Raw genomic sequence first — 115,343 nt, 5'->3', positions numbered from 1 at the left:
TCGTCCCACACGCTTCTGGAAGGGCGGCTCGGCTACCGGCTGGAGTCCGCCCTTCTGGTGCGTGCACTGACGCACCGTTCCTACGCGTACGAGAACGGCGGCCTGCCCACCAACGAGCGCCTGGAGTTCCTCGGGGACTCCGTACTCGGCCTCGTGGTCACGGACACGCTGTACCGCACCCACCCCGACCTGCCCGAAGGCCAGCTGGCCAAGTTGCGGGCCGCGGTGGTCAACTCGCGTGCGCTGGCGGAGGTGGGCCGCGGGCTCGACCTCGGCTCCTTCATCCGGCTCGGCCGGGGCGAGGAAGGCACGGGCGGCCGGGACAAGGCATCCATCCTCGCCGACACCCTTGAAGCGGTGATCGGCGCGGTCTATCTCGACCAGGGTCTCGAGGCGGCGGGCGAACTCGTCCACCGGCTCTTCGATCCCCTGATCGAGAAGTCGTCGAATCTGGGTGCCGGCCTGGACTGGAAGACCAGTCTCCAGGAACTCACCGCGACCGAGGGCCTCGGTGTTCCCGAGTACCTGGTCTCGGAGACGGGCCCGGACCACGAGAAGACCTTTACTGCTGCCGCCCGCGTCGGAGGCGTCTCGTACGGCACCGGCACCGGCCGCAGCAAGAAGGAGGCGGAGCAGCAGGCCGCGGAGTCCGCGTGGCGCTCCATCCGCTCCGCCTCGGACGAACGCGCCAAGGCCGCGGCCGAGGCTCAGGCCCAGGTCGCGCAGGCCGAGGCCGAAGCACAGGCCAAGGCCGTCCGGGCCGAGGCAGAAGCGCAGGTGGCGGAAGCCGCCGAGCGTGCCGAGGGGAACGCCGACGCCTCCTCGGCGTCCGCCTGACAAGACAGCCGAGCGCCCGCCCCTGACCAGGGGCGGGCGCTGTGGTGTACGGGGAGCCGACATGCCCGAATTGCCCGAGGTCGAGGTCGTACGGCGAGGTCTGGAGCGGTGGGTCGCCCACCGGACGGTCGCCGAGGTCCAGGTGCTGCACCCGCGCGCCGTGCGGCGCCACACCGCGGGCGGCGAGGACTTCGCGCACCGGCTCCGGGGGCAGCGGATCGGCGTCCCCAGCCGTCGCGGCAAGTACCTCTGGCTGCCGCTGGAGACGACGGGCACCGCGATCCTCGCGCACCTCGGCATGAGCGGCCAGCTGCTCGTGCAGCCGCACGCGACCCCGGACGAGAAGCACCTGCGCATCCGGGTTCGCTTCGCCGACGGCCTCGGCACCGAACTGCGCTTCGTCGACCAGCGCACCTTCGGCGGGCTCTCGTTGCACGAGACCTCCCCCGACGGGCTGCCCGACGTCATCGCCCACATCGCGCGCGACCCCCTCGACCCGCTCTTCGACGACGCGGCCTTCCACGAGGCACTGCGCCGACGCCGTACGACCGTCAAGCGCGCCCTGCTAGACCAGTCGCTGATCAGCGGGGTGGGCAACATCTACGCGGACGAGGCCCTCTGGCGCGCCCGCATCCACTACGAGCGTCCGACGGCCGGCTTCACGCGCCCCCGCACCGCCGAACTCCTCGGTCACGTACGGGACGTGATGACCGCGGCCCTGTCCGTCGGAGGCACCAGCTTCGACAGCCTGTACGTCAACGTCAACGGGGAGTCGGGATACTTCGACCGCTCGCTCGACGCGTACGGGCGCGAGGGTCTGCCCTGCCGGCGCTGTGCCACGCCGATGCGGCGACGGGCCTGGATGAACCGGTCCAGCTACTTCTGCCCCAAGTGCCAGCGGGCGCCGCGCGTCACGTCCTGAACGCCGGGCGTCGTGGGGACCGCTTCGGGCCGGGCTACGGCGGTGGAGAGTTCCGACCGCCGGCGCGGTGACACTTCAGACCGCCGCGGCGCCCCGCGTCTCGTCGTAGCGCCCGCGTGCCTCCAGCACGTCGTCCATCCGGCCCTCGACGAAGCGGATGAGGGCCAGCAGGCGCTCGGCGACCTCGCGGCCCAGCGGTGTCAGTTCGTAGTCCACGCGCGGCGGGTTCGTCGGCTGTGCCTCGCGGTGCACCAGGCCGTCGCGCTCCAGGGCGTGCAGCGTCTGGGACAGCATCTTCTCGCTCACACCGTCCACGCGACGGCGCAGCTCGTTGAACCGGAACGAGCCCTCGTGCAACGCCCCGAGCGTCAGTGCGCCCCAGCGGCCGGTGACGTGCTCCAGCGTGCCGCGGGACGGGCAGTTGCGGGCGAACACGTCGTACGCGAGGCCCGACAGGTCGTCGCTCCCCGCGCCCGGGACGGACCGCGCTGTGGATTCCATGCCCTCAGCATACTGCCCCGCAGCGCTAACCAATGGGTTGCACTAACCAGAAGTTAGTGCTTTCCTTTCGTCAGTACCAACGGGGCAGTGCGGACGCGTGCCGGCTGTTCCCACCCCTTTCCCGTCCCTTCTCCTCAGGAGTGCCTACCGTGACGACCCCCGTTGTCTCCATCGCCTACCACTCCGGTTACGGCCACACCGCCGTCCTCGCCGAAGCCGTCCGTGCCGGTGCCGCCGACGCCGGGGCGGTGGTCCACCTGATCAAGGTCGACGAGATCACCGAGGAGCAGTGGGCGCTGCTCGACGCCTCGGACGCGATCGTCTTCGGCTCGCCCACCTACATGGGCACCGCGTCCGGCGCCTTCCACGCCTTCGCCGAGGAATCCTCGAAGCGCTGGTTCGGGCAGGACTGGAAGGACAAGCTGGCGGCCGGCTTCACCAACTCCGCGTCCAAGAGCGGCGACAAGCTGCACACGCTGCAGTTCTTCCAGACGCTCGCCGCCCAGCACGGCATGCACTGGGTGAGCCTCGGTCTGCTGCCGGGCTGGAACAGCACCACGGGCTCCGAGAACGACCTCAACCGCCTCGGCTTCTTCGCCGGCGCCGCCGCCCAGTCCAACAACGACCAGGGTCCGGAGGGCGTGCACAAGGCGGACGTGGCGACGGCCGAGCACCTCGGGCGCCGGGTCGCGCGGACGGCGCGAATCTTCGCCCTGGGGCGCGCGGCCGCGTAGCACCTGGCACCGTGCGGTATCAGGAGACGCTTGGCGCTGGCCGTACGGGCGGTGCGCCGCCGCAGGGCGGCCGTGACCGCATGCCGGTGTCAGCGCCGTACGGCGTGGCGCGGGCCGGGGTCCGCCGCGCGGGTCCGTCTTACGCGTCGAGGCGGCCACCGTGGGGTCTCTCCACGGCGGCCGCCTCTTGCGCGTCAGGGGCTCAGTAGCCGAAGTCCTGCGTCCACCACGGGCCGCCGGAACCGAAGTGCGCGCCGACGCCGAGCGTCTTGAAGTCGCAGTTCAGTATGTTGGCGCGGTGGCCGGGGCTGTTCATCCAGGCCTCCATGACCGCCTCGGCGGTGGCCTGGCCCCGGGCTATGTTCTCGCCGCCCAGGTCGGTTATGCCTGCCTTCGCCGCCCGGTCCCAGGGCGAGGCGCCGCTCGGGTCGGTGTGGTCGAAGAAACCGCGGGCGGCCATGTCCTCGCTGAACGCCGCCGCCAGGTCCGACAGCGCGCTGTTCGCCGCCACCGGACTGCACCCGACCTTGGCCCGCTCCTCGTTGACGAGCTTCAGCACCGCGACCTCCGCGGCGGTCTCGCCGGACACCGTCGCCGGAGCGGGCTTCTGCGGAGCCTTCGTGGCCTGCCGGCCGGGCTTCTTGGCCGCCTGCGACTTGCCGGGCTTCTCGGAAGGCCTCTGGGAAGGCTTCTTCGACGGCGTCGCCGACGGCTTCTCGGACGTCCTGGACGTCTTGGACGGTGCGGCCGAGGGCGAAGTCGAGCGCTCGGCGTCGCGGCTCGCACCGCTGTCGTCGCGGTCCTCGGCGGCGGCCGTCGAACCGCCCTGCTCGGTCTCCAGGCCGGACGGGGAAACCGCCGCCTGGACCTCGTCCGAGGCGTTGCCGCCGCCTACCGAGTAGTTGTCACTGCCCGGCAGCACGCCGGCGGCCACCGCGACGGTGCCGAGGGCGACGGCCGCGGAGACACCGAGCAGGCCGGTGCGCACGGGCGCGGCCTTCTTCTTGCGGTGCGAGCGAGCGGCGGCGTTCTGCGGGAGGTCGGCCACTGCGGCGTAGCCGTACAGGTTCTCCGGGCCGTAGCTCTCCGTGTGTACCCGGTGTGCGTCCGTGACACCGGTGGCGCGGCCTGTGGCGGCGCGGCCGGCGGCGGAGCGTCGGTGGCGTCCCATCTCCTGGCCTTCCTCATCCTTGCGGTCAGCAACACTCACTCGAACGAGTGAGTTTCACATGAGACTCATTGGGTCGGGACGGTACCCCATGGCGCAAGGGGAGGAAGTGCTACGAGAGACATTGTCCGGTTAGCGTGCACCCATGAACGAGGAAGTACGGCTCGTCGCGTGGGTCCGCGGCAGGGTCCAGGGTGTGGGTTTCCGCTGGTTCACCCGGGCCAGGGCGCTGGAGATCGGCGGGCTGAGTGGTTTTGCTCTCAATCTGGAGGACGGACGGGTCCAGGTGGTCGCCGAGGGGCCCCGCGAGGGCTGCGAGAGCCTCCTCCACTGGCTACGTGGGGACGACACACCCGGGCGCGTGGACGGAGTCACTGAGATGTGGGACACGCCACGCGGCATCTACGACGGGTTCGCCATCCGCTGACGGCGACAGCCGCGACCCCCGTCCCGAGGGCGCGCGCGGAGAGCCGTGCCGGTCCTGGGAAGCGGAAAGTGCCTGGTGGTTGCCAAGAACGCGCTTGTCGTGGCAGGCTCCGAGATGGACGATGATCTCCACGCCCCGAGGGCCCCGCAGGAGTCGCAGCGCCGCCCGGACCGGGCCGCGCGCCCGGGTTGCCCCCAATGCGGGGTGTGATCGTGTTGACCGTCAAACTTTTTGGTGAGACTCTGAAAGCCCCGCGCACCTTAGCTGTTTGGCATGTAGGAACGGCAGCAAGAACTGAAGAGTGTCAAGCATCGCGGGTGCGATTCCCTCACGACCCACACCGCTTCGGTGTCACTCAGTGTGGAGGACCATCCATCATGGCAAAGGCGCTTCTCGGTTACGTCGGCGGCTCCGACCCGCGACTCATCGCCGAGATGCGACGGCTCCAGCAGCGCGTCCAGGACCTGGAATCCGAGCTCGTACGGATCCAGGCCGAGAACGACGCGCTCGCGGCTGCCGCTTCTCACGATTCCTTTGAGCACCTCGACGTACCCCAGGCGGAGCCTGCGCTCACCTGATCGCTGGGCCGCGCGACGACACGAATGGTCGATCCGAGCGACTCGGCCACCGCATGCCGTCAGAACTGCAAGGGACGCCTCCCCGGCGTCCCTTCGTCTTGCCCCCCGTGCCTGTCTCCCACTCATTAACCGACGGTCTGCCCTGCGCGTTCACGGGTGAAACCGCGCGTTCATGGAGTGAGACGGGCACGAAAGGTAGAGTCCGGCGGCGTGCACCTCAAGGCCCTGACCCTCCGCGGGTTCAAATCGTTCGCCTCGGCGACCACGCTGCGGTTCGAACCGGGCATCACCTGCGTCGTGGGCCCGAACGGCTCGGGCAAGTCCAACGTCGTGGACGCGCTGAGCTGGGTCATGGGGGAGCAGGGCGCGAAGTCGCTGCGCGGCGGCAAGATGGAGGACGTCATCTTCGCCGGCACCACCGGGCGGCCCCCGCTCGGCCGGGCCGAGGTGTCCCTCACCATCGACAACTCCGACGGCGCGCTCCCCATCGAGTACGCCGAGGTCACCATCACGCGGATCATGTTCCGCAACGGCGGCAGCGAGTACCAGATCAACGGCGACACCTGCCGGCTCCTCGACATCCAGGAACTGCTCTCCGACTCAGGCATCGGCCGCGAGATGCACGTGATCGTCGGCCAGGGCCAGCTGGACTCCGTGCTGCACGCCGACCCCATGGGCCGCCGCGCCTTCATAGAGGAGGCCGCGGGCGTCCTCAAGCACCGCAAGCGCAAGGAGAAGGCGCTGCGGAAGCTGGACGCGATGAAGGCCAACCTCGCGCGCGTGCAGGACCTCACCGACGAACTGCGCCGCCAGCTCAAACCGCTGGGCCGGCAGGCCGCCGTCGCCCGCCGTGCCGCCGTCATCCAGGCCGACCTGCGCGACGCGCGCCTGCGCCTGCTCGCCGACGATCTCGTACGGCTGCGCCAGGCGCTCCGGGCCGAGATCGCCGACGAGGCCGCGCTCAAGGAACGCAAGGACACCGCCGAGGCCGAGCTGAGGAAGGCCCTGCGGCGCGAGGCCGCACTCGAGGACGAGGTCCGGCGGCTCACCCCGCGCCTCCAGCGGGCCCAGCAGACCTGGTACGACCTCTCGCAGCTCGCCGAGCGGGTGCGGGGCACGATCTCGCTGGCCGACGCGCGCGTGAAGAGCGCCACCTCCGCGCCCGTCGAGGAACGGCGCGGACGCGACCCCGAGGACCTGGAACGCGAGGCCGCCCGGATCCGCGAGCAGGAGGCCGAGCTCGAAGCGGCCCTGGAGGCCGCCCGGCACGCCCTCGACGACACCGTCGCGCACCGGGCCGAGCTGGAGCGCGAGCTGGCCGTCGAGGAACGCCGTCTCCGGGACGTCGCCCGCGCCATCGCGGACCGCCGCGAGGGGCTCGCCCGCCTCAACGGGCAGGTCAACGCCGCCCGTTCCCGGGCCGCCTCGGCCCGGGCCGAGATCGACCGGCTGGCCGCCGGCCGCGACGAGGCGCTGGAACGGGCGGTCACGGCCCAGCAGGAGTACGAGCAGCTGAAGGCCGAGGTCGACGGCCTCGACGCGGGCGACGTGGAGCTGGCGGAGCGGCACGAGGCGGCGAAGGCCGAGCTCGGCCGGGCCGAGGCCGGCCTGACGGCCGCCCGTGAGGCGCTCACGACCGCGGAACGCAGGCGCGCCGCAACCCAGGCCCGCCGTGAGGCCCTCGCCCTCGGGCTGCGCCGCAAGGACGGCACGGGCGCGCTGCTCGGCGCGAAGGACCGGCTGGGCGGGCTGCTCGGCCCGGCCGCCGAACTGCTCTCGGTGACCCCCGGCTTCGAGATCGCCCTCGCGGCGGCGTTCGGCGCGGCGGCCGACGCGATCGCGGTGACGACGCCCGCCTCGGCGGCCGAGGCCATCCGCCTGCTCCGCAAACAGGACGCGGGCCGTGCGGCCCTGCTGCTGGCCGGCGCCCCCGACGAGGACGCGTCCACCGGCGTCGCGGCCCACCCCTCCGCGGGGCGCGGGTCCGGAGCCGGGCGCGCGGTCGACGCGGGAGATGCCGTACGCGCGCACGACCTTCCGGCGGGCGCGGGTGCCGGAGCGGGGTTCGGAGCGGAGTGCGTCGCGGATCCCGGGCCCGGTGGTGCGGGCGGGGCCGATGCGTCCGGGGACGCCGTACGCGGGGACCTCTCGCCGGGAGGCCCGCACTGCTCGCCCGGTCCTGACGGGGACCTCGCACCGGGCGTCCCACGGGACGCAGTACGCGCCGGCGCCCGGCAGGAGGAGCGCGGCGGACCGCCGTACGCCGCCGATCTCGTCCGCGGGCCGGACCAGCTGATGCCCGCCGTACGGCGGCTGCTGCGCGGGATCGTCGTGGTCGGCACGCTGGAGGACGCCGAGGACCTGGTGTACGCGCGGCCCGAGCTGACCGCGGTGACCGCCGAAGGGGACCTGCTGGGCGCGCACTTCGCGCACGGCGGGTCCGCGGGGGCACCGAGTCTGCTCGAGGTGCAGGCGGCCGTCGACGAGGCCGCGGCGGACCTGGAGGAGCTCGCGGTGCGGTGCGAGGAGCTCGCCGGGGCGCAGCGGCACGCCACCGCACTGCGCGGGGAACGGGCGGCGCTCGTCGAGGAGCTGGGGGAGCGGCGGCGGGCCGCCGAGCGGGAGAGGTCGTCCGTCGCGCAGCAGCTCGGCCGGCTGGCCGGGCAGGCGCGCGGAGCCGCGGGGGAGGCCGAGCGCGGCACCGCCTCGACGGCACGGGCGCAGGAGGCGCTGGACCGGGCCGTCGAGGAGGCGGAGGAGCTGGCCGAACGGCTCGCCGTCGCCGAGGAGATGCCGGTGGAGGAGGAGCCGGACTCCTCCGTGCGCGACCGGCTCGCGGCCGACGGCGCCAACGCGCGGCAGACCGAGATGGAGGCCCGGCTCCAGGTGCGTACGCACGAGGAGCGGGTCAAGGGGCTCGCCGGGCGGGCCGAAGGACTCGACCGGGCCGCCCGCGCCGAGCGCGAGGCACGCGCGCGTGCCGAGCAGCGGCGGGCCCGGCTGCGGCACGAAGCGGCGGTCGCCGAGGCCGTCGCCTCCGGAGCACGGCAGCTCCTGGCGCACGTCGAGGTCTCCCTCGCCCGCGCCGAAGCGGAACGGACCGCCGCCGACGCCGCCAAGGCCCGGCGCGAACGGGAGCTGGCGGAGGCCCGCAACGCGGGCCGCGACCTCAAGGCCGAGCTCGACAAGCTGACGGACTCGGTGCACCGCGGCGAGGTGCTCGGCGCGGAGAAGCGCCTGCGGATCGAGCAGCTGGAGTCGAAGGCGCTGGAGGAACTCGGCGTCGAACCGGAGGGACTGGTCGCGGAGTACGGTCCGCAGCAGCCGGTGCCCCCTTCCCTGCCCGCCGAGGGCGAGGAAGTCCCCGAGGACCCCGACCACCCGCGCAATCGGCCCCGGCCGTTCCACCGGGCCGAGCAGGAGAAGCGGCTCAAGTCCGCCGAGCGTGCGTACCAGCAGCTGGGCAGGGTCAACCCGCTCGCCCTGGAGGAGTTCGCCGCGCTGGAGGAGCGCCACCAGTTCCTCAGCGAGCAGCTGGAGGACCTGAAGAAGACGCGCGCCGATCTCCTTCAGGTGGTGAAGGAGGTCGACGAGCGCGTCGAGCAGGTCTTCACCGAGGCCTACCGGGACACGGCCCGCGAGTTCGAGGGCGTCTTCAGCCGGCTCTTCCCGGGGGGCGACGGGCGGCTGATCCTGACCGACCCCGCCAACATGCTCACCACCGGTGTGGACGTCGAGGCCCGGCCCCCGGGCAAGAAGGTCAAGCGGCTCAGTCTGCTCTCGGGCGGCGAGCGGTCGCTGACCGCCGTGGCGCTGCTGGTGTCGATCTTCAAGGCGCGGCCCAGTCCGTTCTACGTGATGGACGAGGTCGAGGCGGCGCTCGACGACACCAACCTGCAGCGGCTGATCCGCATCATGCAGGAGCTGCAGGAGGCGTCGCAGCTGATCGTGATCACGCACCAGAAGCGCACGATGGAGGTCGCCGACGCGCTGTACGGCGTCTCCATGCAGGGCGACGGTGTGTCGAAGGTCATCAGCCAGCGGCTGCGCTGACGGGTCCGCGGGCGGCGGTGGCCCCCGTCGGACCTTCCCGCGCCCTCCCGGGGCCGCCCGCTGCTCCGCCGATCCCGCCCAGGCGCACGTCCGGTTGCCCCGGGCTCCCGTTCGGGCTTGTCCTCGGCTCCGCGGGGTAGACGAACCATGCCGGGAGATTGAGTTCAACTCTTGAATGCAAGTGCGACACGCGCAGGGTACAAATTCACATCGAGCGACTATTGACTTCGAAACTTGAAGGCATAGTCTCTGCAACGTTGCCTTTACCTTCAGGTGGTGGGCGGCGCGAAGGTATGCGCCACTGGTAGGACCCCTGAAGGGCTCGCCCCCCACCCCCGGCAGTGAGGCCGGTGGCCCGAGGAGTTCACGTGACCAGCACAGCGCAGTCGTCAGGAGCCAGGACGGCTCACCCCGATCATCTCGGGCACGTCATCTTCATCGCCGCGGCGGCCGCGATGGGCGGCTTCCTCTTCGGCTACGACAGTGCTGTCATCAACGGCGCCGTCGAGGCCATCCGCAGCCGGTACGACGTCGGCTCCGCGGCCCTCGCCCAGGTCATCGCCATCGCGCTGATCGGCTGCGCCGTCGGCGCCGCGACCGCGGGCCGCATCGCGGACCGCATCGGCCGCATCCGCTGCATGCAGATCTCGGCCGTCCTCTTCACCGTCAGCGCCGTCGGGTCCGCGCTCCCCTTCGCGCTGTACGACCTGGCCTTCTGGCGCGTCGTCGGCGGTTTCGCCATCGGCATGGCGTCCGTGATCGGCCCGGCCTACATCGCCGAGGTCGCGCCCGCCGCCTACCGCGGCCGGCTCGGTTCCTTCCAGCAGGCCGCGATCGTCGTCGGCATCGCGATCTCCCAGCTGGTCAACTGGGGCATCCTGAACGCCGCGGGCGGCGACCAGCGCGGCAAGCTGCTCGGCCTCGAGGCCTGGCAGGTCATGCTCGGCGTGATGGTCGTCCCCGCCGTCCTCTACGGCCTGCTCTCCTTCGCGATCCCCGAGTCGCCGCGCTACCTGATCTCCGCCGGCAAGGACGCCCGCGCCCGTGAGGTGCTCGCCGAGGTCGAGGGCAAAAACGTCGACCTGGACGCCCGGGTCGCCGAGATCGAGCTCGCCATGAAGCGCGAGCACAAGTCGACCTTCAAGGACCTGCTCGGCGGCCGGTTCTTCTTCCTGCCGATCGTCTGGATCGGCATCGGCCTCTCGGTCTTCCAGCAGTTCGTCGGCATCAACGTCGCCTTCTACTACTCCTCGACGCTGTGGCAGTCCGTCGGTGTCGACCCGTCGCAGTCGTTCTTCTACTCGTTCACGACGTCGATCATCAACATCATCGGCACCGTGATCGCCATGATCTTCGTCGACCGGGTCGGCCGCAGGCCGCTCGCGCTCATCGGCTCCGTGGGCATGGTCGTCGGCCTCGCCCTGGAGGCCTGGGCCTTCTCGTTCGACCTCGTCGACGGCAAGCTGCCGGCCACCCAGGGCTGGGTCGCGCTGATCGCCGCCCACGTCTTCGTCCTCTTCTTCGCCCTCTCGTGGGGTGTGGTCGTCTGGGTCTTCCTCGGCGAGATGTTCCCGAACCGGATCCGCGCCGCCGCGCTCGGCGTCGCCGCCTCCGCGCAGTGGATCGCCAACTGGGCCATCACCGCGAGCTTCCCCTCGCTGGCCGACTGGAACCTGTCCGCGACCTACGTGATCTACACGATCTTCGCCGCGCTCTCCATCCCCTTCGTGCTCAAGTTCGTGAAGGAGACCAAGGGCAAGGCCCTGGAGGAGATGGGCTAGGGCCCGTCGTTCGCATCAGGCCGGCTGTGGGCCCAAGGCCTCACCGGCCCCGTGTCTCGGGGAGAAGGGCCAAGTCCCCGCTGCCCCTCTCCCCGTATCCGTGAAGGCGTACCGCCCCGGCTCAGACCGCCAGGTCCCCGAGCCGGGGCAGTACGTTTTCGCAGAACAGGTGCAGGCTCCGCCAGCCCTCGTCGACGGGCATGCCGCCCGCCAGCGGATGCAGCACATGGCTCTCCAGCCGCTGCGCCACGCACTCGTCCGGGGTGAGGATGCGGTAGACGCCCTCCGCGCGCAGTTCGGCCACGGTCGCCGCCGCCGATCTCACCGCCGAGCGGATGTCGCCGGACTGCCAGGAGGCGTACATCCGGGCCTCGTGCAGGAAGTGCCCGCCGTACTCCGCCCACGCCTGGTCCGGGTCCTCGGCGATGTGCAGCAGCGGGGTCACGGCCGGCGGCATCATGGTCCAGCCCTCGGTGCCGTACTCGGCCAGCCTCTCCTCGTAGTACGCCTTCAGCTCCGGCAGATGCGCGCTCGGGAAGAACGGCAGCCCCAGCCGGGCGGCCCGCCGCGCCGCCGCCCTGGACGAACCGCCGACCAGCAGCAGGGGATGCGGCTGCGAGTACGGGCGGGGGGTGACCCGTACCGTACGGCCCCGGTACGCGAACTCCTCGCCGGTCCACGCCTTCAGCACCGTCTCCAGAAGCTCGTCCTGGAGCGCGCCGCGCCGCTTCCACTCCACGTCGAACAGGGCGTACTCCTCGGGCCGGTAGCCGATGCCGGCCACCGTGACCAGGCGCCCCTGGCCGAGCAGGTCGAGCACCGCGATGTCCTCCGCGAGGCGCAGCGGGTCGTGCAGCGGGCCGATGACCGCCGAGACGGTGACCGTGATGCGCCGGGTCGCACCGAAGACCGCGCCCGCGAGGACGAACGGCGAGGGCAGCCAGTTGTCGGCGACGCCGTGGTGCTCCTCGGTCTGCACGGTGGTGATCCCGCGGTCGTCGGCGTACGCGGCCATCTCGACCGCCGCCCGGTAGCGGGCGCTCAGTGACGCGGGTGTGGCGTCGGGCTCGACGAGGTTGAGGCGTACGACCGTGACGGGCATGGAGAGTCCCCCTTCACCGGGCGAGCGGGGTGGCGGTGCAAGGGGACGTTAGCTGACGGAGCGTCAGGCGGCCAGGGGGTGCGCGTCTCCCTGGGCGGTCGCCGGCACGGGTCCTTCCGGGGGGCGAGCAGGAGGGCCCCGCGCCCGAGGCGCCGGGCGGGCGGACGCCGTGGGGGGCCACCCCGTGCGGGCCGCGTCCCGCCCCTACGGCCCCCCCACCGGCGCCGCGGGCGTCCCGGCCGCGGGGCCGACCGCCCGGAGGCCTCCGTACGGCCACCCGCCCCCACCCGGCCGTACGGCCGGCCCGTGCTCCCTGCCCCGACCCCTTGCACGGTTCATGACCCCGACGGGCCCCGCAGGCTGGGCCCGGTGGAGGGGGATGGCCGATACTGAGGGGGTTATGGAAACCGTCATCCTTGCTGTAGTCATCGCCGTGGTCGTGATCGTCGCGCTCGGCGGGCTCGTCGTAGGCAGCCGCAGGCGCAAGCCGCTGCCTCCGCCGCCCCCCTCGACGCCCGACATCACCGCCCCTCCGGCCGAACCGCACGTCGGCGACGAGGCCGAGACACCGCGCGACGAAACGCGCAGAACGATCGAGGAGGTGGGCCTACCCGGCTCGACGCCGGTCGTCGTCGAGGAGCCCCCGGCAGCCGCCACGGCCCCTCCGATCGAGGTACCGGAGCCGACCGCCGGACGCCTCGTGCGGCTGCGCGCCCGGCTCTCCCGCTCGCAGAACGCGCTCGGCAAGGGGCTGCTCACGCTCCTCGCCCGCGAGCACCTCGACGAGGACACCTGGGAGGAGATCGAGGACACGCTGCTCACCGCCGACGTCGGCGTGCTGCCCACCCAGGAGCTGGTCGAGCGGCTGCGCGAGCGCGTGCGGGTGCTCGGCACGCGGACGCCCGAGGAGCTGCGCCTGCTCCTGCGCGAGGAGCTGCTCACCCTGCTCGTCCCCGAGTTCGACCGCGAGGTCAAGACCGACTCGAACCTGGACACCCCGGGCATCGTGATGGTCGTCGGGGTCAACGGCACCGGCAAGACCACCACCACCGGCAAGCTCGCCCGCGTGCTCGTCGCCGACGGCAAGAACGTGGTCCTCGGCGCGGCCGACACCTTCCGTGCCGCCGCCGCCGACCAGCTCCAGACCTGGGGGGAGCGGGTCGGTGCCCGCACCGTGCGCGGCCCCGAGGGCGGTGACCCGGCCTCGGTCGCCTTCGACTCGGTGAAGGAGGGCATCGCGGCGGGCGCCGACGTCGTCCTCATCGACACCGCCGGACGTCTGCACACGAAGACCGGGCTCATGGACGAGCTCGGCAAGGTCAAGCGTGTCGTCGAGAAGCAGGCCCCGCTCGACGAGGTGCTGCTCGTCCTCGACGCGACGACGGGCCAGAACGGCCTGGTGCAGGCCCGGGTCTTCGCCGAGGTCGTCGACATCACCGGCATCGTGCTCACCAAGCTCGACGGCACCGCCAAGGGCGGCATCGTCATCGCCGTCCAGCGCGAACTGGGCGTGCCGGTGAAGCTGGTGGGCCTCGGCGAGGGCGCCGACGACCTGGCGCCGTTCGAGCCGGAGGCGTTCGTTGACGCCCTTATCGGAGAGTGACCACCCGCTGATACCAGCAGGTGGCCGATGCGCGACCGCCGTCTCGGCGGACGCGCGGAAAGCGCCCGTTCCCCGGCAGGTGGGGGACGGGCGCTTCGCTGTACTGACCTAGGCCGGGCCGGGCCGGGCCGGGCCGGAGCCGGGCGGAGCGGACCCGCGTCAGACGCGTGAGCGGTGTGCCACGTACGCCAGGGTTCCCAGGAGCAGCCGCGCCTGGGGCGGGCGCGTCGCCGAGTCCAGTGCGGGCGGGCGCAACCAGCGGACCGGCCCGAGGCCCCCGCGGTCGGAGGGCGGGGCGGTGACGTACGTACCGGCCCCGAGGCCGTGCAGGTCGAGCGCCGCGTCGTCCCAGCCCATGCGGTAGAGCAGCCGGGGCAGCTCGGCCGCGGCACCCGGGGCGACGAAGAACTGGGCGCGGCCGTCCGGGGTCGCAGTCACCGGTCCGAGGGGAAGTCCCATCCGCTCGAGCCGGGCGAGGGCGCGGCGTCCGGCCGGCTCGGCGACCTCGATCACGTCGAAGGCGCGTCCCACGCACAGCATCACCGCGGCGCCCGGGAACTGCGCCCAGGCGTCGGAGACCTCGCCCAGCGTGGCGCCGGCCGGGATCACGGCGGCGAAGTCCAGGGGGTGCGCTCCGGGCGCGGGGCAGTCGGCCCTGCCGCACGAGCAGGCGCCCGCCGCGGCCCGGGCGCCGGGGACGACGTCCCAGCCCCAGAGCCCGGTGAACTCCGCCACGGCGGTGCAGTCCGACGTGCGCCCGCGGCGCCGTGCGCCGGGCCGGATCTCGCGAATGCCCCGAGTACCGCCGATCGTGAAGCCCATGCCCCCTCCAACGGGTCCAGCGCGCCGGTGGTTACGAAGCGGATCCGGAATGTGACGCTCTGTCATGGTAGTCCCCGGCCGTGCGCGATTCAGGCAGCGCATGGAAGTGCTCCGGGTGGTGCGCCCGGCGCCGTGCGCTCCCGTGTGCACCGCTCCGCTCGGCACCGGTCGTCGTGTCAAGTGAATCGTGTGGAGGGGGTCGCAGGTTCATTCGAAGGGGTGGCGAATGGTGGCGTTTCCGCGATCGCCATGGCTGGGCGCGTGATCGTAGGATTACTTTGTGTGCACAAGCCTCGAAGATGCGCGCACCTGTGGGTATGCCGGAGGCAAGTCGGTTTCCTGTTCCAAGGGTGGGAACTGCCGGACGCACGGCGGTATTTACCGGCATTCTGATAGGGCTTGGCGCACGCGGCGTACAAGTGGTCTCAGGGATGGGGGCGTTCCAGTGGGCGGCAACGGCGGAAGCGGGACGAACGCTGAGAAGCGCCCCAATGACCTGCTGGGCTCGTGGTTCGTGCGCAGCGGCTGGTCGAAGGGCGAGCTCGCGCGGCAAGTGAACCGCAGGGCACGCCAGTTGGGTGCCGGCCACATCTCCACGGACACCTCGCGCGTCCGCCGCTGGCTGGACGGTGAGAATCCCCGGGAGCCGATCCCGCGGATCCTGTCGGAGCTGTTCTCCGAGCGGTTCGGATGTGTCGTCGCCGTCGAGGATCTGGGACTGCGTGCCGCCCACCAGTCACCGTCCGTGTCGGGTGTCGACCTCCCCTGGGCCGGCCCGCAGACCGTCGCCCTGATCAGTGAGTTCTCGCGCAGCGACCTGATGCTGGCGCGGCGCGGCTTCTTAGGCAGTTCGCTGGCCCTCGCGGCCGGACCGGCGCTCATCGAGCCCATGCAGCGCTGGCTCGTGCCCACCCCGTCGGCGCCGCGCGCCGAGCCCGAGTCGCCCGCCGCCGCCCGCCGCGGAAACCGGCTCTCCAAGCCCGAGCTCGACCTCCTCGAGTCGACCACCGTGATGTTCCGCCAGTGGGACGCCCAGTGCGGCGGCGGTCTGCGCCGCAAGGCGGTCGTCGGCCAGCTGCACGAGGTGACGGACCTGCTCCAGGAGCCGCAGCCGGACGCCACGTACAGGCGGCTGTTCAAGGTCGCGGCCGAACTGGCCGAGCTGGCGGGCTGGATGAGCTACGACATCGGGCTCCAGCCCACCGCGCAGAAGTACTTCGTGCTCGCGCTGCACGCGGCCAAGGAGGCCGGGGACAAGCCCCTCGGCTCGTACATCCTCTCCAGCATGAGCCGCCAGATGATCCACCTGGGCCGGCCCGACGACGCCCTGGAACTCGTCCATCTCGCGCAGTACGGCAGCCGGGACTGCGCGAGTCCGCGCACCCAGGCCATGCTGTATGCGATGGAGGCCCGCGCCTACGCCAACATGGGCCAGCCCGGAAAGTGCAAGCGGGCCGTCCGGATGGCCGAGGACACCTTCGCCGACGTGCACGAGTGGGACGACCCGGACCCCGACTGGATCCGCTTCTTCTCCGAGGCCGAGCTCTACGGCGAGAACTCCCACTCCTACCGCGACCTCGCCTATGTCGCGGGCCGCAGCCCCACCTACGCGTCGCTGGCCGAGCCCCTGATGCAGCGGGCCGTGGACCTCTTCGCGAAGGACACCGAGCACCAGCGTTCGTACGCGCTCAACCTCATCGGCCTGGCCACGGTGCACCTGCTCCAGCGCGAGCCCGAGCGGGGGGCGGCCGTGGCCAAGGAGGCCATGGTGAGCGCCAAGAAGGTGCGCTCCGAGCGCGTGAGCACACGCATCCGAAAGACCGTGGACACGGCTGTACGCGATTTCGGGGACCTCGCCGAGATCGTCGACCTCACCGACCAGCTCGCCATCGACCTGCCCGAGACCGCCGAAGCGGTCTGACGCGCGGCCGCGCGAGCGGCCCGCCCCCTGCCCCGGCCGCGGCCGGCCGTCCCGAACCGCCCGACTCGGCTCCCCCGTGCCAGGTCATCGGACGGCCGTCCGCGGTCGGTCTCTCCCGCCTCCACGGCAGGTTGCGCCACGATAACGATCGTCCGGCCCGGCATCCGCCAGTTCATGGACGCGTAACACACCAGGCGCCTTCGTCACTGCGGCGAAACATCGAGGGGCGCCGACGGAAACCGCGCTGCGCCAATCTCATGGCGCATAACCGGCCCGCCCCTCATGAGACCGCTCAGGCTTCGCCCGCACGGGGCCGTACCAACGACGAGGAGACGCCGATGGCACCAGCCATCATGCTTGCGGCGGACGCGAAGTTGTCGTCCGCCAACACAGGCTTCATGCTCATCTGTTCCGCCCTGGTGATGCTCATGACACCGGGCCTGGCCTTCTTCTACGGAGGCATGGTCCGCGTCAAGAGCACCCTGAACATGCTGATGATGAGCTTCATCAGCCTCGGGATCGTCACCATCCTTTGGGTCCTCTACGGCTTCTCACTCGCCTTCGGTACCGACTCCGGCAGCATCATCGGCTGGTCTTCCGACTACGCCGGCTTCAGCAACATCGGCCTGACGCAGCTGTGGGACGGCTACACCATCCCGGTCTACGTCTTCGCCGTCTTCCAGCTGATGTTCGCGATCATCACGCCCGCGCTGATCAGCGGTGCCCTCGCGGACCGCGTCAAGTTCACCGCCTGGGCGCTGTTCATCACCCTCTGGGTCACGATCGTCTACTTCCCGGTCGCGCACTGGGTGTGGGGCACCGGCGGCTGGGCGTTCAAGCTCGGTGTCATCGACTTCGCCGGCGGCACCGCGGTCCACATCAACGCCGGTGCCGCGGCGCTCGGCGTGATCCTCGTCATCGGCAAGCGGGTCGGCTTCAAGAAGGACCCGATGCGCCCGCACAGCCTGCCGCTGGTCATGCTCGGCTCCGGCCTGCTGTGGTTCGGCTGGTTCGGCTTCAACGCCGGCTCCTGGCTGGGCAACGACGACGGCGTCGGCGCGCTCATGTTCGTCAACACGCAGATCGCCACCGCCGCCGCCATGCTGGCCTGGCTGGCCTACGAGAAGATCCGCCACGGCGCGTTCACCACCCTCGGTGCCGCCTCCGGCGCGGTCGCCGGCCTCGTCGCCATCACCCCGGCGGGCGGTGCGGTCTCCCCGCTCGGCGCGATCGCCGTCGGCGTCATCGCCGGTGTGCTGTGCGCCATGGCGGTCGGCCTGAAGTACAAGCTCGGCTACGACGACTCGCTCGACGTCATCGGCGTCCACCTCGTCGGCGGTGTCGTGGGCTCCCTGCTCATCGGCTTCTTCGCCAGCGGCGGCGGCCAGTCCGACGTCCAGGGCCTCTTCTACGGCGGCGGCCTCGACCAGTTCTGGAAGCAGTGCGCCGGTGTCTTCGCCGTCCTCGGCTACTCCCTGGTGGTCTCCGCGGTCCTCGCCTTCCTGATCGACCGGACGATGGGGATGCGCGTCACGGACGACGAGGAGGTGGCGGGCATCGACCAGGCCGAGCACGCCGAGACCGCATACGACTTCAGCGGCGCGGGCGGCGGTCTCGACCGGACCGCCGTGGCCGCCCCCCTCCAGGACACCGCGAGCAAGAAGGTGGACGCATGAAGCTCATCACCGCCGTCGTGAAGCCTCACCGGCTCGACGAGATCAAGGAAGCGCTCCAGGCATTCGGCGTGCACGGACTCACCGTCACCGAGGCCAGCGGCTACGGTCGGCAGCGGGGACACACCGAGGTCTACCGTGGGGCCGAGTACACCGTCGACCTGGTTCCCAAGATCCGTATCGAGGTGCTGGCCGAGGACGACGACGCCGAGCAGCTGATCGACGTCGTCGTGAAGGCCGCCCGCACCGGCAAGATCGGTGACGGCAAGGTCTGGTCCATCCCGGTCGACACCGCCGTCCGCGTCCGGACCGGCGAGCGCGGCCCGGACGCGCTGTAGAAGCGAAGAAAGACAGGAGTCGCTGGGTGACGAGTGCGGACATGCGTACGGAAGCAGAGGATTCGGGACCCAGCGGCTACGCGGCGGCCCGGCTGCGCCTCCTCCAGGAGGAGGCGCGGTCCGGGCCGCCGCGCCGTGCCGCCCTCGCCGAACTGACGGACGAGTGGCTCACCGGCCTCTTCGACGCCGGCGCCGCCGACCTGCGCGGCGTCTCCCTCGTCGCCGTCGGCGGCTACGGCCGCGGCGAGCTGTCCCCCCGCAGCGACCTCGACCTGCTGCTCCTGCACGACGGCGGCGACTCCCGGCGGATCGCCGCCCTCGCCGACCGCATCTGGTACCCCGTCTGGGACCTCGGCCTGGCCCTGGACCACTCCGTCCGCACGCCCGCCGAGGCCCGCAGGACCGCGGGCGAGGACCTCAAGGTGCAGCTCGGCCTGCTCGACGCCCGCCACCTCGCGGGCGACCTCGGCCTCACTGCGGGACTGCGCACGGCCGTCCTTGCCGACTGGCGCAACCAGGCGCCCAAACGCCTCCCCGAACTCCAGGAGCTGTGCGCCGAACGGGCCGAACGGCAGGGCGAACTGCAGTACCTGCTGGAGCCGGACCTGAAGGAGGCGCGAGGCGGCCTCAGGGACGCCACGGCCCTGCGCGCCGTCGCCGCGTCCTGGCTCGCCGACGCGCCCCGCGAAGGCCTCGCCGACGCCCGGCGCAGGCTCCTCGACGTACGCGACGCCCTCCACCTCGCCACCGGCCGCGCCACCGACCGCCTCGCCCTCCAGGAGCAGGACCAGGTCGCCGCCGAACTCGGACTCCTGGACGCCGACGCCCTGCTGCGCCAGGTGTACGAGGCCGCACGCGTCATCTCCTACGCCAGCGACGTCACCTGGCGCGAGGTCGGCCGCGTCCTCAGATCGCGCGCCGTACGGCCCCGGCTGCGCGCCATGCTCGGCGGCGCCAAGCCGGCCACCGAGCGCTCACCCCTCGCCGAGGGCGTGGTGGAGCAGGACGGCGAGGTCGTCCTCGCCCGCGCCGCCCGCCCCGAGCGCGACCCCGTGCTCCCGCTGCGCGCCGCCGCCGCGGCCGCCCAGTCCGGCCTGCCGCTCTCCCTGCACGCCGTGCGCCGGATGGCGGCCGTCGCCGGGCCGCTCCCGACGCCCTGGCCCGCGGAGGCCCGCGAACAGCTCGTCACCCTGCTCGGCTCCGGCCGGCCCACCGTCGACGTCTGGGAGGCGCTGGAGGCCGACGGGCTGATCACCCGGCTGCTGCCCGACTGGGAGCGGGTGCGCTGCCGGCCCCAGCGCAACGCCGTCCACATCTGGACCGTCGACCGCCACCTCATCGAAACCGCCGTCCGCGCCTCGGAACTGGCCCGCCGCGTCGGCCGGCCCGACCTGCTGCTGGTCGCCGCGCTGCTGCACGACATCGGCAAGGGCTGGCCCGGCGACCACTCCGTCGCAGGCGAGATCATCGCCAAGGACGTCGCCGCCCGCATCGGCTTCGACCGCGCCGAGGTGGCGGTGCTCGCCACCCTCGTACGCCATCATCTGCTGCTCGTCGAGACGGCCACCCGGCGCGACCTGGAGGACCCGGCCACCGTGCGCTCGGTCGCCGAGGCGGTCGGTTCGCAGGGCACCCTCGAACTGCTGCACGCGCTGACCGAGGCGGACGCGCTGGCCACCGGGCCCGCCGCCTGGTCGTCCTGGCGCGCGTCCCTGGTCGCCGACCTGGTCAAACGCGTCTCGGCCGTCCTCGCCGGGGACGCCCCCGAGGAGCCGGAGGACGCCGCGCCCACCGCCGAGCAGGAGCGGCTCGCCATCGAGGCGTTCCGCACGGGCGGTCCGGTCCTCACTCTGCACGCGCAGACCGAGACACCGGCCGAGGAGGAGCCCGCCGGCGACCCGGAACCGCTCGGCGTCGAACTGCTCATCGCCGTGCCCGACCAGCCCGAGGTGCTGCCCGCCGTGGCCGGCGTCCTCGCGATGCACCGCCTGACCGTCCGCACCGCCGAACTGCGCGCCCTGGACCTGTCCGCGTCCGTGCAGGGCTCGGTGCTGCTGCTCAACTGGCGCGTCGCCGCCGAGTACGGTTCGCTGCCCCAGGCCACCCGGCTGCGCGCCGACCTCGTGCGCGCCCTGGAGGGGTCCCTGGACATCGCGGGCCGGCTCGCCGAGCGGGACGCCGCCTACCCCCGGCGCCGCGGGACGGTCGCGCCGCCCGCCCGGGTCACGGTCGCCCCGGCCGCCTCCCGGCACGCCACGGTCATCGAGGTGCGCGCCCACGACGCCCCCGGCCTGCTGCACCGCATCGGCCGGGCACTGGAGAAGGCGAACGTACGCGTACGGAGCATGCACGTGTCCACCCTCGGCGCCAACGCCGTGGACGCCTTCTACGTGACGGGGCCGGACGGCGCACCCCTGCCGGGGGAGGAGGCGGCGACGGTGGCCAGGGCGCTGGAGGAGACGCTGCGGGGTTAGCCGGTGCCGTCCGGATCACCGCGGGCCGCGGTGATCCGGACGGCGACCCCCTGACGCGAGGCGGAGAAAGCCTCGTACGCACGCGGTGGAGACCCCACCGTGCCCGGCCGGATACCCTGGAGGGCGATTCCCTCGCCCCCGACCCCTGAGGACAGACGAGCGCCGTGTTCGATACTCTCTCCGATCGCCTCTCAGCGACGTTCAAGAACCTGCGGGGCAAGGGCCGGCTGTCCGAAGCTGACATCGACGCCACCGCACGCGAGATCCGTATCGCGCTCCTCGAAGCCGACGTGGCACTGCCGGTCGTGCGGACCTTCATCAAGAACGTCAAGGAGCGTGCCCTCGGCGCCGAGGTCTCCAAGGCGCTGAACCCGGCACAGCAGGTCCTCAAGATCGTCAACGAGGAACTGGTCACGATCCTCGGCGGTGAGACGCGACGGCTGCGCTTCGCCAAGAACCCGCCCACCGTGATCATGCTCGCGGGTCTGCAGGGTGCCGGTAAGACCACGCTCGCCGGAAAGCTCGGCAAGTGGCTCAAGGACCAGGGGCACTCCCCGATCCTGGTGGCCGCCGACCTCCAGCGCCCGAACGCGGTCAACCAGCTCAGCGTCGTCGCCGAGCGCGCCGGTGTCGCCGTCTACGCCCCCGAGCCGGGCAACGGCGTGGGCGACCCGGTCAAGGTCGCCAAGGACTCCATCGACTTCGCGAAGACGAAGGTCCACGACATCGTGATCGTGGACACCGCCGGCCGCCTCGGCATCGACCAGGAGCTGATGCGGCAGGCCGCGGACATCCGCGACGCGGTCTCGCCGGACGAGATCCTCTTCGTCGTCGACGCGATGATCGGCCAGGACGCGGTCAACACCGCCGAGTCCTTCCGCGACGGCGTCGGCTTCGACGGCGTCGTCCTGTCGAAGCTCGACGGTGACGCCCGCGGTGGTGCCGCGCTGTCGATCGCCTCGGTCACCGGCAAGCCGATCATGTTCGCGTCGAACGGCGAGAAGCTCGACGACTTCGACGCCTTCCACCCCGACCGGATGGCCTCCCGCATCCTCGACATGGGTGACCTGCTCACCCTGATCGAGCAGGCGGAGAAGACGTTCAGTCAGGACGAGGCCGAGAAGATGGCCTCCAAGCTGGCGTCCAAGAAGGGCCAGGACTTCACGCTCGACGACTTCCTGGCGCAGATGGAGCAGGTCAGGAAGATGGGCAGCATCAGCAAGCTGCTCGGCATGCTTCCCGGCATGGGCCAGATCAAGGACCAGATCAACAACATCGACGAGCGGGACGTCGACCGCACGGCCGCGATCATCAAGTCGATGACGCCGGCCGAGCGCCAGGAACCGACGATCATCAACGGCTCGCGCCGTGCCCGTATCGCCAAGGGTTCCGGCGTCGAGGTCAGCGCCGTCAAGAACCTGGTCGAGCGGTTCTTCGAGGCCCGCAAGATGATGTCCCGCATGGCGCAGGGCGGCGGCATGCCGGGGATGCCCGGGATGCCGGGCATGGGCGGCGGTCCCGGCCGCGCCAAGAAGAAGCAGAAGCAGGCCAAGGGCAAGCAGCGCTCCGGCAACCCGATGAAGCGCCGCCAGCAGGAGCTGGAGGAGGCGCAGCGCCGCGAGGCCGGCGCTCAGCCGGGCGGCGCCTTCAACCTGCCGCAGCAGGGCGCCCAGGACTTCGAACTGCCCGACGAGTTCAAGAAGTTCATGGGCTGACGGGTCCTCCCGCAGGGCTTCGTCGCCCTGACGGCACCGGGGGCGCGCCTCACCGAGGAGCGCCCCCGCTGGCATGCCCGCCCGGTGCGGAGGGGCGAGCCGGTGCCGCTCCGTCGCGCGCGGGCGCGGGCGCTCTCCCTTGCACAGCCGGTGCCGCCGCTCTCCTGTGCACGGACGGTGCCGTCCTCCCGTACGCAGGGGTCGGCGCTCTGTCGTGCACGGCCGGTGCCGCCCCTTGCGCGCAGGCGTCGGGCGCTCTCCCGCGCACGGCCGGTGCAGTCCTCCGGCGCGCAGAAGCTGTCGGCGGACGCAGCAGGTGTCGGCGGACGCAGCAGGTGCCGGCGGACGGAGCTGGTGCCGGCGGCGACGCCTGGGGAGACGGCGGTCCGGTGGGGTCAGCCGCTCCGCCCTGTCACCTCACGGCACACGGGCGATCAGGTACCGGAAGATGTTGGTCATCCACACGGTCCCGTCCTTCCGGCGGTGCGGATGGAGGGCCTCCGTCAGTTCCTCACCGACCCGCACCCGGTCGGTCGCGGCGATCGCCGTGTCGAACAGCCCGGTCGACAGCAGCCCCCGCACCGCGTTGCCCACGTCGGCGTACCCGAAGGGGCAGGCCACCCGGCCCGAACCGTCCGGCTTCAGCCCGGCCCGCCGGGCGACGTCCTCCAGGTCGTCGCGCCGGGCCGAGCGCCAACTTCCCTCACGGCGCACCGCGTCGGCCGGTTTCGCGGCGACCCGCAGCACGGAGGACGTCGTGCACCGCTCCGGCGGGCCCCAGCCGGCCAGGACGACGGACGCGCCGCGCCGGGCGAGCGGCGCCGACGCCTCCAGAAGCTCCCCGAGCCCTTCACAGTCCCCGGCCGCGCCGCCGATCGGCTCGAACGCAGTCACCACGGTGTACGCGGGGGAGCCGGGGCCGGCCAGATCGGCGGGCTCTCCCTCGACGATCCGCGCGTCACCACGTGCGCCCGGGCCCCTCGCCTCCGGTCGCATCCGTTCCCGCGCCAGCGCGAGCCGTTCGGCCGAGGAGTCGACGCCGGTGACCGTGGCCCCGCGCGACGCCGCCATCAACAGCGCGAGTCCCGAGCCGCAGCCGAGACCGAGCAGTCGCGTTCCCGCACCCACTTCGAGCCGCTCGTAGACGGCCTCGTAGAGCGGGACCAGCATCCGCTCCTGGATCTCGGCCCAGTCACGCGCGCGTGCACACCGGTCGACGCGAGGAGGGTGTCCCGCGTGAGCCGGCTGTTGCCGCACGAGCGTAGGTGTCATCGAAAGCGCCCCATTCCGCCGAGAGTTGTCCCGTGCCCCGTTCTCATGGCCCCCGTGCAGTGCGCGCTCGCACTCCCCGTATGCCAGGTAACTGCGCACTCGTCCTCGCGTCCAGGGGTTGTGGGCCTTTGCTTGCGTGCCGCCCGGACGCGCCCTCGTACTCGGCCGGAATCACCTCCGCGCCAGGTTCGGTCCATGCCGCGGCAGACCGCCGCCGTGCCGTGCGCGGCACGGGAAGGGTCCCTGTCGTCGTGCTCGGGGGACGGTCTTCCGTGGTCTCCGCCCCGCGTCAAGGGTGGCCTGATCGCGTCGTACGGCGATGACAGCGCGTCGCGAGTACCGCCGCGCTCCGCGCCCGTCCGGACTCCGTCCTCGTGGGCCCGGGTGACGATGCCGTTCCGGCCAAGGTCCGCGAACGCGGCGACCGGCGTGCCCGTGGGGAGAAACTCCGTGACCGTAGGCGTCCGTGGCATCCGTGGCGGAGGACGGGGCGGTGCGGAGGGCGCCCGGAGCACCCGGTAACGTCGCCGTCGGAGCGTGCGCCCGCCGGGCCGCTCCCGAGCGCGGCCGAAAGGCTCCTTGCGCATCTGATGACGTCAGGCGCCCCGGCGCGGGGGCCCCGTCTACACGCCGGGGCGTACGCGTGACTACGTACCGGCTCGGTGCGAACTGTGAGGCTTCTCCGCAGATCAGCGCACCCGCCCTCGTCAGGACGCATCAGCGGCAACTGACGGGTACGTGCAAATTATTTGGGATGCCCCGGAATAGGAACACAGAGGCACCCCGGCTCGTTGTCACGACGTGAGCACGACACCACCTGTTCTCGCCGCAGAGCTGGCAGGGGCGTGGGCCGACATTCAGCGGCACCACCCCGAGCTGCCCGATCTTGCCGCGCCCGAGTCCCTGATCGGAGAGTCGTCGTCCGCCTGCGGGCACGAACTCTCCTTCGAGCGACTGCTTCACGAGGCAGTCCACGGCATCGCCGCCGCCCGAGGTGTCCGCGACACCTCGCGCGCCGGCCGGTACCACAACCGCAGATTCCTCGCGATCGCGGAGGAGCTGGGCCTCGACCACCCCGAGGAGCCGCATCCCAGCAGCGGCTTCTCGCTGGTCACGCTCAACCCCGAAGCGAAGCGCCGCTACCGCCCGACGATCGAGCGGCTGCAGCGCGCCCTCAAGGCCCACACCGCCGCGACCGCCTCCGACACCGCCCGCAGCTTCCGGGGCCCGGCCGCCCGGCACGGCTCGTCCGGCGGGGGCGTCCGCGTCAAGGCGGTCTGCGACTGCGGGCGCAACGTCCGCGTCGTCCCGTCGGTCCTGGCACAGGCTCCGATCGTGTGCGGGGGGTGCGGCAAACCCTTCCGGATCCCGGAGGTCGTGGGCGCGGCGGCCGGCTGAGGCTCCGTCGTCCCGCGCGGACGTGCCGCACGGGGCGGCGCGGGCGGGCCGGCGCGGGAAGCGGCCACCGGCGCCGGGTCACGGACGGCTCCAGCGGTGAGCGGCGGCATCTCGTGGATGCCGGTCTCAGGGCCGGGGCCGATCCCTCCCGGCGCCGGGTGCCGGGTGCCCCGTGCCCGTGGGGCCGGGCCGACGCGTGGGCGCGACCCCGGCCGGTGAGGGGTGCTGTCGGGATGTGGCACAATGGCTAGCTGTACTCGACAGCCGCACAGGACCCCTCTCTCCTCCGGCTGACGCGTCCATCGGGCACTCGGGTACCGCAACCCCACGCGGCAATCTCGCCGTGCCCAACCACGTCATAGACCAGGAGACACCACTTCCGTGGCAGTCAAGATCAAGCTGAAGCGTCTGGGCAAGATCCGTTCGCCTCACTACCGCATCGTCGTCGCCGACTCCCGTACCCGCCGTGACGGCCGGGCCATCGAGGAGATCGGCCTGTACCACCCGGTGCAGAACCCCTCGCGCATCGAGGTCGACTCCGAGCGTGCGCAGTACTGGCTGGGTGTCGGCGCGCAGCCGACCGAGCCCGTGCTCGCCATCCTCAAGCTGACCGGCGACTGGCAGAAGTACAAGGGCGAGCCCGCCCCGGCGCCGCTGCTCGTCGCTGAGCCGAAGGCCACCCGCCCCGTCTTCGACGCCCTCGGTGGCGAAGACGAGAGCAAGGGTGAAGCCATCACCCAGAAGAAGAAGGCTGAGAAGAAGGACGACGCCGCGGCCGAGTCCTCTTCGTCTGAGTCGACCGAGGCCTGAGCATGCTCGAGGAGGCTCTCGAGCACCTCGTCAAAGGCATCGTCGACAACCCCGACGATGTGCAGGTCGCCTCGCGTGACCTGCGCCGCGGGCGCGTGCTCGAGGTCCGGGTCCACCCGGACGACCTCGGCAAGGTGATCGGCCGCAACGGCCGCACCGCGCGCGCACTGCGCACCGTCGTGGGCGCCATCGGCGGCCGTGGTGTCCGCGTCGACCTCGTCGACGTGGACCACGTCCGCTGACGTAGGACAGCACCGGCTCGGGCCGGGGAGGGCCGATCCGGCCGTCCCCGGCCCGTAGTCGTCCGCGGCCCCCCGTGGCCGCGGGCGGACAGCCGGTCGAAGCACACGCAGCAGGCACACGACAGGAGATCGAAAGAAGTGCAGCTGGTAGTCGCTCGCGTCGGCCGCGCCCACGGCATCAAGGGCGAGGTCACCGTCGAGGTACGCACCGACGAGCCGGAACTCAGGCTGGCACCGGGCGCCGTCCTGGCCACGGACCCCGCGTCCACCGGTCCGCTGACCATCGAGACGGGCCGGGTGCACAGCGGCCGTCTGCTGCTGCGTTTCGAGGGCGTACGCGACCGGAACGCCGCCGAGGCGCTGCGCAACACCCTCCTCATCGCCGACGTCGACCCGGACGAGAAGCCCGAGGACCCGGACGAGTACTACGACCACCAGCTCATGGACCTGGACGTCGTGACGGCGGACGGGGCCGAGGTCGGGCGGATCACCGAGATCTCGCATCTGCCCTCCCAGGACCTGTTCGTCGTGGAGCGGCCCGACGGCACCGAGGTGCTGATCCCGTTCGTCGAGGAGATCGTCACCGAGATCGACCTGGCGGAGCAGCGGGCCGTCATCGACCCGCCGCCGGGACTCATCGACGACCGCGCCGAGATCGCCTCGTCGAGGGACGCCGCCGAAGAGGGCGCCGCCCCGGACGAAGCGGACGGCACACCCGGAGCGGGCACGTCCGGGGAAGACGCCTGATGCGACTCGACGTCGTCACGATCTTCCCCGAGTACCTCGAACCCCTGAACGTCTCGCTCGTCGGCAAGGCACGCGCGCGTGGACAGCTGAACGTGCACGTGCACGACCTCCGCGAGTGGACGTACGACCGGCACAACACGGTCGACGACACCCCGTACGGCGGCGGCCCCGGCATGGTCATGAAGACGGGACCCTGGGGCGACGCCCTGGACTCCGTCCTGGCCGACGGGTACGAGACGGGTTCGCACGGGCCCGTCCTGGTCGTGCCCACCCCCAGCGGACGCCCCTTCACCCAGGAACTCGCCGTCGAGCTCTCCGAGCGGCCCTGGCTGGTCTTCACGCCTGCCCGCTACGAGGGCATCGACCGCCGCGTCATCGACGAGTACGCCACCCGCATGCCCGTCCACGAGGTCTCCATCGGCGACTACGTGCTGGCCGGCGGCGAAGCGGCCGTGCTCGTCGTCACCGAGGCCGTGGCCCGGCTGCTGCCCGGCGTCCTCGGCAACGCCGAGTCCCACCGGGACGACTCCTTCGCCCCCGGAGCGATGGCCAACCTCCTGGAGGGGCCCGTCTACACGAAGCCGCCCGAGTGGCGCGGCCGGGACATCCCCGACGTGCTGGTCAGCGGCCACCACGGCAAAATCGCCCGCTGGCGCCGGGACGAGGCCCTGCGCCGTACGGCCGCGAACCGGCCCGACCTCATCGAGCGCTGCCCTCCCGCGGCCTTCGACAAGAAGGACCGCGAGATGCTCTCCATCCTGGGCTGGGCACCGGACCCGGACGGCGAGCGGTACGGCCGATTTTGGCGCAGGCCCCAGGCCGTGGAAGAATAGGCCGCTGCTGTACGTCGTCCGGCGCGCGCCCCTGCCACAGGGGGACACGACGCCCGCCCCGATGCGGCAGCCCACCTTCTGGAAATCAACGCCCGTTGATGACCTGTGGCATCAACGAAGAAAGCAGACGACATGTCTCACCTGCTCGACTCCGTCGACAGCGCCTCGCTGCGCACCGACATCCCGGCCTTCCGCCCGGGTGACACCGTCAACGTCCACGTCCGCGTCATCGAGGGCAACCGCTCCCGTGTGCAGCAGTTCAAGGGCGTAGTCATCCGCCGCCAGGGCGCCGGTGTCCGCGAGACCTTCACGGTCCGCAAGGTCTCCTTCTCCGTCGGCGTCGAGCGCACGTTCCCGGTGCACACCCCGATCGTCGAGAAGATCGAGCTCGTCACCCGCGGTGCCGTGCGCCGCGCCAAGCTGTACTACCTCCGTGAGCTGCGCGGCAAGGCCGCGAAGATCAAGGAGAAGCGCGACAACTGAGCTCGCGCACGGGGTCACGGAAGAGCCGGATAGCATCTGGCTCCGATGGACACCGAAGCACAGCCCGTGGAGCGCGACCGCTCCTCCCGCCCCCGTGAGTCCGAGGAGATCTCGGACACCGGAGGCCCGGAGGGGCGGTCGCGTTCTGCGTTGCTGGACCGGGCCGCCGACTGGCTCCCCGGCGGGCGGATCACCCTCACCCTGCTCGTCTGCCTGCTCTTCCTGCTGCTCCTCAGCACCTTCGTGATGCAGCCCTTCCAGATTCCGAGCAGTTCCATGGAGCGGGGATTGAGGATCGGGGACCGCGTTCTCGTAAATAAGTTGGCGTACCGTTTTGGTGCCGAGCCGCAGCGCGGCGATGTCGTCGTGTTCGACGGCACCGGCTACTTCGGAGCTGCCGACTACGTGAAACGCGTCGTCGGGGTGGGCGGTGACCACGTGGTCTGCTGCGACAAGGAGGGCAGGGTGGAGGTGAACGGCCGGTCGGTCGACGAGTCGGCGTTCCTCCATCCGGGGGACCACCCGTCCGACGCCCCCTTCGACGTCGTCGTGCCCGACGGCACCCTCTTCCTGCTGGGCGACCACCGCGGCGACTCCAGTGACTCCCGCGACCACCTGGGCTCACCGGGCGGCGGCATGATCCCGGTCGGCCACGTGATCGGCCGCGCCGACTGGATCGCCTGGCCCGCCGGCCACTGGACCCGGCTGGAGCGCCCCGACGCCTACGCGCGCGTGCCCGCCGCGGACGGTGCCCGTGGGTAACCGAGGGCGCCCGCGCGGCGCCCCCAGCACCGCCGCCGACAACCTGCTGCCCACCGGACTGCGGCGGGCGGGCGGCGCCGCCCGCCCCGGCCGCGCCGAGCGCCGCAAGCTCGCCCGCAAGGTCAAGCGGCGCAGGCGCCGCTCGGCCGTCAAGGAGATCCCGCTCCTCGTCGGAGTGGCGGTCCTCATCGCCCTCGTCCTGAAGACGTTCCTGGTGCAGGCGTTCGTGATCCCGTCGGGTTCCATGGAGAACACGATCCAGATCGGCGACCGGGTCCTCGTCGACAAGTTCACCCCCTGGTTCGGCTCCAGGCCCCAGCGCGGTGACGTCGTCGTCTTCAAGGACCCGGGAAACTGGCTGGAAGGGGAGCAGACCGCCAAGAAGGACGACCCCGTCGTCGTCAAGCAGGTCAAGGAGGGGCTCACCTTCATCGGGCTGCTGCCCTCCGACAACGACCGGGACCTGATCAAGCGGGTCGTCGCGGTCGGCGGCGACACCGTCAAGTGCTGCGACAAGCAGGGCCGGGTGACCGTCAACGGGACCCCGCTCGACGAGCCGTACATCCACCCGGACAACAAGCCCTCGGCGTTCGCCTTCCAGGTCACCGTGCCGCAGGGCCGCCTCTGGGTGATGGGCGACCACCGCGCCAACTCCGCCGACTCCCGCTACCACCGCTCCGAGAAATACGGCGGCACGGTCTCCGAGGAGTCCGTGGTGGGACGGGCCATGGTCATCGCCTGGCCCGTCGGCCACTGGACCCGGCTCAAGGAGCCGGACACATACGCCTCCGTGCCGACTGGGTCGACCACCGCTCTCGGCCCGTCGCATAGGGTGGCCCCCGCGGATCGATACGGATTGATCCCGCTCCCGAGCCCTGCGGAACTCCCGCTCGTTATGGGAGTGGTGGGCCTGCGCCGGATGCGACGCGGGCGGCGGCACGGAGTGAGGAGTGGATGTGGGGGACTTGGCGGTCGGCGCACGATCCGGACACGAGGGCCCGGAGGAGCGACCGGAGCGGCCCGGCGACACGGCTTCCCCGGCAGACGACGTCGCAGGCTCCGGGAGTGAGTCCGCGGACGGCGACGGCACCCACGGGCGCGGCGAGCAGGACGGCGGTGCCGACGGACGGGGCCGGTCCAGGAAGCAGCGCTCCTTCTGGAAGGAGCTTCCCCTCCTCATCGGCATCGCGCTGGTGCTCGCCCTGCTGATCAAGACCTTCCTGGTGCAGGCGTTCTCGATTCCCTCGGACTCGATGCAGAACACGCTCCAGCAGGGCGACCGGGTGCTGGTCGACAAACTGACCCCCTGGTTCGGCTCCGAGCCCGAGCGCGGCGAGGTCGTCGTCTTCCACGACCCCGACAAATGGCTGGCGGGCGAGCCGACGCCGAACCCGAACGCGGTGCAGAAGGCCCTGAGCTGGGTCGGCCTGATGCCCTCGGCCGAGGAGAAGGACCTGATCAAGCGGGTCGTCGGGGTCGCCGGGGACACCATCGAGTGCAAGGGCAGCGGCCCGCTCAAGGTGAACGGCAAGGCGCTGAACGAGGCGTCGTACGTCTACGCGGGGAACACGCCGTGCAGCGTCGACGACCAGGGCGGCCAGTTCAAGGTGACGGTGCCCAAGGGCAAGATCTGGGTCATGGGCGACCACCGGCAGAACTCGCTGGACTCCCGCTACCACCAGCAGGACGCGAACAAGGGATTCGTGCCCGTCGGCAACGTGGTGGGCCGCGCCATCGTCATCGCCTGGCCGCCCACCCGCTGGGACACCCTGCCCGTTCCCGACACCTTCGACCAGAACCTGAGCGCGGCGGCCCCGGGTGCCCTCGGGCTCGCCGGTGCCGCTCCGCTGGTGCTGTGGCGCCGCCGCCGTCTCACCACGGCCGGCACCAGGGTTTCTGGGCACGGTACCGCCGGGTAGGGTGCCGTCCCAGATCGCCGATCTTCCACGGCCCGCACCCGGGCCGCGAGGTCGATTCTCCGCGTTGGGGGAGCACTGGGATGAGCAGCACGACACACCGCACGGACGAGGGTCACGGACGGCTCGGCAACACACTGTCGGGACTGGCCGTGGCCCTCGGCTGTGTGCTCTTCCTCGGAGGATTCGTCTGGGGAGCGATCGTCTACCAGCCGTACACCGTGCCGACCGACTCGATGACGCCGACCATCGCGGCCGGTGACCGCGTCCTGGCCGAGCGGGTCGGCGGCGACGAGATCGAGCGCGGCGACGTCGTCGTCTTCAAGCAGAAGACCTGGGGCGACATGCCCATGGTCAAGCGGGTCGTTGCGGTCGGCGGCGACACGGTCGCCTGCTGCACCGACGACAGGCTGACGGTCAACGGCAAGCAGATCGACGAACCGTATCTGCCCAGGGGCCAGGCCGCCGAGTCGAAGAAGATTCCGGCCGTCGAGGTCCCCGAGGGGCGCCTGTTCCTGCTCGGTGACGAGCGCAGCGGCTCCCTGGACTCCACGGCCCACCTGACCGAGGCCTTCAGCGGCACGGTGCCGCGCAGCGCGGTGAAGGGACGCGTGGACTCCGTGGTCTGGCCCATGGACGGCATGCTGGAGCGCCCCACCGGCTTCGAAGCCCTCGGCGGCATCTCCTCGCCCGGTCCGCTGCGACTCGTGCTCGCCGCGGTGGTGGCCGGTGCGGTCCTCGTCCTCGGCGGCGCCGCCTACGGCCCGATCGCCAAGCGCGCCGGCCGGCGCGGCAGGGTCCGGACGGAGCCGGCCGGTGCCCGCTGACACGTCCTACGGCGGACCGGCGGAGGAGTGGCGCGAGGACGGGCTGCGCAAGGTCGCCCGGGTGGTGCTCCTCGACCCGCGGGAGCGCATCCTGCTGCTGCACGGCCATGAGCCCGGTGACCCCGCCGACGACTGGTGGTTCACGCCCGGGGGCGGCCTGGAGGGCGCGGAGACACGCGAGGAGGCCGCTCTGCGGGAACTCGCGGAGGAGACCGGCATCACCGAGGTCGAACTGGGACCGGTGCTCTGGCAGCGGAGGTGTTCCTTCCCGTTCGCGGGACGCCGCTGGGACCAGGACGAGTGGTACTTCCTGGCCCGTACGAGCCAGACGGAGACCGTCCCGGGCGGGCTGACGGAACTGGAACGGCGCAGTGTCGCCGGAGCACGCTGGTGGACGTGCCGGGAACTGACCGAGGCGCATGAGACGGTGTATCCGACCAGACTCGCCGGGTTGCTGCGCAGGCTGCTCGACGAAGGTCCCCCGGCCAGTCCCGAGGTCCTCGACACCGAAATCGTCTAGGGGCTCGCGGGGCTGGCGCACAATGGGGGGACGCACGGCTGAAGGGGAACATGCCATGAGCGCCGAGGACCTCGAAAAGTACGAGACCGAGATGGAGCTGAAGCTCTACCGGGAGTACCGAGATGTCGTCGGTCTGTTCAAATACGTGATCGAGACCGAACGGCGCTTCTACCTCACCAACGACTACGAGATGCAGGTGCACTCGGTCCAGGGTGAGGTCTTCTTTGAGGTGTCCATGGCTGATGCCTGGGTGTGGGACATGTACCGGCCCGCCCGGTTCGTGAAGCAGGTACGGGTCCTCACCTTCAAGGACGTCAACATCGAAGAGCTGAACAAGAGCGACCTGGAGCTGCCCGGCGGCTGATTCGGGTGAGCGGTCGGCGGGTCGCCCGGGCCGCGTTGGGGCTGTTGGGCCGGACAGGATCCGTGACCGGTGACCGGTGGGACCGGTGGGACCGGTGGGACCGGTGGGACCGGTGGGACCGGTGAGGACGGCGAGCGCGTCACGGCTCGCTCGTGCGGGTGACGGAGTTCTCCACAATCGAGCGGCCGTCCACCAAGATCCAACAACGGGCGGCCGTGGCCGCAGTGTTGGCGCCGGAGGTGGTGCCGACATGAACGCACAGACGGCACGCAGTGCACTCGGCAGGTACGGCGAGGACCTGGCCGCGCGGCGGCTGGCCGAGACCGGGATGACGGTCCTGGCGCGCAACTGGCGCGCAGGCCGGACCGGCGAGATCGACATCGTGGCCCGGGACGGCGACGCGCTCGTCGTCTGCGAGGTCAAGACCCGCAGGGCGGGGGACTTCGAGCACCCGATGGCGGCCGTGACGCCGGTGAAGGCGCAGCGGCTGAGGAGCCTGGCCGAGCGCTGGGTCCAGGAGCACGGCGGGGCGCCACCCGGCGGCGTCCGCATCGACCTCGTGGGCGTCCTGCTGCCCCGGCGCGGCGCACCCGTGGTGGAGCATGTGCGGGGGGTGGCCTGATGGCTTTCGCGCGTACGTGTGCGGTGGCCCTGGTCGGTGTCGAGGGCGTCGTCGTCGAGGTCCAGGCCGACCTCGAACCGGGCGTCGCCGCGTTCACCCTGGTCGGCCTCCCCGACAAGAGCCTCACCGAGAGCCGGGACCGGGTGCGGGCGGCCGTGGTGAACTCGGGCGGGGCGTGGCCGCAGAAGAAGCTGACGGTCGGCCTGAGCCCGGCGTCCGTGCCCAAGGGCGGCTCGGGATTCGATCTGGCCGTCGCCTGCGCGGTGCTCGGCGCCGCCGAGCGGATCGATCCCCGGGTGCTTTCGGACATCGTGATGATCGGCGAGCTGGGACTCGACGGACGGGTGCGGCCGGTCCGCGGTGTGCTGCCCGCGGTCCTCGCCGCAGCGGACGCGGGGTACGAGCAGGTGGTCGTCCCGGAGTGCGCGGCGGCCGAGGCCTCCCTGGTCCCCGGGATCTCCGTGCTCGGGGTCCGCAGCTTGCGCCAGCTCGTCGCCGTCCTCACCGACGAGCCGGTCCCCGAGGAGGATCCGGACGAACAGGGCCGCCCGGACCCGCTGCTGGCCGGCCTGCGGGTACCCGGCACGGGCGAGGCCACCGGCCTGTGCGGCATCGCCGTGCCGGAGCACGACCAGGGCCATGACCTGGCCGACGTGGTCGGCCAGATGTCGGCACGCACAGCGATGGAGGTCGCGGCCGCCGGCGGCCACCACGTCTTCCTCCAGGGCCCGCCCGGCGCGGGCAAGACGATGCTGGCCGAGCGGATGCCCGCGATCCTCCCGCGCCTCGGCAGGCAGGAGTCCCTGGAGGTCACGGCTATCCACTCGGTCGCAGGACTGCTTCCCCCGGGCAAGCCGATGGTGGACGTCCCGCCCTACTGCGCGCCCCATCACTCCGCGACGATGCAGTCGCTCGTCGGCGGCGGGAAAGGGCTGGCCCGGCCCGGGGCGGTCTCGCTGTCCCACCGGGGAGTGCTGTTCCTCGACGAGGCGCCGGAATTCAGCGGCTTCGTGCTCGACGCCCTGCGTCAGCCGCTCGAGGCGGGGTACGTCGTGATCGCCCGGAGTGCGGGCGTGGTGCGCTTCCCCGCGAAGTTCCTGATGGTGCTCGCCGCCAACCCCTGCCCCTGCGGGCGCTTCGCCGTGGGGAACGACCACTGCGAGTGTCCTCCCTCCGCCATCCGCCGCTATCAGGCCAGACTTTCCGGACCGCTGCTCGACCGGGTGGACCTGCGGGTCGAGGTCGAGGCGGTGACCCGTTCCGAGCTGAGCGCGCGCGGCGCCCGGGGCGAGACGACACGGGCGGTGGCCGACCGGGTGCGGGCGGCCCGCGAGCGCTCGGCGGCGCGCCTGGCCGGGACCCCGTGGCACACCAACAGCGAGGTGCCGGGACGCGAGCTGCGCGGCCGGTGGCAGGCCGTGTCGGGAGCCATGGACGAGGCCGAGCGAGGGCTGGAGCGCGGAGTCCTGACCGCCCGCGGCCTGGACCGGGTCCTCCGCGTGGCCTGGACCGTGGCCGATCTCTCGGGCCACGACCGGCCCGACGCGGGCGATGTCGCCCTGGCACTGCAGCTGCGCACCGGCGTCCCCCGGGGCGTGCCCATGATGATCGGCGCCCGGTCATGACGGACGACGACCGCCTGGCCCGCGTCGCTCTCTCCCGCATCGTCGAACCGGGGGACGAGACGGGTGGGCGCTGGGTGCGGGAGTTCGGGGCCGTGGAGGTGGCCCGCCGGCTGATGGCGGGAGGGGAGCCGCTGCCGGGCGTCACACGGACACGGTGGGAAGGGCTGCGGGGCCGCGCCGCCCGCGTGCGCCCCGAGCGGGATCTGGAGCGGGCGCGGGAAGCGGGTGTGAGGTACGTCTGTCCGGGTGACGGCGAGTGGCCCGCGCAGCTCGACGACCTCGGGGACGCCCGCCCCACGGGACTGTGGGTGCGCGGCATGCCTCACCTGCGGATATGGGCATTGAGGTCCGTCGCCGTCGTGGGCGCCCGCGCCTGCACCGAGTACGGGGCCCACATGGCGGCCACCCTCGGCGCGGGCCTCGCGGAACGGGGCTGGGTGGTCGTCTCGGGCGGTGCCTACGGGGTGGACGGCGCCGCGCACCGGGGTGCACTGGGGGCGGGCGGCGCCACCATCGCCGTGCTGGCCTGCGGCGTCGACCGTCCCTACCCGCGCGGGCACACCCGGCTGATCAGCCGCATCGCGGAACAGGGCCTGGTCCTCGGGGAGTTGCCGCCCGGCGATCATCCGACCCCCAGCAGATTCATCCTCCGGAACAGGGTCATCGCCGCGCTCACCCGGGGCACCGTGGTCGTCGAGGCGGCCTACCGCAGCGGCGCGCTGGTCACGGCACGCTCGGCGCAGCGGCTCGGCCGGTTCACGATGGGAGTGCCGGGGCCCGCCACCAGCACTCTCTCGGCCGGTGTGCACGAACTCCTGCGCGGTGAGGCGGTCCTGGTCTCCGACGCCGGGGAGGTCGTCGAGCTGGTCGGTGACATGGGGGAACTGGCCCCGGACCGGCGCGGGCCGGTGCTCCCGCGCGATCTGCTGGACCCCGCGGCCGGACGCGTGCTGTCCGCGCTGCCGGGCCGGGGTACCGCCACGGCGGACCGGATCGCGCGCGGGGCGGGGACCACGCAGGACGACGCGGTCGGGAGACTGTACGAACTCCGAGCACTTGGTTTCGTCGAACGACACGGCGACGGCTGGAAGTTGACACGCCAGGCGATGATCTCCGTTCCCGAGGGTCACGGCCGGTGTTGACCGGGCGCGTTCGGCCGTCCGGGGGACCCCCGACAGCCTTGGCAATGCGCCTAGTTGATGCATCTCGGCGGTGACGCACTGCGCTGGGCCCGGTTCCGGCAGCGTGGGGATCGCCCGGCTTCGCGTGCGGGTGATCCCGGCCCCCTTCGCTCACTGCGACAGCCCAGTCACGCTACGCTCACGAGGATCCCCACGCAGACAGGCACATTCGACATCGGACCGACAGCTCCCTCACGCACACCCAGTTCACGGCAGAACGGCACAAGGCGACGAATGCCTCAGCACATCTCCGGGTCTGACCGGGCGGCAGTTCCCCCCGCCGCCCGCGGCAGCGTGCGCCCGCCCGCACCCTCGACACTCGACGAGCTGTGGCGGTCGTACAAGGCGACCGGGGACGAGCGGCTGCGGGAGCAGCTCATCCTGCACTACTCGCCCCTGGTGAAGTACGTGGCGGGACGGGTCAGCGTGGGGTTGCCGGCCAACGTGGAGCAGGCGGACTTCGTCTCGTCCGGGGTGTTCGGGCTGATCGACGCGATCGAGAAGTTCGACATCGAGCGGGAGATCAAGTTCGAGACGTACGCGATCACGCGGATCCGGGGCGCGATGATCGACGAGTTGCGGGCGCTGGACTGGATCCCGCGGTCGGTGCGGCAGAAGGCGCGCAGCGTGGAGCGGGCCTACGCCACGCTGGAGGCCCGGCTCAGACGGACGCCTTCCGAGGGTGAGGTCGCCTCGGAGATGGGCATCGCCGTCGAGGAACTCCATGCGGTCTTCAGCCAGTTGTCGCTGGCGAACGTGGTCGCACTGGAGGAGCTGCTGCATGTCGGGGGTGAGGGCGGCGGCCGGCTCAGCCTCATGGACACCCTTGAGGACACCGCGGCCGACGACCCCGTCGAGGTCGCCGAGGACCGGGAGCTGCGGCGGTTTCTGGCCAGGGCGATCAACACCCTGCCCGACCGCGAGAAGACCGTGGTCACCCTCTACTACTACGAGGGGCTCACGCTCGCCGAGATCGGCAATGTGCTCGGGGTGACCGAGAGCCGGGTGAGCCAGATCCACACGAAGTCCGTCCTCCAGCTCCGCGCGAAGCTCGCGAGTTTCGGCCGCTGACACCCCTGCTGATGTGCCGCGACCGCTCATATGCAGAGGGGCCGGGAAGCGTGCCTGTCCCGGTCCGGGGTGGGTGCCGGCCCGGGGTGCAGCACTCCGGGCCACACGTGACGGCACCCGCGCCGCACGACAGCGGCGCCTCACGCCCGGCGTCCGCCGCACCGCCGTTGGCCGGACGCCGGCGCGCCCGGCGTCCGCCGCACCGCCGTTGGCCGGACGGGTGCGGGAAGTGGCCCCGTCCTCGGCGGCCCGTCCGTAAAGTGGTTGACGTGCCAAGGATTCGAGCGGCCTCCGTGGCCGAGCACCGGTCGATGCAGCGAGCCGCCCTCCTGGACGCGGCGCGGACCCTGCTGTCCGAGGGCGGGACGGAGGCGCTGACCTTCCCGGCCCTCGCCGAGCGGACAGGGCTGGCCCGGTCCTCCGTCTACGAGTACTTCCGGTCCCGGGCGGCTGTCGTCCAGGAGCTCTGCGAGGTCGACTTTCCCGTCTGGGCGGCCGAGGTCGAGGGGGCGATGGCCGCGGCGGGCGGACCGGAGGGCAAGGTCGAGGCCTACGTCCGGCAGCAGCTGGCCCTCGTCGGGGACCGGCGCCACCGGGCTGTGGTCGCCATCTCCGCGAGCGAGCTGGACGCGGGTGCCCGCGAGAAGATCCGTGCGGCGCACGGCGGGCTCGTCGCGATGATCGTGGAGGCACTGCGGGCCATGGGGCATGCGGAACCGAGACTCGCGGCGATGCTGCTCCAGGGGATCGTGGACGCCGCGGTGCGCCGGATCGAACTCGGCGCGGCCGAGGAACCCGGGGCGATCACGGACGCCGCCGTGGGGATGGCCCTGCGGGGCGTGCGCGGCTGACGCGACCGTGCCGGCGCGGGCGCCGGAGGTGGCGTTTGCTCCTGGCCGTGTGCGGTCCCCGTCGAGGGGAGGGGTCGTCGCATGCAGCGGATGCCTCCGGGGTCACTGGGCGGGGGGTGCCAGGACGGGGGTCACCCGGTCGGGGCTGCGAGGACCGGCGTCACCCGGTCGGGGCTGCGAGGACCGGGAGCAGCCGGGACGGGCCCCGGTCCAGCAGCCAGGGAGGCAGCAGGGAGAGCGGGTCCAGGTAGGTGGCACCTCTCAGCAGGCCCCAGTGCAGACATGCGGCAAGGCAGTGCGGGCCCGCCGGTTCCAGGGCGCCCAGCACGTCGCCCGCCGCCACCTCGTCGCCCTTCCGCACGGCAGCGCGGACCGGACCGTACGTCGTCCGCAGGGGCGGATCACCGGTCCCCGCCAACTCGACCGAGACCACCCCGCGTCCCGCGACCCGGCCCGCGAAGGACACCCGGCCGGGGGCGACCGCCCGCACGGGGGCACCGGGCGCCGCTTCGAGGTCGACGCCGCGGTGGCCGCGGGCGTATGCCGTCGCCGGGGGTTCCCAGCCCCGTAGGACCGCGGGACGCGCACCAGGACCCGCGCCCACCGGCCAGACACGGCCCACGGCGGGTACCGACGGGTCGACCCCCGGCGGTCCGGGCGACCGCGGCGCACTCGGCTGTCCGGACGACCCCGACGACCCCGACGACTCCGACGACCCGGACGACCCGGTCGCGCCGGTCGGGTCGGCCGGCACGGTCGGGCCGGTGGGGTCGGTGGGTCCCGGCCGGGACCGGCCCGGCGTTCCGAGAGGCGCGGCCGGCCCGGCCGCGCCGGGGGGACTCGTCCCGGTGGTCGCACGGGCGAGGCCGGGCGGGGGCAGCGCCCCGAAGATCATCGATGTGAGGCACAGCAGCGGCACCAGCCACGCACGGACGCGTTGTTTCGTTCGCATGCGAGAACCGTCCCGCACCTGTGCGGACCATGGCCGGGCCCTGTGGAGCACCCGCCGGTTGTGGATATCGGCGTCACCCGGCGCTCCGCGGGTCCCGTACACTTCTTGTGGCGATCCGGGTCACCGGGTCGACTTCGCACGCCCCGGCATCCGGCCCACGTCTTCGACGAAAGCCAGTGTCAGCGCCCCTCGGTCCTCTGTGGCAGGGCGCATCGCGGGCGTCAGGCGCGCGTGCCGTCCGGCACGCGCGGCACAACCGAGAAATTCAAGGAGAACGGCCATGGCCGTCGTCACGATGCGGGAGCTGCTGGAAAGCGGCGTCCACTTCGGTCACCAGACCCGTCGTTGGAACCCGAAGATGAAGCGCTTCATCTTCACGGAGCGCAACGGCATCTACATCATCGACCTGCTCCAGTCGCTGTCGTACATCGACCGCGCCTACGAGTTCGTCAAGGAGACCGTCGCCCACGGCGGCACGGTCATGTTCGTCGGCACGAAGAAGCAGGCGCAGGAGGCCATCGCCGAGCAGGCCACCCGCGTCGGCATGCCCTACGTCAACCAGCGCTGGCTGGGCGGCATGCTCACCAACTTCTCGACCGTCTACAAGCGTCTGCAGCGCCTCAAGGAGCTCGAGCAGATCGACTTCGAGGACGTCGCCGCCTCCGGTCTGACCAAGAAGGAGCTTCTCGTGCTCTCGCGCGAGAAGGCCAAGCTGGAGAAGACCCTCGGTGGTATCCGCGAGATGCAGAAGGTGCCCAGCGCCGTCTGGATCGTGGACACCAAGAAGGAGCACATCGCGGTCGGTGAGGCCCGGAAGCTCAACATCCCGGTCGTCGCCATCCTCGACACCAACTGCGACCCCGACGAGGTCGACTACAAGATCCCGGGCAACGACGACGCGATCCGCTCCGTCACCCTGCTCACCCGCGTGATCGCCGACGCCGTCGCCGAGGGCCTCATCAGCCGCTCCGGTGCCGGCAAGGCCGAGGGTGACAAGGCCGCGGGCGAGCCGCTCGCCGCGTGGGAGCGCGACCTGCTCGAGGGCGAGAAGAAGGCGGACGACGCCGAGGCCCCGGCCGCCGAGGTGCAGACCTCCGCCGAGACCGAGAAGGTCGCCGACGCCGAGCAGGCCGAGGCCCCCGCCGAGGCTGCTGCCGACGAGGCTCCGGCCGACGAGGCCCCCGCCGCCGAGGCTCCGGCCGCGGACGCCGAGCAGGCCTGACCCTCACCCCTTCGGGTTGTTGAACGGCGGGGGCCCACGAAGCCCCCGCCGTTCGGTCCGTAGATCTTCAGACTTCGAGAGAGATTCCAGGAATCATGGCGAACTACACCGCCGCCGACGTCAAGAAGCTCCGTGAGCTCACCGGCGCCGGCATGATGGACTGCAAGAAGGCGCTGGACGAGGCCGAGGGCAACGTCGACAAGGCCGTCGAGGCGCTCCGCATCAAGGGCCAGAAGGGCGTCGCCAAGCGCGAGGGCCGCTCCGCCGAGAACGGCGCCGTGGTCTCCATCATCGCCGACGACAACACCTCCGGTGTGCTGGTCGAGCTGAAGTGCGAGACGGACTTCGTCGCCAAGGGCGAGAAGTTCCAGGCCGTCGCCAACCAGATCGCGCAGCACGCCGCCGCGACGTCCCCCGCCGACATCCAGGCGCTGCTCGCGTCCGAGATCGAGGCCGGCAAGACGGTTCAGGCGTTCGTCGACGAGGCCAACGCCAACCTGGGCGAGAAGATCGTCCTGGACCGCTTCGCCCAGTTCTCCGGCACGTACGTCACCGCGTACATGCACCGCACCATGCCCGACCTGCCCCCGCAGATCGGTGTCCTGGTCGAGCTGGACAAGGCCGACGCCGACCTCGCCAAGGGCATCGCGCAGCACATCGCCGCCTTCGCGCCGAAGTACCTCTCCCGCGAGGACGTCCCGGCCGAGGTCGTCGAGTCCGAGCGCCGCGTCGCCGAGGAGACCACCCGCGCCGAGGGCAAGCCCGAGGCCGCGCTGCCCAAGATCGTCGAGGGTCGCGTCAACGGCTTCTTCAAGGAGGCCACCCTTCTCGGACAGCCGTACGCGCTCGACAACAAGAAGTCCGTCCAGAAGGTCCTGGACGAGGCCGGTGTCACCCTGAAGCGCTTCACGCGCATCAAGGTCGGCATCTGAGTCCGTACCGCGATCGACGCGCGACCCCGCTAGGGTCGACAGCAGTCGTCCGGGTACGCCGGCACGCGTGCGTGCGTGACGGGCGACAGCAGATCTGACGAGGAGGCCATTGCCGCGTATGGGAGCCAACACCCCACCGGCAATGGCCTTCTTCGTATGTGCGACACGTAAAGAGGCGAGATCTTCATGACCACCACCCAGGCCGACCAGGGCGAGAAGACCGACGAAGGCAAAGGCGCCGGACGCTTTCTGCTGAAGCTTTCCGGCGAGGCGTTCGCCGGAGGCGGCGGACTGGGCGTCGACCCCGACGTGGTGCACAAGATCGCCCGTGAGATCGCGGCCGTCGTGCGCGGCGGCGCGCAGATCGCGGTCGTCATCGGCGGCGGCAACTTCTTCCGCGGTGCCGAGCTCCAGCAGCGCGGCATGGACCGGGCCCGCTCGGACTACATGGGCATGCTCGGCACGGTAATGAACTGCCTGGCCCTCCAGGACTTCCTGGAGAAGGAAGGCATCGACAGCCGTGTGCAGACCGCCATCACGATGGGTCAGGTCGCCGAGCCCTACATCCCGCTGCGCGCCGTGCGGCACCTGGAGAAGGGCCGCGTCGTCATCTTCGGCGCGGGCATGGGCATGCCGTACTTCTCCACGGACACCACTGCCGCGCAGCGCGCCCTGGAGATCGACGCCGAGGCCCTGCTCATGGGCAAGAACGGCGTGGACGGGGTCTACGACTCCGACCCGAAGACCAACCCGGGGGCCGTCAAGTTCGACGCCCTCGGCTACGGCGAGGTCATCACCCGGGACCTCAAGGTCGCGGACATGACCGCGATCACGCTCTGCCGGGACAACAAGCTCCCCATCCTGGTCTTCGAGCTCCTGGCGGAGGGCAATATCGCGCGCGCCGTCAAGGGTGAGAAGATCGGCACACTCGTGGGTGACCAGGACAGCCGGGCCTGACCGGGGAAGGGCCCCGCAGGGGTCCCCACCCGGAGCGGGACGGACCCGGACCGGGGGATGGACAATGTCCTGCCGGTCCGGAACCGTGCAGGAACAAGACGCGACGCAGCCGGCCGCAGACCCCGACGAGGAACAGCCGCCGGGCCTACTCAAGACACGCAGGAGCAAGTGGTGATCGAAGAGACCCTCCTCGAAGCCGAGGAGAAGATGGAGAAGGCCGTCGTGGTCGCCAAGGAGGACTTCGCCGCGATCCGCACCGGTCGTGCGCACCCGGCGATGTTCAACAAGATCGTGGCGGACTACTACGGTGCGCTGACGCCGATCAACCAGCTGGCCTCGTTCTCGGTGCCGGAGCCGCGCATGGCCGTGGTGACCCCGTTCGACAAGAGCGCGCTGCGCAACATCGAGCAGGCGATCCGTGACTCCGACCTCGGCGTCAACCCGAGCAACGACGGCAATATCATCCGGGTGGTGTTCCCCGAGCTGACCGAGGAGCGCCGCAAGGACTACATCAAGGTCGCCCGGACCAAGGCCGAGGACTCCAAGGTGTCCATCCGCTCCGTGCGCCGCAAGGCCAAGGACGCCATCGACAAGCTGGTCAAGGACGGCGAGGTCGGCGAGGACGAGGGCCGCCGTGCGGAGAAGGAACTCGACGACACCACCCACAAGTACGTGGCGCAGGTGGACGAGCTCCTCAAGCACAAGGAAGCGGAGCTGCTCGAGGTCTGATGAACGACTCTTCCTGGGGGGCGCCGCCACAAGCCGGGTACTGGGGGCCGTCCGCGCAGGGGCCTGTCCAGGGGGCAGCCCCGGCGGGTCCCACGTACGATGCGCATGACGCCCAGCAGACTCGCCCCATGCCCATCGTGCCCGAGGTACCCGCACACGGCGGAGACCAGGATGACGACCGGGGGGCCGCTCGGCTGAGCGGCCCCTTGTTCCGCGACGACACACCACCGACGGCGTCCCACGCAGGCCCGTCGCACCGCCCGCAGAGTCCGCAGGAGCCCATGCCCAGCGCCGCCCACCAGCCAGCGCCCGCGCCCAAGAAGACAGCGGGCCGTGACCTGGGCGCGGCCATAGGCGTGGGTGTCGGACTCGGTGCGGTGATCATCGCGTCGTTGTTCTTCGTCAAGGCCGTGTTCATCGGCGTGATAGCGGTCGCCGTGGTGGTGGGCCTGTGGGAGCTCACCTCGCGGCTCTCGGAGCGCAAGGGCATCAGGGCGCCGCTCGTCCCGCTCGCGATCGGCGGTGCGGCCATGGTCGTCGCCGGATACGTGCGGGGCACCGAGGGTGCCTGGGTCGCGATGGCGCTCACCGCGCTCGCGGTCCTGGTCTGGCGGATGACGGAACCGCCCGAGGGCTACCTCAAGGACGTCACGGCGGGTGTCTTCGCCGCGTTCTACGTGCCGTTCCTCGCCACGTTCGTCGCCCTGATGCTGGCGGCCGACGACGGTCCGCGCCGTGTCCTGACGTTCCTGCTCCTGACGGTCGTCAGCGACACCGGCGCGTACGCCGTCGGCTGGCGGTTCGGTACGCACAAGCTGGCGCCGCGCATCAGCCCCGGCAAGACCCGTGAGGGCCTGCTCGGAGCGATCGGCTTCGCCATGGCGGCCGGTGCGCTGTGCATGCAGTTCCTGATCGACGACGGCAGTTGGTGGCAGGGTCTGGTCCTCGGCTTCGCGGTCGCGGCCAGCGCCACGCTCGGCGACCTCGGCGAGTCCATGATCAAGCGGGATCTCGGCATCAAGGACATGGGCACGCTCCTGCCGGGGCACGGCGGCATCATGGACCGGCTGGACTCCCTCCTGCCGACGGCGCCCGTGGTGTGGCTGCTGCTGGTGCTGTTCGTGGGGTCCGGCTGACCTGCGGTCCCGGACGACGTCCGTGCGTCGTCGGCCCGCTGTCCCGTACCGGAGGGGCTCGCCGTCCACAGGGCGGCGAGCCCCTCTTCGTATGGACTGGCGGAATTCCCGGCGTCAGTCCATGCCGTACTCATGTGGGCGGCCGCCCTGCCATTCGACCCAGTCCGGGTCGTCCAGCAGCTCCCAGGCGTCCGGCAGTCCCGCGCGGCGCAGGAACTCCACCAGGTCGGCGTCACCGTGGGCGAGGCCGGCGGCCCGGGCGCGGATCGTCACCCGGCGCGCACCGGTGCCCGTCGCGGGATGCACGACGATGGGGGCGGTGCCCCTGTTCTCGGCAGAAGACGCTTTTTCGTACACAGGTTCGATTCTAGGCCCACGTGTACGTCTGACGACAGCGCCCCGTCGGAGGCAGGCGGTACCTGGTCGTGGGAGTCGCTGTTGCCAGTTACCTGTTGGGGCATCTCGCCTATCCCCTCAGTGCCCTCCTGGACAAGGTGGCACCGCGTTGGAACTGGACCGTCGAGAACGCTCGTCTTGAATTCGTGGCCAGAGTGCCCGAGGCCCGGGACCGACCCTTCGTGCGCACTGATCCGTCTCTGCTGTTGGCTGCGGTGGAACTCCACCACAAGGAGGCGGCGGGCGAGATCACTCGGCTGCAAGGCCTCGCGTTGATGCTGCGGAACTCGGCCCTGGCCCTGTTGTTCGCGCTCGTCGTCTCCGTGATCGAGCTCGTTGTGGGACCCGATCGCGTGCTGGCAGGAGGCTGTGCGGCATTGCTGCTCGTAGGCCTGACTGCCGCAATCAGACAAGGGCGCCGTGTGCGGCACTGGGACCGCCTGAAGACGTTGGAGATCTGCTTCTGGATCCCGGACATCGACGACAGATTCGGCTCCCAACCACCGGTGATCACAGGCCCGCACCCGCGCTCCTGACATGTGAGGGAGTGCTGCGTCCTCAGAGCGCTTCCTGCTTCAGCGGCCCACCGCTGACGATGACCATCCATGCCGCCCGCCGCTCAACCACGCGGTCACCGTGGCCCGGAGATGATCTGCGACACTGGAAGAGTTATGCCTGCACCCGGAGAACTTACTTTCGTCGCCCCGCGCGGAGCTCAGAAGCCGCCGCGGCACCTTGCCGATCTCACGCCCGCCGAGCGCAAAGAGGCGGTTGCCGCGATCGGTGAGAAGCCGTTTCGCGCCAAGCAGCTCTCGCAGCACTACTTCGCGCGGTTCGCGCACGACCCGGCGGAGTGGACGGACATTCCGGCCGCCTCGCGCGGGAAGCTCCAGGAAGCGCTTCTGCCCGACCTGATGTCCGTCGTCCGGCACATCAGCTGTGACGACGACACCACCCGCAAGACCCTGTGGCGGCTCTTCGACGGCACGCTCGTCGAGTCCGTGCTCATGCGTTACCCGGACCGGGTGACCATGTGCATCAGCTCGCAGGCGGGCTGCGGGATGAACTGCCCGTTCTGCGCCACCGGCCAGGCCGGTCTCGACCGGAACCTGTCGACGGGCGAGATCGTGCACCAGATCGTGGACGGGATGCGGGCCCTCAGGGACGGCGAGATCCCCGGCGGCCCGGCGCGGCTGAGCAACATCGTGTTCATGGGCATGGGCGAGCCGCTCGCCAACTACAAGCGCGTGGTCGGCGCCATCCGCGCGCTCACCGACCCCGAGCCCGACGGGCTGGGCCTCTCGCAGCGCGGCATCACCGTGTCGACCGTGGGCCTGGTGCCCGCCATCCACCGGTTCGCCGACGAGGGCTTCAAGTGCCGTCTCGCCATCTCCCTGCACGCGCCGGACGACGAGCTGCGCGACACCCTCGTCCCCGTCAACACGCGGTGGAAGGTGCGCGAGGTGCTGGACGCCGGCTGGGAGTACGCCGCCAAGTCGGGGCGCCGCGTCTCCATCGAGTACGCGCTCATCCGGGACATCAACGACCAGGCGTGGCGCGGTGACCGGCTCGGCCGGCTGCTCCGGGGCAAGCCGGTCCACGTGAACCTGATCCCGCTGAACCCGACGCCCGGTTCCAAGTGGACCGCCTCCCGTCCCGAGGACGAGAAGGCGTTCGTCGAGGCCATCGCGGCCCACGGCGTGCCGGTCACCGTCCGTGACACCCGCGGCCAGGAGATCGACGGAGCGTGCGGGCAGCTGGCGGCGTCCGAGCGGTAGACCCCGGCGGGCCGAGGTCCTCGGCCCGGCGGGCGGTAGGCTGACTCCCGTACGTACATCTTCATATTCCGACAGGGGAGCGCCACAGCGCTGAGAGTGCGGCACGGGCCGCAGACCCTCTGAACCTTGCCCAGGTCATTCTGGGTAGGAAGTTCGGTCATCACTCAAGCTGTTGCGCCCTGCCCGGGAACTCTCAGAGGTTCCCGGGCAGGGCCGCGTCTCTTCCTGGTCACTCCAGGAGGAATCCAGTGAGCACCACCGTGAAGTTCACAGCCGCGCTCGTGGCCACCGGGCTCGGGCTCGTCACGCTGTCCGCGTGCGGCTCGTCCGGCTCCGGCACCGACGCCGCCGACTCCAAGACCGTGACCCTGGTCGCCCACGACTCCTTCCTCGCTTCGAAGAGCGTGCTCAAGGAGTTCGAGAAGGAGTCCGGCTACCAGGTCAAGGTCCTCAAGGACGGCGACGCCGGGCAGGCCGTCAACAAGGCGATCCTCACCAAGGGCAACCCGCAGGGCGACGTCTTCTTCGGCGTCGACAACACCCTCCTGTCCCGCGCACTCGACAACGGGCTCTTCCAGTCTTACGAGCCCAAGGGCTCAGGCGCGGTCCTGCCCGAGTACCGGGCCGACCGGGACAAGCACCGGGTCACGCCCATCGACACCGGCGACATCTGCGTCAACTACGACAAGGCCTACTTCAGCGAGCACAAGCTGACCCCGCCCGACTCGTTCGACGACCTGGTCGAGCCGGCGTACAAGAACCTCCTCGTCACCGAGAACGCCTCCACGTCCTCGCCCGGTCTCGGCTTCCTCCTCGGGACGGCCGGGAAGTACGGGGACGGGGGCTGGCAGGACTACTGGAAGAAGCTCAAGGGCAACGGCGTCAAGGTCGTCGACGGCTGGGAGCAGGCCTACAACGAGGAGTTCTCCGGCTCCGCCGGCGGAAAGAAGGCCAAGGGCGACCGGCCGCTGGTCGTCTCCTACGCCTCCTCCCCGCCCGCCGAGGTGATCTACGCCGACCCGAAGCCGAAGACCGCGCCCACCGGCGTCGCCACCGGCACCTGCTTCCGGCAGGTCGAGTACGCGGGACTGCTCAGCAACGCCGGGAACACCAAGGGCGGCAAGGCACTCCTCGACTTCCTGGTCTCCAGGACGTTCCAGGAGGACATGCCGCTCAACATGTTCGTCTACCCGGTGGTCAAGGGCGCCCGGGTGCCCGCGGAGTTCACCCGGTTCGGCCCGCAGGCGAAGGACCCCGAGACCCTCGCCCCCGCCCGGATCGCCGAGCACCGTGACCAGTGGGTCAAGTCGTGGACCTCGCTCGTACTGAAGTAGCCCCGCGCCGGGGTCCCGGGAGGAGCGCGGCGGTGCGGCTCGGGCTGCTGGCCCTGCCCGTCGCGTTCTTCGCGGCCTTCTTCGCCTATCCGGTCGCGGCGATCGTCTCGCGCGGCCTGAGGACCGGGGGGAGCTGGCGGTTCGGCCGGATCGTGGACGTCGTGGCGCAGTCCGACGTACGGCACGTCCTGTGGTTCACCACCTGGCAGGCGCTCGCGTCGACCGCGCTCACGCTGCTGGTCGCGCTCCCCGGCGCGTACGTCTTCGCGCGCTTCGAGTTCAGGGGCAAGCAGGTGCTGCGGGCGGTGGTCACCGTCCCGTTCGTGCTGCCGACCGTCGTGGTCGGCACCGCCTTCCTTGCGCTGGTCGGCAGGGGCGGGCTGCTCGACGAGCTGTGGGGCGTACGCCTGGACACCACCGTGTGGGCGATCCTGCTCGCGCACGTCTTCTTCAACTACGCGGTCGTCGTGCGCACGGTCGGCGGGCTCTGGTCGCAGCTCGACCCGCGCCAGGAGGAGGCCGCCCGGATGCTCGGCGCCTCCCGGCTCACCGCCTGGCGCCGGATCACGCTCCCGGCGCTCGGTCCCGCCCTGGCCGCAGCCGCGCTCATGGTCTTCCTCTTCACCTTCACCTCCTTCGCCGTGGTGCGGATTCTCGGCGGCCCCGCCTTCTCCACCCTCGAAGTGGAGATCTACCGCCAGACCTCCGAGATCTTCGACCTCTCCACGGCCGCGGTGCTGACCCTCGTCCAGTTCGCAGCGGTCGGCGCGATCCTCGCCGTGCACGCCTGGACCGTACGGCGACGAGAGAGCGCCCTGCGCCTGGTGGACGCCTCCCTGACCGCGCGCAGACCGCGCGGGGCCGGGCAGTGGGCGCTGCTCGCCGGGGTCCTGGCCACCGTCGCGCTGCTGCTGGTGCTGCCGCTCGCCGTGCTGGTCCAGCGGTCCCTCGACACCCCCGGCGGCCACGGGTTCGCGTACTACAGGGCGCTGACGTCGGCGGACAGCGGCATGTTCCTGGTGGCGCCGATCGAGGCGATCGGCAACTCCCTTCAGTACGCGCTCGCGGCCACCGCCATCGCCGTGCTGATCGGCGGACTGGCCGCCGCCGCGCTCACCCGGCGCGCGGGACGGCTCGTCCGCGGCTTCGACGCGCTGCTGATGCTGCCGCTCGGGGTGTCCGCCGTGACGGTCGGCTTCGGGTTCCTGATCGCCCTGGACGAGCCGCCGCTGAATCTGCGTTCCTCGTGGATCCTGGTGCCGCTCGCGCAGGCGCTGGTCGGAGTCCCCTTCGTCGTCCGCACGATGCTGCCGGTACTGCGCGCGGTCGACGAGCGGCTGCGGGAGGCGGCTGCCGTGCTGGGGGCGTCGCCGTGGCGGGTGTGGCGCGAGGTCGACCTGCCGATGGTGCGGCGGGCGATGCTGGTCGCCGCCGGTTTCGCGTTCGCGGTGTCGCTCGGCGAGTTCGGGGCGACCGTCTTCATCGCGCGGCCCGACAACCCGACGCTGCCGGTGACCGTGGACCGTCTCCTCGGCCGTCCCGGCGACCTCAACTACGGCCAGGCCATGGCCCTTTCGACGATCCTCATGGCGGTGTGCGCGGTCGCGCTGCTGCTGCTGGAGCGCGTGCGCACCGACCGGACGGGGGAGTTCTGATGAGCGGGCTCACGACGGGGTACGACGCCCTGCTGCGGCTGGAGCGGGCGACCGTGCGCTTCGGCGGGCGGCCCGTGCTCGACGCCGTCGGCCTCGATGTCGTGGAGCACGAGATCGTGTGCGTACTCGGGCCGAGCGGCAGCGGCAAGTCGACCCTGCTGCGGGCGGTGGCCGGGCTCCAGGCGCTCGACGCGGGCCGGGTGCTGCTCGACGGCCGGGACCAGTCGGGGGTGCCCGCGCACAAGCGGGGGGTGGGCCTGATGTTCCAGGACCACCAGCTGTTCCCGCAGCGGGACGTGGGCGGCAACGTCGCCTTCGGACTGCGGATGCACGGCGTCTCGAAGAGCGAACGCGTGAGCCGGGTGCGGGAGTTGCTGGAACTCGTCGGGCTGCCCGGGGCCGCTTCCCGGGCCGTCGGCTCGCTCTCCGGCGGGGAGCAGCAGCGGGTGGCGCTGGCCCGTGCCCTCGCCCCCCGCCCCCGGCTGCTGATGCTGGACGAGCCGCTGGGCCAGCTCGACCGCTCCCTGAGGGAACGGCTGGTCGTCGAACTGCGGGAACTGTTCGGTGCGTTGGGGACGACGGTGCTCGCCGTGACGCATGACCAGGGAGAGGCGTTCGCGCTCGCGGACCGGGTCGTTGTGATGCGGGACGGGCACATCGCCCAGTCCGGTACGCCGCTCGAGGTCTGGCAGCACCCGGCGGACGCGTTCGTGGCGCGCTTCCTCGGCTTCGACAACGTGGTCGACGCGACGGTGAGCGGGCAGGCCGCGGACACCCCGTGGGGGAAGGTCCCGGTTCCGGACGGCGCACCCCAGGGACGGCGGACGCTGCTCGTCAGGCCCGCCGGGGTACGGCTGGTGGCGCCGGCCGACGGGCTGCGCTGCACCGTGGCCGCACGCACCTTCCGGGGCACCCATGTCGCCGTACAGCTCCAGCCGCGGGACGCCCCGCGGCTGGAAGCGGCTTGCGCGCTGCGGGACGCGCCCGGACCCGGTGACGAGGTCGGGGTGGACTTCGACGCGGCGGAAGTCGTCGTCCTCGGGGAGAGCGCGGCCACATAGGGTGCGGCTCCGCCGGGGGTCCGTGAGAGCGGGAGGCGGGGCCCGGCACGCCCGGGTGGCCCGCACCCGGGAACGGGAGCGGGCCACCTGGTCGTGCGCCTGGTCGTGCGCCGAGCGGACGTCAACCGGCCTTGAACTGTACGGACGTCAGCCGGTCGCGAACTGCGCGGTCGTCAGCCGGTCTTGGAGCTGTTCCTGCGGCGCATGGCGAAGTAGACCGCGCCGCCGCCCGCGACGACGAACGCGCCGGCGATGCCGGCGATCATCCCGGTGTTGGAGTTCGCGCCGGTCTCGGCGAGGTTCGACTCACCGGCCGCGGCGGAGGGCGAGTTGTCGCCGGGGGCCGCGGGGGCGGTGCTGTCCGACGCGGACGGGGTCGCCGACGGAGTCGCGGACGGGGACGAGGACGGGGACTTCGAGGGCTCGGGGGTCGCCGAGGGCTTCGGCGCCGTGGTGGGCTTGCCGCAGGCCGCCTCGGCGGGTGCGGTCAGGTTCGGGGAGATGTCCTCGTCGACGAGCTTCCCGGCCGTGACGTGGATGCGGTACTCGGACTTCGGGGCCCAGGCCTCGGAGAAGGTGACGGTGGCGCCCTTGGCGGTGCCCTTGACCTTCTGCGTGCCGACGAGCCGCTCGTCCGCGCCGTTCGACTCCAGGTAGACGGAGACCTCGGCCTCGACACCCGAGGCGTCGGTGTCGGTGACGGTGATGATGCCCTTCCCGTTGTCGTCGCAGGCGGCGGCCGCCGAGAAGTCACCGATGTCGCAGGCAAGCGCGTTGCCCGCGACGCCGAGTACGAGTGCGGCGGAGGCGGAGGCAACACCGAGGATGCGCACGGAACGTGCGGTACGGCGAGATATGGACACGATCGCCCTTCACAAAAATGTGCAAACTGCGGGGGGTTGGGGGGCCTGTCGTGACAACAGCACCCCCGGTAGCCCCACAGGTCTATAAGCGACGCCCGACCACTGTCAATGAATATGCCCCGTACCGGCGTTGGCTTTACGTTGTCATTAACCGCCGAGACGTTTGAGCGCCTCCGGGGCGTCCTCGATGCGGTCCACGAGTGCGATGCGGGACTCCATCGCGCGCTCGCGCGCCAGGGACTTCAGGAGCGGCCAGGTGGGGTGCTTCACGGTCCAGTGGTCCTCGTCCACGAGGACCATCGGCGTCGGTTCGCCGCGCGACTCGTAGTAGTTCGGCGTCGCGCTGTCGAAGATCTCCTGGACGGTGCCCGCGGCGCCCGGCAGGAAGACGACCCCCGCGTTGCAGCGCGCCAGGAGTCCGTCCTCCCGGGTGGCGTTGGCGAAGTACTTGGCGATGTGCGTGGCGAAGGCGTTGGGCGGTTCGTGGCCGTAGAACCAGGTCGGGATGCCGACCGAGGGGCCGCCCGCGGGGTGGCGCTCGCGCACGTCGAAGGCGGCGCGCGCCCAGTCGGTCACCGACGGCGTGAACGACGGTACGGGCGCGAGGAGCCGCAGGGACTCCTTGAGCATGTCGTCGTCGAAGGGGGCGGCGTACGCACCGAGGTTGGCGGCCTCCATCGCGCCGGGGCCGCCACCGGTGGCGACGGTGAGACCGGCACGGGCGAGGTCGCGGCCGAGCCGAGCGGCGCCCTCGTACGCCGTCGTGCCGCGCGCCATCGCGTGACCTCCCATGACGCCCACGACCCGGGCGCCGGCGAAGAGTTCGTCCAGCGCGTCCGAGACGGAGTCGTCGTGGACGGCCCGCAGCATCGACGCGAAGACGTCGCCGTCGGTCCTGGTCCGCTGGAACCAGGCGTAGGCGAGGGCGTCCGGCGTCGTCTCGTAACCGGCGCCGAGCCCGTCGAAGAGCTCGTCGGGCGAGTAGAGGAGCCCGCGGTACGGGTCGAAGGGCAGACCCGGGACGGGCGGGAAGACCAGGGCGCCGGAGGTCCTGACCCGGGCCGCCGCCTCCGGGTCCATCGGGCAGCCGAGGAAGACGGCCGTCGCGCAGTCCACGGAGCGCAGTACGTCCGTACGGTCCGTCAGATCGACGGCCTGGACGCGGAATCCGGCGAGGGAGCCGTGTGCCGCGACGACTTCGTCGAACTCGGCGAGGGACTCGATCTCGCGGTCGTGGGCGGCGACGGGGATCTCTCCCTGCCCGGGCGGGGTCGAGGACGTGGACTCGGGTATCGGCTGCACCCGCCCATGCTAGGCACGCCCCCGCTTCCGGAAGCACCGCCCCCGGAGCCACGGGACTTCCCACCGCCCCCGGCGAGCCTCCGCCCCGGGCGCGCGGACCCCCGTGCCGCGCACCCGGGGCCGTACCGCCGACGGGTTCCGCGGGGCTCAGCCCTGGACCGCCGCCGGGTCCATCCACACGACTTCCCAGGTGTGGCCGTCGGGGTCGTCGAAGGAGCGGCCGTACATCATGCCGTGGTCCTGGGGCTCGCCGCTCACCGAGCCGCCCGCGGCGACGGCCTTCTCGACGAGCTCGTCGACCTTCTCGCGGCTCTCCGCGCTCAGACACAGCAGCACCTCGCTGGTCTTCGTCGAGTCCGCGATCTCCTTCTTCGTGAAGTCGGAGTAGCGCTGCCGGCTCAGCAGCATGGCGATGATGGTCTCGCTGATCACCACGCAGGCGCAGTCGTCGGTCGAGAACTGCGGGTTGATCGTGTAGCCGAGTTCGGTGAAGAACTTCTTCGAGGTGTCCACGTCGTTCACGGCCAGGTTCACGAAGATCATCTGCTGGTACATGGGGGCCTCTCCCGTCGGTGTCGTGCCGTTCGCAGGGGTAGACCGGGGAGCCCCGGCGAACTCATCGCCCCGGCGCGGACTTCTTTCGAACCGCTTTCGCACGGCTCCGTCCGGCGGGCGTACGGCGCGTCAGCGGGTCAGCGGCAGCGCGGCCAGCTGGGCGACCACCCAGGTCAGCGGGCCGAACACGGCGAGCAGCGCGCCGACGCGCAGGGCCGCGGCACTGCGCAGCATCGTGACGGGCGCACCGAGGCGCAGCAGGGCGGCCGTGGTGTCGGCGCGTGCCTGCCTGGCCTCGACGGCCGCCGTCACCAGCGTCAGCAGGGTGCACCCGCCGACCACCAGGGCGCCGAGCGTGCTCAGCGGACCGAAGTCGGGCCGCTCGCCGGAGTACAGGGTCGCCATGGCGTACGCGCCCGAAGCCACCGCGCACAGCACGCCCAGCGGCTGCCCGATCCGGCGCGCCTCGGTCTGCAGCACACGCCCGGCGATCAGCCGGAGCGCGCCGGGGCGTACGGATTGCAGGAGCAGCCCGCAGAGGTGGGTGAGCGCCGGTCCGGCCAGGGCGAGGCCGACCGCGGTGAGCGCCCAGCCGACGAGCACGCCGGCCGGGCCGCCCGCGAAGCCGCCGGGCAGCGCGAGCCCGGGAGTGGGGTCCGAGCGGCTCGCGTACGTCTCCACGGCGAGACCCACCGCGACGACGGCCGCACCCCAGGGGAGGCCACCGGGCGCGGTCTGCGCGGGGACGAGCCCGCGCGGGTCCGGCGCCCCGCCGGGCCGCCCGGGGTGGTCCGCCGGGGTGGCGGACGCGTCGGCAGCGGGCTGCGGGGCGGGGGCGAGCAGGGTGTCGGCGGTGACAGGAGCACCGGCGGCGGCCGGGGTGCCCGGTTCGCCGGGGCCGGCCTGCGCGCCGACGGGGTGCTGTCCGGCGGGGCCGCCCCCCGGCCGCGTCGCGCTGCCACCAGTGTGCCGCCGGCCGCGGGCCCTGCTCTCGGCGCGCGGACGCAGGGCGAGGGCGGTGGCCGCCGAGGCGGCGATCGGCACCAGGGAGAGCAGCGTCAGGGCGGCCGGCAGCGGCAGCGGGCGGTCCGCCGCGAGGAAGTCCGCCGCGGCGCCGTCGAACGGCATGCCGGTCAGGTCGCCGCGCAGGTGCAGGAAGAGCAGCAGGGCGAGCGTCGAGCCGAGGGTGGTCGCCAGCGCCGTGGTGGTGGCGGAGATCGCCGTCAGCCGGCCGGGGCCGAGGCCGATCGCCGAGAGGCCGGGACGCGGCCGGGTCCCGGGGTCGGTGCGGGCGACGGCGACGGCGAAGTACACCGTGGCGGCCAGGGGAGCGGCGCACCAGGCCAGGCGCAGCACCGAGGCGGTGGAGGACTCCGGGTGCGTCATCGCGTGTCCCAGCGTGCACAGCAGCAGGAATCCGGTGCCCGCCGAGGCCGAGGCGACGAGCAGCCGGCGGAGCTGGACGAGGGGCTGCCCCGCGCGGGCTAGACGGAGAGCGAGCACGCGGCCCGGCCTTCCGGCTCGGTGACGGGCGGGAGGTGGACGGTGTGCACGCGCCGTCCGTCGAGCAGCGACACCGTCCGGTCGGCGAGGGCCGCGGTGTCCGCGTCGTGCGTGGCGAGGACCACCGTGATGCCGTGCGAGCGGGCCGCCGTGGTGAGCGTCCGCAGGACCTGGGCGCGGTCGGCGCGGTGCAGGGAGGCCGTCGGCTCGTCGGCGAAGAGGACGGTGGGCGCCGCGACCAGGGCGCGGGCGACGGCCACGCGCTGACGCTCGGCCTGCGGGAGGGCGTGCGGCCGCTTGCGGGCGCAGTCGCCGATGTCGAGGCGCCCCAGCCATTCGAGCGCGGCGGTCTTGGCGGCGCGGCGCCGGGTGCCACGCAGCATCAGGGGGAGTGCGGCGTTCTCCCAGGCGTTCAGTTCCGGTACGAGGACCGGCGCCGGGTCGATCCAGCCGAAGCGGTCACGGCGCAGCCGCTCCCGGGTGAGCGGCCCCATGGTGTGGACGGGTGTGCTGTTGAACCAGACCTCGCCGTGCTCGGGCAGCAGCTGCCCGGACAGGCATCGCAGAAGGGTCGTCTTGCCGCTGCCGCGCGGGCCGCTGACGGCGAGGATCTCGCCCTCCCGGACGCCGAGCGAGACACCGCTGAGCGCGGGCGAGCCGTTGTGCTTGACGTGCAGGGCGCGTGCCCAGAGCACGTCGTTGTCCGGCGGGGCCACCATCGCGTACACCTCGGTTCGGATCTGATTTGCGCTGCCCGGCGCCCTCGGGGAAGAGCCGGTGCGCTCCCGTGCCGGTCGGCGTGGGAACGCGCCTGAACGTCCTCGGGGTCGCCCGGTCCCCCGCTCGGGGGAACGAAGGCAGGGCCGATCGGTCACTGGCACGCTAGGGATCCGGGGGCGTGGGGCCGGACAGCACGCGGCCCCGGGCCGCCCTTTCTCACTCGAACGGGCGGCACCGGGGCCGGTATTGATCATCCAGAAGGAAGATCAGGAAGATCTCTCAGGACCTCCGCGGACCTCTGCGGATCCGGAGGGTCAGAGCTTCGTCCACGCCTCCGTCAGGACCTGACGGATGATCCCCTCGATCTCGTCGAAGGTCGACTGGTCGGAGATCAGCGGCGGCGACAGCTGGATGACCGGGTCACCGCGGTCGTCGGCGCGGCAGTAGAGGCCGTACTCGTAGAGCTTCTTGGAGACGAAGCCGTAGAGCACGCGCTCCGACTCCTCGTCCGTGAAGGTCTCCTTGGTGGCCTTGTCCTTCACCAGCTCGATGCCGTAGAAGAAGCCGTTGCCGCGGACGTCGCCGACGATCGGCAGGTCGTGCAGCTTCTGGAGGGTGGTGAGGAACGCGCTCTCGTTGTCCAGCACGTGCTGGTTGAGGCCCTCGCGCTCGAACAGGTCGAGGTTGGCGACGCCGACGGCCGCGGAGACCGGGTGGCCGCCGAAGGTGTAGCCGTGCAGGAAGGTGTTGTCACCCTTGTAGAACGGTTCGGCGATGCGGTCCGAGACGATGCAGGCGCCGATCGGGGAGTAGCCCGAGGTCATGCCCTTGGCGCAGGTGATCATGTCCGGTACGTAGCCGAACTTGTCACAGGCGAACATCGTGCCGAGGCGGCCGAAGGCGCAGATGACCTCGTCCGAGACGAGCAGCACGTCGTACTGGTCGCAGATCTCGCGTACGCGCTGGAAGTACCCGGGCGGCGGCGGGAAGCAGCCGCCGGCGTTCTGCACCGGCTCCAGGAAGACGGCCGCGACCGTCTCGGGGCCCTCGAAGAGGATCTGCTGCTCGATCTGGTCGGCGGCCCAGCGGCCGAAGGCCTCGGGGTCGTCGCCGAAGAGCGGGGCGCGGTAGATGTTGGTGTTCGGCACCTTGTGCGCGCCGGGGACCAGCGGCTCGAAGGGGGCCTTGAGGGCCGGCAGGCCGGTGATGGACAGGGCGCCCTGCGGGGTGCCGTGGTAGGCGACCGCGCGCGAGATGACCTTGTACTTGGTCGGCTTGCCCTGGAGCTTGAAGTACTGCTTGGCGAGCTTCCAGGCGGTCTCGACGGCCTCGCCGCCACCGGTGGTGAAGAAGACCTTGTTCAGGTCGCCCGGCGCGTAGTTCGCGAGGCGCTCGGCGAGTTCGACGGCCTTCGGGTGGGCGTAGGACCACACGGGGAAGAAGGCCAGCTCCTGCGCCTGCTTGAACGCCGTCTCCGCCAGCTCGGTGCGGCCGTGGCCCGCCTGGACCACGAACAGGCCGGACAGGCCGTCCAGGTAGCGCTTGCCCTTGTCGTCGTAGATGTAGGTGCCCTCGCCACGCACGATGGTGGGAACGGGCGCGTTCTCGTACGAGGACATGCGGGTGAAGTGCATCCACAGGTGGTCGTACGCGGTTCGGCTGAGGTCCTTGCTCACGGCTATCGGGTTCCCCACATGTAGGTCTGCTTCTTGAGCTTCAGGTAGACGAAGCTCTCGGTGGAGCGCACGCCGGGGAGGGCCCGGATGCGTTTGTTGATGACGTCCAGCAGGTGGTCGTCGTCCTCGCAGACGATCTCGGCGAGGATGTCGAACGAGCCCGCGGTCATCACCACGTACTCGACTTCCGACATGGCCGTCAGCGCGTCCGCCACCGGGTCGAGATCGCCCTCGACGTTCACACCGACCATCGCCTGCCTGCGGAAACCCACGGTGAGCGGGTCCGTGACGGCGACGATCTGCATGACGCCCTGGTCGAGCAGCTTCTGGACGCGCTGGCGCACGGCCGCCTCGGAGAGGCCGACGGCCTTGCCGATCGCGGCGTACGGACGGCGTCCGTCCTGCTGGAGCTGTTCGATGATGGCGAGGGAGACGGCATCCAGCTGGGGACTGCCGTTCCTGGACTCCCGAGAGTCCCTGGGGTCTGCGCTTCGACTGGCCACGCACTCACTCTGCACGACGTCTCGACAGTTCCGCAAGGCCGGAGCGATGAAATTCGTTGTTTACGAGGACGTGACTTGCGGATTTCGCAGATCTGGAGGGAGCGGGGGTGTTGAAAACGTGGACACACGGATTAGGGTGGGTGTCTCAGTCATTGGACACCCGACAGGAGGGCCGGCAGTGAGCACCGAGCTGCGTCGTCTGCGCAACTACATCGACGGAGAATTCCGTGACGCCGCCGACGGACGGACCACCGAGGTGGTCAACCCCGCGACCGGCGAGGCGTACGCGACCGCGCCGCTGTCCGGGCAGGCGGACGTCGACGCCGCGATGGCGGCCGCCGCCGCGGCCTTCCCGGCCTGGCGCGACCAGACCCCGGCCGAGCGGCAGAAGGCCCTCCTCAAGATTGCGGACGCGTTCGAGGAGCGGGCGGAGGACCTGATCGCGGCCGAGGTGGAGAACACCGGCAAGCCGATCGGACTGACCCGGTCCGAGGAGATCCCGCCGATGGTGGACCAGATCCGCTTCTTCGCGGGCGCGGCCCGGATGCTGGAGGGGCGGAGCGCCGGCGAGTACATGGAGGGTCTGACCTCGATCGTCCGCCGTGAGCCCGTCGGCGTCTGCGCGCAGGTCGCGCCGTGGAACTACCCGATGATGATGGCCGTCTGGAAGTTCGCCCCGGCGCTCGCCGCGGGCAACACGGTCGTCCTCAAGCCGTCCGACACCACGCCCGCCTCCACGGTCCTGATCGCCGACATCATCGGCTCGATCCTGCCCAAGGGCGTCTTCAACGTCATCTGCGGCGACCGCGACACCGGCCGCGCGATGGTCGAGCACCCGACCCCGGCGATGGCGTCCATCACCGGTTCCGTGCGCGCCGGCATGTCGGTCGCCGAGTCGGCCGCCAAGGACCTCAAGCGGGTCCACCTGGAGCTGGGCGGCAAGGCCCCCGTCGTCGTCTTCGAGGACACCGACATCGCCAAGGCCGTCGAGGACATCTCGGTGGCGGGCTTCTTCAACGCCGGGCAGGACTGTACGGCCGCCACGCGCGTCCTGGTCCAGGAGGGCATCCACGACGAGTTCGTGGCCGCGCTCGCCAAGGCCGCCGCCGACACCAAGACCGGACAGCCGGACGACGAGGACGTGCTGTACGGACCGCTCAACAACCCCAGCCAGCTCAAGCAGGTGTCCGGCTTCATCGAGCGCCTGCCCGCCCACGCCAAGGTCGAGTCCGGCGGTCACCAGGTCGGCGACAAGGGGTACTTCTACGCCCCGACCGTCGTCTCCGGCCTGAAGCAGGACGACGAGATCATCCAGAACGAGGTCTTCGGCCCGGTCATCACCGTCCAGTCGTTCACGGACGAGGCGCAGGCGATCGAGTGGGCGAACGGCGTGGACTACGCCCTCGCCTCCTCCGTCTGGACCAAGGACCACGGCCGCGCCATGCGTCTGTCCAAGGCCCTCGACTTCGGCTGCGTGTGGATCAACACCCACATCCCGCTGGTCGCCGAGATGCCCCACGGCGGCTTCAAGAAGTCCGGCTACGGCAAGGACCTCTCCGGGTACGGCTTCGAGGACTACACGCGCATCAAGCACGTGATGACGTCGCTGGACGCGTAGTCCGCAGGCGCGCGGCCCCGGGCGGAACTCCCGTCCGGGGCCGCGGTGTTCTCGGGGCCCGGGGGCGCCGTGCCCGAAGTCGCCCCGCAGCAGGGGCGGTCGACAGGGTGTCGGCCCCGTGCGCGATCGCTCGACGCCGCGTCCATTGTCCGCGTCGGGCATCCGGCTGCATGCTGCCCGGGTGCCCGTGCCCCGGAAGTCCCCGTCCCCGTCCCGCCGTTCCCTGCTGAGCGCGCTGGGCGGTGGTGCCGCGCTCGGTGCGCTGGCCGGGTGCGGGGTCCCGGCCGCGTACGTGGCGCCGGGCGAGCGTGCCGGAGTCGACCTCTCCGCCCGTGACAAGCGCCTGACCTGGGCGAACTGGCCCCTCTACATCGACACCGACGACACAGACCCGACGCGGCGGCCCACGCTGGACGCTTTCGAGGAGCGCACCGGGATCAGGGTCGACTACGTCGAGGAGATCAACGACAACGACGAGTTCTTCGGCAAGGTCAGCCCTTCCCTGATGAACCATCAGCGGACGGGGCGCGACCTGATCGTCGTCAGCGACTGGATGTGCGCGCGCTTCGTCCGGCTCGGCTGGGTGCAGGAGATGGACCGGGCCAACCAGCCGAACGTCACCAAGTACCTCGACCCGCTGCTGAGTTCACCGTCCTTCGACCCGGGACGCAGATCCACCGTGCCGTGGCAGTCGGGCATCACCGGCATCGCGTACAACCGGCGCCGGCTGGGCCGCGAGATCGCCCGGGTCTCCGACCTGTGGGCGGACGACCTCAAGGGCCGGGTCACACTCCTCTCCGGTCTCGACGAGGCGTTCGCCCTCCTGATGCAGGGCGACGGCGTCGACATCACCCGGTGGACGTCGGACGACTTCCACACCGTGTGCGACCGGGTCGAGAAGCACGTGCGCGACGGCCGGATCCGGCGCTTCACCGGCAACGACTACGTCAAGGATCTCGCCGGCGGCGACGTCCTCGCCTGCCAGGCGTACTCCGGTGACGTGATCCAGCTCCAGGCCGACGACCCCGACATCCGCTTCGTGGTGCCGGAGGAGGGCGCCGAGCTGTGGGCGGAGTCCCTGATGATCCCGGACCTGGCCGGTCACAAGGCGAACGCGGAGAAGCTCGTCGACCACTACTACGACCCCGAGGTCGCCGCCGAACTCACCGCGTGGGTCAACTACGTGTGCCCGGTTCCGGCCGCCCGGGACGTCCTCGCCTCCGCCAAGGACAAGGACACCGCGGCCCTGGCCGAGGATCCGCTGATCTTCCCGGACGCCACCATGCGCGGGCGCCTCGCCATCGCCCGCGACATCACGTCCGCGGAACGCCCGGAGTTCGCGAAGCGGTGGAACGCGATCGCGGGGCTGTGACCCCCGGGCCGCGACCGACCGGAGCTGTCGCGTCAGCCGGCCGTCTCGATCCGGCGACCCCCGGTCGAGGAGTGCGGCGCACACGGCGGACGGCGGGGCCACGGGGCCACGATCACCCGGCTCACCCGGCCGGTCCCGCGCAGGTGCCGATCCCGGAGCCGGCAGACGCCGGCCCGGGGGCGTGACCGCCGTGGCGGAGGGAGCACCCCGGGCGTCGCCCGCGGCCGCTCACCGCTTCAGCGCCGCCCGCCCGATCCGTTCCGCGACCGGATTCATCGCCTCGCCCTTCGCGTCCGTGGAGTTGACCGAGTAGACTAGCGTGCGGGAGAGGTCGCGGGTGGCGGCGATCAGCGAGCTGTAGCCGTGACGGGCGCCCGACTTGAGCCAGTAGACCGTGCCCCCGTACTCGAAGCGCTGAAGCCCGGCGCTCATGTCGGCGCCCTCGACGCCCGCGGGGACCGTGAACATCTCCTCCAGCTGCGGCCGGGGGACCAGGTCGCCCCGGAAGAGGTGGGTGATCAGGCGCTCCAGGTCGGCCGTCGTCGAGATCATGTCGCCCGCCGCCCGGCGGTCGGCCTGGTTCCAGTCCGTGACGTCGACGAACCGGGTCGTGCCGTCCGTCCCCCGGACCGCCTGGTAGCCGCGGTTGTGCGGGCCGCGGATCCGGGGATCGGTGCCGGGGAAGTACGTGTGGCGCATCCCGGCGGGCCGCAGCACGCGCCGGGTGGCCTCGGACGCGTACGAGTGGCCCGTGACCTTCTCGACCAGCATCCCGAGGATCGTGTAGTTGATGTTCAGGTAGTGCTGTTCGTCGCCCGGGGCGAACTCCGGGCCCTTCGCGACCGCCGAAGCCACGACCTCCTCCGGAGTGAGCGTGTCGAAGCGGTGCGCGTACGCCTCCTCGAAGGAGTCCCCGAAACCGTCCCCGGCCCGGATGCCGCTGGTGTGGTTCAGCAACTGCCGTACGGTGACCGGCTCTTCGAAGGAGGCGGGCAGCAGGCCGGGGAGATGGTCCTCCACCGGCGCCGCGAGGTCGAGCCGGTTCTCGGCGGCGAGCTGGAGCACCACCGCCGCGGTCACCACCTTGGTGGTGGAGCCGGCGCGGAAGCGCGCGTTCGGGTCGGCCTTCCGGTCGCCGCGCAGGTCGTGCACGCCGGCGCTGCCGCGCCAGCTCCCGTCGGTGCCGCCGACGCGTACGAGCGCGGCCGTCGCGTCCGGCCCCGGCAGCCCGGCGAGCGCCGCACGCAGGGCCTCGGCGTCCGGTCCGGTGGCGGAGGCGTGCACCGCCGCGGGGGCGACGGGCGCGGCGAGGGCGGGCGCGGCGAGGGGTCCCGCCGTCAGCCCCAGGGCGAGCGCGGCGGCGACGGCGGTGAGGGTACGGGCGCCGGTGTGCGGCAAGACTGCTCCTCGGGTGGATGACGCGGAGCCGACGGTCGGGGTCGGTGAGATCATCCTGCGGCCGGACGCCGCGTCGCGGATCGTCGGCGAGGAGGGCCCGGCCCCGGTGACGTCCCCGAGCAACTGCCGTGCACGGCACGGGGGTTGCTCGGGGATCCCCCCTAGGGTCTGTCCGGCAGGGGGAGTGGATCACGGTCATGCGGGCGGTCGGGCACCGCCGGTGGCGAGCGCGTACGGCACCCGGTCAGGGGCCGACCGGTACCCGCACCTCGCGCAGGGCGCACAGTGTGTCGACGCGGTTCGTGGTGATCGAGTCGACGCCGAGGTCGAGCAGCCGCCGCATGGAGCGCCGGGTGTCGGGCGTCCATGCCGACAGCAGGCAGCCGCTGCGGTGCACCCGCGCCAACAGGTCCCGGTCGATCAGCCCGAAGCGGTAGTTGAGCCACCGGGGACGCACCGCTTCGAGCAGGGCGGCACGCGGCGGTGCCAGTGTCGTGCGGGTCAGCGCGATCTCCGCCGCCGGGTCGGCCTCGCGCACCGCGAGCATGGCCTGGGCGCCCGCGCAGTAGTACACCCGCTCCTCGGCCCCGCACGCGCGGACGACGTCCACGACCTCGCGTACGGCCGCGCGGTCCGCGCCGGGCAGGTCGATCATGAGGCGGGCACCGTCCGTCGCGGCCAGCGCGTCCACGAGGGTCGGCACCCCGCCCGCCGTCAGCCCGCGCACCTCGTCCGAGGAGAGCGAGCGCAGCGGCCGGTCGTGCTCCCACAGCCGCTTCAGTGTCTCGTCGTGCAGCAGGACGGGCACGTCGTCGCGGGTGAGCCGGACGTCGATCTCCACCGCGTCCGCGCCCCGGCGGAGCGCGGAACGCAGGGAGCCGATCGTGTTCTCGCGGACGTGGTAGGGGTCGCCGCGGTGGGCCACGGCAGTCACGGTGCGCATGCGCCCATTGTGCGGGCCGGACACCCCACGGCCGCTCATCGGGGTGCGCGGCCGGGGGCCGGGCGGGCGCCGGCCGCCGGCGACGCCGAAAAGCGCCTCGGCGTCAGGACGCCTGCCACGCCGAGGCGCAGGTCGGCGTCAGGAGGCCCGCCACGCCGAGGCGCAGGTCGGCGTCAGGACGCCCGCCACGCTCCGGTGTACGTCAGGACGTCAGCCACGCCGAGGTGTACGTGTCGATCTCCTCGGCGAGCCGCTTCTTGCCGGCCGGATCGAGGAAGGACGCCTCGACGGCGTTCTTGGCGAGGGCGGCGAGGCCCCGCTCGTCGAGGTCCAGCAGCCGGGCGGCGACCGCGTACTCGTTGTTGAGGTCGGTGCCGAACATCGGCGGGTCGTCGGAGTTGATCGTGACGAGCACGCCCGCGCTCACCATGTCCTTCAGGGGGTGCTCGTCGAGCGTGCGGACCGCGCGGGTCGCGATGTTGGAGGTCGGGCAGACCTCCAGGGCGATGCGGTGCTCGGCGAGGTGTGCGAGCAGTTCCGGGTCCCGGGTGGAGCTGGTGCCGTGTCCGATGCGTTCGGCGCCCAGGTCGTTCAGCGCGTCCCAGACGGTCTGCGGCCCCGTCGTCTCACCGGCGTGCGGCACCGAGTGCAGCCCGGCCGCGATCGCCCGGTCGAAGTACGGCTTGAACTGCGGCCGCGGTACGCCGATCTCGGGCCCGCCGAGGCCGAAGGAGACGAGCCCCTCGGGCCGTACGCGGTCGTCGGTGGCGAGCCGTGCCGTCTCCTCGGCGGCCTCCAGGCCCGCCTCGCCGGGAATGTCGAAGCACCAGCGCAGGACGACGCCGAGCTCGGCCTCGGCCGCCTTGCGGGCGTCCTCGATCGCCTCCATGAAGCCCCGCTCGTCGATGCCGCGGCGGGTGGAGGAGAAGGGGGTGAGGGTGAGTTCGGCGTACCGCACCTGCTGGCGGGCCATGTCCCGGGCAACCTCGTAGGTCAGCAGCCGGACGTCCTCCGGGGTGCGCACGAGGTCGACGACGGACAGGTACACCTCGACGAAGTGGGCGAAGTCCGTGAACGTGAAGTAGTCGGCGAGGGCTTCGGGGTCGGTCGGGACCTTCGAGTCGGGGTGGCGGGCGGCCAGCGTGGAGACGATCCGGGGGGAGGCGGAACCGACGTGGTGCACATGCAGTTCGGCCTTGGGCAGTCCGGCGATGAAGGCGTGCGGGTCGCGGGCGTCGCGGTGGTCGGTCAAGGGTCCCTCCCCGGGAACGGCGCCCCGCCGCGGGTGTCAGGGGGACGCGGGTGATCGGCTGATCGGTGACTCCGGGATCATCGTAGGCCGCCGTCCGCACGGCGAGGGCCCGGGCCGTAGCATGACGGAACGTACAACAGAGGGGACCCCGCGCATGTCCGACGACGCCCGCACGCCGGAACCGCCGGACCACGCCGCCGGGCCGCACGCGCCCGCCTTCCGGGGGTACGGACCGGGCGCCGGCCCGCAGGACGCGCCTCCCGCGCCCAAGGTCGCCCTGGACAAGCAGACCCCCGCGCCCGGACAGACCCCCGCGCCCGGGCAGGCCCCCGTACCCGAGCCGAACCCCTGGGCTCCGCCCCCGGAGGACGCGGTCCCTCCGGGCGCAGGCACCACGGCGCCTCCCTCGGTGCACAACCAGCCCACCATGACGTCGATGCCGGCGGTCGGCGGACCGGTGCCGCACGGAGCGGGCTCCCCGGCCACCGGCGCGGGACCCGCGGCCTCCCGGCCGTGGGCGAACCCCTTCACACCGCCGGCGTCCGGCACGGCCCCCGGCCCGTACGCCCCGCCCGGCGGTCCCCAGCCCTCGGCGGGCGCCGCGCCGCACCACCCCTTCGCGCCGCCCGGCGGCCCCGGCTCCTTCGGCGGACCGGCACCCGGGGAGCCGGTCCCGCCGCCGCCCCTGGCCCCCGAGGGCCCCGGCATGCCCCTGTACGGCTACCCCCAGTACCCGGGTCCGCCGGTGCACGGCGGTCACGTCCCCTACCCGGGCGGGAACCCGGGCTACGGCTGGTCCGCCCTGGCGCCGATGCCGAGCAACGGGATGGGCACCACCTCGCTGGTGCTGGGGATCATCGCGGCCGCGCTCTTCTGCCTCTGGCCGCTGGCCATCCTGCTGGGCATCCTCGCCGTCGTCTTCGGCGTGATCGGCCGCCGCAAGGCGGGCCGGGGCGAGGCGACGAACCCGGGCCAGGCCCTGGCGGGCATCATCTGCGGCGCGGTCGGCATGCTGCTCGGCATCGGCTTCGCCGTGCTGATCTTCGCCCTTCCCGACGACCGCGACGACGACCCCTACTTCGGAAACGACGACGGATACTCGACGTCCCTGGTGGTGGAGGGGCCCCGCTAGGACAGCGCCCGCCCGCCGGGACGGCTCCGGGGGCGCTTCAGGAGACGGACCGGTCCGCTTCCAAGGTCGCCGCGGCGCCGTCTCCCGGGGCTCTGAGCCGCTTCCGCGCCTCCATCAGCGCGAACCCCAGCAGGTTCGGACCGCGCCACCGCTCGGGGTCCAGCGCGCGCTCGTCGTCGGCCGCGAGCCCGATGCCCCAGATGCGGTCCACGGGACTGGCCTCGACCAGCACCCGGTCGCCGGTGTTCAGCAGGAATCCCCGCAGGTCGGGGTGTGCGGCGAACTTGTGGACGCTGCCCTCGGCCACGATCCGGAAGCGCTCGCGCTCCCAGAGCGCGGCGTCGAAACCGCGCACCAGCCGCCCCGCCTTCTTGGCGAGCGCGGGATTCGGCGCGTCGATCGCCTGCCGCTCCGCCTCCGCGTCGCCGAAGAGGCGTGCCTTGGCCGCCATCATCCAGTGCTCCGCCGTCGCATACTCGACACCGTCCACGGTGAACGGAGACGGCCACCACTGACTCAGACAGCTCGCGCCGACCCGGCCGTCGGGCCGCGGCCGGTGCCCCCAGAACAGCAGGTACTTGATCCGCGCCCCCGCGCGGACCTCCCTGACCAGGGTTTCCCGAGAATCGATCGTCCCCATGCACGCGAGTCTGGCACGCACCACTGACACTCCGTCCCGGCTTTTCCAGGTGGACTCGACACCTGGTCGACAGATTCCGTCGCGTAACCAAAAGGCAACAACGGAATCACTTGTTGAGGTCACCCCGCTCTGTCAGGATCGGCACTCAAATCGAGCTGGAGCTACGCCGACCCCCGTGGGACGGGGAGGGCGGCGGAGGAGAGCGACATGCACAATCCGGGCCATCGCTTCCAGGCGCAGGACCGCTTCGCGGACGGCGCGCAGTACATCGCGGGCCGGCTGACCAAGGGCACCTCGGGCCGCACCCACACGGTCGTGGACCCCGCCACCGGCGACGAGGTCTACACGTACGAGCTGGCGGGAGCCGCCGACGTGGACGCCGCCGTCGCGGCCGCCCGCGCCGCCTTCCCGGGCTGGGCCGGCGCGACCCCCGGCGAGCGCTCCGACGCACTGCACCGCTTCTCCGCCGTGCTCGCCGAGCGGGCCGAGGAGTTCGCCCAGGCGGAGTCGCTGCAGTGCGGCAAGCCGCTCAAGCTCACCCGCGAGTTCGACGTCCCCGGAACCATCGACAACACCGCGTTCTTCGCCGGCGCGGCCCGGCATCTGCAGGGCCAGTCCGCGGGCGAGTACTCCGGGGACCACACCTCGTACGTACGCCGTGAACCCATCGGAGTCGTCGGCTCCATCGCGCCCTGGAACTACCCCCTCCAGATGGCCGCCTGGAAGATCCTCCCGGCGATCGCCGCGGGCAACACCGTCGTCCTGAAGCCCGCCGAGCTGACCCCGCTCACCTCGCTCCTGTTCGCCGAGGCGGCCACCGCGGCCGGCATCCCCGACGGCGTCGTCAACATAGTCACCGGCGCGGGCAAGGACGCGGGCGAGCACCTCGTCGCCCACCCCGACGTCGCCATGACCTCCTTCACCGGGTCCACCGGCGTCGGCAGGCGTGTCGCGGAGGTCGCCACCTCCACCGTCAAGCGGCTCCATCTGGAGCTGGGCGGCAAGGCGCCCTTCCTGGTCTTCGACGACGCGGACCTGGAGGCCGCCGTGCACGGAGCCGTCGCGGGCGCCCTCATCAACACCGGGCAGGACTGCACGGCCGCCACGCGCGCGTACGTGCAAAGGCCCCTCTACGACGAGTTCGTCGCGCGGACCGCCGCGCTCATGGCGAGCGTCCGCGTCGGCGATCCCTTCGCACCGGACACCGACCTCGGCCCGCTGATCTCCCACGCGCAGCGCGACCGGGTCGCCGCTTTCGTCGACCGGGCCCGCTCCTCCGCGCGCGTGGTCACCGGCGGGGAGATCCCCGAGGAGCTGAAGGACGGCGCCTACTACCGGCCCACGCTCGTCGCCGACGCCGCCCAGGACAGCGAGATCGTGCAGGCCGAGATCTTCGGCCCCGTCCTCGTCGTGCTCCCCTTCGACAGCGACGACGAGGGGATCCGGCTCGCCAACGACACGCCGTACGGCCTCGCCGCCTCCGCCTGGAGCCGGGACGTCTACCGCGCGAACCGTGCCACCCGTGAGATCAAGGCCGGGTGCGTGTGGGTCAACGACCACATCCCGATCATCAGCGAGATGCCGCACGGCGGATACAAGGCGTCCGGCTTCGGCAAGGACATGTCCGCCTACTCCTTCGAGGAGTACACGCAGGTCAAACACGTCATGTTCGACAACACCGCGGTCGCCAGGAAGGACTGGCACCGCACGATCTTCGGGGACCGATAGCCAGAACAGGCCGCGCGACCACGGCCGCTTCCCTCCGAAAGGGCACCAGGAGCATGGAGCAGTACGAGCCAGACCGTCCGTCCCCGGCCCAGCTGGCCGCCTTTCGCCGCAGCCTCCACAACGGCAGGGCGTCCCTCACCCGGCGCTCGCTGCTGCGGGCCTCCGCGGGCGGCGCGCTCGCCGCCGGCGGCCTCGGAGCGCTGAGCGGCTGCGGGATCCCCGCGGCCGGCACGACCCAGGGCGGCGTCTCCGCCGAGGACCACTCGGCCAAGGAGAAGACGATCAACTTCTCCAACTGGACCGAGTACATGGACGTGGACGAGAGCGAGAAGCACCACCCCACACTCGACGCGTTCACCGAGCGGACCGGCATCAGGGTCAAGTACACCGAGGACATCAACGACAACGTCGAGTTCTTCGGCAAGATCAAACCGCAGCTGGCGGCGGGCCAGGACACCGGCCGCGACATCATCGTCGTCACGGACTGGCTCGCGGCCCGCCTGATCCGCTTCGGCTGGGTCCAGAAACTGGACGCCGCCAACCTGCCGCACGCCTACGCGAACCTCTCCCAGCAGTTCCGCAATCCGGACTGGGACCCCGGCCGCGCCTACTCCTATCCCTGGCAGGGCATCTCCACCGTCATCGCCTACAACAAGAAGGCGCTCGACGGCGAGAAGGTCGAGTCGATCTCCGACATGCTCGACAACCCCAGGCTCAAGGGGCGCGTCGGCTTCCTCTCGGAGATGCGCGACAGCGTCGGCATGACGCTGCTGGACATGGGCAAGGACCCGGCGAAGTTCACCGACGACGACTTCGACGCGGCGATCGCCCGGCTCCAGAAGGCGGTCGACAAGGGCCAGATCCGCCGCTTCACCGGCAACGACTACACGTCCGACCTCACCAAGGGCGACCTCGCGGCCTGCGTCGCCTGGGCGGGCGACGTCGTCCAGCTCAAGGCGGACAGCCCGGACATCGGCTTCATCATCCCGGACAGCGGCTACATCACGTCCACGGACAACATGCTGATCCCCAACAAGGCACGTCACAAGACGAACGCCGAGCGGCTGATGGACTACTACTTCGAGCCGAAGCCGGCCGCCGAACTCGCCGCGTACATCAACTACGTGTGTCCCGTCGACGGCGTGAAGGAAGAGCTCGCGAAGATCGACCAGGACGCGGCGGACAACCCGCTGATCATTCCCGACAAGGCTATGGCCGCCAGGTCCCACCCCTTCCGCTCACTGAGCCAGAAGGAAGAGACGGCCTACGAAGAGAAGTTCGCGAAGCTCACAGGGGCGTGACGATGATGAAGAATGACAGCAGCGGCGACGTCCGCCTCTCCGGCATCAGCAAGACCTACGGCTCCTTCACGGCCGTCCACCCACTCGACCTGACCGTCCCGCAGGGCTCCTTCTTCGCGCTCCTCGGAGCCTCGGGCTGCGGCAAGACCACCACCCTGCGGATGATCGCCGGCCTGGAGGAGCCCAGTTCGGGCACCGTCGCCCTCGGCGACCTGGACGTGACGAACCTGCCGCCGTACAAGCGGCCGGTGAACACCGTCTTCCAGTCGTACGCGCTCTTCCCGCACCTCGACATCTTCGAGAACGTCGCCTTCGGCCTGCGCCGGCGCGGCATCAAGTCGGTGAAGAAGCAGGTCGAGGACATGCTGGAGCTGGTCCAGCTCGGCGAGCAGGCCCGCAAGAAACCCCACCAGCTCTCCGGCGGCCAGCAGCAGCGCGTCGCCGTGGCCCGCGCCCTGATCAACCACCCCAAGGTGCTGCTCCTCGACGAGCCGCTCGGCGCCCTCGACCTCAAACTGCGCCGCCAGATGCAGCTGGAGCTGAAGCGCATCCAGACCGAAGTGGGCATCACCTTCGTCCACGTCACGCACGACCAGGAGGAGGCCATGACCATGGCCGACACGGTCGCCGTGATGAACGCGGGCCGCGTCGAGCAGCTGGGCTCGCCCGCCGACCTCTACGAGAACCCGAACACCACGTTCGTCGCCAACTTCCTCGGCACCTCCAACTTCATCGAGGCCGAGGTCGACTCCCGCACCGGCGACGAGATCGTCCTCAAGGCCGGGGGCGGCAAACTCCTGCTGCCCGCCGCGCGATGTTCGGCGCCCACCGCGGCCGGCGGCAGGGTGCTGGCCGGCGTCCGCCCCGAGAAGATCTCGCTCACGCACGCGGACGACGCCGGGCTCATCCCGGCCGGCCGCAACCGGATCACCGGCAGGATCGCCCACTCCAGTTTCATCGGCGTCTCCACGCAGTACGTCGTCGACAGCACGGTCTGCGCCGGCTTCGAGGTGTACGCCCAGAACATCGACCGTGACTCCCGGCTCGCGCCCGGCGCCGACGTCGTCCTGCACTGGAGCCCGGAGCACACCTTCGGTCTGGACGCGGCGCAGGACATCGACGCGGGCGTCGAGACGGTCGAGGAGGAGGCCGCCTGATGTCGACGCTCACCGAGGCGCCACCGCCTCTCGCCCCCGCCCCGGCGGAGAAGCCGCCCCGCAGGCGCGGCCGGCTCACCCCGTACTGGCTGCTGCTGCCCGGCCTCCTGTGGCTGGTGGTCTTCTTCGCGCTGCCGATGGTCTACCAGGCCTCCACCTCCGTGCAGACGGGTTCCCTGGAGGACGGCTACCGGGTCACCTGGCACTTCGCGACCTACTGGGACGCGCTGGCGGACTACTGGCCCCAGTTCCTGCGCTCCGTGCTGTACGCGGGCTCCGCCACGGTGCTGTGCCTGATCCTCGGCTATCCGCTCGCGTACCTCATCGCGTTCCGCGCGGGCCGCTGGCGCAACGTCGTCCTGATCCTGGTGATCGCGCCGTTCTTCACCAGCTTCCTGATCCGCACGCTCGCCTGGAAGACGATCCTCGCGGACGGCGGCCCGGTCGTCGGCGCGCTCAACTCGCTGCACGTCCTGGACGTCACCAGCTGGCTCGGCATGACCTCGGGCGACCGGGTGCTGGCGACCCCGCTCGCCGTGATCTGCGGACTCACCTACAACTTCCTGCCGTTCATGATCCTGCCCCTGTACACCTCGCTGGAGCGGATCGACGGGCGGCTGCACGAGGCGGCCGGCGACCTGTACGCCAGGCCCGTCACCACCTTCCGCAAGGTGACGTTCCCGCTGTCGATGCCGGGGGTCGTCTCGGGCACCCTGCTGACGTTCATCCCCGCGAGCGGCGACTACGTGAACGCCGACCTGCTCGGCTCCACGGACACCCGCATGGTCGGCAACGTGATCCAGACGCAGTTCCTGCGGATCCTCGACTATCCGACGGCCGCGGCGCTCTCGTTCCTCCTCATGGCCGCGATCCTCATCATGGTCACGCTCTACATCCGCAGGTCCGGGACGGAGGATCTGGTCTAAATGGCCTTCGTACGCTGGTTCAAGCACCATCTCGTCGTCATCGCCGGACTGCTCACGCTCGGCTATCTGCTGCTGCCGAACGTCGTCGTCACGGTGTTCTCCTTCAACAAGCCGAAGGGCCGCTTCAATTACGAGTGGCAGTCCTTCTCCACGGACGCCTGGCGCGATCCGTGCGGGGTCGCCGACATGTGCGGCTCGCTCTCCCTCAGCCTGCAGATCGCGTTCTGGGCGACGCTCGGCGCCACCGCCCTCGGCACGATGATCGCCTTCGCCCTGGTCCGCTACCGCTTCCGGGCGCGCGGTCCGGTGAACTCGCTGATCTTCCTGCCGATGGCGATGCCGGAGGTCGTGATGGCCGCCTCGCTGCTCACGCTGTTCCTCAACATGGGCGCGCGGCTTGGCTTCTGGACGATCCTGATCGCCCACATCATGTTCTGCCTCAGCTTCGTCGTCACCGCCGTCAAGGCGCGCGTGATGTCGATGGACCCGCGTCTCGAGCAGGCGGCCCAGGACCTGTACGCCGGTCCCGTGCAGACCTTCGTGCGGGTCACGCTGCCGATCGCGGCGCCCGGGATCGCGGCGGGCGCGCTGCTGGCCTTCGCGCTCTCCTTCGACGATTTCATCATCACCAACTTCAACGCGGGCTCGACCGTCACCTTCCCCATGTTCGTCTGGGGATCGGCACAGCGCGGAACACCCGTGCAGATCAACGTCATCGGTACGGCCATGTTCGTCGTCGCCGTACTTCTCGTCCTGGCCGGCATGGTGATCGGCAACCGCCGCAACCGGCAGAAGGCGTAAGAGCCATTCTCGTAGGGAGTTGAAATCATGGCCCCAGGTGCCATGACCCGTTGGACGACGTCCCTCTCCGACGCCCGGCCGGTGTCCTTCTGGCTGGACGACCCGGGCAGACCCCGCCCCGAGCCCGCCCTCACCGGCGCCGAGACCTGCGACCTGCTCGTCGTCGGCGGCGGTTACAGCGGACTGTGGACCGCGCTCCTCGCCAAGGAGCGCGACCCGCGGCGCGAGGTGGTCCTGCTGGAGGGCCGCGAGGTGGGCTGGGCCGCCTCCGGCCGCAACGGCGGATTCTGTGCCGCGTCCCTGACCCACGGCCTGTCGAACGGCCTCACCCGGTGGCCGGACGAGATCAGGAAGCTGGAGGAGCTGGGCGCCCGCAACCTCGACGAGATCGAGGCGGCCGTCGCCCGCTACTCCATCGACTGCGACTTCGAGCGCTCCGGCGAGATCGACGTCGCAACCGAGCCGTACCAGGCGGCCGAACTGCGTGAGTGGTACGAGGAGTTGCAGCGCGAGGGCCTCGCGGACGGCCTCGAGTACCTGGACGCCGACGCCGTACGGGAACAAGTCGACTCACCGACATTCCTCGCGGGTCTGCACGATCGTCGCGGGGTGGCCATGCTCCACCCCGCGAAGCTCGCCTGGGGCCTCAAGCGTGCCTGCCGCGAGCTGGGCGTCCGCATCTACGAGCACACCCCCGCGCTCGCCCTGAAGCCGTACGGCGCCGGCATGGCCGTACGCACCCCGTACGGCTCCGTCCGGGCCCGCCGGGTCGCCCTCGGCACCAACATCTTCCCGAACCTGGTCAAGCGCGTACGCGCGTACACCGTCCCGGTCTACGACTACGCGCTGATGACCGAGCCGCTGACGGCCGACCAGCTGGCCTCCGTGGGCTGGAAGAACCGCCAGGGCCTCGGGGACTCGGCCAACCAGTTCCACTACTTCCGTCTCTCCGCCGACAACCGCGTCCTGTGGGGCGGTTACGACGCGATCTATCCGTACGGCGGCCGGGTGCGCGCCGAGTACGACGACCGCCCGGAGACGTACGCGAAGCTCGCCGGACACTTCTTCACCTGCTTCCCGCAGCTGGAGGGCGTCCGCTTCACCCACGCGTGGGGCGGCGCGATCGACACCTGCTCGCGCTTCTCCGCCTTCTTCGGCACCGCGCACCAGGGCCGGGTGGCGTACGCGGCGGGCTACACGGGCCTCGGCGTCGGCGCCACCCGCTTCGGCGCGGACGTCATGCTCGACCTGCTGGCGGGGGAGCGCACCGAGCGCACCGAGCTGGAGATGGTGCGCAGGAAGCCGCTGCCCTTCCCTCCCGAACCCTTCGCCTGGACCGGTATCGCCCTCACCAAGTGGTCCCTGGCGCGGGCGGACGCGCGGGGCGGGCGGCGCAATCTCTGGCTGAAGGCGATGGACAGGCTGGGTCTCGGCTTCGACAGCTGAACGAGCGGACGTCCCTCTGTGACCCGGTTTGCCGACGGGGGGCGGGAACCCGCGTAATGCCCGGCCCTGACCTCCCTCTCTCCTGTGACGCGACCGGCGTCGGTACGAGAGAGGGAGGTTTCGCCATGACAGGCGCCAGGACGGCGGTCGAGTGGCTGGCATCCGCAGCACCGGACCCCGAGGCATGCCGCTGGGAGTGGGAGCGCAGCCCGGGGGGAGTCGCGCTGCTGCCGGCGGGCAAGGTGTGGGACGTACTGATCCTGCCGGCCGGGCTGGGCCGTCCCACGTTCGACGTGCTGACCCGGGTGACCGGCCGGCCCGGTCCCGTGCTCGTCGACCTCCGGGACGCCCGGACGGGGTTCTTCGTCCCCGCGGGTACCGCGGGGCGCTGGGTCGGTACGGGGGTGCGCACAGCGGGCCCCGGCACGTGGCTCGTGGTGCCGTACCCGGGGAGGCCGGCCGCCGGCGGGGTGCGCTGGCTGGTCCCGCCGGACGGCTCGGGCACCCTCACCGATCCGGCGCTCCTGGAACTGGCCATGCACGAGGCGGCGGCGGGTCTCGCGGGCGGGGAGGGGCCCTGACCGCGGAGCCGGACCGGCCGGGATCCCGGCGGGGGCCTTGACAACCGCATTGGTCTGGACCAAGTTGGGCGCGCTCCACCCTCCAACCCCCCCCCTGCCCGGAGGCACTCGTGGACCCCACCCGATCCAACAGACCATTCGTACGCCGGCGCGGACTCCTCGCCGTGTGCACGGCCGCGGTCCTGGCCGTCCCCGGCCTCACCGCCCTCTCGTCGACCGCCCGTGCGGCCGACGCGGACCTCGTCAGGAACGGCGGGTTCGAGGCGGGCCTGGACAACTGGACCTGCACGGCGGGCAGTACCGTCACCTCACCCGTGCGCAGCGGCACCGCGGCCCTGAAGGCGACCCCGGCGGGCAGCGACTACGGGCAGTGCTCCCAGACGGTCACCGTGAAACCGGGCGCGCAGTACACCCTCACGGGTCACGTCCGCGGCAACTACGTCTACCTCGGCGCGAACGGCACGGGCACCACCGACGTCTCCGCCTGGACGCAGTCCGCGACCGACTGGCAGCAGCTCACCACCACCTTCCGCACCGGACCCTCCACCACCAGGGTCACCCTCTACACGCACGGCTGGTACGGCACCGGCGCCTACCACGCCGACGACATCTCCCTGGTCGGCCCGGGCGTCGACGCCGGGCAGCCGCCGGCCCCGCCCACCGGCCTGAAGACCGGCAACGTGACCTCCGGCAGCGTCGCCCTGTCCTGGTCCGCGGTCCCCGGCGCGACCGGGTACGCGGTCTACCGCGACGGAATCAAGGCCCAGACGGCGAGCGGCACTTCGGCCACGGTGGCCGGTCTGTCCCCCGCCACCGCGTACAGCTTCCAGGTGGCGGCCGTGAACGACGCGGGCCAGTCGGCGAAGTCGGCGGCCGTCACCGCGACCACCTCCCCGGGCTCCGGTGGCGGGACCCCCGGCCTCCCCGCCCACGCCCTGGTCGGCTACCTCCACGCGAGCTTCGCCAACGGGGCCGGCTACACCCGCATGGCCGACGTCCCCGACAGCTGGGACGTCATCGACCTCGCCTTCGGCGAACCGACCTCCACCACCTCAGGCGACATCCGCTTCACCCGCTGCCCCGTCACCGAGTGCCCGAACGTGGAGAGCGACGCCGAGTTCAAGGCCGCCATCAAGGCCAAGCAGGCGGCGGGCAAGAAGGTCCTGATCTCCATCGGCGGCCAGAACGGCCAGGTGCAGCTCACCACGACCGCCGCGCGCGACACGTTCGTCTCCTCGGTGTCGAAGATCATCGACGAGTACGGTCTCGACGGCCTGGACATCGACTTCGAGGGCCACTCCCTCTCCCTGAACGCGAACGACACGGACTTCAGGAACCCGACGACACCCGTGGTCGTCAACCTCGTCTCGGCGGTCAGGACCCTCAAGGCCAGGTACGGCTCCGGGTTCGTCCTGACGATGGCGCCCGAGACCTTCTTCGTCCAGCTCGGTCACCAGTACTACGGCACGGGCAAATGGGGCGGTCAGGACCCGCGCGCCGGCGCCTACCTCCCGGTCATCCACGCGCTGCGCGACGACCTCACGCTGCTGCACGTCCAGGACTACAACTCGGGCTCGATCATGGGCCTGGACAACCAGTACCACTCCATGGGCGGCGCGGACTTCCACATCGCGATGACCGACATGCTGCTGACCGGCTTCTCGGTCGCGGGAGACCCGAACAACGTCTTCCCGCCGCTGCGCCCCGACCAGATCGCGATCGGCATGCCGGCGACCACGAACGCGGGCAACGGTCACGTCTCCCCGGCCGAGGTCACCAAGACCCTCGACTGCCTCATGAAGAGGACCAACTGCGGCTCGTACACCCCCCACGGCACCTGGCCTGCGCTTCGCGGCCTGATGACGTGGTCGGTCAACTGGGACCGGTTCGGCGGCTGGGAGTTCTCGCGGAACTTCGACGCGTACTTCGGCTGAGGAACATCGCGAGCCCCGTCAGCAGCAGCGCGCACAGACACCAGCTCGCCAGGACGTCCAGGGGCCAGTGGTAACCGCGTGCGACCAGGCCGGTGGCCACCGCCAGGTTCAGGGCGAGGCAGCCGGCGACCAGGGTGCGGCGGGCCGCCGCGGAGGGCAGCCGGGGGAGGAGGAGCAGGGTCGCCGCGCCGTACGCCACGGCGGCGGTCGCCGTGTGACCCGAGGGGAAGAAACCCGTGCCCGGGCCCATCACCGGTGGGCCCGGGCGGGCGATCAGTTCCTTCAGCGGCACGATCACGGCCGGTACGGCGGCCATCAGGACGGCGGCAGCGACGGACGGCAGCCACCAGCGGTCGGCGCCGGCCCGGCGGGAACAGCGGGCCGCGAGGACGAGGGCGACGACCAGGACCGGGACGGCGACCGTGATGTTGCCGAGGTCGGCGAGGAGTTCGAACCAGCGGTTCGGGTGGACGACGGCGTCGCTGAGGCGTTCGTCCGCGCGGGCGAGGGGGCCGTGGGCCGCGACCTGCCAGGTGATCAGCGCGAGAAGGAGGGCCGGAAGGCCGAGGAGGAAGGTCGGCCACCCCGGAACAGGGGGGGTGGTTCCGGGGTGGCCGTCCGGATCGGGATGCCGCGCGCCCCGGGGGGTTTGGGGCGGGCGGCCGTCCGATCGGTGAGGAGTGGAGCCAAAAGCTCCGGGTGTGTGCGCGAGGGCACGACCAGGGCGAAGCTGGGGAGGCCCCGACCCGGCGTCACCCACAGTCCCCTGTGGGCGGGGTGTATCTCTCATCTGGACCAAACCTACGACAGCGGATGTGGCTCCGACAGCCACATCCGCGTCCCGCCATCCACCTCGCACACGTTCTTCACACGCTCCGACCCCCGGCGCCCCCGCCCGGAACCGAACCGGAATCCGGGCCGGGGGCCGGTCCGCCCCGGGGCTCGGGGCGGGCGGGGCCTCAGATGCGGGCGAAGGCCTGCTCGATGATGTCGAGGCCCTCGTTCAGGAGGTCCTCCCCGATGACCAGCGGGGGCAGGAAGCGGAGGACGTTGCCGTAGGTGCCACAGGTCAGGACCAGCAGGCCCTCCTGGTGGCAGGCCTTCGCGAGTGCCGCCGTGGCCGCCGGGTTCGGCTCCTTGGTGCCGCGGTCCTGCACCAGCTCGATGGCGATCATGCCGCCACGCCCGCGGACGTCGCCGATGATGTCGAACTTCTCGGCCATCGCGCCCAGCCGGGCCTTCATGACGGCCTCGATGTTCTTCGCCCGCGCGTTGAGGTCGAGCTCCTTCATCGTCTCGATCGCGCCGAGCGCGCCCGCGCAGGCGACCGGGTTGCCGCCGTAGGTGCCGCCCAGACCGCCCGCGTGCGCGGCGTCCATGATCTCGGCGCGGCCGGTGACGGCGGCCAGCGGCAGGCCGCCCGCGATGCCCTTGGCGGTGGTGATCAGGTCCGGGACGATGCCCTCGTCCTCGCAGGCGAACCACTGGCCGGTGCGGCAGAAGCCGGACTGGATCTCGTCCGCCACGAACACGATGCCGTTGTCCTCGGCGAACTTGCTGATGGCCGGCAGGAAGCCCTTCGCGGGCTCGATGAAGCCACCCTCGCCGAGCACCGGCTCGATGATGATCGCGGCGACGTTCTCGGCACCGATCTGCTTGTTGATCATGTCGATGGCCTGGGCGGACGCCTCGGCACCGGCGTTCTCGGGGCCGGTCAGCCAGCGGTAGCCGTACGCCACCGGCACGCGGTAGACCTCGGGCGCGAACGGGCCGAAGCCGTGCTTGTACGGCATGTTCTTGGCGGTCAGCGCCATCGTCAGGTTGGTGCGGCCGTGGTAGCCGTGGTCGAAGACGACGACGGCCTGGCGCTTGGTGTACGCACGTGCGATCTTGACCGCGTTCTCGACGGCCTCGGCACCCGAGTTGAACAGGGCCGACTTCTTGGCGTGGTCGCCCGGGGTCAGCTCCGCCAGCGCCTCGGCGACGGCGACGTACCCCTCGTACGGCGTGACCATGAAACAGGTGTGGGTGAAGTCCTGGAGCTGGGCCGAGGCCCGGCGCACGACGGCCTCGGCGGACGCGCCGACGGAGGTGACCGCGATGCCGGAACCGAAGTCGATCAGGCGGTTGCCGTCGACGTCCTCGATGATCCCGCCACCCGCGCGCGTGGTGAAGACCGGCAGCACCGAGCCCACACCGGCCGCGACCGCGGCGGTACGGCGGGCCTGCAGCTCCTGCGACTTCGGGCCGGGGATGGCGGTGACGACGCGGCGCTCCTGCGGAAGTGCGGTCATGAGGGGCTCCCTGAAGATCTTGCGAACCGGGTGTTCCGGCGAGCCGGGGGTTTCCGGGCGGGGGTGTTTTCGGACGCTTCTTCGCAGGCTAGGGCCGGGGCGGGGGGCTCGGCATGCTCCATGTGGGCGGTGTCGGGGGATTCCCTTGTCCGCCGTGGACATAGCAGTGCCGACGGCCCGCCCGGCCGGACACCGAGGACCCGCCCGGCCGGACACCGACGGCCCGACCGGCCAGGCCCTGACGGCCCGACCGGCCAAGTCCTTTCGGCTCCGGCCGCGTAAGCGGTGAACTCCCCGCGCAGGGGCACTAGATTGACCCGCGTACGGGGCACGGAGCGGCTGGTCAGGGGGCAAGGGCGATGGACGGCGACGGCACGCAGGACGCACGGGGCACACACGTCGGTCCGGTGCCGCGCCCGGCGGGGCCCCCCGCGGTGCCCGCGACCCCGCACCCGGCGCGGCCGCCCGCCCCCGCGGCACCGCCCCGGCCCGCCCGCGCGCCGGGCCTGCCGCCGCTGCCGGACGGGTCCGACTTCCTGGCGTGGCTGCGGACGCCGCGTCCCGAGGCCGCGCCGGGCGTGTGGCGGTTCGGGCACCGGCCGCGGCCCGAGGAGGAGCCCGAGGTCGTGCCGGCGCGGCAGCTCCTCAGCGGCGCGCTGATCGCCTTCCTCGTCGGCTGGCTGCTCTGGTCGCTGCTGTGGAACGGCTACCTCGGCGGCTGGTGGCTGCTCCCGCTGTACGCGATGATCCCGGACTCCTGGGCCGAGCCCCACAGCTTCGGCGCCGTCGTGGTCGTCTACGCCTACTACGCCGCCGTCGCCCTGGCGATCACGATCGGCGTCGGGCGGCTCGGCCGCTGGAGCGAGGTGTGGCGACGCTACGGACTGCCCGCCTGGCGCCGCACGGCACCGGCGAACGAACGGCCGCCCGCCCCCGAGGACGACCCCGCCCAGTGGAACCGGCTCCGCGCCGCCGGGGCCGCGGACGCCGCCGACCGGCTCGCCGCCGAGGCCCGCGCCGGCCTCATGCGGGACGTCGACCACGCCCGCATCGTCCGCGCCTGGCAGGGCGTGCAGAACGGCCGCCACAGCCTCGCCACCTTCACCGCAGCCGTGCTCAAGGACGGCTCAGCCGCCTGCCTGCACCCCTCCGGCGACCGCGACCTGCCCGGCCGGCACGCCCGGCACGATTTGCTCACCGGGCAGGTACGGCTCGGCGCCACCGCCGACGACCCCCGCAACCCCTACGCCTACCGCGCCACCGGCCTCGCCCTCGGACCCGACCTCCTCGGCACCTCGCTGCTCGCCGTCGGCCCCGCCGGCTCGGGCAAGACCGGCGGTGTCGTCTGGCCGCTCGCCGAGTCGCTGTGCCTGCACGCGCTCGCCGGACGGGCCGCCGTCGTGGTGGTCGGCGCGGCCGGCGCCGGGCTCGGAGCCGCCGAGGCGTACGACGTCGTCGTGCGGGTCGGCAACCCCGAGTCCGTCTACGACCTCGATCTCTACGGCGGGACCACCGACCCCGACGAGGCCGCCGCCGTCCTCGCCGAGGCGCTCGTCGGCGACCTCGCCGACCCGCACCCCTCAGGCGACAGCCGGCGGTCCACCACCGTCCTCGCCCAGCTCCTCGGCCCGTACCGCGCCGTCCACGGCCGCTTCCCCTCCGTACCGGAACTGCGGCAGCTCCTCGACGGCTCACCCGGCCCGCTCGCCGCGCTGCGCAGCGGCCTCGAGGAGGCCGGACAGGCCTCGCTGCTGCGCGAACTCGACGCCCGCGAGCGGCAGATGGGGCACCCCGGAGACGTGGGCGGCGTCCTGGCCGACCGGGTCGCGCTGCTCGACCGGCCCGCCTTCGCCGGGTTCTTCGACACCTCGGGGCAGTCCCGGCCCTTCTCGCTGCGCGCCCTCGACCATCCCGTCCGGGTGCGCATCGACCTGCCGCAGCGCGGGCACGCCGACGCCTCGCGGATCCTCGCGCGGCTCGTACTCGCCCAGTTCACCGCCAGCGTCGCCGTGCGCGAGGACCGTTCCCTCTTCGCCTGCCTCGTGCTCGACGACGCCACCGGCGTCGTCACCCCCGAGGCCGTCCGCGGCATCCAGCGGCTGCGCTCCGCGAACGCGGGCACCGTCCTGACCCTGCGCACCCTCGACGACGTGCCCCGGGCGCTGCGCAGCCCGCTGCTCGGCGCGATCGGCTGCCGGATGGCGCTCTCCGGACTCACCCCCTGGGACGGCCAGGACTTCGCCGAGGTCTGGGGCAAGGAGTGGACCGAGACCCGGGACGTCACCGACCGGCAGATCATCGCCGAGACCCCGGCCGGGAAGGCCGTCCACATGCTGCGCCGGGTGATCACCGGGAACGCGCCGACCGCACGCGCCGTCACCGTGCGCCAGGTCGAGCGGGAGCGGTGGTCGGCGTCCGAACTGGCGCACGCGGTGCCTCCGGGGCACGCGGTGCTCTCCCTCACCAGCGTGAAGGGCGAGCACGCGCCGCCGCTGCTGGTGGATCTGCGCGGCTGAAACGAGAGCGCGGGACACCCCTACGGTGAGGCAGAATCGGCAGAGGCCCTTCATACGAAGCGGCCAAAAGATCACCCGTCGACCGCTGGTGCGTCCGTCTCAGACCTGAAGGCCCCATGCCCCCCACGCTCGCCTCCCTCGTCCACCACTCCGCGCTCAAGCTGACCGTGCGGGCGGGCGAGGGACGCCTGGACGTGCCCGTCCGCTGGGCGCACGTCAGCGAGCTCGCCGACCCCGTGCCGTACATGGAGGGCGGGGAGCTGCTGCTGATCACCGCGCTCAAACTGGACGCCGAGGATCCCGACGCCATGCGGCGGTACGTGAAGCGGCTGGCCGCGGCGGGAGTCGTCGGCCTCGGCTTCGCCGTCGGGGTCAACTACGACGAGATCCCCGGGGCCCTCGTCGACGCCGCCGAGCAGGAGGGCCTCCCGCTGCTCGAGGTGCCCCGGCGCACGCCGTTCCTCGCCATCAGCAAGGCCGTCTCCGCCGCGATCGCCGCCGACCAGTACCGCGCCGTCACCGCCGGGTTCGCCGCCCAGCGCGAGCTGACCAAGAAGGCGCTGCACGACGGCCCCGAGAAGCTGCTCGCCGCGCTGGCCGGGCAGGTCGACGGGTGGGCCGCGCTGTACGACGCGTCCGGTGCCGTCGTCGCCGCCGCGCCCGAGTGGGCCGGGCGCCGGGCCGCGCGCATCACCGCCGACGTCGAGCGGCTGCGGGAGCGGGCCGCGCCGGCGAGTTCCGTCGTCGGCGGACCGGACGGCGAGGACCGGATCGAGCTGCACTCCCTCGGCACCGGGCGGCGGGCCCGCGCCGCGCTCGCCGTCGGGACGGCCGCCGCCCTCGGCACCGCCGAGCGGTACGCCGTCCACTCCGCGATCGCCCTGCTCACCCTCACCACCGAACGGTCCCGGTCGCTGCACGCCGCCGAGCAGCGGATCGGGGCGGCCGTCCTGCGGATGCTCCTCGCCGGCGAGTCCGACCACGCGCGGGCCGTCGCCGGGGACTTGTACGGGGAGCTTCTCGACGCGCCCTTCCGGCTGATCCTCGCCGAGTCGGCGTCCGCGTCCGCGGGGCGGGCGCATGCCGACGGGCGCGGGCACGGGCGGGAGCACAAGCCCGGGCCCGGGCCCGGCCACGGGCACGGCGCCGCGAAGGCGCCGGCCGCCAAGGCCGCGCTGCCCGACCTCCAGGGCGACCCGCTGGGCGGGCTCGCCGAGGTCGTCGAGTCCGCCGCCGCGCGGTCCGGGGAGTCCGTGCTGGTCGTGCCCGACGGGGAGCGGCTGGTGGTGCTCGCGGCGGACGAGGGCTCCGCGGTGGCGGCCTGCCAGGAGTACGCGGAGGCACTGGAGGCCGTGCGGGCCGCGGGGCGGGAGCAGCCGGTGCGGGACGAGGGGGAACTGGTCGTGGGGCTGTCGGCGCCGGCCGGGCCGATCGCCGCGCGGGCGGCCTACAAGCAGGCCGAGCAGGCCCTGTCCGTGGCCCGGCGGCGGGGGCGTTCCCTCGTCGAGCACGAGGAGGTGGCCGCGGGGTCCGTGGTGCCGCTGCTCGCGGACGACGCGGTGCGGGCGTTCGCGGACGGGCTGCTGCGGGCGCTGCGCGAGCACGACGCGACCGGGCGGGGGGACCTGGTGGCGTCCCTGCGGGCGTGGCTGTCGCGGCACGGTCAGTGGGACGCGGCCGCCGCCGACCTGGGGGTGCACCGGCACACGCTGCGGTACCGGATGCGGCGGGTCGAGGAGATCCTGGGGCGCTCGCTCGACGATCCGGACGTCCGGATGGAGCTGTGGCTGGCGCTGAAGGCGACGGCGGTGGGGGAGTAGGGCAGGCGGGCGGGCTCACGGCGGGCGCCTCGGCTGCGGAGGGCCGTGGGTGGGTCGTCCGCGGTCCGGTGGGTGGGTCGCCCATGCTCCGGTGGGTGGGGCGGGGCCGCGCCGGTACATCCGCCCGTTGCAGGTCGGGCGTGCGCGTGGGCTGCGGGGTGAACCGGGGTTGTCCGCCCGACCTGCAACGGGCATCTGATGTACCGGCACGGCCCCTCAGGTGGGAGGGCGGGTGCGGGTCGTGCCGGTTGCGCTGCGGGCAGGCGCCGCCACGGCACGGCCCCTCAGGTGGGAGGGCGGGTGCGGGTCGTACCTGTGCGGTAGCGGCGGGCGCCGGGCCACTTCGGCCTGCGGGCATGCGTGCCGCTGGGGGAGGGCGGGGCAGGTGCCCCATCCCGGGCTTCGTGGCGGCGCCGGCTGCCGGGATGGCGTTGGCCGTAGCGGAGTGGGAGGCGGGGGCAGTGCTACGGGGTGGATAAGCGGAACCGTGGGGTTCCGGCCCTACCGTGGGGGCCGTAAGACACGGACACACCAACCTCGGAAGGGCCGGGACTCGACATGACTTCCACCCACGCCTTCTGGCTCGCCGGCCGCCAGGCCACCGGCGAGACCACCTTCGACGTCACGTCGCCCTGGGACGGGCAGCTGGTGGGGAAGGTCAGCGTGCCGACCGAGGCCCAGGTCGAGGAGGCCGTCGCCGCCGCGTACGCCGTCCGCGACGAGTTCGCCGCGACCCCCGCCCACGTACGCGCCGCCGCCCTCGACCACGTGAGCAAGCGCCTCGTGGAGCGCACCGAGGAGATCGCGCAGCTCATCTCCGCCGAGAACGGCAAGCCGATCAAGTGGGCCCGCGGCGAGGTCGGCCGCGCGGTGTCCGTGTTCCGGTTCGCGGCCGAGGAGGCCCGCCGCTTCAACGGCGGCGAGGCCCAGCGGCTCGACACCGACGCCGGCGGCCAGGGCCGGCTCGCGCTGACCCGCCGCTTCCCCAAGGGTGTCGTCCTCGGCATCGCGCCGTTCAACTTCCCGCTCAACCTGTGCGCGCACAAGGTCGCCCCGGCGATCGCGGCCGGCGCCCCGATCATCCTGAAGCCGGCGCCCGCGACCCCGCTGTCCGGGCTGATCATCGGCGACCTGCTCGCCGAGACCGGGCTGCCCACGGGCTCGTGGAGCATCCTGCCGGTCGCCAACGACCGGATGCCCGCGCTGGTGCAGGACGAGCGGCTGCCCGTCATCTCCTTCACCGGGTCCGAGAAGGTCGGTTACGCGATCATGGACTCGGTGCCGCGCAAGCACTGCACGCTGGAGCTCGGCGGCAACGGCGCGGCCGTGGTGCTCGCCGACTTCGCGAGCGAGAAGGACCTGGACTGGGCCGCGACCCGTATCGCCACCTTCTCCAACTACCAGGGCGGCCAGTCCTGCATCTCGGTGCAGCGCGTGATCGCCGACGCCTCGGTGTACGAGCGGCTGCTGCCGCGCATCGTCGCCGCCGTCGAGGCCCAGGTCACCGGTGACCCCTCGGACGACAGGACCGACGTCGGGCCGCTGGTCAGCGAGGACGCGGCCCGCCGCGTCGAGTCCTGGGTCGACGAGGCCGTCGCCTCCGGAGCCACGCTGCTCACGGGCGGCAAGCGGGACGGCGCCTCGTACGCGCCGACCGTCCTCGCCGACGTCCCGGCGGACGCGACCCTGTCCTGCGAGGAGGTCTTCGGACCGGTCCTCACCGTGCAGAAGGTGACCGGCGAGGCCGAGGCCTTCGCCGCCGTCAACGACTCCAAGTACGGCCTGCAGGCCGGGGTGTTCACGCACGACCTGCAGACCGCCTTCCGTGCCCACCGGGCGCTGGAGGTCGGCGGAGTCGTCGTCGGCGACGTGCCCTCCTACCGTGCCGACCAGATGCCGTACGGCGGCGTGAAGCAGTCCGGCGTCGGCCGCGAGGGTGTGCGGTACGCGATGGACGACTACACGTACGAGCGCGTGCTGGTCCTGACGGGCCTCGCGCTGTAGGACCGTTCGAAACCTGCGGCCGGAGCCCACTGTGCGGGGGCTCCGGCCGTTGTCGTGGGCCGAGGGGCCCGGCATCCGTGACGCCGGGCCCCTCGCGCCGGCCTGTCCGGACCCTCAGCCGGAGAAGCCGACGTGCGCGAGCCGCAGCGTGCCGCGCAGTCGCAGGCGGACGTCGTGCACACCGTCGGCGGCGAACGCGGCGTCGACGGTGGTGTAGTCGTACGGGCCCTTCGTGGCCGCCGGTGTCAGGGTCACCAGCACCGGGCCGTCGCCCAGGCAGACGTCCACGGTCCCCTCGCCCGCCACCTCCGCGGTGAGCACACCGACGCCCGTCCCGAAGTCGCAGGCGCGGTACAGCAGTTCGCCCGTGCCGCCGCCCACCGGCGTCACCGCGTCGCCCGCCGTCCTGGTGCGGTCGACGATCTCGGCCGCCCGCTGCTCGTCGAAGTCCGCCGCGTCCAGGCCGCGTTCCCGTACCGGGCGCGGCCCGGCGGCCTCGCCGAGGAGTTCGACGGTCGCGCGCAGCCGGACGTCCTCGCTGGACGCGCCCGCCAGCAGTTCGTAGGCGCCCGGCTCCAGTCGCCACCTGCCGTGCGCCACGTCCCAGAACTCGAAGACGGCCAGCGGGAGTTCGTAGGACAGTTCCGCGGAGGCGCCGGGGGTCAGGCGGACGCGGCGGTAGCCGGCCAGCTCGCGGCGGGGGCGGGGTACGGACGGGTCGACGGCGCGGATGTAGAGCTGGGCGACCTCGTCGGCCGTCACCGCACCGGTGTTGGTGACGGTGAAGGAGACCCGTACCCGTTCCTCGTCGGCGAGGAACCGCAGGTCCGTGTAGCCGAACGACGTGTACGACAGTCCGTGCCCGAAGGGGAACAGCGGGGTGCCCTCGAAGTACAGGTACGTCTGGCGGCCGCCGATCACGTCGTAGTCGAGGAGGTCCGGCAGGTCCTCGTCCGTGGCGTACCAGGTCTGCGGGAGGCGGCCCGCGGGTGAGACGTCGCCCGCCAGGACGCGGGCCAGCGCGGTGCCCGCGGCCTGGCCGCCGTGCGCGGTCCACAGGACGGCCGGGAGGTCCGCGGGGTCCACGGCGTACGGATAGGAGCTGACGAGGGCCAGCACGGTGCGCGGGTTCGCGGTGCGGGCCGCCCGCAGCAGGCGTTCCTGGTGTCCGGGCAGGCGCAGGGTCGTCCGGTCCTCCGTCTCGCGCCCGTTGATGTGCGGGTCGTTGCCGGCGACGACGAGGACCACGTCGGCGTCGGCCGCGGCGCGGGCCACCGCGTCCTCGCCGCGCTCGGTGACCTCCAGCTCGAAGATCTCCCCGTCCCGCTCGGCAACCTTCACGCCGTCGGCGGCGACAGAGACGTACCTGCCCGTCCCCAGGTGCTTGAGGAGGTGGCCGTTCCCGTGGGTTGCGGAGGGTTCGAGACGGAACGTCTCCTGGACGACCCAGCCGCCGGGCTGGTCCGCGGCGGCGCGGACGAAGCCGTCCTCGGCCACCGAGAGGTAGCGGCCGTCGGGAGCCCGCAGGGTCAGTACGCCGTCGCCCCAGTCGGTCAGCGCGAGTTCACTGCCCCGGGCGTCGGTGGTGAGCGGGGGGAGGTCCGTGCGGCCCGCGAGGAGCGCCGGGTCCAGCGCGCCCTCGGCGCCGCGCACCTCATCGGCCGCGTCCTGGGCCGCGGGCACGCTCAGGTACGCGCCGGACGACGTCCGCAGCCGTACCCGGTCCACGCCCTCGGCGAAGGTGACGCGGTCGGCGCCGAAGCGCTCGTACAGGCCCTCCAGGGGCGTCGAACGGTGCAGGAGCGTGCCGCTGTACCAGTCGAGCTTGCACTCGTCGGCGAGCAGACCGACGACCGCGACGCGGGTGTGCTCGCCGAGCGGCAGCAGGCCGTCGTTCTTCAGCAGGACGACGGCCTGCTCGGCCGCTTCCGCCGCGAGCGCGCGGTGGGCCGGGGTGTCGAAGTCCGCCGTGCCGGCGTACGGGTCCGACCCCGGGTCGAACTCGCCGAGCCGGAACCGGACCGAGAGCTGCCTGCGGACCGCCGCGTCGATGTCGTCCTCGCTCAACAAACCCTGGTCGAGGGCCCCGTGGAGGCGGGCGACGATCTGCGAGCTGTCCGTGCCGTGGTCCGTGAAGCTGTCGACCCCGGCGCGGACCGCGGCCGCGGTCGCCTCCTCGTGGGTGTCGAAGTAGTGCTCGGAGTCGACCAGGTTGGAGGGCGCGCCCGCGTCCGAGCAGACGAGCAGATCCTGCTCCGTCCAGGCACGCAGGTGCTCGCGCAGGTACGGCGAGACGTGGTTGGGGCGGCCGTTGACCAGGTTGTAGGCGGGCATCACGCCGGCCACCGCGCCCGCCTCGACCGTCTCGCGGAAGGCCCGCAGGTCGTACTCGTGCAGCACGCGCGGGCGCACCGACGAGGACGAGGTGTCCCGGTGCGTCTCGTTGTTGTGGGACAGCCAGTGCTTGAGGACCGGGGCCGTGCGCCAGTAGGTGGGATGGTCGCCACGCAGGCCCCGGGTGTAGGCCGTCGCGATCGCGGAGGTCAGCTTCGGGTCCTCGGAGTAGCCCTCCTCGTTGCGTCCCCACAGCGGGTGGCGCAGCAGGTTGACCGTGGGCGACCAGACGTTGAGGCCGACGCGGTCGTCGCGGGCGCGCATCGCGCGTGCCTCGGCCGAGACCGCCTCGCCGACCCGGTGCACGAGGTCGTCGTTCCAGGTCGCGCCGAGCCCCACGGCTTGGGGGAACACGGTCGCCGGGCCCATCCACGCCACTCCGTGCAGGGCCTCCTGGCCGGTGCGGAAGGCGGCGACGCCGAGGCGCTCCACCGGGGGCCCGAACTGGTGCAGGAACGCGATGCGTTCGTCGCGGGTGAGCCGCGCCAGCAGATCGTCGACGCGCTTCGCGAACGGCAGCCGCGGATCGCGGAAGGACGGCGTGGAAGGCGGGTGTGCGGTCACGTGGTGATCCCTTTGCGGTGGAGCGACGGGGCGCTTTCGAAGCGCTTCGATGCTCATTCGGGCAGGGGGTGGGTGTCAAGACACCGGGGCGCGCCAACTCCGTTCACCTACCGGCATTTCAGGCACCGCACGAGACTGGTCCAGTCCTCGGGGTCACGCAGGAATGTTGGAAACGGCTCTTGTGCACCCTCAGGTGTTCACTTAATCTCGCTGCAACATCGAAGCGCTTCGACAAGCGACGAGAGCCCACCCGGGGATGTGCAGTCCTCGGAGGGCCGCTTCAGCTCAGCCAGTTCCACTCAAGACACCGCAGCCGACGGCTCCACCGCCGGGTGTCCTGCTGTGCGCCACGAAGGGTTGACGCAATGACGCCGAACTCCGCCACCTCCGGCACCAGCCGGAGAAGCTTCCTCGCCTCCACGGCGGTGGCCGCGGCCGCCGTGGCCGGCGGGACGCCACTGCTCGCCGCCTGCGGCGGGTCCGACGGCGGCTCCAAGGAGGGGACCACCTCCGGCAAGGACGCGCAGAAGATCCTCCCCACCTTCGTGGCGCAGAACGTGGTGACGCCGGACATCCCGTCGAAGAACGGCTCCGCGGTCGGCTTCACCGGCGAACTCTCGCTCACCGGCCTGAAGACGTCGGTGCCCGGGAAGCTCGGCAAGGGCGGCACCGTCAGGATCATGTCGCCGTTCTGGGGCACGCCCCCGAAGGGCGGCAACGCCTACTACAAGGCGATGAACGCGAAGATCGGCGCCGACATCGTCTGGCAGAACCAGGACGGCAACACGTACGACGAGAAGCTGGGCGCCGTCCTCGCCTCCAGCGACATGCCGGACGTCGTGGTCATCCCCAGCTGGAACATGGGCGGCAAGATCCCCAGCGCCATCATCAGCAAGTTCGCCGACCTCGGCCCGTACCTCTCCGGCGACAAGGTCAAGGAGTACCCGAACCTCGCCGCCATTCCGAGCGACGCGTGGAAGTACTCCATCTTCGGCGGCAAGCTGCGCGGCCTGCCGCAGCCCGCGCCCACCGTCACCGGCATCGTGCCCTTCTACCGCAAGGACGTCTTCGACAAGGAGGGGTACGAAGTCCCCACCTCGGCCGCCGAGTTCCTCGCCCTCGCCAAGGACATCACCAACGCCCGGGCCAAGGTGTGGGCCTGCGACGACATGAAGTGGACGGCCTTCAACATCTTCGGCGTGCTGTCCGGCAGCGAGAAGCCGCTCGGCTGGAACCTCGTCGACGGCGAACTGGTCTACCGGGTCGAGACAAACGAGTACCTCGAAGCGCTCGAGTGGACGCGCAAGCTGTACGCCGCCGGTGTCGTCCACCCCGAGGCCAAGGCGGCGAACCAGGGCAACGCGGGCCAGCGCTTCACCGCGGGCGAGGTCCTGATGTACAACCAGAACATCTCGGACTGGTGGGGCAAGATGGCCGAACAGGCCACCCGCAAGAAGGACTTCCGCATCGCGGGCATGGACATATTCGGCCATGACGGAGGCGATCCCCGGCTGTGGTCCGGATCGCCGGCGGGCATCTTCGCCTTCGTCAACAAGAAGGCCTCGAAGTCCGTGATCCACGACGTGCTGGCCGCCGCGAACGTCTCCGCCGCCCCGTACGGCACCAAGGAGTACATGCTCACCAACTACGGGGTGGAGGGCACGCACTACACCGTCGAGGACGGTACGCCCGTCAAGAACGACAAGGGCAACCAGGAGGTCCTCAACGCGTACGTGATGCTGGCCAGTCCCGCCCCGACCATCGCGCACCCCGACTTCCCGGACATCGCGAAGGAACAGGTGCAGTGGCAGCAGCGGATGGGCGCCTTCACCAGGAAGTCCTCCTTCTACGGCCTCCAGATCACCGAACCGGCCCGCTACACCAACCTCTCCAACGACTTCGAGCAGCTGGAGGACGACATCGTCCGCGGCCGCAAGAAGATCGGCGCCATGCAGCAGGCGGTGTCGGACTGGAAGAGCCAGGGCGGCGACAAGCTGCGGGACTGGTACAAGAAGCTGCTGGACGACACCGGCTCCGCGCAGGGGTGACGAGGTGGCACACAGCACCGCACCGGGCACCACCGGCGCCGCCGCGTCGTCGGCGGCCGAACCCGCCGAGCCGTCCGTGGGCCGCGCGAAGGCCGCCGAGGCCAGCCGGGCCGCCGCGGAACCGGGAGCGGTCAAGGCGTCGAAGGGCGGCAGCTTCCGCACCCGCTTCAAGCGGGACCGCACCCTGATCCTGATGACCCTGCCGGCCGTCCTGCTGGTCCTGGTCTTCAACTACATACCGATCCTCGGCAACGTCGTCGCCTTCCAGGAGTACGACCCGTACGTCAGCGACAACGGCTTCGTCGCCATCTTCCACAGCCCCTGGGTGGGCTTCGAGCAGTTCACGCGGATCTTCGAGGACTCGGCGTTCTGGGACGCCGTGGAGAACACCCTCGTCCTGTTCGCGCTGCAACTCGTGCTCTTCTTCCCCGTCCCGATCCTGCTCGCGCTGCTCATCAACAGCGTGGTCAGGCCCCGGGTGCGGGCGGTGTCCCAGGCGATCCTCTACCTGCCGCACTTCTTCTCCTGGGTGCTCGTCATCACCGTGTTCCAGCAGATCTTCGGCGGCGCCGGCATCATCGCGCAGACCCTGCGGCAGCACGGGTACGAGGGCTTCGACCTGATGACCGACCCCGGGATCTTCAAGTTCCTGGTGACCGCGGAGGGCGTCTGGAAGGACGCCGGCTGGGGCATCATCGTCTTCCTCGCCGCGCTGGCCTCCGTGAGCCCGGACCTGTACGAGGCCTCGGCGATGGACGGGGCCGGGCGCTGGCGCCGGATGTGGCACGTCACGCTGCCCGCCCTGCGTCCGGTGATCGCCCTGCTGCTGGTGCTGCGGGTCGGTGACGCGCTCACCGTCGGCTTCGAGCAGATCCTGCTCCAGCGGGACGCGGTGGGCCCGGGCGCCTCAGAGGTCCTCGACACCTACGTCTGGTGGAACGGCGTCCGCAACCAGGACTTCAGTTACGCGGCCGCGGCCGGACTGATCAAGGGCGTGGTCAGTCTCGGGCTGGTCCTCGCCGCGAACAAGGTGGCCCATCTGATGGGCGAGCAGGGGGTGTACAAGAAATGAGCGCCGTGACCGGGCAACGGCCGAAGGCCCCCGGCCGCTGGGCCGCCCCGCCCCGGCCCGTCTGGGAGGAGCGGCCCCGCACGGCGGGTCTCGCGGGCAAGGGCGTCGTCCTGGCCGGCGCCTGCCTGGGCGTGCTGTTCCCGCTGTGGATCGTCGCCGTCACCAGTCTGTCCTCGAAGGAGACCATCACCGAGGCCGGCGGTCTGGTGGTGATCCCCAAGGGCATCACGTTCGTCGCGTACCAGGAACTGCTGAGCGGCGGGCAGGTCACCCGGGCCACCCTCGTCAGCCTCGGCGTCACCCTCGTCGGCACGCTGTTCTCGATGACGGTGTCCGTCCTCGCGGCGTACGGGCTCTCCCGCATCGGGTCGGTCGGGCACCGCTGGTTCCTGATGACGCTGCTCGCCACGATGTTCTTCGGCGCCGGCCTCATCCCCACGTACCTGCTGGTGCAGTCGCTCGGCCTCACGGACACGTATCTCGCGCTGATCCTGCCGAGCGCGGTCAGCGTCTTCAACATCCTGGTGCTGCGCGGCTTCTTCATGGGCATCTCGCAGGAACTCGTCGACAGCGCGCGGATCGACGGCGCGGGGGACTGGCGGATCCTGCGGCAGATCGTGGTGCCGCTCTCCCGCGCGGTCATCGCGGTGATCACGCTCTTCTACGCCGTCGGCTACTGGAGCGCCTGGTTCAACGCCTCGATCTACCTGAGCGACCAGGACATGATGCCGCTGCAGAACGTGATGATCCAGCTCGTCCAGAAGCAGGAGCCCCCGGTCGGCATGGGCCAGGCCATCAAGACGGGTGAGCTGTCCGCCCTCGCCGTGCAGATGGCGGTCATGGTGCTGGCCCTGCTCCCGGTCGCCGTGCTGTCGCCCTTCGTCCAGCGGCACTTCAAGAAGGGCATGCTCACCGGGGCCGTGAAGGGCTGACCCGGACCCGCCCCTCCCGCCGGCCGGCTCACCGGGCGCCGTGCGCCCGGGAGAGAGGGGCAGCATCCGTTGCCGAAGTGCACCACCGCGGGCGACCGGTCGCGCAGTCCCCCCGCGCCCCTCCCCGACGGGGCTCTCCCCACGCTCTTCCAGGAACGAGGTATGTCATGCGCACGCCGCGCCTGAGCCGACGAGCCGTGCTCGCCGGGACCGCCGCCACCGCGGCCCTCACCGCCGTCCCCGCCGTCGCCGCCCCGGCGCGAGCCGCCGGGGCGCGCCCGTACCGCTGGCGCAACGTCGTGATCGGCGGCACGGGCTTCGTCACCGGAGTCCTCTTCCACCCCTCGGTCCGCGGACTGGCCTACGCCCGTACGGACATCGGCGGCGCCTACCGCTGGGACGAGCGCGCCGCCCGCTGGACCCCCCTCACCGACCACCTCGGCTGGGACGACTGGAACCTCCTCGGCGTCGAGGCGATCGCCGTCGACGCGGCCCACCCGAACCGGCTGTACCTGGCACTCGGCACGTACGCCCAGTCGTGGGCGGGCCCCGGTGCCGTCCTGCGCTCCGACGACCGCGGCGCCACCTGGACCCGCGCCGACCTGGACGTGCGGCTCGGCGCCAACGAGGACGGCCGCGGCGCCGGTGAGCGGCTCCTCGTCGACCCGCGCGACAGTGACACCCTCTGGCTGGGAACCCGTCACGACGGCCTCCTCAAGTCGACCGACCGGGGGGCCAGTTGGGCCCCGGTGACCGCGTTCCCGCAGGCGGCGAGCGGCACCGGGCAGGGCGTCACCCTCCTGGTCGCGGCCGGCCGCACGCTCTACGCCGGCTGGGGCGACGGCGACGGCACCGCGGGCACGGCGAACCTGTACCGCACGTCCGACGGCACCCACTGGGAAGCCGTCCCCGGACAGCCCTCCGGCACCCCGGCCAAGGTCCCGGTCCGGGCCGCGTACGACGCGCACACCCGTGAGCTGTACGTGACCTATGCCGACGCGCCCGGCCCCAACGGCCAGTCCACGGGAAGCGTGCACAAGCTGCGGACGGCGCGCGGGACCTGGACCGACGTGACACCGGTACGGCCCGGCGGCACCACCTCCGAGGGCTCGGCCGACACCTTCGGCTACGGCGGTGTCGCCGTCGACGCCCGCCGCCCCGGGACCGCCGTCGTCTCCACCAACAACCGCTGGGCGGACGTCGACACCCTCTTCCGCACCACCGACGGCGGCCGCACCTGGACGTCTCTCAAGGACACCGCGGTCCTCGACGTGACCGAGACCCCGTACCTCAACTGGGGTGGCAGCACACCCAAGTTCGGCTGGTGGATCCAGACGGTCGCCGTCGATCCGTACGACTCCCGGCACATCGTGTACGGGACCGGCGCGACCCTCTACGGCACCCGCGACCTCAGACACTGGGCGCCGCAGATCCGCGGCCTGGAGGAGACGGCCGTACGCCAGCTGGTCTCACCCCCGGCCGGTGAGGCCCATCTGATCAGCGGGCTCGGCGACATCGGCGTGATGTACCACGAGCGGCTGACCGCCTCCCCGTCGCGGGGCATGGCCACCCACCCCGTGTCCGGCTCGGCGACCGGACTCGCCCAGGCCGCGGCCAGGCCGTCCTACGTCGTGCGCACCGGCTGGGGCGACCACGGCAACGGCGCGTACTCGGACGACGGCGGACGGACCTGGACGCCCTTCGCGGCCCAGCCCGCCATCGCCAAGGACGCGCCGGGCCCGATCGCCGCCGCCGCCGACGGCTCCGCCCTGCTGTGGTCCTTCGTCCACTGGGACGGCACGACGTACCCGGCCCACCGCTCCACGGACAACGGCGCGACCTGGACCGAGACCGCCACCTTCCCCAAGGGCGCCACCCCGGTCGCCGACCCCGCCGACCCGGCGCGCTTCTACGCGTACGACACCGCCACCGGAACGCTCCACGCCAGCACCGACGGCGGCGCGACCTTCACGCCGCGCGCGAGCGGACTGCCGTCGGGCGACAGCCAGTTCCGGATCGCCGCCGCCCCGGGCAGGACCGGGGACCTGTGGCTCTCGGCCAAGGGGAACGGCCTCTACCGGTCCACCGACGGGGGCGCGAACTTCGACAAGGTGAGCAGCTGCCGGTCCTCGTACACCCTCGGCTTCGGCCGGGCCGCCGACGGCGCGCGGTACCCGGCGCTCTACCAGGTCGGCTCGACGGGGACGGTCACCGCCGTCCTGCGGTCCGACGACGAGGCGAAAACCTGGGTGCGGATCAACGACGACGCCCACCAGTGGGGCTGGACCGGCGAGGTCATCACCGGCGACCCCCGCATCCGCGGCCGCGTGTACCTCGGCACCAACGGCCGGGGCATCCAGTACGGAGACCCGGTCTGATGCCCGCCCTCGCCGACGCCACCCGCGGCCGCATCCTCTTCGGCGGCGACTACAACCCCGAGCAGTGGCCCGAGGAGACCTGGCAGGACGACGTACGGCTCATGAAGGACGTCGGCGTCAACTCCGTCACCGTCGGCGTCTTCTCCTGGGCCCGGCTCGAACCAAGGCCCGGAGCACGCGAGTTCGGCTGGCTCGACCGGCTGATGGACCTGCTGCACGAGAACGGCATCACCGTCGTCCTCGCCACCCCCACCGCCGCCCCGCCCCCGTGGCTGGGCCGGCTGCACCCCGAGACGCTGCCCCGTGACGAGAACGGGCAGATCGTGTGGTGGGGCTCACGGCAGCAGTTCTCGCACTCCAGCCTCGTCTACCGCCACTACGCCGCCGCCATCACCGAGGACCTGGCCGCCCGCTACGGCGGCCACCCGGCCCTCACGATGTGGCACATCAACAACGAGTACTGCACGCACGACTACGGCGACGAGGCCGCCCGCGCGTTCCGCGACTGGCTGCGCCGCAGGTACGGGACGGTCGACGCGCTCAACACGGCCTGGGGCACCGCCTTCTGGAGCCAGCGCTACGACACCTGGGACGAGATCATCCCACCGCGCCGCGCCCAGTACATGAACAACCCCACCCAGGTGCTCGACTTCCGGCGCTTCACCTCCGACGCGCTGCTGGAGTGCTACCTCGCCGAACGGGACATCGTCGCCCGGCACACCCCGCACATCCCCGTGACCAGCAACTTCATGCCGTTCTGGCAGGGACAGGACGCCTGGGCCTGGGCCGAGCGGGAGGACGTCGTCTCGATCGACGTCTACCCGGACCCGCGCGACCCGTACGGCGGCCAGTACTCGGCGCTGATCCACGACATGACCCGCTCGCAGGCCCGCGGCGGCCCCTGGATGGTCATGGAGCAGGCCGCGGGGCCGGTCAACTGGCGCGGGGTGAACCACCCCAAGCCGCACGGCCTCAACCGCCTGTGGTCCCTCCAGGCCGTCGCCCGCGGCGCCGACGCCGTCTGCTACTTCCAGTGGCGCCAGTCCCGGCAGGGCTCCGAGAAGTTCCACTCCGGCATGGTCGGCCACGCCGGGGAGCGGGGCCGCACCTTCCAGGAGGTCAAGCGGATCGGGGCCGACCTCGCGCGGCTGAGCGAGCGGGTGGCGGACACCCGGGTCGACGGCGCCGACGTCGCCGTCCTGCTGGACTGGCACTCCTGGTGGGCAGGCCTCCAGGACGGCCGGCTCTCCTCCGAGGTCGACCACCCGGCGCTCGTCCGCGCCTGGCACCGCGCCCTGTGGGAGGCGCACACCACGGTGTCCTTCGCCCACCCCGAGCACGACCTGTCCGCGTACCGCCTCGTCGTCGTCCCGCAGCTGTACCTGATGACGGACACGGCGATCGACAACCTCGTCGCGTACGTACGGGGCGGCGGCACCCTCGTCTCCGGCTTCCTGACCGGCGTCGCGGACCAGGACGACCGGGTGCGCCCCGGCGGCATGGACGCCCGGCTGCGCGACCTCTTCGGCATCCGCACCCTGCACGAGTGGTGGCCGCTCGACGCCGGTGAGCACGTCGACGCCGAGGGCTTCCGCGGCACCCTCTGGTCCGAGGAGATCGAGGCGGCGGACGCCGACGCCGTCACGCCGTACAAGGGCGGCGAACTGGACGGGCTCCCGGCCGTGCTGCGCAAGGGCCGCGCCTGGTACCTCTCCACCCTTCCGGAGCCCGAGGCGCTGCGGACGCTGCTCGCCGGGATCGCCGCGGACGCCGGAGTCCGGCCGCCGCTCGACGCGCTCCCCGCCGGGGTCGAGGCCGTACGGCGCGGCGGGCTGCTGTTCCTCCTGCACCACGGGCGCGGCACGGTCACCGTGCCCGTGCCGGGCCGCCACCGCGAACTGCTCACCGGCGCCGACGTCACCGACACCGTGGAACTGGGCCGCTACGGCGTCGCCGTGCTGGAGGCGGACCATGAGTGAGCCCGTCCACGGCACCTGGGAGCCGACGCCCGCCGCCCGCTGGGAGGACGCCTTCCTGAGCGGGAACGGACGGCACGGTGCCATGGTGTTCGGCGATCCGGACAGCGACCGGGTCATCGTGAACCAGCACGGCCTGGTCCGGCCGAACGGCGGCGAGAACGCCCGGCCGCCCGCCCTCGCCGCCGCCCTGCCGGAACTCCAGGACCGGCTGCTGGCCGGGGACACCACCGCCGGGGACGACTTCACCGACGGCCGGCCGCTGCAATGGGTGCAGCCCTTCCACCCCGCCTTCCAGGTGCGGCTGCGCAGACCGGCCGCCCGGCGGCACTCCTACCGGCGCGAGGTCGACTTCACCACCGGTGTGGTCCGCGCCGAGTGCGACGGCTGGCGCAGCGACGTCTTCGTCTCCCGCGCCGACGACGTCGTCGTGCAGTACGTGACCGAGCCCGGCCTCACCGTCGACGTGACCCTCGACCACCGCCTCCCGGGGGCGCCGCGGGACGTGTCGGTCGGCCACGGCGCCGTCCTCACCCCGGAGGGCGCGCTCCTGACCCTGCGGGCCCGCTACCCGGGCGGCGACCGGGCCTACACGGGAGTGACGCTCGCCGTGGTCACCGGCGGCCGGACCCGGACCGGGCTGCCCGGGATACGGGTGGCCGGAGCGGGCGCGGTCCTCCTGCTCACGCGGGTACGGCGGCACACCGGCGAGCTGGACGTCCTGGCCGAGGCCGGCAGCCTGCGCGCGCTGCTGCCGGACGGTGACGAGGACCCCTACCGCCGCCTCCTGGACCGCCACACCGGTAGGCACCGCAGCGCCTATCTGCGCGCGGGCCTCGACCTCGACGCCGACCCCGACGAACGTGCCCTCCCCGGCTCCGAACTGGTGAGCCTGCCCAGGAGTCCCGCGCTCGTCGAGCGGCTCTTCGCGGCCGGCCGCTACCACCTGCTGTCCGCCTCGGGCATGCTGCCGCCGCGGCTGACCGGCCTGTGGACGGGGGAGTGGGACACGGCCTGGTCGGGAGCCTTCACGACCGACGCCAACGTGAACCTGCAGACCGCGTCGGCCGCCGCGGCCGCGCTCCCCGAGGTCACCGAGGCCCACGCGGCCCTGGTGTACGGCCAGTTGCCGCACTGGCGCGACAACGCCCGTTCGGTCTTCGGCACCCGCGGTGTCGTCGCCCCCGCCCACACCGACGGGGAATCGGGGCACCTCCACCACTTCAGCCGCGACTATCCGCTGCACGTCTGGACGGCGGGCGCCGACTGGCTGCTGAAACCCCTGGTGGACCACGACGAGGTGCGGGGAGCCCGGGACCCGCGCCTGGCCGCCGCCCTCGACGAAGTCGCCTGCTTCTACGAGGACTTCCTCACCCGAACCGACGCCGACGGCCACCTCGTCGTGGTGCCCTCGTACTCGCCGGAGAACCACCCGGCGGGCTCGGGCCCCGTCGCCGTCAACGCCGCGATGGACCTCTCGGCGGCCCGCCACGCCCTGCTCACGGCGGCCGACTACCACCCCGGACCCGGCGCCGAACGCCGTCGCGCGCTCGCCGCGCGGCTGCCGCCCCACCGGATCAACGACGAGGGAGCGCTGGCCGAATGGGCCCGGGACGGCCTCCGCGACAACTACGACCACCGGCACCTCAGCCACCTCTACGGCGTCTGGCCGCTGGACGAGATCAACCCGTACGACACCCCGGAGCTCGCCGCGGCGGCCCACCGCGCCCTCGCACTGCGCGGCGCCGAGAACGACTCCGCGCACGGCCATCTGCACCACGCCCTGGTGGCGGCCCGGCTGGGCGACGCCGAGCGGGTTGCGGGCGCCCTCGGCAACGTCCTGGCCGGCGACTACTTCCACGTCTCCCTGATGAGCGGCCACTACCCGCACCGCCACGTGTACAACGCGGACGCCGCCCACACCCTCCCCGCCGTGCTCATCGAGATGCTGGTCCACTCCACACCCGGGCGGCTCGTCCTGTTCCCCGCGCTCCCCACGGCGTACCCGACGGGCCGCCTGCACGGCATCCGCACCCGCTTCGGCGCCGAGATCGACCTCGACTGGGGCCCCGCCCGGCGCACGGCCGTCGTCCGCCCCGCCCGCACCGTCCGCGTCGATCTCAGGACTTCCTCCGGAGCGCGAACGCTCCAGCTGCGCGCCGGAGAAGACTGCGTCCTCACCCAGGGGCCGCAGTAGACCCACCGCACCACCGAATTCCCCCCCACCCATGGAAGGGACACCATGGCATCACGTACTCCCCGCCGGATCGTCAAGGCGCTGCTGGCCCCCGCGCTCGCCCTCGGCGCCACCGTCGGCCTCGCCTCGGCCCCGGCCCAGGCGGCCGTCTGGAGCTCCTGCGACCAGTGGGGCAACACCTCGCTGAACGGCTACACGCTCTACAACAACATCTGGGGCTCGGGCGCCGGCTCGCAGTGCTTCTGGGCCAACTCCGGCACCAACTGGGGCGTCAACGCCAACCACCCCAACACCGGCGGCATCAAGTCGTACCCCAACTCCAAGAAGGTGATCAACAAGCCGATCACCTCGCTCGGTTCGCTCAGCAGCAGCTACAACGTCTCGGTCCCGTCGTCCGGCGCGTACAACACCTCGTACGACATCTGGGACACCGACTACGACTACGAGATCATGCTCTGGGTGAACTACAACGGCGCGGTCGGCCCCCTCGGCACCTCGCAGGGCAACGTCACCCTCGGCGGCCACACCTGGACCGTCTACAAGGGCAGCAACGGCGCCAACGAGGTCTTCTCGTTCCTGCGGACCTCGGACTCCTCGTCCGGCACGGTGAACATCCTCCCGATCCTCAAGTGGATCAAGGACACCAAGCACTGGTTCGGCAACGAGACCATCGGTGACGTCCAGTTCGGCTACGAGATCACGTCCTCGTCCGGCGGCCTGAACTTCACCACCAACAACCTGACCGTCAGCAGCAGCTGACCCGGGCGCGCGGAGTGCGGCCGGTCCCTCCCCGGGCCGGCCGCACTCGTCCGTGTGCGGCTACGGCGCCACGGGCAGCCGCGCGCCGTCCCGCAGGAACAGCGGGATGCGGTCCAGCGGGGCGTCGACCGTCACGCGGGCGCCGCCCGCGTACTCCTCCCCGGTCCACGCGTCCGTCCAGCGCGCCCCCGCCGGAAGGTACGCCGTACGGACCGTCGCCCCGGCGGTCAGCACAGGCGCGACGAGCAGGTCGGGGCCGAACAGGTACGCGTCGTCCACCGACCAGGCCGCCTGGTCGTCGGGGAACTCCATGAAGAGCGGGCGCATCACCGGCAGCCCCTCCTCGTGGGCCTCCCACATGACGGTCAGGACGTACGGCTTCAGCCGCTCGCGCAGCCGCAGGTACTTCTCCAGGATCGCCCCCGCCTCCTCGCCGTACGACCAGACCTCGTTCGGGCCGCCGGTCATCCGCGGGCCGAGCGCCGTCCCCGGGTCGCGGAACCCGTGCAGCCGCATCAGCGGGGACAGCGCCCCGAACTGGAACCAGCGGACCATCACCTCGCGGTACGCCGGATCGTCCGGGTCGCCCCCGTGGAAGCCGCCGATGTCCGTGTTCCACCAGGGGATCCCGGACAGCGCCGTGTTCAGGCCGGCCGCGATCTGGCGGCGCAGGGTCGCGAAGTCGGTGCCGATGTCGCCGGACCACAGGGCGGCGCCGTAGCGCTGACTGCCTGCCCACGCCGAGCGGTTGAGGGTGACGATCTCGCTCTCGCCCGCCGCGGTCATACCCTCGTGGAAGGTGCGGGCGTTCTCCCGCGGGTACATGTTGCCGACCTCCAGGCCCGGGCCCGCGTGATAGCGCAGGTTCTCCTGGAAGCCGGGCTTCAGCTCCGGCTCGCAGGCGTCCAGCCAGAAGGACTTGATGCCGTACGGCGCGAAGTAGTTGTCCCGCACCTTCGACCAGACGAAGTCGCGCGCCTCGGGGTTCGTCGCGTCGTAGAAGGCGACCTGGACCGTGGAGGCGACCTCCTTGTCGGGCCAGTCGGCGTGCGCCATCGGGCCGTACTCCGTGCCGATGAAGTAGCCGCGCTGCTCCATCAGCTGGTGGTTCTCGGAGAGCGGCGACACCGAGGGCCAGACGCTCACCACCAGTTCGACCCCCAGCTCGGTCAGCTCCCGCCGCATCGCGGCCGGGTCGGGCCACTCCGCCGGGTCGAACTTCCACTCGCCCAGGTGCGTCCAGTGGAAGAAGTCGCACACGATGACGTCGAGGGGGAGTTCCCGGCGCTTGTACTCCCGTGCCACGGCGAGGAGTTCGTCCTGGGTGCGGTAGCGCAGCTTGCACTGCCAGAAGCCGGCCGCCCACTCGGGCAGCATCGGCGTCCGGCCGGTCACCGCGCTGTAGCGCCGCTGGGCCGTGGCCGGGTCGCCCGCCGTGATCCAGTAGTCGAGCTGGCGGGCCGAGTCGGCGACCCAGCGCGTGCCGTTGCCGGCCAGCTCGACGCGGCCGATCGCCGGGTTGTTCCACAGGAGGGTGTACCCGCGGCTGGAGGTGAGGACCGGGATGCTCACCTCGGCGTTGCGCTGCACCAGGTCGAGGACGGTCCCCTTCTGGTCCAGCAGCCCGTGCTGGTGCTGGCCGAGGCCGTACAGCTTCTCGCCGTCGTACGCGGCGAACCGCTGCTCCAGGCGGTGGTGGCCGTTGCCGGTCGGGGTGTAGAGCCGTGGGCCCGGCCACCAGAAGTGGGCGCGTTCCTCGGCGAGCAGCTCCGTGCCGTCGTCGGTGCGCAGGAAGCGGACGAGCCCCTCGGCGCCGACCTCGACGGTCAGGGCGCCGACCGTCACCCGGCCCTCGCCGCCCTCGATCGTGACGGTGCCGCCGGTGGCCGGCGGCTCGTCGAGCAGGGCGCCGGGCAGACCTTCGAGGACAGGTCCGCCGAGGCGTGCCCGGACCCGGACGGCGTCGGGCCCCCAGGGCTCGATGCGTACGGTCTCCTGGCGGCCGCTCCATTCCAGCGCGCCGTCCCGTTCGCGGAACGTGCCGACCGTGGGGGAGGACTGGGCGAGGCTGACCGCCCCCTGCTGGGGCTGGTTCTGGGCAGGCTGATTCACGTGGGGTGCTCCCGGAGTAAGGAGTGGCGACAGGACCCGGCGCGGCTGTGGCGCACCGGGACGGGCAGGGGTGTGGCGGCGAGCCCCTGGGCGTACGGAGGTCGGCCGGCGTGGGATCAGGAAGCGGCGGGGCCCGTGCTGGCCCGTACGGTCAGCTCCGGCGCGAGCAGGATGACCTCGTCCTTGCCGTGTCCGTCGAGCTTGGCGATCAGCTGTTCGACGGCCTGCCGGCCCATCTCCTGGGCGGGGATGGCGACCGAGGTCAGCCGCACCGACGCCTGGACGGCGACCTGGTCCGGGCAGATGGCGATCACCGACATGTCCTCGGGCACGGCACGGCCCTGCTGGCGCAGCAGCGCGAGCAGCGGTTCGACCGCGGACTCGTTCTGCACGACGAATCCCGTGGTGCCCGGGCGCTCGTCGAGGATCCGGGCGAGGGTCACGGCCATCGCGTCGTACCCGCCCTCGCAGGGGCGGTGCAGCACCCGCAGGCCGAGCTCCCGCGAACGGGACCGCAGGCCGTCGAGTGTGCGCTCGGCGAACCCCGTGTGGCGCTCGTAGACCGCGGGCGCCTCGCCGATGACAGCGATGTCACGGTGGCCGAGCAGCGCCAGATGCTCGGCGCACAGGGCGCCCGTCGCGCCGAAGTCGAGGTCGACGCAGGTCAGTCCCGTGGTGTCGGCGGGCAGTCCGATGAGCACGGAAGGCTGGTCCGTCTCGCGCAGCAACGGCAGCCGCTCGTCGTCGAGTTCGACGTCCATCAGGATCATCGCGTCGGCGAGTCCGCTGCCGGTGACCCGGCGCATGGCGTCGGGACCCTCCTCGCCGGTGAGCAGCAGCACGTCGTAGCCGTGGACGCGGGCGGTGGTCGCCACCGCGATGGCGATCTCCATCATTACGGGCACGTACATGTCCGTGCGCAGGGGGATCATCAGCGCGATGATGTTGGACCGGCTGCTCGCCAGGGCCCGGGCCCCCGCGTTCGGGTGGTAGCCGAGTTCCTGGATGCTCCGCTCCACCCGCAGCCGGGTGCCCGCGGAGATGGACCGCTTGCCGCTGAGGACATAGCTCACCGTGCTCGCCGAGACTCCGGCGTGCTGGGCGACCTCGGCGAGGGTGACCATCCAGCTCTCCAAGCATTGTGTGAAGCGCTTCGACAGCGCGGGCTGCGGACAACGGCGAGTGAGGGTGGCTCGACAGTAGCCCGACGGCGGATGGGTGTCCATAGGTTGTCGAAGCGCTTCGACACGTTTCTCGCGAGGCAGCGCCGGAGCACTCCCACCGGAGTCCCCGCGCGCCCGCCGACGCGGTCACGGCCCCGGAGGTCCCCCGAAGGGACACGCGCCCGCCGGTGCGGGTACGTGCCCCAGACGGTCCCCCGAAGGGGCCCGCGGCGCAACACCCGCACCGCGTCCGCGGAGGGACGGAGGCGAGCCCGAGCGGCCGGGCGTTGAGCCGAACGCTGCGCCAGGACTGGTGGGGGCGGACCGGATCGGGTACATACGATCGGGTAGCACCCGTCGGTAACGAACGGTCCCAAGATCCCTATTCGCGGCGAGGTGAGCCTCTTGTCCGCAACACCCCACCAGCCCACAGTCACCGAACGTGAGGCCCGACAGGTCGCGGAGGCCGCGCGCGAACAGGACTGGCGCAAGCCGAGCTTCGCCAAGGAGCTGTTCCTCGGCCGCTTCCGGCTCGACCTCATCCACCCGCACCCCATGCCGTCCGACGAGGCGGCACAGCGCGGCGAGGAGTTCCTCGCCAAACTGCGCGACTTCTGCGAGACGAAGATCGACGGGGCCCGGATCGAGCGCGAGGCGCGGATCCCCGACGAAGTGATCAACGGGCTCAAGGAGCTCGGCGCCCTCGGCATGAAGATCGACACCAAGTACGGCGGCCTCGGCCTGACGCAGGTCTACTACAACAAGGCGCTCGCCCTGGTCGGCTCCGCGAGCCCCGCCACCGGCGCCCTGCTGTCCGCCCACCAGTCGATCGGCGTACCGCAGCCGCTGAAGATCTTCGGCACCCAGGAGCAGCGGGACGCGTTCCTGCCCCGCTGCGCGCGCACGGACATCACGGCGTTCCTGCTCACCGAGCCCGACGTGGGCTCCGACCCCGCCAGGCTGGCCACGACGGCGGTCCCGGACGGGGACGACTACGTCCTCGACGGAGTGAAGCTCTGGACGACCAACGGCGTGGTCGCGGACCTCCTCGTCGTGATGGCGCGCGTGCCGAAGTCGCAGGAGCACAAGGGCGGCATCACGGCCTTCGTCGTGGAAGCCGCGTCCGAGGGCGTCACGGTCGAGAACCGCAACTCCTTCATGGGACTGCGGGGCCTCGAGAACGGGGTGACCCGCTTCCACCGGGTCAGGGTCCCCGCCGCGAACCGGATCGGCGCCGAGGGAGCGGGTCTGAAGATCGCGCTCACCACCCTTAACACGGGGCGGCTGTCGCTGCCCGCCATGTGCGTGGGCGCCGGCAAGTGGTGCCTGAAGATCGCCCGCGAGTGGTCGGCGGCCCGCGAGCAGTGGGGCAAGCCGGTCGCGTTCCACGAGGCGGTCGGGGCGAAGATCTCCTTCATCGCGGCGACGACGTTCGCCCTGGAGGCGGTTCTCGACCTGTCGTCCCAGATGGCCGACGAGGACCGCAACGACATCCGCATCGAGGCCGCCCTCGCCAAGCTGTACGGCTCGGAGATGGCCTGGCTGATGGCCGACGAACTGGTCCAGATCCGCGGCGGACGCGGCTTCGAGACCGCCGAGTCCCTCGCCGCCCGCGGCGAACGCGCGGTCCCCGCCGAGCAGATCCTGCGCGACCTGCGCATCAACCGCATCTTCGAGGGCTCCACGGAGATCATGCACCTGCTGATCGCCCGCGAGGCGGTCGACGCCCACCTGAAGGTCGCCGGCGACCTGATCGACCCCGACAAGTCCCTGTCCGACAAGGCCAGGGCGGGCGCCAACGCCGGTGTCTTCTACGCCAAGTGGCTGCCGAAGCTGGTCGCGGGCCCCGGGCAGCTCCCGAACTCGTACAGCGAGTTCAAGCGCGAGGTGGACCTCTCCGGGCACCTGCGCTACGTGGAACGCACCGCACGCAAGCTCGCCCGCTCCACCTTCTACGCCATGTCCCGCTGGCAGGGGCGCATGGAGACCAAGCAGGGGTTCCTCGGCCGGATCGTCGACATCGGCGCCGAACTCTTCGCGATGAGCGCGGCCTGCGTACGCGCGGAACTGCTGCGCACCACCGAGGACCACGGCCGGGAGGCCTACCAACTGGCCGACGTCTTCTGCCGCCAGGCCCGCATCCGCGTCGAGGAGCTCTTCGGGCGGCTGTGGAACAACACCGACGACGTCGACCGCACGGTGGTCAAGGGGGTCCTGTCGGGCACGTACGAGTGGCTGGAGCACGGGGTCGTCGACCCGTCGGGCGAGGGGGCGTGGATCGCCGACGCGACACCCGGCCCGAGCCGCCGGGAGAACGTCCACCGCCCCATTCGCTGACCCGTTCCCCGGAAGGGCGCCCTGCCCCGGCGCCGGTGTGCCGTCCCCACACGCCCCGCCCGCGACGGACGACACACCGACGCCGGCTGCCCCTCAGCAGTAGGGGATGATCAGCTCGGCCGCGCTCTCGGCATGCCGGAGCGACCGGGACCCGCCCGGCGCCCCAGGAGGCCACCCTCATCGGATTCCGGCGGCACCCCAGGACGCCGCGACGACCGGGCGCGGCCGACGTCCGGGGTGTCGGAAGAGACGGGAGTGGGGCGCCCTGCCCTGCCGGGCGCCGGTTGCGGCCACAATGGAGGCATGAGCGACAGTCCAGTCCCCCTCGCCGATCCGCATCTCGTTTTCGACCCCGTGGACGGAGTCCGGGATGTCGTGATCCTCGGTTCCACCGGATCGATCGGCACCCAGGCCATCGACCTCGTGCTGCGCAACCCCGACCGGTTCCGGGTCACCGCGCTCTCCGCCGCCGGCGGGAGGGTCGGACTGCTCGCGGAACAGGCCCACCGCCTGCGCGTCAGGACGGTCGCCGTGGCCCGCGAGGACGTCGTGCCGGCACTGCGCGAGGCGCTCGCGGCGCGGTTCGGAGCGGGGGAACCGCTTCCGGAGATCCTCGCCGGGCCCGACGCGGCCACCCGCGTCGCCGCCTCCGACTGCCACACCGTGCTCAACGGCATCACCGGCTCCATCGGCCTCGCGCCGACCCTCGCCGCCCTGGAGGCGGGCCGCACCCTGGCGCTGGCGAACAAGGAGTCGCTCATCGTCGGCGGCCCGCTGGTGAAGGCGCTGGCCAAGCCGGGGCAGATCATCCCGGTCGACTCCGAGCACGCGGCCCTCTTCCAGGCCCTCGCCGGCGGCACCCGCGCCGACGTGCGCAAGCTGGTCGTCACCGCGTCCGGCGGCCCCTTCCGGGGACGTACGAAGGCCGAGCTGGCGGACGTCACCCCCGCGGACGCCCTGGCCCACCCCACCTGGGCGATGGGACCGGTCATCACGGTGAACTCGGCGACCCTGGTCAACAAGGGGCTCGAAGTCATCGAGGCGCACCTCCTCTACGACATTCCCTTCGAACGGATTGAGGTGGTCGTGCACCCGCAGTCGTATGTCCACTCGATGGTTGAATTCATTGACGGATCCACGCTCGCCCAGGCGACGCCCCCCGACATGCGCGGGCCGATCGCCATCGGCCTCGGCTGGCCCGAGCGCGTCCCGGACGCGGCGCCCGCCTTCGACTGGACCAGGGCGTCCAGCTGGGAGTTCTTCCCGCTCGACACCGCGGCGTTCCCGTCCGTGGGACTCGCCCGGCACGTGGGGCAGCTCGCGGGCACGGCGCCGGCGGTGTTCAATGCCGCAAACGAGGAGTGCGTGGACGCGTTCCTGAACGGCGCGCTGCCGTTCAACGGGATCATGGAGACCGTCACCCGGGTGGTCGAGGAACACGGCACCCCGCGTACGGGAACTTCCCTGACCGTCGCGGACGTCCTCGAAGCGGAGACCTGGGCGCGCGCCCGGGCCCGTGAGCTGACCAAGACGACGGCGCACACGACCGCGGAGGCCCGTGCATGACGACCCTGATGATGATCCTCGGCATAGTCGTCTTCGCGGTCGGCCTGCTCATCTCGATCGCCTGGCACGAGCTGGGGCATCTGTCGACGGCCAAGCTCTTCGGCATCCGGGTGCCGCAGTACATGGTCGGCTTCGGCCCGACCATCTGGTCGCGCAGGAAGGGCGACACGGAGTACGGCATCAAGGCCGTCCCCCTCGGCGGCTACATCCGCATGATCGGAATGTTCCCGCCGGGACCGGACGGCAGGGTGGAGGCCCGCTCCAGCTCCCCGTTCCGCGGCATGATCGAGGACGCCAGATCGGCCGCGTTCGAGGAGCTCAAGCCCGGCGACGAGACCCGCCTCTTCTACACGCGCAAGCCGTGGAAGCGGGTCATCGTGATGTTCGCGGGCCCCTTCATGAACCTGATCCTGGCCGTGGCGATCTTCCTCGGCGTGATGATGACGTTCGGCATCAACACCCAGACGACCACGGTCGGCCGGGTCTCCGACTGCGTCATCCAGCAGAGCGAGAACCGCACGAAGTGCGAGAAGGGCGACCAGCCCGCACCCGCCAAGGCCGCCGGGCTCAGGCTCGGCGACAAGATCGTCGCGTTCGACGGCAAGCCGGTCGAGGACTGGTCGAGCCTCCAGTCCGACATCCGCGCCAACCCCGGCCGCGACGTCACGCTCACCGTCGACCGCAAGGGCGAGCGGCTCGACCTGACCGCCCACCTGATCAAGAACCAGGTCAGCAAGACCGACGGCAACGGCGGCTACGTCGAGGGCAAGTACGTCTACGCGGGCTTCCTCGGCTTCACCCCCGCCTCCGGCATCGTCGAGCAGTCGTTCGGTCAGTCCGTGGACCGCATGGGCGACATGATGCAGAACGGCGTCGAGTCGCTGATCTCGCTGCCCGGCAAGGTCCCCGCGCTGTGGGACGCGGCCTTCGGCGACGGACCGCGCGAGGCCGACTCCCCGATGGGCGTCGTCGGCGCGGCCCGCATCGGCGGTGACGTCTTCACCCTGGACATCCCTGCCTCCCAGCAGGTCGCGATGATGCTGCTGCTCGTCGCCGGCTTCAACCTCTCCCTCTTCCTGTTCAACATGCTCCCGCTGCTCCCGCTCGACGGCGGGCACATCGCGGGCGCCCTGTGGGAGTCCCTGCGGCGGACCGTCGCGAAGGTGCTGCGTCGGCCCGACCCGGGCCCGTTCGACGTCGCCAAGCTGATGCCCGTCGCCTACGTGGTGGCCGGGATCTTCGTCTGCTTCACGATCCTGGTGCTGATCGCGGACGTCGTTAACCCGGTGAGAATCAGCTAGTTCGACTTCGTTCATGACGGCCGGGCACGGTGTGTGCCCGGCCGTCACTCATGAGTGGGTTTCCGCACGGGATGTGCTCGGGCCGGAGCCCGTGCCGTAATCTCGGTTCCTGGAGCCCGCTGTCCCGGGACCTTGATCCAGAACTTGGGGTTGCACAGCAGATGACTGCGATTTCTCTCGGCATGCCGTCCGTTCCGACCAAGCTCGCCGAGCGCCGGAAGAGCCGGCAGATCCAGGTCGGAACCGTGGCCGTGGGCGGAGACGCACCCGTCTCGGTGCAGTCGATGACGACGACGCGTACGTCGGATGTCGGGGCGACGTTGCAGCAGATCGCGGAGCTGACGGCGTCGGGATGCCAGATCGTGCGGGTGGCGTGTCCGACGCAGGACGACGCGGACGCGCTGGCGACGATCGCGCGCAAGTCGCAGATCCCGGTGATCGCGGACATTCACTTCCAGCCGAAGTACGTGTTCGCGGCGATCGACGCGGGTTGTGCGGCGGTGCGTGTGAACCCGGGCAACATCAAGCAGTTCGACGACCAGGTCAAGGAGATCGCGCGGGCGGCGAAGGACACCGGCACCCCGATCCGGATCGGGGTCAACGCGGGCTCGCTCGACAAGCGGCTGCTGCAGAAGTACGGCAAGGCGACGCCCGAGGCGCTGGTGGAGTCGGCGCTGTGGGAGGCCTCCCTCTTCGAGGAGCACGACTTCCGGGACATCAAGATCTCCGTCAAGCACAACGACCCGGTCGTGATGGTCAACGCCTACCGGCAGCTGGCGGCGGCCTGCGACTACCCGCTGCACCTCGGTGTGACGGAGGCGGGCCCCGCGTTCCAGGGCACGATCAAGTCGGCGGTCGCCTTCGGCGCGCTGCTCTCGGAGGGCATCGGCGACACCATCCGGGTCTCGCTGTCGGCCCCGCCGGTGGAGGAGATCAAGGTCGGCATCCAGATCCTGGAGTCGCTGAACCTCAGGCAGCGCGGTCTGGAGATCGTCTCCTGCCCGTCGTGCGGGCGGGCGCAGGTGGATGTGTACAAGCTGGCGGAGGAGGTCACGGCCGGTCTGACCGGCATGGAGGTGCCCCTGCGAGTCGCGGTCATGGGCTGCGTGGTGAACGGTCCCGGTGAGGCGCGCGAGGCGGACCTCGGTGTCGCCTCCGGCAACGGCAAGGGGCAGATCTTCGTCAAGGGCGAGGTCATCAAGACCGTTCCCGAGTCGAAGATCGTGGAGACCCTCATCGAAGAGGCGATGAAAATCGCCGAGCAGATGGAGGCCGACGGCATCGCCTCCGGAGAGCCCTCGGTGTCGGTCGCGGGCTGACCCTGCGCCCACCGCCCCCGCCCCGGGAGCCCCTCGCTCCCGGGCCGCCGCACGGGTTTCCGGGCCGCGGACACCGGCGGCGCCCCACACCCCTGACAGGTACAGTGCGGAGATCAGCAGACCGTATGGTGAGGCCCCCGCACGTGTTGACCCAGACCACCACCAGGGTCCTCGAACCGAGTGACCTGGACGCCGCGCTCGCCGTCCTCGACAGCGAGCCGGTGGCGAACGCCTTCGTGGCCTCCCGGGTGAAGGTCGCGGGCCTCGACCCCTGGCGCCTCGGCGGCGAGATGTGGGGCTGGTACGAGGACGGCATGCTGACGTCCCTGTGCTACGCGGGCGCGAACCTCGTCCCCATCTGCGCCACCCCCCGCGCCGTCCGCGCCTTCGCCGACCGCGCCCGCCGCACGGGCCGCCGCTGCTCCTCCATCGTCGGCCCCGCCGGACCCACCGCCCAGCTGTGGCGCCTGCTCGAACCGAACTGGGGACCCGCCCGCGAGGTCCGCGGCAACCAGCCGCTCATGGTCACCGACCGGCTCCCCGACGACATCGCCCCGGATCCGTACGTCCGCCGTATGCGCAAGGACGAGATGGAGACGATCATGCCCGCCTGCGTGGCGATGTTCACCGAGGAGGTCGGCGTCTCCCCGACGGCCGGCGACGGCGGACTGCTCTACCAGGCCCGGGTCGCCGAACTCGTCGGCGCGGGACGCTCCTTCGCCCGCCTGGACGAGGACGGCAAGGTCGTCTTCAAGGCCGAGATCGGCGCCGCCACCGACCACGCCTGCCAGATCCAGGGCGTCTGGGTCGCCCCCGAGTACCGGGGCCGGGGATTCGCCGCGCCCGGCATGGCCGCCGTCCTGCGCTACGCCCTCGCCGACGTCGCGCCCCTCGTCAGTCTCTACGTCAACGACTTCAACACCGCCGCCCGGGCGACGTACCGGCGCGTGGGATTCCGCGAGGTCGGGGCCTTCATGAGCGTGCTGTTCTGACACCCCGGAGCTGCCTGTAGTCTCCCCGGCATGCTGCGCTTTCCCGGTCAGGGGCCCCACCACCCCGACGACGTGGTCATCGGCACGCTGGATCTCGCCGCGCGGGTCGACGAGGCGCTCGCGGTGCAGGCCCTCGCGTTCGGGCTCGGCGCCGAGGAGATCGCCGTACGCCGGCAGATCGTGCTGCGGCACCTGGTCTACCCGGGGGCCCGCGCGCTCGGCGCCACCACCGCCGACGGACGGCTCGCCGGCTTCGTCTACGGCATGCCCAACGACCGCACCCACTGGTGGTCCACCGTCGTGGAACCGTATCTGCGCGGTCGGGGCCAGGACGGCTGGCTCGACAACTCCTTCGTGATCACCGAGCTGCACGTCCACCCCGACCACCAGAACCAGGGCATCGGCCGCGCCCTGATCACCACCCTCACGGACGGCGCCGCACAACCCCGCTCCATCCTCTCGGCGATCGACACCGAGAGCCCCGCCCGCGGCCTGTACCGCTCGCTCGGCTACACGGACCTGGCCCGCCAGGTCCTGTTCCCGAGCGCCCCGAGACCGTACGTGGTCATGGGCGCTCCGCTCCCGCTGCGGCGCCGCTAGCCACCCCCGGGTCGGCGCGGCGCCCGTAATCCGATTTCCACCGTCCCGTACCGCCCGGCTAACCTCCTTGCCATCACCCTTACGCAGCAGGAGTCGAGAAATATGGCCCAGGTCCAGCGCATGTCCCGTTTGATGGTCAAGACACTGCGTGACGACCCGGCGGACGCCGAGACGCTCAGCCACAAGCTGCTCGTCCGCGCCGGCTACGTGCGCCGCAACTCCGCCGGCATCTGGTCCTGGCTGCCGCTGGGCAAGAAGGTCCTCGACAACATCTCCCGCGTCGTCCGCGAGGAGATGGACGCGATCGGCGCGCAGGAGGTCCTGCTGCCCGCCCTGCTCCCCAAGGAGCCCTACGAGGCGTCCGGCCGCTGGGAGGAGTACGGCGACCTGCTGTTCCGCCTGAAGGACCGCAAGGGCGGCGACTACCTCCTCGGCCCCACCCACGAGGAGATCTTCACCCTGGTCGTCAAGGACCAGTGCACGTCCTACAAGGACCTGCCGGTCATGCTCTACCAGATCCAGACGAAGTACCGCGACGAGGCCCGTCCGCGCTCCGGCGTGCTGCGCGGCCGCGAGTTCCAGATGAAGGACTCGTACTCCTTCGACACCACCGACGAGGGCCTGGCCGAGTCGTACGCGCTGCACCGCGCCGCGTACCAGAAGATCTTCGAGCGCCTCGGCCTGGACTACCGCATCGTCTCCGCCGTCTCCGGCGCGATGGGCGGCTCGGCCTCCGAGGAGTTCCTCGCCCCCGCCGCCGCCGGTGAGGACACCTTCGTGGACTGTCCCGCCTGCGACTACGCGGCGAACACGGAGGCGGTCACCTTCGCGCTCGCCCCCGTCCAGGGAGACCACGGCCCGGTCGAGGAGCTGGACACCCCCGACACCCCGACCATCGAGACGCTGGCCGGGCACCTCGGCGTCCCCGCCTCCGCCACCCTGAAGAACCTGCTGGTCAAGGTCGACGGCGAGATCGTGGCCGTCGGCGTCCCCGGCGACCGCGAGGTCGACCTCGGCAAGCTCGGTGAGCACCTCGCCCCGGCGGTCGTCGAGCTGGTCACGGCCGAGGACTTCGAGGGCCGCGACGACCTCGTACGGGGTTACGTCGGCCCGCAGGGCCTGGACAAGGTCCGTTACATCGCCGACCCGCGTGTCGCGCCGGGCACCGCCTGGATCACCGGCGCCAACAAGACCGGCAAGCACGCGAAGAACGTCGTCGCCGGCCGCGACTTCGAGGTGGACGACTACCTCGACGTCGTCGTCGTCGAGGAGGGCGACCCCTGCCCGAAGTGCGGCACCGGCCTGAAGCTGGACCGCGCCATCGAGATCGGCCACATCTTCCAGCTGGGCCGCAAGTACGCGGACACCTTCCAGCTCGACGTCCTCGGCCAGCAGGGCAAGCCCGTCCGCGTGACCATGGGCTCGTACGGCATCGGCGTCTCGCGTGCCGTGGCCGCGCTGGCGGAACAGTCGGCGGACGAGCAGGGCCTGTGCTGGCCCAAGGAGATCGCCCCGGCCGACGTCCACGTCGTCGCCGCAGGCAAGGCCCTGCAGACCGAACTGGCCCTGGACGTCTCCGAGAAGCTGGCCGAGGCCGGCGTGCGGGTCCTGGTGGACGACCGGGCCGGCGTGTCGCCGGGTGTGAAGTTCACCGACGCCGAACTCATCGGCGTGCCGAAGATCCTCGTCGCCGGCCGGCGCTCCGCCGAGGGCGTCCTGGAACTCAAGGACCGCCGCACCGGCGAGCGCGAGGAGCTCACCGTCGACGAGGCGATCGCCCGCCTGTCGGCATAGGGCCCGTCCGGCCCTTCCCGTCGTCGCCCGGAGGGCGGCCCCGCGGCGTCAAGCGGTGGCCGCCCTCAGCAGTGGGGGCGCGCGTGTCACCGCGTGCCCGCGCCGGGGAGCGGCCCCGTGGGCCGCTCAGAGCCAGCCCGCGAACTCCAGCAGCAGCTCCGCGTCCTGTGCCCGCCCCACCCGCCGGGCCCGGACGCCGGACTCCACCGCCCGGAACAGGGTCCAGCCCCGCAGCCGTTCCTGGTCCAGGTCCAGCGACTCGGCCAGCCGCTTCACCCGGCGGCGGGTGATCGACGCGCCCGACGGCGAGGCGATCAGGTCCTCCACGCGGTCCCGGACCAGCCGGGCCAGGTCGAAGGCGCACTCGCCGACCACTGGATCGGGGCCCACCGCCAGCCACGGCATCCGCTCCCCGGCCAGCACCTTGCTCTGCCGGAACGTGCCGTGCAGCAGCCGCTGTTCGGGGTCACCGGCGAGCAACTCCTCACGCGCCGCGAGCGCCGCGTCCACCAGCGGTCCGCTCTCACTGTCGGCGCTCGCCCGCATCGCCTCGGCCTGCCGGCCGGTCCGCTCGGCCACCGTCTCGAAGACATGCCAGGACGGCGGCTCGACCCACAGCCGCCGTAGTGTCCCGGCGGCCTCCAGCAGCGCTTTCGCCTCGGGCAGCGACCGTACCGACACCTCGGGGTGCAGCCGCTCCAGCAGCAGCACCCCTTGCGCCTCGCCGCGATCGAGCAGCTGCACGGCGCCGAGGCCGTCCCAGTGCGCCAGTGCCGCCCGCTCGTGCGCGGGCCGGGCCCGCTCGGGCGCCAGCTTCAGCACGGCGGGTGTCCCGTCGGCCAGCCGGACCAGGACGACCAGACTGCTGCGGCCGCCCGGAGCCTGCACCCGCTCGACCGTCAACTCGCGTAGACCGACGGCCTGCTGAACCTGCTCGGGCAGCTTCTCCAGCCACTCGGCGGCCGCGTCGGTCCCGTTCTGCCGCGTCTCGCCGAGCGCCCGCACGAGGCGCTGCGGCGGTTCGAAAGCCATCCGCGAGTCGTTCCTTCCAGGTCGCGTCACGTCGGCGGGGCCACCGACGCCGACGGGCCGGCCGCCCGCTCGGCGAGCCCAGGGAAGGCTACGCTCTCGCCGCGCCAGCGCACCGCCCGCACCGCCGCCTCCCGGAGCGCGTCCGCGGCGCCGCGCCGCCGTGTCCCTCCGGCTGCCCGCACCAGGTCGCCGTAGACACCGGCCAGCCGGTCCTCCAGCTCGGCGGCGAGCCGCACGGCCGCCGCCGAGTCCGGCACGGCGAACGGCAGCGCGTACGCGGCGGCCGAGGCCACCGGCTTCCCGTCCAGGTCACGCACGAGACGCTCCAGCTCGTCGCGCCGCGCCCGGTGCGCGTCGTAGGCCGCCCGTGCCTCGTCCCGGCGCGCCGCGGAGATCCTGCCGCCGACGACGCCGTACCCGTACACGGCGGCGTGTTCGGCGCCCAGCGCGGCCTGCAGGGCCTTCAGCTCCACGGCCTTCTTCCCGGTACCCGCCGCGCTCACTTGCCGTCCCCCGTCAGCAGAAAGGCGTGGGCCGCGCCGGCCGCCGCCACCGAGGCCAGCAGCCTGGCCAGCTCGCCCGGCACCTCCACCAGCTCCTTGGCGCGCCGGTCCGCCAGGGCGCGCTCCGCCGCGGCCAGTTCGGCGAGCGCGTCCTTCTCCCGCTCCGGTACGGCGGAGGCGCTCGCGGACGGAGCCGCGGAGACCGATGCCGACGCCGAACGGGAGGGCGAGGGGGAGGCCGACGTCCGCGCGGCCGCTCCGAAGGCTCGTACGTGGCGGACGACCTCGGCGCGCAGCGGGTCCAGCCGCCCGGCCAGGGGCGGATGGGCGGCGATCACGGCGGCGTACCGCGCGGCGAGCGTCTCGCTGTCGCGGGCCGCACGCGCGCGTGCCCGGTCGCCCGCGGAGGGGCTCCCGTCGGCGGTGTCGGTGGCGGACTCGCGGGAGGTGCAGCCCGCGAGGGCGAACGCGCCCGCGGCCGACGCGAGCAGGCTCCTTCGGCGCGGCCCCGGCGGGGTGCGCGGCGGCAGGGTGAACGGCACGGCAGACGTCCTCGGCAGGCTCGAACGACAGGGAGGGCGGCAGGCCCGCGATCACGGTACCCGCGCACCGGCCCGGCGCCCGCCAGCGGCTCTCCCGGGAGCGGGGGGCGTCCCGTCCCGCGTGCCGCCCCCCGCGGTGGACGGCAACACCCCCCGCGACCGGATACCCTTTCACCTGACACACGACCAACCCACAACAGCACACGCGGCCGAGGAGTCACCCGGATGAGCACCACCCAGAGCGAGAGGCTGCGAGAACTGCTGGAACCGCTCGTCGGCTCTCAGGGACTCGATCTCGAGCAGATCGAAGTGGACTCGGTCGGGCGCAAGCGGGTGCTGCGTGTCGTCGTCGACTCGGACACCGGTGCCGACCTCGACCAGATCGCCGATGTGAGCCGCGCGCTCTCGGCGAAGCTCGACGAGACGGACGCGATGGGCGAGGGCGAGTACACCCTCGAGGTCGGAACCCCGGGTGCCGAGCGCGAGCTCACGGAGCACCGCCACTACGTACGCGCCGTCGACCGGCTCGTGAAGTTCCAGCTGGGCGAGGGCGACGAACTGGTCGCCCGGATCCTCCAGGTCGACGACGACGGCATCGACGTCGAAGTGCCCGGCGTGAAGGGGCGCAGACCCACCGCCAGGCGGCTCGCCTTCTCGGACGTCGCCAAGGCGCGCGTCCAGGTCGAGTTCAACCGCAGGACCAAGAACGACGAGAACGAAGAGAACGCAGAGGAGGCGTAGCCGTGGACATCGACATGAGTGCCCTGCGGGGCCTGGTACGGGAGAAGGAGATCTCCTTCGACCTGCTGGTCGGAGCGATCGAGTCGGCCCTCCTCATCGCCTACCACCGCACCGACGGAAGCCGCCGCCACGCGCGCGTGGAGCTCGACCGGGAGAGCGGTCACGTGACCGTGTGGGCGAAGGAGGACCCGGCCGAGCTGGAGGAGGGGCAGGAGGCGCGCGAGTTCGACGACACACCGTCTGGCTTCGGCCGTATCGCCGCCACCACCGCCAAGCAGGTGATCCTGCAGCGCCTGCGGGACGCCGAGGACGACGCGACCCTCGGTGAGTACGCGGGCCGGGAGGGCGACATCGTCACGGGCGTCGTCCAGCAGGGCCGCGACCCGAAGAACGTGATGGTCGACATCGGCAAGATGGAGGCCATCCTGCCGGTGCAGGAGCAGGTGCCCGGCGAGCAGTACCAGCACGGCACCCGCCTGCGCTCGTACGTCGTGCGGGTGGCCAAGGGCGTACGCGGCCCCTCGGTGACCCTGTCCCGCACGCACCCGAACCTGGTCAAGAAGCTGTTCGCCCTCGAGGTGCCGGAGATCGCCGACGGCTCGGTCGAGATCGCGGCCATCGCCCGCGAGGCCGGCCACCGCACGAAGATCGCGGTGCGCTCCACCCGCTCGGGCCTGAACGCCAAGGGCGCCTGCATCGGCCCCATGGGCG

Annotated in this window: 95 protein-coding genes, 1 pseudogene and 1 riboswitch (2 of these 97 cut by a window edge); of the genes and pseudogenes, 70 read left to right on the top strand and 26 right to left on the bottom strand. The window is 71.8% G+C overall.

Annotated elements, in window-relative coordinates; genetic code table 11:
- Both rnc and mutM read left to right on the top strand, forming a co-directional pair.
- On the top strand, positions 1–837 hold the 3' portion of the coding sequence (rnc, locus tag ACFYP4_RS30270; RefSeq protein ID WP_358854876.1) for a ribonuclease III. Its footprint begins 54 nt before the window's first position; 837 of the gene's 891 nt are visible here — the last part of the coding sequence; its start codon lies off the left edge, out of view; the stop codon is at positions 835–837.
- Between the two features lie 61 nt (positions 838–898).
- Positions 899–1,759: a bifunctional DNA-formamidopyrimidine glycosylase/DNA-(apurinic or apyrimidinic site) lyase gene (gene mutM, locus ACFYP4_RS30265; RefSeq protein ID WP_358854877.1), complete on the top strand. Its 861-nt coding sequence runs from the start codon at positions 899–901 to the stop codon at positions 1,757–1,759.
- A 75-nt stretch (positions 1,760–1,834) separates the two neighbouring features.
- On the opposite strand, the gene ACFYP4_RS30260 is transcribed toward mutM, so the two are convergent.
- Positions 1,835–2,260 (bottom strand): winged helix-turn-helix transcriptional regulator, encoded by a 426-nt coding sequence (locus ACFYP4_RS30260; RefSeq protein ID WP_388789715.1) that lies wholly within the window; start codon positions 2,258–2,260, stop codon positions 1,835–1,837.
- 149 nt (positions 2,261–2,409) lie between these two features.
- On the opposite strand from ACFYP4_RS30260, the gene ACFYP4_RS30255 reads away from it, so the two are divergent.
- On the top strand, positions 2,410–2,994 hold the full coding sequence (locus ACFYP4_RS30255) for a flavodoxin family protein (RefSeq protein ID WP_358854879.1): 585 nt from the start codon (positions 2,410–2,412) through the stop codon (positions 2,992–2,994).
- Between the two features lie 202 nt (positions 2,995–3,196).
- On the opposite strand, the gene ACFYP4_RS30250 is transcribed toward ACFYP4_RS30255, so the two are convergent.
- Positions 3,197–4,165, bottom strand: coding sequence for a CAP domain-containing protein (locus ACFYP4_RS30250; protein WP_358854880.1), 969 nt, complete (start codon positions 4,163–4,165; stop codon positions 3,197–3,199).
- A 142-nt stretch (positions 4,166–4,307) separates the two neighbouring features.
- Here ACFYP4_RS30250 and ACFYP4_RS30245 point away from each other — a divergent pair, with 142 nt between their 5' ends.
- The 4 genes from ACFYP4_RS30245 (at position 4,308) to ACFYP4_RS30230 (ending at position 11,001) form a co-directional block, all read left to right on the top strand.
- Complete coding sequence (locus ACFYP4_RS30245; protein ID WP_358854881.1) at positions 4,308–4,589, top strand: acylphosphatase; 282 nt, start codon at positions 4,308–4,310, stop codon at positions 4,587–4,589.
- 377 nt (positions 4,590–4,966) lie between these two features.
- Positions 4,967–5,167, top strand: a complete 201-nt coding sequence (locus ACFYP4_RS30240; RefSeq protein WP_358854882.1) for a hypothetical protein — start codon at positions 4,967–4,969, stop codon at positions 5,165–5,167.
- Between the two features lie 210 nt (positions 5,168–5,377).
- Positions 5,378–9,220: an AAA family ATPase gene (locus tag ACFYP4_RS30235; protein WP_388789710.1), complete on the top strand. Its 3,843-nt coding sequence runs from the start codon at positions 5,378–5,380 to the stop codon at positions 9,218–9,220.
- A gap of 368 nt (positions 9,221–9,588) precedes the next feature.
- Positions 9,589–11,001 (top strand): sugar porter family MFS transporter, encoded by a 1,413-nt coding sequence (locus ACFYP4_RS30230; protein ID WP_388789706.1) that lies wholly within the window; start codon positions 9,589–9,591, stop codon positions 10,999–11,001.
- A 121-nt stretch (positions 11,002–11,122) separates the two neighbouring features.
- On the opposite strand, the gene ACFYP4_RS30225 is transcribed toward ACFYP4_RS30230, so the two are convergent.
- The gene (locus tag ACFYP4_RS30225; RefSeq protein WP_388789703.1) at positions 11,123–12,103 is read right to left on the bottom strand and encodes an LLM class flavin-dependent oxidoreductase; all 981 of its coding nucleotides are present in this window, start codon (positions 12,101–12,103) and stop codon (positions 11,123–11,125) included.
- 400 nt (positions 12,104–12,503) lie between these two features.
- On the opposite strand from ACFYP4_RS30225, the gene ftsY reads away from it, so the two are divergent.
- A complete protein-coding gene (gene ftsY, locus ACFYP4_RS30220) occupies positions 12,504–13,706 on the top strand; it encodes a signal recognition particle-docking protein FtsY (RefSeq protein WP_358854886.1) in 1,203 nt (400 codons plus the stop codon).
- A 159-nt stretch (positions 13,707–13,865) separates the two neighbouring features.
- On the opposite strand, the gene ACFYP4_RS30215 is transcribed toward ftsY, so the two are convergent.
- Positions 13,866–14,528, bottom strand: a complete 663-nt coding sequence (locus tag ACFYP4_RS30215; RefSeq protein WP_388789699.1) for a bifunctional DNA primase/polymerase — start codon at positions 14,526–14,528, stop codon at positions 13,866–13,868.
- A 445-nt stretch (positions 14,529–14,973) separates the two neighbouring features.
- On the opposite strand from ACFYP4_RS30215, the gene ACFYP4_RS30210 reads away from it, so the two are divergent.
- From ACFYP4_RS30210 to ffh, 5 genes are all read left to right on the top strand, one after another.
- A complete protein-coding gene (locus ACFYP4_RS30210; RefSeq protein WP_358854888.1) occupies positions 14,974–16,449 on the top strand; it encodes a hypothetical protein in 1,476 nt (491 codons plus the stop codon).
- A gap of 338 nt (positions 16,450–16,787) precedes the next feature.
- Positions 16,788–18,125, top strand: a complete 1,338-nt coding sequence (locus tag ACFYP4_RS30205; RefSeq protein WP_358854889.1) for an ammonium transporter — start codon at positions 16,788–16,790, stop codon at positions 18,123–18,125.
- The gene (locus tag ACFYP4_RS30200; RefSeq protein ID WP_010984084.1) at positions 18,122–18,460 is read left to right on the top strand and encodes a P-II family nitrogen regulator; all 339 of its coding nucleotides are present in this window, start codon (positions 18,122–18,124) and stop codon (positions 18,458–18,460) included. Before ACFYP4_RS30205 ends, ACFYP4_RS30200 begins: the two co-directional genes overlap by 4 nt.
- A gap of 26 nt (positions 18,461–18,486) precedes the next feature.
- Positions 18,487–20,934 carry a [protein-PII] uridylyltransferase gene (locus ACFYP4_RS30195; RefSeq protein ID WP_388789695.1) on the top strand — a complete coding sequence of 816 codons (2,448 nt, stop codon included), beginning with the start codon at positions 18,487–18,489 and terminating at the stop codon, positions 20,932–20,934.
- A 164-nt stretch (positions 20,935–21,098) separates the two neighbouring features.
- Positions 21,099–22,649 carry a signal recognition particle protein gene (gene ffh / locus ACFYP4_RS30190; RefSeq protein WP_358855359.1) on the top strand — a complete coding sequence of 517 codons (1,551 nt, stop codon included), beginning with the start codon at positions 21,099–21,101 and terminating at the stop codon, positions 22,647–22,649.
- A 417-nt stretch (positions 22,650–23,066) separates the two neighbouring features.
- Here the strand turns inward: ffh and ACFYP4_RS30185 are convergent, their stop codons facing one another.
- Positions 23,067–23,921, bottom strand: coding sequence for a methyltransferase domain-containing protein (locus ACFYP4_RS30185; protein WP_358855360.1), 855 nt, complete (start codon positions 23,919–23,921; stop codon positions 23,067–23,069).
- A gap of 801 nt (positions 23,922–24,722) precedes the next feature.
- On the opposite strand from ACFYP4_RS30185, the gene ACFYP4_RS30180 reads away from it, so the two are divergent.
- The 17 genes from ACFYP4_RS30180 (at position 24,723) to ACFYP4_RS30100 (ending at position 38,173) form a co-directional block, all read left to right on the top strand.
- Complete coding sequence (locus tag ACFYP4_RS30180; RefSeq protein WP_358855361.1) at positions 24,723–25,319, top strand: hypothetical protein; 597 nt, start codon at positions 24,723–24,725, stop codon at positions 25,317–25,319.
- A 381-nt stretch (positions 25,320–25,700) separates the two neighbouring features.
- Positions 25,701–26,129 carry a 30S ribosomal protein S16 gene (gene rpsP, locus ACFYP4_RS30175; RefSeq protein WP_358855362.1) on the top strand — a complete coding sequence of 143 codons (429 nt, stop codon included), beginning with the start codon at positions 25,701–25,703 and terminating at the stop codon, positions 26,127–26,129.
- Between the two features lie 2 nt (positions 26,130–26,131).
- The gene (locus ACFYP4_RS30170; RefSeq protein ID WP_005479813.1) at positions 26,132–26,371 is read left to right on the top strand and encodes an RNA-binding protein; all 240 of its coding nucleotides are present in this window, start codon (positions 26,132–26,134) and stop codon (positions 26,369–26,371) included.
- Between the two features lie 138 nt (positions 26,372–26,509).
- Entirely contained in the window at positions 26,510–27,118 is a 609-nt protein-coding gene (rimM, locus tag ACFYP4_RS30165) for a ribosome maturation factor RimM (protein WP_358855363.1), read from the top strand.
- Entirely contained in the window at positions 27,118–27,951 is an 834-nt protein-coding gene (trmD, locus tag ACFYP4_RS30160; protein ID WP_358855364.1) for a tRNA (guanosine(37)-N1)-methyltransferase TrmD, read from the top strand. The genes rimM and trmD overlap by 1 nt, the downstream gene beginning before the upstream one ends.
- Before the next feature lie 132 nt (positions 27,952–28,083).
- Positions 28,084–28,434 carry a 50S ribosomal protein L19 gene (gene rplS, locus ACFYP4_RS30155; protein ID WP_358855365.1) on the top strand — a complete coding sequence of 117 codons (351 nt, stop codon included), beginning with the start codon at positions 28,084–28,086 and terminating at the stop codon, positions 28,432–28,434.
- Between the two features lie 45 nt (positions 28,435–28,479).
- Entirely contained in the window at positions 28,480–29,196 is a 717-nt protein-coding gene (gene lepB / locus ACFYP4_RS30150) for a signal peptidase I (protein WP_388789689.1), read from the top strand.
- Positions 29,189–30,265, top strand: a complete 1,077-nt coding sequence (gene lepB, locus ACFYP4_RS30145; RefSeq protein ID WP_388789686.1) for a signal peptidase I — start codon at positions 29,189–29,191, stop codon at positions 30,263–30,265. The genes lepB (ACFYP4_RS30150) and lepB (ACFYP4_RS30145) overlap by 8 nt, the downstream gene beginning before the upstream one ends.
- Complete coding sequence (lepB, locus tag ACFYP4_RS30140) at positions 30,153–31,115, top strand: signal peptidase I (RefSeq protein ID WP_358855368.1); 963 nt, start codon at positions 30,153–30,155, stop codon at positions 31,113–31,115. The genes lepB (ACFYP4_RS30145) and lepB (ACFYP4_RS30140) overlap by 113 nt, the downstream gene beginning before the upstream one ends.
- 80 nt (positions 31,116–31,195) lie before the next feature.
- A complete protein-coding gene (gene lepB / locus ACFYP4_RS30135; RefSeq protein ID WP_388789683.1) occupies positions 31,196–31,939 on the top strand; it encodes a signal peptidase I in 744 nt (247 codons plus the stop codon).
- Positions 31,929–32,459 (top strand): NUDIX hydrolase, encoded by a 531-nt coding sequence (locus ACFYP4_RS30130; protein WP_358855370.1) that lies wholly within the window; start codon positions 31,929–31,931, stop codon positions 32,457–32,459. Before lepB (ACFYP4_RS30135) ends, ACFYP4_RS30130 begins: the two co-directional genes overlap by 11 nt.
- A 55-nt stretch (positions 32,460–32,514) precedes the next feature.
- Entirely contained in the window at positions 32,515–32,823 is a 309-nt protein-coding gene (locus tag ACFYP4_RS30125; RefSeq protein ID WP_003965949.1) for a DUF2469 domain-containing protein, read from the top strand.
- A gap of 250 nt (positions 32,824–33,073) precedes the next feature.
- On the top strand, positions 33,074–33,445 hold the full coding sequence (locus ACFYP4_RS30120) for a YraN family protein (protein ID WP_358855371.1): 372 nt from the start codon (positions 33,074–33,076) through the stop codon (positions 33,443–33,445).
- The gene (locus tag ACFYP4_RS30115; protein ID WP_358855372.1) at positions 33,445–35,070 is read left to right on the top strand and encodes a YifB family Mg chelatase-like AAA ATPase; all 1,626 of its coding nucleotides are present in this window, start codon (positions 33,445–33,447) and stop codon (positions 35,068–35,070) included. The genes ACFYP4_RS30120 and ACFYP4_RS30115 overlap by 1 nt, the downstream gene beginning before the upstream one ends.
- Complete coding sequence (gene dprA / locus ACFYP4_RS30110; RefSeq protein ID WP_358855373.1) at positions 35,067–36,212, top strand: DNA-processing protein DprA; 1,146 nt, start codon at positions 35,067–35,069, stop codon at positions 36,210–36,212. Before ACFYP4_RS30115 ends, dprA begins: the two co-directional genes overlap by 4 nt.
- A 273-nt stretch (positions 36,213–36,485) precedes the next feature.
- Positions 36,486–37,322 (top strand): RNA polymerase sigma factor WhiG, encoded by an 837-nt coding sequence (gene whiG / locus ACFYP4_RS30105; protein ID WP_358855374.1) that lies wholly within the window; start codon positions 36,486–36,488, stop codon positions 37,320–37,322.
- A 293-nt stretch (positions 37,323–37,615) separates the two neighbouring features.
- Positions 37,616–38,173, top strand: coding sequence for a helix-turn-helix domain-containing protein (locus tag ACFYP4_RS30100; RefSeq protein WP_358855379.1), 558 nt, complete (start codon positions 37,616–37,618; stop codon positions 38,171–38,173).
- A gap of 160 nt (positions 38,174–38,333) precedes the next feature.
- Here the strand turns inward: ACFYP4_RS30100 and ACFYP4_RS30095 are convergent, their stop codons facing one another.
- Complete coding sequence (locus ACFYP4_RS30095; protein WP_388789735.1) at positions 38,334–39,068, bottom strand: peptidoglycan DD-metalloendopeptidase family protein; 735 nt, start codon at positions 39,066–39,068, stop codon at positions 38,334–38,336.
- A 337-nt stretch (positions 39,069–39,405) separates the two neighbouring features.
- On the opposite strand from ACFYP4_RS30095, the gene rpsB reads away from it, so the two are divergent.
- From rpsB to ACFYP4_RS30070, 5 genes are all read left to right on the top strand, one after another.
- Complete coding sequence (rpsB, locus tag ACFYP4_RS30090) at positions 39,406–40,347, top strand: 30S ribosomal protein S2 (RefSeq protein ID WP_358855375.1); 942 nt, start codon at positions 39,406–39,408, stop codon at positions 40,345–40,347.
- 95 nt (positions 40,348–40,442) lie between these two features.
- On the top strand, positions 40,443–41,279 hold the full coding sequence (gene tsf, locus ACFYP4_RS30085) for a translation elongation factor Ts (RefSeq protein WP_358855376.1): 837 nt from the start codon (positions 40,443–40,445) through the stop codon (positions 41,277–41,279).
- A 186-nt stretch (positions 41,280–41,465) separates the two neighbouring features.
- Entirely contained in the window at positions 41,466–42,236 is a 771-nt protein-coding gene (pyrH, locus tag ACFYP4_RS30080) for a UMP kinase (protein WP_358855377.1), read from the top strand.
- Positions 42,237–42,407: 171 nt separating this feature from the next.
- Complete coding sequence (gene frr / locus ACFYP4_RS30075; RefSeq protein WP_121406225.1) at positions 42,408–42,965, top strand: ribosome recycling factor; 558 nt, start codon at positions 42,408–42,410, stop codon at positions 42,963–42,965.
- A complete protein-coding gene (locus tag ACFYP4_RS30070; protein WP_388789676.1) occupies positions 42,965–44,101 on the top strand; it encodes a phosphatidate cytidylyltransferase in 1,137 nt (378 codons plus the stop codon). The genes frr and ACFYP4_RS30070 overlap by 1 nt, the downstream gene beginning before the upstream one ends.
- 114 nt (positions 44,102–44,215) lie before the next feature.
- Here the strand turns inward: ACFYP4_RS30070 and ACFYP4_RS30065 are convergent, their stop codons facing one another.
- A complete protein-coding gene (locus ACFYP4_RS30065; RefSeq protein WP_358853936.1) occupies positions 44,216–44,458 on the bottom strand; it encodes a hypothetical protein in 243 nt (80 codons plus the stop codon).
- A 68-nt stretch (positions 44,459–44,526) separates the two neighbouring features.
- Between ACFYP4_RS30065 and ACFYP4_RS30060 the strand changes: the two genes are divergently transcribed.
- From ACFYP4_RS30060 to ACFYP4_RS30040, 5 genes are all read left to right on the top strand, one after another.
- Positions 44,527–45,033 carry a hypothetical protein gene (locus ACFYP4_RS30060; RefSeq protein ID WP_388789673.1) on the top strand — a complete coding sequence of 169 codons (507 nt, stop codon included), beginning with the start codon at positions 44,527–44,529 and terminating at the stop codon, positions 45,031–45,033.
- Between the two features lie 135 nt (positions 45,034–45,168).
- Positions 45,169–46,275 (top strand): 23S rRNA (adenine(2503)-C(2))-methyltransferase RlmN, encoded by a 1,107-nt coding sequence (rlmN, locus tag ACFYP4_RS30055; protein ID WP_388789670.1) that lies wholly within the window; start codon positions 45,169–45,171, stop codon positions 46,273–46,275.
- 63 nt (positions 46,276–46,338) lie between these two features.
- A riboswitch (TPP riboswitch) is annotated at positions 46,339–46,444 on the top strand.
- Positions 46,445–46,523: 79 nt separating this feature from the next.
- Complete coding sequence (locus ACFYP4_RS30050) at positions 46,524–47,609, top strand: thiamine ABC transporter substrate-binding protein (RefSeq protein WP_358853916.1); 1,086 nt, start codon at positions 46,524–46,526, stop codon at positions 47,607–47,609.
- Positions 47,585–49,264 (top strand): ABC transporter permease, encoded by a 1,680-nt coding sequence (locus ACFYP4_RS30045; protein ID WP_388789667.1) that lies wholly within the window; start codon positions 47,585–47,587, stop codon positions 49,262–49,264. The genes ACFYP4_RS30050 and ACFYP4_RS30045 overlap by 25 nt, the downstream gene beginning before the upstream one ends.
- Entirely contained in the window at positions 49,264–50,325 is a 1,062-nt protein-coding gene (locus tag ACFYP4_RS30040) for an ABC transporter ATP-binding protein (RefSeq protein ID WP_388789664.1), read from the top strand. Before ACFYP4_RS30045 ends, ACFYP4_RS30040 begins: the two co-directional genes overlap by 1 nt.
- A gap of 173 nt (positions 50,326–50,498) precedes the next feature.
- Here the strand turns inward: ACFYP4_RS30040 and ACFYP4_RS30035 are convergent, their stop codons facing one another.
- The 7 genes from ACFYP4_RS30035 to ACFYP4_RS30005 all read right to left on the bottom strand — a co-directional run bounded on the left by ACFYP4_RS30035 (position 50,499) and on the right by ACFYP4_RS30005 (position 57,462).
- A complete protein-coding gene (locus ACFYP4_RS30035) occupies positions 50,499–51,188 on the bottom strand; it encodes an LAETG motif-containing sortase-dependent surface protein (protein ID WP_388789661.1) in 690 nt (229 codons plus the stop codon).
- 147 nt (positions 51,189–51,335) lie between these two features.
- The gene (locus ACFYP4_RS30030; RefSeq protein WP_388789658.1) at positions 51,336–52,490 is read right to left on the bottom strand and encodes an LOG family protein; all 1,155 of its coding nucleotides are present in this window, start codon (positions 52,488–52,490) and stop codon (positions 51,336–51,338) included.
- A 147-nt stretch (positions 52,491–52,637) separates the two neighbouring features.
- Positions 52,638–53,045 (bottom strand): VOC family protein, encoded by a 408-nt coding sequence (locus ACFYP4_RS30025; protein ID WP_358853912.1) that lies wholly within the window; start codon positions 53,043–53,045, stop codon positions 52,638–52,640.
- A gap of 129 nt (positions 53,046–53,174) precedes the next feature.
- Complete coding sequence (locus tag ACFYP4_RS30020) at positions 53,175–54,548, bottom strand: hypothetical protein (RefSeq protein WP_388789655.1); 1,374 nt, start codon at positions 54,546–54,548, stop codon at positions 53,175–53,177.
- Positions 54,530–55,267 carry an ABC transporter ATP-binding protein gene (locus ACFYP4_RS30015; protein ID WP_388789652.1) on the bottom strand — a complete coding sequence of 246 codons (738 nt, stop codon included), beginning with the start codon at positions 55,265–55,267 and terminating at the stop codon, positions 54,530–54,532. Before ACFYP4_RS30015 ends, ACFYP4_RS30020 begins: the two co-directional genes overlap by 19 nt.
- A gap of 315 nt (positions 55,268–55,582) precedes the next feature.
- On the bottom strand, positions 55,583–56,962 hold the full coding sequence (locus ACFYP4_RS30010; RefSeq protein ID WP_358853909.1) for an aspartate aminotransferase family protein: 1,380 nt from the start codon (positions 56,960–56,962) through the stop codon (positions 55,583–55,585).
- Positions 56,947–57,462 carry an Lrp/AsnC family transcriptional regulator gene (locus ACFYP4_RS30005; RefSeq protein ID WP_358853908.1) on the bottom strand — a complete coding sequence of 172 codons (516 nt, stop codon included), beginning with the start codon at positions 57,460–57,462 and terminating at the stop codon, positions 56,947–56,949. Before ACFYP4_RS30005 ends, ACFYP4_RS30010 begins: the two co-directional genes overlap by 16 nt.
- 163 nt (positions 57,463–57,625) lie before the next feature.
- Between ACFYP4_RS30005 and ACFYP4_RS30000 the strand changes: the two genes are divergently transcribed.
- Both ACFYP4_RS30000 and ACFYP4_RS29995 read left to right on the top strand, forming a co-directional pair.
- A complete protein-coding gene (locus tag ACFYP4_RS30000; protein WP_388789649.1) occupies positions 57,626–59,065 on the top strand; it encodes a gamma-aminobutyraldehyde dehydrogenase in 1,440 nt (479 codons plus the stop codon).
- 181 nt (positions 59,066–59,246) lie between these two features.
- Positions 59,247–60,437 carry a spermidine/putrescine ABC transporter substrate-binding protein gene (locus ACFYP4_RS29995; RefSeq protein WP_358853906.1) on the top strand — a complete coding sequence of 397 codons (1,191 nt, stop codon included), beginning with the start codon at positions 59,247–59,249 and terminating at the stop codon, positions 60,435–60,437.
- Between the two features lie 228 nt (positions 60,438–60,665).
- On the opposite strand, the gene ACFYP4_RS29990 is transcribed toward ACFYP4_RS29995, so the two are convergent.
- The 3 genes and pseudogenes from ACFYP4_RS29990 to ACFYP4_RS29980 form a co-directional block, all read right to left on the bottom strand.
- Positions 60,666–61,835, bottom strand: coding sequence for a serine hydrolase domain-containing protein (locus tag ACFYP4_RS29990; protein ID WP_358853905.1), 1,170 nt, complete (start codon positions 61,833–61,835; stop codon positions 60,666–60,668).
- A 244-nt stretch (positions 61,836–62,079) separates the two neighbouring features.
- Positions 62,080–62,778 (bottom strand): glycerophosphodiester phosphodiesterase, encoded by a 699-nt coding sequence (locus ACFYP4_RS29985; protein ID WP_358853904.1) that lies wholly within the window; start codon positions 62,776–62,778, stop codon positions 62,080–62,082.
- A gap of 202 nt (positions 62,779–62,980) precedes the next feature.
- Positions 62,981–64,130 (bottom strand): annotated as a pseudogene (locus ACFYP4_RS29980) (adenosine deaminase).
- Between the two features lie 54 nt (positions 64,131–64,184).
- On the opposite strand from ACFYP4_RS29980, the gene ACFYP4_RS29975 reads away from it, so the two are divergent.
- Positions 64,185–65,162 (top strand): DUF4190 domain-containing protein, encoded by a 978-nt coding sequence (locus tag ACFYP4_RS29975; RefSeq protein WP_388789645.1) that lies wholly within the window; start codon positions 64,185–64,187, stop codon positions 65,160–65,162.
- Between the two features lie 37 nt (positions 65,163–65,199).
- Here ACFYP4_RS29975 and ACFYP4_RS29970 read toward each other — a convergent pair whose 3' ends face one another.
- The gene (locus ACFYP4_RS29970; RefSeq protein ID WP_358853901.1) at positions 65,200–65,802 is read right to left on the bottom strand and encodes an NADAR family protein; all 603 of its coding nucleotides are present in this window, start codon (positions 65,800–65,802) and stop codon (positions 65,200–65,202) included.
- A gap of 207 nt (positions 65,803–66,009) precedes the next feature.
- Here ACFYP4_RS29970 and ACFYP4_RS29965 point away from each other — a divergent pair, with 207 nt between their 5' ends.
- The 8 genes from ACFYP4_RS29965 to ACFYP4_RS29930 all read left to right on the top strand — a co-directional run bounded on the left by ACFYP4_RS29965 (position 66,010) and on the right by ACFYP4_RS29930 (position 75,676).
- Positions 66,010–67,530 (top strand): gamma-aminobutyraldehyde dehydrogenase, encoded by a 1,521-nt coding sequence (locus ACFYP4_RS29965; protein ID WP_358853900.1) that lies wholly within the window; start codon positions 66,010–66,012, stop codon positions 67,528–67,530.
- Positions 67,531–67,583: 53 nt separating this feature from the next.
- The gene (locus ACFYP4_RS29960; RefSeq protein ID WP_358853899.1) at positions 67,584–68,831 is read left to right on the top strand and encodes a spermidine/putrescine ABC transporter substrate-binding protein; all 1,248 of its coding nucleotides are present in this window, start codon (positions 67,584–67,586) and stop codon (positions 68,829–68,831) included.
- 5 nt (positions 68,832–68,836) lie between these two features.
- Positions 68,837–69,988 carry an ABC transporter ATP-binding protein gene (locus ACFYP4_RS29955; protein ID WP_388789732.1) on the top strand — a complete coding sequence of 384 codons (1,152 nt, stop codon included), beginning with the start codon at positions 68,837–68,839 and terminating at the stop codon, positions 69,986–69,988.
- Positions 69,988–70,914 carry an ABC transporter permease gene (locus tag ACFYP4_RS29950; RefSeq protein WP_358853898.1) on the top strand — a complete coding sequence of 309 codons (927 nt, stop codon included), beginning with the start codon at positions 69,988–69,990 and terminating at the stop codon, positions 70,912–70,914. The genes ACFYP4_RS29955 and ACFYP4_RS29950 overlap by 1 nt, the downstream gene beginning before the upstream one ends.
- Positions 70,915–71,715 (top strand): ABC transporter permease, encoded by an 801-nt coding sequence (locus tag ACFYP4_RS29945; protein ID WP_388789640.1) that lies wholly within the window; start codon positions 70,915–70,917, stop codon positions 71,713–71,715.
- A gap of 27 nt (positions 71,716–71,742) precedes the next feature.
- Positions 71,743–73,161 (top strand): FAD-dependent oxidoreductase, encoded by a 1,419-nt coding sequence (locus ACFYP4_RS29940; protein WP_358853896.1) that lies wholly within the window; start codon positions 71,743–71,745, stop codon positions 73,159–73,161.
- A gap of 125 nt (positions 73,162–73,286) precedes the next feature.
- Positions 73,287–73,742, top strand: a complete 456-nt coding sequence (locus tag ACFYP4_RS29935) for a hypothetical protein (protein WP_388789636.1) — start codon at positions 73,287–73,289, stop codon at positions 73,740–73,742.
- 110 nt (positions 73,743–73,852) lie between these two features.
- Positions 73,853–75,676: a chitinase gene (locus ACFYP4_RS29930; RefSeq protein WP_388789633.1), complete on the top strand. Its 1,824-nt coding sequence runs from the start codon at positions 73,853–73,855 to the stop codon at positions 75,674–75,676.
- Here ACFYP4_RS29930 and ACFYP4_RS29925 read toward each other — a convergent pair.
- Positions 75,615–76,436 carry a phosphatase PAP2 family protein gene (locus tag ACFYP4_RS29925; protein WP_388789630.1) on the bottom strand — a complete coding sequence of 274 codons (822 nt, stop codon included), beginning with the start codon at positions 76,434–76,436 and terminating at the stop codon, positions 75,615–75,617. The genes ACFYP4_RS29930 and ACFYP4_RS29925 overlap by 62 nt on opposite strands.
- A 199-nt stretch (positions 76,437–76,635) precedes the next feature.
- Positions 76,636–77,970 carry a 4-aminobutyrate--2-oxoglutarate transaminase gene (gabT, locus tag ACFYP4_RS29920; protein ID WP_388789627.1) on the bottom strand — a complete coding sequence of 445 codons (1,335 nt, stop codon included), beginning with the start codon at positions 77,968–77,970 and terminating at the stop codon, positions 76,636–76,638.
- 359 nt (positions 77,971–78,329) lie between these two features.
- On the opposite strand from gabT, the gene ACFYP4_RS29915 reads away from it, so the two are divergent.
- From ACFYP4_RS29915 to ACFYP4_RS29905, 3 genes are all read left to right on the top strand, one after another.
- A complete protein-coding gene (locus ACFYP4_RS29915) occupies positions 78,330–80,486 on the top strand; it encodes an ATP-binding protein (protein ID WP_388789624.1) in 2,157 nt (718 codons plus the stop codon).
- Between the two features lie 116 nt (positions 80,487–80,602).
- Positions 80,603–82,306 (top strand): PucR family transcriptional regulator, encoded by a 1,704-nt coding sequence (locus tag ACFYP4_RS29910; protein WP_388789621.1) that lies wholly within the window; start codon positions 80,603–80,605, stop codon positions 82,304–82,306.
- Between the two features lie 558 nt (positions 82,307–82,864).
- A complete protein-coding gene (locus ACFYP4_RS29905; RefSeq protein WP_358854814.1) occupies positions 82,865–84,310 on the top strand; it encodes an aldehyde dehydrogenase family protein in 1,446 nt (481 codons plus the stop codon).
- Between the two features lie 114 nt (positions 84,311–84,424).
- On the opposite strand, the gene ACFYP4_RS29900 is transcribed toward ACFYP4_RS29905, so the two are convergent.
- Positions 84,425–87,268 carry a glycoside hydrolase family 3 C-terminal domain-containing protein gene (locus tag ACFYP4_RS29900; RefSeq protein ID WP_358854815.1) on the bottom strand — a complete coding sequence of 948 codons (2,844 nt, stop codon included), beginning with the start codon at positions 87,266–87,268 and terminating at the stop codon, positions 84,425–84,427.
- A 365-nt stretch (positions 87,269–87,633) separates the two neighbouring features.
- Here ACFYP4_RS29900 and ACFYP4_RS29895 point away from each other — a divergent pair, with 365 nt between their 5' ends.
- The 7 genes from ACFYP4_RS29895 (at position 87,634) to ACFYP4_RS29865 (ending at position 98,630) form a co-directional block, all read left to right on the top strand.
- A complete protein-coding gene (locus tag ACFYP4_RS29895; RefSeq protein WP_358854816.1) occupies positions 87,634–89,316 on the top strand; it encodes an extracellular solute-binding protein in 1,683 nt (560 codons plus the stop codon).
- A 4-nt stretch (positions 89,317–89,320) separates the two neighbouring features.
- On the top strand, positions 89,321–90,388 hold the full coding sequence (locus tag ACFYP4_RS29890; protein ID WP_388789617.1) for an ABC transporter permease: 1,068 nt from the start codon (positions 89,321–89,323) through the stop codon (positions 90,386–90,388).
- Positions 90,385–91,320, top strand: coding sequence for a carbohydrate ABC transporter permease (locus ACFYP4_RS29885; protein ID WP_358854818.1), 936 nt, complete (start codon positions 90,385–90,387; stop codon positions 91,318–91,320). Before ACFYP4_RS29890 ends, ACFYP4_RS29885 begins: the two co-directional genes overlap by 4 nt.
- A 167-nt stretch (positions 91,321–91,487) precedes the next feature.
- Positions 91,488–93,698, top strand: a complete 2,211-nt coding sequence (locus tag ACFYP4_RS29880) for a WD40/YVTN/BNR-like repeat-containing protein (RefSeq protein ID WP_388789614.1) — start codon at positions 91,488–91,490, stop codon at positions 93,696–93,698.
- Positions 93,698–95,677: a beta-galactosidase gene (locus ACFYP4_RS29875; protein WP_388789611.1), complete on the top strand. Its 1,980-nt coding sequence runs from the start codon at positions 93,698–93,700 to the stop codon at positions 95,675–95,677. Before ACFYP4_RS29880 ends, ACFYP4_RS29875 begins: the two co-directional genes overlap by 1 nt.
- Positions 95,670–97,871 carry a glycoside hydrolase N-terminal domain-containing protein gene (locus tag ACFYP4_RS29870; RefSeq protein ID WP_388789608.1) on the top strand — a complete coding sequence of 734 codons (2,202 nt, stop codon included), beginning with the start codon at positions 95,670–95,672 and terminating at the stop codon, positions 97,869–97,871. The genes ACFYP4_RS29875 and ACFYP4_RS29870 overlap by 8 nt, the downstream gene beginning before the upstream one ends.
- A 45-nt stretch (positions 97,872–97,916) precedes the next feature.
- Positions 97,917–98,630, top strand: a complete 714-nt coding sequence (locus tag ACFYP4_RS29865) for a hypothetical protein (protein ID WP_358854822.1) — start codon at positions 97,917–97,919, stop codon at positions 98,628–98,630.
- A gap of 60 nt (positions 98,631–98,690) precedes the next feature.
- On the opposite strand, the gene ACFYP4_RS29860 is transcribed toward ACFYP4_RS29865, so the two are convergent.
- Both ACFYP4_RS29860 and ACFYP4_RS29855 read right to left on the bottom strand, forming a co-directional pair.
- Positions 98,691–100,742, bottom strand: coding sequence for a TIM-barrel domain-containing protein (locus tag ACFYP4_RS29860; protein WP_388789605.1), 2,052 nt, complete (start codon positions 100,740–100,742; stop codon positions 98,691–98,693).
- 116 nt (positions 100,743–100,858) lie between these two features.
- The gene (locus ACFYP4_RS29855) at positions 100,859–101,866 is read right to left on the bottom strand and encodes a LacI family DNA-binding transcriptional regulator (RefSeq protein ID WP_388789729.1); all 1,008 of its coding nucleotides are present in this window, start codon (positions 101,864–101,866) and stop codon (positions 100,859–100,861) included.
- Between the two features lie 435 nt (positions 101,867–102,301).
- Here ACFYP4_RS29855 and ACFYP4_RS29850 point away from each other — a divergent pair, with 435 nt between their 5' ends.
- The 7 genes from ACFYP4_RS29850 to ACFYP4_RS29820 all read left to right on the top strand — a co-directional run bounded on the left by ACFYP4_RS29850 (position 102,302) and on the right by ACFYP4_RS29820 (position 111,814).
- Complete coding sequence (locus ACFYP4_RS29850) at positions 102,302–104,242, top strand: acyl-CoA dehydrogenase family protein (protein ID WP_388789602.1); 1,941 nt, start codon at positions 102,302–102,304, stop codon at positions 104,240–104,242.
- A gap of 303 nt (positions 104,243–104,545) precedes the next feature.
- Positions 104,546–105,808: a 1-deoxy-D-xylulose-5-phosphate reductoisomerase gene (gene dxr, locus ACFYP4_RS29845; protein ID WP_358854826.1), complete on the top strand. Its 1,263-nt coding sequence runs from the start codon at positions 104,546–104,548 to the stop codon at positions 105,806–105,808.
- Positions 105,805–107,109: a site-2 protease family protein gene (locus ACFYP4_RS29840; RefSeq protein ID WP_358854827.1), complete on the top strand. Its 1,305-nt coding sequence runs from the start codon at positions 105,805–105,807 to the stop codon at positions 107,107–107,109. Before dxr ends, ACFYP4_RS29840 begins: the two co-directional genes overlap by 4 nt.
- A gap of 161 nt (positions 107,110–107,270) precedes the next feature.
- A complete protein-coding gene (ispG, locus tag ACFYP4_RS29835) occupies positions 107,271–108,428 on the top strand; it encodes a flavodoxin-dependent (E)-4-hydroxy-3-methylbut-2-enyl-diphosphate synthase (protein ID WP_358854828.1) in 1,158 nt (385 codons plus the stop codon).
- A gap of 143 nt (positions 108,429–108,571) precedes the next feature.
- Positions 108,572–109,420 carry a GNAT family N-acetyltransferase gene (locus ACFYP4_RS29830; protein WP_358854829.1) on the top strand — a complete coding sequence of 283 codons (849 nt, stop codon included), beginning with the start codon at positions 108,572–108,574 and terminating at the stop codon, positions 109,418–109,420.
- Between the two features lie 30 nt (positions 109,421–109,450).
- Positions 109,451–110,020 (top strand): GNAT family N-acetyltransferase, encoded by a 570-nt coding sequence (locus tag ACFYP4_RS29825; RefSeq protein ID WP_358854830.1) that lies wholly within the window; start codon positions 109,451–109,453, stop codon positions 110,018–110,020.
- 102 nt (positions 110,021–110,122) lie between these two features.
- The gene (locus tag ACFYP4_RS29820; RefSeq protein WP_358854831.1) at positions 110,123–111,814 is read left to right on the top strand and encodes a proline--tRNA ligase; all 1,692 of its coding nucleotides are present in this window, start codon (positions 110,123–110,125) and stop codon (positions 111,812–111,814) included.
- Positions 111,815–111,940: 126 nt separating this feature from the next.
- Here ACFYP4_RS29820 and ACFYP4_RS29815 read toward each other — a convergent pair whose 3' ends face one another.
- From ACFYP4_RS29815 to ACFYP4_RS29805, 3 genes are read right to left on the bottom strand one after another with little or no spacing between them, the layout of a single operon-like run.
- Complete coding sequence (locus tag ACFYP4_RS29815; protein WP_358854832.1) at positions 111,941–112,846, bottom strand: aminoglycoside phosphotransferase family protein; 906 nt, start codon at positions 112,844–112,846, stop codon at positions 111,941–111,943.
- 26 nt (positions 112,847–112,872) lie between these two features.
- Positions 112,873–113,349: a ferritin-like domain-containing protein gene (locus ACFYP4_RS29810; protein WP_388789595.1), complete on the bottom strand. Its 477-nt coding sequence runs from the start codon at positions 113,347–113,349 to the stop codon at positions 112,873–112,875.
- Complete coding sequence (locus ACFYP4_RS29805) at positions 113,346–113,891, bottom strand: hypothetical protein (protein ID WP_358854834.1); 546 nt, start codon at positions 113,889–113,891, stop codon at positions 113,346–113,348. The genes ACFYP4_RS29810 and ACFYP4_RS29805 overlap by 4 nt, the downstream gene beginning before the upstream one ends.
- A 225-nt stretch (positions 113,892–114,116) precedes the next feature.
- Here ACFYP4_RS29805 and rimP point away from each other — a divergent pair, with 225 nt between their 5' ends.
- Positions 114,117–114,632 (top strand): ribosome maturation factor RimP, encoded by a 516-nt coding sequence (rimP, locus tag ACFYP4_RS29800; protein WP_358854835.1) that lies wholly within the window; start codon positions 114,117–114,119, stop codon positions 114,630–114,632.
- 2 nt (positions 114,633–114,634) lie between these two features.
- Positions 114,635–115,343, top strand: partial view of a transcription termination factor NusA gene (gene nusA, locus ACFYP4_RS29795; RefSeq protein ID WP_358854836.1) — the 5' portion only. The gene runs 287 nt beyond the window's last position; the window shows 709 of its 996 coding nt (coding positions 1–709); its start codon is at positions 114,635–114,637; its stop codon lies off the right edge, out of view.

The sequence above is a fragment of the Streptomyces sp. NPDC005551 genome (assembly GCF_042871785.1).
In the GTDB taxonomy this organism is placed as follows: domain Bacteria; phylum Actinomycetota; class Actinomycetes; order Streptomycetales; family Streptomycetaceae; genus Streptomyces.
This window is presented reverse-complemented; position numbering and strand designations above follow the sequence as displayed.

Excerpts from the sequence above, each read along its gene's own strand:
- ACFYP4_RS29965 (WP_358853900.1), top strand. The coding sequence starts at position 66,010 with ATGCACAATCCGGGCCATCGCTTCCAGGCGCAGGACCGCTTCGCGGAC.
- dprA (WP_358855373.1), top strand. The coding sequence starts at position 35,067 with ATGACGGACGACGACCGCCTGGCCCGCGTCGCTCTCTCCCGCATCGTC.
- ACFYP4_RS29865 (WP_358854822.1), top strand. The coding sequence starts at position 97,917 with ATGGCATCACGTACTCCCCGCCGGATCGTCAAGGCGCTGCTGGCCCCC.
- rpsB (WP_358855375.1), top strand. The coding sequence starts at position 39,406 with ATGGCCGTCGTCACGATGCGGGAGCTGCTGGAAAGCGGCGTCCACTTC.
- ACFYP4_RS29940 (WP_358853896.1), top strand. The coding sequence starts at position 71,743 with ATGGCCCCAGGTGCCATGACCCGTTGGACGACGTCCCTCTCCGACGCC.
- ACFYP4_RS29885 (WP_358854818.1), top strand. The coding sequence starts at position 90,385 with ATGAGCGCCGTGACCGGGCAACGGCCGAAGGCCCCCGGCCGCTGGGCC.
- ACFYP4_RS29895 (WP_358854816.1), top strand. The coding sequence starts at position 87,634 with ATGACGCCGAACTCCGCCACCTCCGGCACCAGCCGGAGAAGCTTCCTC.
- ACFYP4_RS30240 (WP_358854882.1), top strand. The coding sequence starts at position 4,967 with ATGGCAAAGGCGCTTCTCGGTTACGTCGGCGGCTCCGACCCGCGACTC.
- ACFYP4_RS29910 (WP_388789621.1), top strand. The coding sequence starts at position 80,603 with ATGCCCCCCACGCTCGCCTCCCTCGTCCACCACTCCGCGCTCAAGCTG.
- ACFYP4_RS29950 (WP_358853898.1), top strand. The coding sequence starts at position 69,988 with ATGTCGACGCTCACCGAGGCGCCACCGCCTCTCGCCCCCGCCCCGGCG.
- ftsY (WP_358854886.1), top strand. The coding sequence starts at position 12,504 with ATGGAAACCGTCATCCTTGCTGTAGTCATCGCCGTGGTCGTGATCGTC.
- ACFYP4_RS30250 (WP_358854880.1), bottom strand. The coding sequence starts at position 4,165 with ATGGGACGCCACCGACGCTCCGCCGCCGGCCGCGCCGCCACAGGCCGC.
- pyrH (WP_358855377.1), top strand. The coding sequence starts at position 41,466 with ATGACCACCACCCAGGCCGACCAGGGCGAGAAGACCGACGAAGGCAAA.
- ACFYP4_RS29915 (WP_388789624.1), top strand. The coding sequence starts at position 78,330 with ATGGACGGCGACGGCACGCAGGACGCACGGGGCACACACGTCGGTCCG.
- ACFYP4_RS29975 (WP_388789645.1), top strand. The coding sequence starts at position 64,185 with ATGTCCGACGACGCCCGCACGCCGGAACCGCCGGACCACGCCGCCGGG.
- lepB (WP_388789683.1), top strand. The coding sequence starts at position 31,196 with ATGAGCAGCACGACACACCGCACGGACGAGGGTCACGGACGGCTCGGC.
- ACFYP4_RS29815 (WP_358854832.1), bottom strand. The coding sequence starts at position 112,846 with ATGGCTTTCGAACCGCCGCAGCGCCTCGTGCGGGCGCTCGGCGAGACG.
- ACFYP4_RS30200 (WP_010984084.1), top strand. The coding sequence starts at position 18,122 with ATGAAGCTCATCACCGCCGTCGTGAAGCCTCACCGGCTCGACGAGATC.
- ACFYP4_RS29945 (WP_388789640.1), top strand. The coding sequence starts at position 70,915 with ATGGCCTTCGTACGCTGGTTCAAGCACCATCTCGTCGTCATCGCCGGA.
- rimP (WP_358854835.1), top strand. The coding sequence starts at position 114,117 with ATGAGCACCACCCAGAGCGAGAGGCTGCGAGAACTGCTGGAACCGCTC.
- ACFYP4_RS29880 (WP_388789614.1), top strand. The coding sequence starts at position 91,488 with ATGCGCACGCCGCGCCTGAGCCGACGAGCCGTGCTCGCCGGGACCGCC.
- ACFYP4_RS29855 (WP_388789729.1), bottom strand. The coding sequence starts at position 101,866 with ATGGTCACCCTCGCCGAGGTCGCCCAGCACGCCGGAGTCTCGGCGAGC.
- tsf (WP_358855376.1), top strand. The coding sequence starts at position 40,443 with ATGGCGAACTACACCGCCGCCGACGTCAAGAAGCTCCGTGAGCTCACC.
- ACFYP4_RS30185 (WP_358855360.1), bottom strand. The coding sequence starts at position 23,921 with ATGACACCTACGCTCGTGCGGCAACAGCCGGCTCACGCGGGACACCCT.
- gabT (WP_388789627.1), bottom strand. The coding sequence starts at position 77,970 with ATGACCGCACTTCCGCAGGAGCGCCGCGTCGTCACCGCCATCCCCGGC.
- rplS (WP_358855365.1), top strand. The coding sequence starts at position 28,084 with ATGTCTCACCTGCTCGACTCCGTCGACAGCGCCTCGCTGCGCACCGAC.
- ACFYP4_RS30025 (WP_358853912.1), bottom strand. The coding sequence starts at position 53,045 with ATGTACCAGCAGATGATCTTCGTGAACCTGGCCGTGAACGACGTGGAC.
- ACFYP4_RS29840 (WP_358854827.1), top strand. The coding sequence starts at position 105,805 with ATGACGACCCTGATGATGATCCTCGGCATAGTCGTCTTCGCGGTCGGC.
- ACFYP4_RS30245 (WP_358854881.1), top strand. The coding sequence starts at position 4,308 with ATGAACGAGGAAGTACGGCTCGTCGCGTGGGTCCGCGGCAGGGTCCAG.
- ACFYP4_RS30040 (WP_388789664.1), top strand. The coding sequence starts at position 49,264 with ATGAGCGGGCTCACGACGGGGTACGACGCCCTGCTGCGGCTGGAGCGG.
- ACFYP4_RS30125 (WP_003965949.1), top strand. The coding sequence starts at position 32,515 with ATGAGCGCCGAGGACCTCGAAAAGTACGAGACCGAGATGGAGCTGAAG.
- dxr (WP_358854826.1), top strand. The coding sequence starts at position 104,546 with ATGAGCGACAGTCCAGTCCCCCTCGCCGATCCGCATCTCGTTTTCGAC.
- ACFYP4_RS29955 (WP_388789732.1), top strand. The coding sequence starts at position 68,837 with ATGAAGAATGACAGCAGCGGCGACGTCCGCCTCTCCGGCATCAGCAAG.
- ACFYP4_RS30205 (WP_358854889.1), top strand. The coding sequence starts at position 16,788 with ATGGCACCAGCCATCATGCTTGCGGCGGACGCGAAGTTGTCGTCCGCC.
- ispG (WP_358854828.1), top strand. The coding sequence starts at position 107,271 with ATGACTGCGATTTCTCTCGGCATGCCGTCCGTTCCGACCAAGCTCGCC.
- rlmN (WP_388789670.1), top strand. The coding sequence starts at position 45,169 with ATGCCTGCACCCGGAGAACTTACTTTCGTCGCCCCGCGCGGAGCTCAG.
- ACFYP4_RS30070 (WP_388789676.1), top strand. The coding sequence starts at position 42,965 with ATGAACGACTCTTCCTGGGGGGCGCCGCCACAAGCCGGGTACTGGGGG.
- ACFYP4_RS29875 (WP_388789611.1), top strand. The coding sequence starts at position 93,698 with ATGCCCGCCCTCGCCGACGCCACCCGCGGCCGCATCCTCTTCGGCGGC.
- trmD (WP_358855364.1), top strand. The coding sequence starts at position 27,118 with ATGCGACTCGACGTCGTCACGATCTTCCCCGAGTACCTCGAACCCCTG.
- ACFYP4_RS30095 (WP_388789735.1), bottom strand. The coding sequence starts at position 39,068 with ATGATCTTCGGGGCGCTGCCCCCGCCCGGCCTCGCCCGTGCGACCACC.
- ACFYP4_RS29820 (WP_358854831.1), top strand. The coding sequence starts at position 110,123 with ATGGCCCAGGTCCAGCGCATGTCCCGTTTGATGGTCAAGACACTGCGT.
- ACFYP4_RS30225 (WP_388789703.1), bottom strand. The coding sequence starts at position 12,103 with ATGCCCGTCACGGTCGTACGCCTCAACCTCGTCGAGCCCGACGCCACA.
- ACFYP4_RS29985 (WP_358853904.1), bottom strand. The coding sequence starts at position 62,778 with ATGCGCACCGTGACTGCCGTGGCCCACCGCGGCGACCCCTACCACGTC.
- ACFYP4_RS30170 (WP_005479813.1), top strand. The coding sequence starts at position 26,132 with ATGCTCGAGGAGGCTCTCGAGCACCTCGTCAAAGGCATCGTCGACAAC.
- ACFYP4_RS29935 (WP_388789636.1), top strand. The coding sequence starts at position 73,287 with ATGACAGGCGCCAGGACGGCGGTCGAGTGGCTGGCATCCGCAGCACCG.
- ACFYP4_RS30015 (WP_388789652.1), bottom strand. The coding sequence starts at position 55,267 with ATGGTGGCCCCGCCGGACAACGACGTGCTCTGGGCACGCGCCCTGCAC.
- ACFYP4_RS30120 (WP_358855371.1), top strand. The coding sequence starts at position 33,074 with ATGAACGCACAGACGGCACGCAGTGCACTCGGCAGGTACGGCGAGGAC.
- mutM (WP_358854877.1), top strand. The coding sequence starts at position 899 with ATGCCCGAATTGCCCGAGGTCGAGGTCGTACGGCGAGGTCTGGAGCGG.
- ACFYP4_RS30260 (WP_388789715.1), bottom strand. The coding sequence starts at position 2,260 with ATGGAATCCACAGCGCGGTCCGTCCCGGGCGCGGGGAGCGACGACCTG.
- whiG (WP_358855374.1), top strand. The coding sequence starts at position 36,486 with ATGCCTCAGCACATCTCCGGGTCTGACCGGGCGGCAGTTCCCCCCGCC.
- ACFYP4_RS29905 (WP_358854814.1), top strand. The coding sequence starts at position 82,865 with ATGACTTCCACCCACGCCTTCTGGCTCGCCGGCCGCCAGGCCACCGGC.
- ACFYP4_RS30115 (WP_358855372.1), top strand. The coding sequence starts at position 33,445 with ATGGCTTTCGCGCGTACGTGTGCGGTGGCCCTGGTCGGTGTCGAGGGC.
- ACFYP4_RS29870 (WP_388789608.1), top strand. The coding sequence starts at position 95,670 with ATGAGTGAGCCCGTCCACGGCACCTGGGAGCCGACGCCCGCCGCCCGC.
- ACFYP4_RS29960 (WP_358853899.1), top strand. The coding sequence starts at position 67,584 with ATGGAGCAGTACGAGCCAGACCGTCCGTCCCCGGCCCAGCTGGCCGCC.
- lepB (WP_388789689.1), top strand. The coding sequence starts at position 28,480 with ATGGACACCGAAGCACAGCCCGTGGAGCGCGACCGCTCCTCCCGCCCC.
- ACFYP4_RS30215 (WP_388789699.1), bottom strand. The coding sequence starts at position 14,528 with ATGGGCTTCACGATCGGCGGTACTCGGGGCATTCGCGAGATCCGGCCC.
- ACFYP4_RS29970 (WP_358853901.1), bottom strand. The coding sequence starts at position 65,802 with ATGGGGACGATCGATTCTCGGGAAACCCTGGTCAGGGAGGTCCGCGCG.
- ACFYP4_RS29825 (WP_358854830.1), top strand. The coding sequence starts at position 109,451 with ATGCTGCGCTTTCCCGGTCAGGGGCCCCACCACCCCGACGACGTGGTC.